The 115,343-nt window shown below is 56.8% G+C and carries 105 protein-coding genes and 2 tRNA genes (1 of these 107 running past the window's edge); 69 read left to right on the forward strand and 38 right to left on the reverse strand.

The annotated features are described in order from the left end of the window. Positions 1–250 precede the first annotated feature (250 nt). Together BLR44_RS00005 and BLR44_RS00010 are read right to left on the reverse strand one after the other, a co-directional pair. The gene (locus BLR44_RS00005) at positions 251–1,387 is read right to left on the reverse strand and encodes a DUF2911 domain-containing protein (protein WP_176955831.1); all 1,137 of its coding nucleotides are present in this window, start codon (positions 1,385–1,387) and stop codon (positions 251–253) included. A 114-nt stretch (positions 1,388–1,501) separates the two neighbouring features. Beyond that, complete coding sequence (locus tag BLR44_RS00010; protein ID WP_089677675.1) at positions 1,502–2,317, reverse strand: metallophosphoesterase family protein; 816 nt, start codon at positions 2,315–2,317, stop codon at positions 1,502–1,504. A 127-nt stretch (positions 2,318–2,444) separates the two neighbouring features. Here BLR44_RS00010 and BLR44_RS00015 point away from each other — a divergent pair, with 127 nt between their 5' ends. Further along, entirely contained in the window at positions 2,445–2,885 is a 441-nt protein-coding gene (locus BLR44_RS00015; RefSeq protein ID WP_089677677.1) for a DUF1772 domain-containing protein, read from the forward strand. A gap of 203 nt (positions 2,886–3,088) precedes the next feature. On the opposite strand, the gene BLR44_RS00020 is transcribed toward BLR44_RS00015, so the two are convergent. Next, on the reverse strand, positions 3,089–3,949 hold the full coding sequence (locus BLR44_RS00020) for a TraB/GumN family protein (RefSeq protein ID WP_089677678.1): 861 nt from the start codon (positions 3,947–3,949) through the stop codon (positions 3,089–3,091). Positions 3,950–4,112: 163 nt separating this feature from the next. Here BLR44_RS00020 and BLR44_RS00025 point away from each other — a divergent pair, with 163 nt between their 5' ends. Further along, positions 4,113–7,325: a beta-galactosidase, LacZ type gene (locus tag BLR44_RS00025; protein WP_143017035.1), complete on the forward strand. Its 3,213-nt coding sequence runs from the start codon at positions 4,113–4,115 to the stop codon at positions 7,323–7,325. A gap of 12 nt (positions 7,326–7,337) precedes the next feature. Then, positions 7,338–8,789 (forward strand): pyridoxal phosphate-dependent decarboxylase family protein, encoded by a 1,452-nt coding sequence (locus BLR44_RS00030; RefSeq protein WP_089677683.1) that lies wholly within the window; start codon positions 7,338–7,340, stop codon positions 8,787–8,789. 32 nt (positions 8,790–8,821) lie between these two features. Here the strand turns inward: BLR44_RS00030 and recN are convergent, their stop codons facing one another. The 5 genes from recN to BLR44_RS00055 all read right to left on the reverse strand — a co-directional run bounded on the left by recN (position 8,822) and on the right by BLR44_RS00055 (position 14,036). Next, entirely contained in the window at positions 8,822–10,477 is a 1,656-nt protein-coding gene (gene recN / locus BLR44_RS00035; protein WP_089677685.1) for a DNA repair protein RecN, read from the reverse strand. A gap of 118 nt (positions 10,478–10,595) precedes the next feature. Next, positions 10,596–11,504, reverse strand: coding sequence for a type IX secretion system protein PorD (locus BLR44_RS00040; protein WP_176955832.1), 909 nt, complete (start codon positions 11,502–11,504; stop codon positions 10,596–10,598). A 90-nt stretch (positions 11,505–11,594) separates the two neighbouring features. Continuing rightward, positions 11,595–12,830: a bifunctional phosphopantothenoylcysteine decarboxylase/phosphopantothenate--cysteine ligase CoaBC gene (gene coaBC / locus BLR44_RS00045; RefSeq protein ID WP_089677689.1), complete on the reverse strand. Its 1,236-nt coding sequence runs from the start codon at positions 12,828–12,830 to the stop codon at positions 11,595–11,597. Then, a complete protein-coding gene (locus BLR44_RS00050; protein WP_089677691.1) occupies positions 12,830–13,165 on the reverse strand; it encodes a DNA-directed RNA polymerase subunit omega in 336 nt (111 codons plus the stop codon). The genes coaBC and BLR44_RS00050 overlap by 1 nt, the downstream gene beginning before the upstream one ends. Before the next feature lie 46 nt (positions 13,166–13,211). Next, on the reverse strand, positions 13,212–14,036 hold the full coding sequence (locus tag BLR44_RS00055; RefSeq protein ID WP_089677693.1) for an outer membrane protein assembly factor BamD: 825 nt from the start codon (positions 14,034–14,036) through the stop codon (positions 13,212–13,214). A gap of 156 nt (positions 14,037–14,192) precedes the next feature. Here BLR44_RS00055 and BLR44_RS00060 point away from each other — a divergent pair, with 156 nt between their 5' ends. The 4 genes from BLR44_RS00060 (at position 14,193) to BLR44_RS00075 (ending at position 18,436) form a co-directional block, all read left to right on the forward strand. Then, the gene (locus tag BLR44_RS00060; protein WP_143017037.1) at positions 14,193–15,302 is read left to right on the forward strand and encodes a hypothetical protein; all 1,110 of its coding nucleotides are present in this window, start codon (positions 14,193–14,195) and stop codon (positions 15,300–15,302) included. 131 nt (positions 15,303–15,433) lie between these two features. Continuing rightward, a complete protein-coding gene (locus BLR44_RS00065) occupies positions 15,434–16,633 on the forward strand; it encodes a cytochrome-c peroxidase (protein WP_089679003.1) in 1,200 nt (399 codons plus the stop codon). A gap of 2 nt (positions 16,634–16,635) precedes the next feature. Next, a complete protein-coding gene (locus BLR44_RS00070) occupies positions 16,636–17,418 on the forward strand; it encodes an MbnP family protein (protein ID WP_089677697.1) in 783 nt (260 codons plus the stop codon). Beyond that, positions 17,363–18,436 (forward strand): cytochrome-c peroxidase, encoded by a 1,074-nt coding sequence (locus BLR44_RS00075; RefSeq protein WP_218126978.1) that lies wholly within the window; start codon positions 17,363–17,365, stop codon positions 18,434–18,436. The genes BLR44_RS00070 and BLR44_RS00075 overlap by 56 nt, the downstream gene beginning before the upstream one ends. A 9-nt stretch (positions 18,437–18,445) precedes the next feature. On the opposite strand, the gene BLR44_RS00080 is transcribed toward BLR44_RS00075, so the two are convergent. Further along, a complete protein-coding gene (locus tag BLR44_RS00080; protein ID WP_089677699.1) occupies positions 18,446–19,492 on the reverse strand; it encodes a response regulator in 1,047 nt (348 codons plus the stop codon). 72 nt (positions 19,493–19,564) lie between these two features. Further along, positions 19,565–21,190, reverse strand: coding sequence for a sensor histidine kinase (locus BLR44_RS00085; RefSeq protein ID WP_089677700.1), 1,626 nt, complete (start codon positions 21,188–21,190; stop codon positions 19,565–19,567). Between the two features lie 152 nt (positions 21,191–21,342). Here BLR44_RS00085 and BLR44_RS00090 point away from each other — a divergent pair, with 152 nt between their 5' ends. Both BLR44_RS00090 and BLR44_RS00095 read left to right on the forward strand, forming a co-directional pair. Beyond that, entirely contained in the window at positions 21,343–22,176 is an 834-nt protein-coding gene (locus BLR44_RS00090; protein ID WP_089677702.1) for a universal stress protein, read from the forward strand. Between the two features lie 28 nt (positions 22,177–22,204). Continuing rightward, positions 22,205–24,604 (forward strand): heavy metal translocating P-type ATPase, encoded by a 2,400-nt coding sequence (locus tag BLR44_RS00095; RefSeq protein ID WP_089677704.1) that lies wholly within the window; start codon positions 22,205–22,207, stop codon positions 24,602–24,604. Positions 24,605–24,699: 95 nt separating this feature from the next. Here BLR44_RS00095 and pckA read toward each other — a convergent pair whose 3' ends face one another. Further along, positions 24,700–26,319 (reverse strand): phosphoenolpyruvate carboxykinase (ATP), encoded by a 1,620-nt coding sequence (gene pckA, locus BLR44_RS00100; RefSeq protein ID WP_089677707.1) that lies wholly within the window; start codon positions 26,317–26,319, stop codon positions 24,700–24,702. A gap of 274 nt (positions 26,320–26,593) precedes the next feature. On the opposite strand from pckA, the gene BLR44_RS00105 reads away from it, so the two are divergent. Continuing rightward, positions 26,594–27,379 carry a universal stress protein gene (locus BLR44_RS00105; RefSeq protein WP_089677709.1) on the forward strand — a complete coding sequence of 262 codons (786 nt, stop codon included), beginning with the start codon at positions 26,594–26,596 and terminating at the stop codon, positions 27,377–27,379. 86 nt (positions 27,380–27,465) lie between these two features. Further along, complete coding sequence (locus BLR44_RS00110) at positions 27,466–28,872, forward strand: SLC13 family permease (protein ID WP_089677710.1); 1,407 nt, start codon at positions 27,466–27,468, stop codon at positions 28,870–28,872. Between the two features lie 51 nt (positions 28,873–28,923). Here the strand turns inward: BLR44_RS00110 and BLR44_RS00115 are convergent, their stop codons facing one another. From BLR44_RS00115 to BLR44_RS00125, 3 genes are all read right to left on the reverse strand, one after another. Beyond that, positions 28,924–29,649, reverse strand: coding sequence for an energy transducer TonB (locus BLR44_RS00115; RefSeq protein WP_089677713.1), 726 nt, complete (start codon positions 29,647–29,649; stop codon positions 28,924–28,926). Positions 29,650–29,837: 188 nt separating this feature from the next. After that, a complete protein-coding gene (locus tag BLR44_RS00120; RefSeq protein ID WP_089679010.1) occupies positions 29,838–30,284 on the reverse strand; it encodes a DUF4262 domain-containing protein in 447 nt (148 codons plus the stop codon). A 24-nt stretch (positions 30,285–30,308) separates the two neighbouring features. Further along, the gene (locus BLR44_RS00125; RefSeq protein ID WP_089677715.1) at positions 30,309–30,761 is read right to left on the reverse strand and encodes an energy transducer TonB; all 453 of its coding nucleotides are present in this window, start codon (positions 30,759–30,761) and stop codon (positions 30,309–30,311) included. 229 nt (positions 30,762–30,990) lie between these two features. On the opposite strand from BLR44_RS00125, the gene ccoS reads away from it, so the two are divergent. From ccoS to BLR44_RS00200, 14 genes are all read left to right on the forward strand, one after another. Continuing rightward, entirely contained in the window at positions 30,991–31,152 is a 162-nt protein-coding gene (ccoS, locus tag BLR44_RS00135) for a cbb3-type cytochrome oxidase assembly protein CcoS (protein ID WP_089679012.1), read from the forward strand. Between the two features lie 3 nt (positions 31,153–31,155). Continuing rightward, positions 31,156–33,330, forward strand: a complete 2,175-nt coding sequence (gene ccoN, locus BLR44_RS00140; protein ID WP_089677719.1) for a cytochrome-c oxidase, cbb3-type subunit I — start codon at positions 31,156–31,158, stop codon at positions 33,328–33,330. A gap of 67 nt (positions 33,331–33,397) precedes the next feature. Next, a complete protein-coding gene (locus BLR44_RS00145; RefSeq protein WP_176955833.1) occupies positions 33,398–33,601 on the forward strand; it encodes a cytochrome C oxidase Cbb3 in 204 nt (67 codons plus the stop codon). After that, a complete protein-coding gene (locus BLR44_RS00150) occupies positions 33,594–34,541 on the forward strand; it encodes a cbb3-type cytochrome c oxidase N-terminal domain-containing protein (RefSeq protein ID WP_245705927.1) in 948 nt (315 codons plus the stop codon). Before BLR44_RS00145 ends, BLR44_RS00150 begins: the two co-directional genes overlap by 8 nt. A gap of 86 nt (positions 34,542–34,627) precedes the next feature. Next, complete coding sequence (gene ccoG, locus BLR44_RS00155) at positions 34,628–36,037, forward strand: cytochrome c oxidase accessory protein CcoG (protein WP_245705928.1); 1,410 nt, start codon at positions 34,628–34,630, stop codon at positions 36,035–36,037. A 253-nt stretch (positions 36,038–36,290) separates the two neighbouring features. Further along, complete coding sequence (locus tag BLR44_RS00160; RefSeq protein ID WP_089677723.1) at positions 36,291–36,722, forward strand: FixH family protein; 432 nt, start codon at positions 36,291–36,293, stop codon at positions 36,720–36,722. Positions 36,723–36,787: 65 nt separating this feature from the next. Continuing rightward, positions 36,788–37,465: a sulfite exporter TauE/SafE family protein gene (locus BLR44_RS00165; RefSeq protein WP_089677725.1), complete on the forward strand. Its 678-nt coding sequence runs from the start codon at positions 36,788–36,790 to the stop codon at positions 37,463–37,465. Positions 37,466–37,495: 30 nt separating this feature from the next. Continuing rightward, positions 37,496–38,851, forward strand: coding sequence for an oxygen-independent coproporphyrinogen III oxidase (gene hemN / locus BLR44_RS00170; RefSeq protein ID WP_089677727.1), 1,356 nt, complete (start codon positions 37,496–37,498; stop codon positions 38,849–38,851). 10 nt (positions 38,852–38,861) lie between these two features. Then, entirely contained in the window at positions 38,862–39,488 is a 627-nt protein-coding gene (locus tag BLR44_RS00175; protein ID WP_089677729.1) for a hypothetical protein, read from the forward strand. 437 nt (positions 39,489–39,925) lie between these two features. Beyond that, on the forward strand, positions 39,926–40,231 hold the full coding sequence (locus tag BLR44_RS00180) for a hypothetical protein (RefSeq protein ID WP_089677731.1): 306 nt from the start codon (positions 39,926–39,928) through the stop codon (positions 40,229–40,231). 183 nt (positions 40,232–40,414) lie between these two features. Continuing rightward, positions 40,415–41,266, forward strand: coding sequence for an SDR family NAD(P)-dependent oxidoreductase (locus BLR44_RS00185; protein WP_218126979.1), 852 nt, complete (start codon positions 40,415–40,417; stop codon positions 41,264–41,266). A 212-nt stretch (positions 41,267–41,478) separates the two neighbouring features. Next, complete coding sequence (gene fabG / locus BLR44_RS00190) at positions 41,479–42,225, forward strand: 3-oxoacyl-[acyl-carrier-protein] reductase (RefSeq protein WP_089677733.1); 747 nt, start codon at positions 41,479–41,481, stop codon at positions 42,223–42,225. Positions 42,226–42,341: 116 nt separating this feature from the next. Continuing rightward, positions 42,342–44,423 carry a vWA domain-containing protein gene (locus BLR44_RS00195; protein ID WP_089677735.1) on the forward strand — a complete coding sequence of 694 codons (2,082 nt, stop codon included), beginning with the start codon at positions 42,342–42,344 and terminating at the stop codon, positions 44,421–44,423. A gap of 46 nt (positions 44,424–44,469) precedes the next feature. Then, positions 44,470–45,009, forward strand: a complete 540-nt coding sequence (locus tag BLR44_RS00200; protein WP_176955834.1) for a hypothetical protein — start codon at positions 44,470–44,472, stop codon at positions 45,007–45,009. Positions 45,010–45,065: 56 nt separating this feature from the next. Here BLR44_RS00200 and BLR44_RS00205 read toward each other — a convergent pair whose 3' ends face one another. Beyond that, positions 45,066–45,971, reverse strand: coding sequence for a DUF58 domain-containing protein (locus BLR44_RS00205; RefSeq protein ID WP_176955835.1), 906 nt, complete (start codon positions 45,969–45,971; stop codon positions 45,066–45,068). Next, positions 45,961–46,731, reverse strand: coding sequence for a septal ring lytic transglycosylase RlpA family protein (locus tag BLR44_RS00210; RefSeq protein ID WP_089677737.1), 771 nt, complete (start codon positions 46,729–46,731; stop codon positions 45,961–45,963). Before BLR44_RS00210 ends, BLR44_RS00205 begins: the two co-directional genes overlap by 11 nt. A 140-nt stretch (positions 46,732–46,871) precedes the next feature. On the opposite strand from BLR44_RS00210, the gene BLR44_RS00215 reads away from it, so the two are divergent. From BLR44_RS00215 to cas6, 4 genes are all read left to right on the forward strand, one after another. Further along, positions 46,872–47,201, forward strand: coding sequence for a DUF3276 family protein (locus BLR44_RS00215; RefSeq protein ID WP_089677739.1), 330 nt, complete (start codon positions 46,872–46,874; stop codon positions 47,199–47,201). A 117-nt stretch (positions 47,202–47,318) separates the two neighbouring features. Next, positions 47,319–48,449 (forward strand): AI-2E family transporter, encoded by a 1,131-nt coding sequence (locus BLR44_RS00220; RefSeq protein ID WP_089677741.1) that lies wholly within the window; start codon positions 47,319–47,321, stop codon positions 48,447–48,449. Further along, positions 48,446–49,543, forward strand: a complete 1,098-nt coding sequence (ychF, locus tag BLR44_RS00225) for a redox-regulated ATPase YchF (protein ID WP_089677743.1) — start codon at positions 48,446–48,448, stop codon at positions 49,541–49,543. The genes BLR44_RS00220 and ychF overlap by 4 nt, the downstream gene beginning before the upstream one ends. A gap of 323 nt (positions 49,544–49,866) precedes the next feature. Beyond that, positions 49,867–50,682: a CRISPR-associated endoribonuclease Cas6 gene (gene cas6 / locus BLR44_RS00230; protein ID WP_245705929.1), complete on the forward strand. Its 816-nt coding sequence runs from the start codon at positions 49,867–49,869 to the stop codon at positions 50,680–50,682. A gap of 1 nt (position 50,683) precedes the next feature. On the opposite strand, the gene BLR44_RS00235 is transcribed toward cas6, so the two are convergent. Then, positions 50,684–52,024, reverse strand: coding sequence for a type IX secretion system plug protein (locus BLR44_RS00235; RefSeq protein ID WP_143017039.1), 1,341 nt, complete (start codon positions 52,022–52,024; stop codon positions 50,684–50,686). A gap of 32 nt (positions 52,025–52,056) precedes the next feature. Next, complete coding sequence (locus BLR44_RS00240) at positions 52,057–53,991, reverse strand: ABC-F family ATP-binding cassette domain-containing protein (RefSeq protein ID WP_089677748.1); 1,935 nt, start codon at positions 53,989–53,991, stop codon at positions 52,057–52,059. Positions 53,992–54,286: 295 nt separating this feature from the next. On the opposite strand from BLR44_RS00240, the gene BLR44_RS00245 reads away from it, so the two are divergent. Continuing rightward, positions 54,287–54,796: a peroxiredoxin-like family protein gene (locus BLR44_RS00245; RefSeq protein ID WP_089677750.1), complete on the forward strand. Its 510-nt coding sequence runs from the start codon at positions 54,287–54,289 to the stop codon at positions 54,794–54,796. A gap of 27 nt (positions 54,797–54,823) precedes the next feature. Here BLR44_RS00245 and BLR44_RS00250 read toward each other — a convergent pair whose 3' ends face one another. Then, positions 54,824–55,117 (reverse strand): ArsR/SmtB family transcription factor, encoded by a 294-nt coding sequence (locus BLR44_RS00250; protein ID WP_089677753.1) that lies wholly within the window; start codon positions 55,115–55,117, stop codon positions 54,824–54,826. A gap of 197 nt (positions 55,118–55,314) precedes the next feature. On the opposite strand from BLR44_RS00250, the gene BLR44_RS00255 reads away from it, so the two are divergent. The 3 genes from BLR44_RS00255 (at position 55,315) to BLR44_RS00265 (ending at position 59,518) form a co-directional block, all read left to right on the forward strand. Continuing rightward, a complete protein-coding gene (locus tag BLR44_RS00255) occupies positions 55,315–55,908 on the forward strand; it encodes a DUF3109 family protein (RefSeq protein ID WP_089677755.1) in 594 nt (197 codons plus the stop codon). 265 nt (positions 55,909–56,173) lie between these two features. Further along, complete coding sequence (locus BLR44_RS00260; RefSeq protein WP_410493009.1) at positions 56,174–58,576, forward strand: TonB-dependent receptor; 2,403 nt, start codon at positions 56,174–56,176, stop codon at positions 58,574–58,576. 3 nt (positions 58,577–58,579) lie between these two features. Beyond that, complete coding sequence (locus BLR44_RS00265; RefSeq protein WP_089677758.1) at positions 58,580–59,518, forward strand: DUF4249 domain-containing protein; 939 nt, start codon at positions 58,580–58,582, stop codon at positions 59,516–59,518. Positions 59,519–59,586: 68 nt separating this feature from the next. Here BLR44_RS00265 and BLR44_RS00270 read toward each other — a convergent pair whose 3' ends face one another. Continuing rightward, entirely contained in the window at positions 59,587–60,645 is a 1,059-nt protein-coding gene (locus tag BLR44_RS00270) for a M42 family metallopeptidase (RefSeq protein ID WP_089677761.1), read from the reverse strand. Between the two features lie 28 nt (positions 60,646–60,673). After that, positions 60,674–62,113, reverse strand: a complete 1,440-nt coding sequence (gene pyk, locus BLR44_RS00275) for a pyruvate kinase (protein WP_176955836.1) — start codon at positions 62,111–62,113, stop codon at positions 60,674–60,676. A 394-nt stretch (positions 62,114–62,507) separates the two neighbouring features. On the opposite strand from pyk, the gene BLR44_RS00280 reads away from it, so the two are divergent. The 4 genes from BLR44_RS00280 to BLR44_RS00295 are packed head-to-tail and all read left to right on the forward strand — an operon-like array spanning position 62,508 to position 66,719. Continuing rightward, positions 62,508–62,744, forward strand: a complete 237-nt coding sequence (locus BLR44_RS00280; RefSeq protein ID WP_089677763.1) for an acyl carrier protein — start codon at positions 62,508–62,510, stop codon at positions 62,742–62,744. 27 nt (positions 62,745–62,771) lie between these two features. Continuing rightward, positions 62,772–64,025, forward strand: a complete 1,254-nt coding sequence (gene fabF / locus BLR44_RS00285; protein WP_089677765.1) for a beta-ketoacyl-ACP synthase II — start codon at positions 62,772–62,774, stop codon at positions 64,023–64,025. After that, positions 64,022–64,756 carry a ribonuclease III gene (gene rnc, locus BLR44_RS00290; RefSeq protein WP_089677767.1) on the forward strand — a complete coding sequence of 245 codons (735 nt, stop codon included), beginning with the start codon at positions 64,022–64,024 and terminating at the stop codon, positions 64,754–64,756. Before fabF ends, rnc begins: the two co-directional genes overlap by 4 nt. Positions 64,757–64,781: 25 nt before the next feature. Continuing rightward, complete coding sequence (locus BLR44_RS00295; RefSeq protein ID WP_317042754.1) at positions 64,782–66,719, forward strand: nitrilase-related carbon-nitrogen hydrolase; 1,938 nt, start codon at positions 64,782–64,784, stop codon at positions 66,717–66,719. Here BLR44_RS00295 and BLR44_RS00300 read toward each other — a convergent pair. From BLR44_RS00300 to pdxA, 9 genes are all read right to left on the reverse strand, one after another. Further along, the gene (locus BLR44_RS00300; RefSeq protein ID WP_143017040.1) at positions 66,682–67,347 is read right to left on the reverse strand and encodes a hypothetical protein; all 666 of its coding nucleotides are present in this window, start codon (positions 67,345–67,347) and stop codon (positions 66,682–66,684) included. The genes BLR44_RS00295 and BLR44_RS00300 overlap by 38 nt on opposite strands. Before the next feature lie 130 nt (positions 67,348–67,477). Next, positions 67,478–68,821: an acetyl-CoA carboxylase biotin carboxylase subunit gene (gene accC, locus BLR44_RS00305; protein ID WP_089677772.1), complete on the reverse strand. Its 1,344-nt coding sequence runs from the start codon at positions 68,819–68,821 to the stop codon at positions 67,478–67,480. 25 nt (positions 68,822–68,846) lie between these two features. Continuing rightward, entirely contained in the window at positions 68,847–69,341 is a 495-nt protein-coding gene (gene accB, locus BLR44_RS00310; RefSeq protein ID WP_089677774.1) for an acetyl-CoA carboxylase biotin carboxyl carrier protein, read from the reverse strand. Between the two features lie 7 nt (positions 69,342–69,348). Next, entirely contained in the window at positions 69,349–69,912 is a 564-nt protein-coding gene (efp, locus tag BLR44_RS00315) for an elongation factor P (RefSeq protein WP_089677775.1), read from the reverse strand. Positions 69,913–69,940: 28 nt separating this feature from the next. Beyond that, positions 69,941–70,945: a beta-ketoacyl-ACP synthase III gene (locus BLR44_RS00320; RefSeq protein ID WP_089677777.1), complete on the reverse strand. Its 1,005-nt coding sequence runs from the start codon at positions 70,943–70,945 to the stop codon at positions 69,941–69,943. Between the two features lie 26 nt (positions 70,946–70,971). Beyond that, entirely contained in the window at positions 70,972–71,940 is a 969-nt protein-coding gene (plsX, locus tag BLR44_RS00325; RefSeq protein ID WP_089679027.1) for a phosphate acyltransferase PlsX, read from the reverse strand. 94 nt (positions 71,941–72,034) lie between these two features. Beyond that, positions 72,035–72,220: a 50S ribosomal protein L32 gene (rpmF, locus tag BLR44_RS00330; RefSeq protein WP_089677779.1), complete on the reverse strand. Its 186-nt coding sequence runs from the start codon at positions 72,218–72,220 to the stop codon at positions 72,035–72,037. A gap of 56 nt (positions 72,221–72,276) precedes the next feature. Further along, entirely contained in the window at positions 72,277–72,864 is a 588-nt protein-coding gene (locus BLR44_RS00335) for a YceD family protein (RefSeq protein WP_089677781.1), read from the reverse strand. A gap of 46 nt (positions 72,865–72,910) precedes the next feature. After that, positions 72,911–73,930, reverse strand: a complete 1,020-nt coding sequence (gene pdxA / locus BLR44_RS00340) for a 4-hydroxythreonine-4-phosphate dehydrogenase PdxA (protein WP_089677783.1) — start codon at positions 73,928–73,930, stop codon at positions 72,911–72,913. A gap of 178 nt (positions 73,931–74,108) precedes the next feature. Here pdxA and rsmA point away from each other — a divergent pair, with 178 nt between their 5' ends. The 8 genes from rsmA to BLR44_RS00380 all read left to right on the forward strand — a co-directional run bounded on the left by rsmA (position 74,109) and on the right by BLR44_RS00380 (position 87,884). Continuing rightward, entirely contained in the window at positions 74,109–74,885 is a 777-nt protein-coding gene (rsmA, locus tag BLR44_RS00345) for a 16S rRNA (adenine(1518)-N(6)/adenine(1519)-N(6))-dimethyltransferase RsmA (protein ID WP_089677786.1), read from the forward strand. Positions 74,886–75,080: 195 nt separating this feature from the next. Then, positions 75,081–76,457 carry a magnesium transporter gene (mgtE, locus tag BLR44_RS00350; RefSeq protein ID WP_089677788.1) on the forward strand — a complete coding sequence of 459 codons (1,377 nt, stop codon included), beginning with the start codon at positions 75,081–75,083 and terminating at the stop codon, positions 76,455–76,457. A gap of 71 nt (positions 76,458–76,528) precedes the next feature. Continuing rightward, complete coding sequence (locus tag BLR44_RS00355) at positions 76,529–77,479, forward strand: NAD(P)-dependent oxidoreductase (protein ID WP_089677790.1); 951 nt, start codon at positions 76,529–76,531, stop codon at positions 77,477–77,479. 164 nt (positions 77,480–77,643) lie between these two features. Continuing rightward, positions 77,644–81,339 (forward strand): TonB-dependent receptor, encoded by a 3,696-nt coding sequence (locus tag BLR44_RS00360; protein WP_218126980.1) that lies wholly within the window; start codon positions 77,644–77,646, stop codon positions 81,337–81,339. A gap of 14 nt (positions 81,340–81,353) precedes the next feature. Then, a complete protein-coding gene (locus BLR44_RS00365; protein WP_143017041.1) occupies positions 81,354–85,652 on the forward strand; it encodes a hypothetical protein in 4,299 nt (1,432 codons plus the stop codon). Positions 85,653–85,691: 39 nt separating this feature from the next. Then, complete coding sequence (locus BLR44_RS00370) at positions 85,692–86,756, forward strand: PorV/PorQ family protein (protein WP_143017042.1); 1,065 nt, start codon at positions 85,692–85,694, stop codon at positions 86,754–86,756. A 247-nt stretch (positions 86,757–87,003) separates the two neighbouring features. After that, positions 87,004–87,477 (forward strand): transcription elongation factor GreA, encoded by a 474-nt coding sequence (greA, locus tag BLR44_RS00375; RefSeq protein WP_089677799.1) that lies wholly within the window; start codon positions 87,004–87,006, stop codon positions 87,475–87,477. A 2-nt stretch (positions 87,478–87,479) separates the two neighbouring features. Then, entirely contained in the window at positions 87,480–87,884 is a 405-nt protein-coding gene (locus BLR44_RS00380) for an HIT family protein (protein WP_089677801.1), read from the forward strand. Positions 87,885–87,957: 73 nt separating this feature from the next. On the opposite strand, the gene ruvC is transcribed toward BLR44_RS00380, so the two are convergent. Next, the gene (gene ruvC / locus BLR44_RS00385) at positions 87,958–88,521 is read right to left on the reverse strand and encodes a crossover junction endodeoxyribonuclease RuvC (protein WP_089679029.1); all 564 of its coding nucleotides are present in this window, start codon (positions 88,519–88,521) and stop codon (positions 87,958–87,960) included. Between ruvC and BLR44_RS00390 the strand changes: the two genes are divergently transcribed. The 4 genes from BLR44_RS00390 to BLR44_RS00405 all read left to right on the forward strand — a co-directional run bounded on the left by BLR44_RS00390 (position 88,520) and on the right by BLR44_RS00405 (position 92,294). After that, positions 88,520–89,512, forward strand: a complete 993-nt coding sequence (locus BLR44_RS00390; protein WP_143017043.1) for a lysylphosphatidylglycerol synthase transmembrane domain-containing protein — start codon at positions 88,520–88,522, stop codon at positions 89,510–89,512. The two genes, ruvC and BLR44_RS00390, sit on opposite strands and share 2 nt — an antisense overlap. Then, positions 89,509–90,636, forward strand: a complete 1,128-nt coding sequence (locus tag BLR44_RS00395; protein WP_089677806.1) for a glycosyltransferase — start codon at positions 89,509–89,511, stop codon at positions 90,634–90,636. Before BLR44_RS00390 ends, BLR44_RS00395 begins: the two co-directional genes overlap by 4 nt. A 59-nt stretch (positions 90,637–90,695) precedes the next feature. Then, a complete protein-coding gene (locus tag BLR44_RS00400; RefSeq protein WP_089677809.1) occupies positions 90,696–90,959 on the forward strand; it encodes a hypothetical protein in 264 nt (87 codons plus the stop codon). A gap of 69 nt (positions 90,960–91,028) precedes the next feature. Further along, a complete protein-coding gene (locus tag BLR44_RS00405) occupies positions 91,029–92,294 on the forward strand; it encodes a PP2C family protein-serine/threonine phosphatase (protein WP_245705931.1) in 1,266 nt (421 codons plus the stop codon). Between the two features lie 18 nt (positions 92,295–92,312). Here BLR44_RS00405 and BLR44_RS00410 read toward each other — a convergent pair whose 3' ends face one another. Both BLR44_RS00410 and BLR44_RS00415 read right to left on the reverse strand, forming a co-directional pair. Then, entirely contained in the window at positions 92,313–93,779 is a 1,467-nt protein-coding gene (locus tag BLR44_RS00410) for an O-antigen ligase family protein (RefSeq protein ID WP_089677811.1), read from the reverse strand. Next, positions 93,763–94,914 (reverse strand): GumC domain-containing protein, encoded by a 1,152-nt coding sequence (locus BLR44_RS00415; protein ID WP_089677814.1) that lies wholly within the window; start codon positions 94,912–94,914, stop codon positions 93,763–93,765. The genes BLR44_RS00410 and BLR44_RS00415 overlap by 17 nt, the downstream gene beginning before the upstream one ends. A gap of 110 nt (positions 94,915–95,024) precedes the next feature. Between BLR44_RS00415 and BLR44_RS00420 the strand changes: the two genes are divergently transcribed. The 13 genes from BLR44_RS00420 (at position 95,025) to BLR44_RS00480 (ending at position 105,233) form a co-directional block, all read left to right on the forward strand. Beyond that, a complete protein-coding gene (locus BLR44_RS00420; RefSeq protein WP_262482270.1) occupies positions 95,025–96,440 on the forward strand; it encodes an oligosaccharide flippase family protein in 1,416 nt (471 codons plus the stop codon). A 39-nt stretch (positions 96,441–96,479) separates the two neighbouring features. Further along, positions 96,480–97,616 carry a glycosyltransferase family 4 protein gene (locus BLR44_RS00425; protein WP_089677818.1) on the forward strand — a complete coding sequence of 379 codons (1,137 nt, stop codon included), beginning with the start codon at positions 96,480–96,482 and terminating at the stop codon, positions 97,614–97,616. 47 nt (positions 97,617–97,663) lie between these two features. Then, positions 97,664–98,275 (forward strand): polysaccharide deacetylase family protein, encoded by a 612-nt coding sequence (locus BLR44_RS00430; protein WP_245705932.1) that lies wholly within the window; start codon positions 97,664–97,666, stop codon positions 98,273–98,275. Between the two features lie 21 nt (positions 98,276–98,296). Continuing rightward, positions 98,297–99,367: a glycosyltransferase gene (locus tag BLR44_RS00435; RefSeq protein WP_176955838.1), complete on the forward strand. Its 1,071-nt coding sequence runs from the start codon at positions 98,297–98,299 to the stop codon at positions 99,365–99,367. 1 nt (position 99,368) lies between these two features. Then, positions 99,369–100,139, forward strand: coding sequence for a TatD family hydrolase (locus BLR44_RS00440; RefSeq protein WP_245705933.1), 771 nt, complete (start codon positions 99,369–99,371; stop codon positions 100,137–100,139). 3 nt (positions 100,140–100,142) lie between these two features. Next, positions 100,143–101,243: an asparaginase gene (locus BLR44_RS00445; protein WP_089677824.1), complete on the forward strand. Its 1,101-nt coding sequence runs from the start codon at positions 100,143–100,145 to the stop codon at positions 101,241–101,243. An 89-nt stretch (positions 101,244–101,332) separates the two neighbouring features. Then, positions 101,333–101,422, forward strand: a tRNA-Ser gene (locus tag BLR44_RS00450). A 61-nt stretch (positions 101,423–101,483) separates the two neighbouring features. Beyond that, positions 101,484–102,344 carry a MotA/TolQ/ExbB proton channel family protein gene (locus BLR44_RS00455; RefSeq protein WP_089677826.1) on the forward strand — a complete coding sequence of 287 codons (861 nt, stop codon included), beginning with the start codon at positions 101,484–101,486 and terminating at the stop codon, positions 102,342–102,344. A gap of 28 nt (positions 102,345–102,372) precedes the next feature. Further along, on the forward strand, positions 102,373–102,702 hold the full coding sequence (locus tag BLR44_RS00460) for a hypothetical protein (RefSeq protein ID WP_089677828.1): 330 nt from the start codon (positions 102,373–102,375) through the stop codon (positions 102,700–102,702). Between the two features lie 6 nt (positions 102,703–102,708). Next, positions 102,709–103,263 (forward strand): ExbD/TolR family protein, encoded by a 555-nt coding sequence (locus tag BLR44_RS00465; RefSeq protein WP_089677831.1) that lies wholly within the window; start codon positions 102,709–102,711, stop codon positions 103,261–103,263. Position 103,264: 1 nt separating this feature from the next. Further along, positions 103,265–103,735: an ExbD/TolR family protein gene (locus BLR44_RS00470; RefSeq protein ID WP_089677833.1), complete on the forward strand. Its 471-nt coding sequence runs from the start codon at positions 103,265–103,267 to the stop codon at positions 103,733–103,735. A gap of 74 nt (positions 103,736–103,809) precedes the next feature. Beyond that, positions 103,810–105,111 (forward strand): MFS transporter, encoded by a 1,302-nt coding sequence (locus BLR44_RS00475; protein ID WP_089677835.1) that lies wholly within the window; start codon positions 103,810–103,812, stop codon positions 105,109–105,111. Positions 105,112–105,158: 47 nt separating this feature from the next. Then, positions 105,159–105,233, forward strand: a tRNA-Val gene (locus BLR44_RS00480). 46 nt (positions 105,234–105,279) lie between these two features. On the opposite strand, the gene BLR44_RS00485 is transcribed toward BLR44_RS00480, so the two are convergent. Then, on the reverse strand, positions 105,280–106,050 hold the full coding sequence (locus BLR44_RS00485) for an AMP nucleosidase (RefSeq protein ID WP_089677837.1): 771 nt from the start codon (positions 106,048–106,050) through the stop codon (positions 105,280–105,282). 88 nt (positions 106,051–106,138) lie between these two features. On the opposite strand from BLR44_RS00485, the gene BLR44_RS00490 reads away from it, so the two are divergent. From BLR44_RS00490 to BLR44_RS00500, 3 genes are all read left to right on the forward strand, one after another. Next, a complete protein-coding gene (locus BLR44_RS00490; RefSeq protein ID WP_089677839.1) occupies positions 106,139–106,597 on the forward strand; it encodes a type I restriction enzyme HsdR N-terminal domain-containing protein in 459 nt (152 codons plus the stop codon). A 291-nt stretch (positions 106,598–106,888) separates the two neighbouring features. Continuing rightward, positions 106,889–107,953, forward strand: coding sequence for a PSP1 domain-containing protein (locus BLR44_RS00495; protein ID WP_245705934.1), 1,065 nt, complete (start codon positions 106,889–106,891; stop codon positions 107,951–107,953). Then, complete coding sequence (locus BLR44_RS00500; RefSeq protein ID WP_245705935.1) at positions 107,940–108,509, forward strand: gliding motility lipoprotein GldH; 570 nt, start codon at positions 107,940–107,942, stop codon at positions 108,507–108,509. The genes BLR44_RS00495 and BLR44_RS00500 overlap by 14 nt, the downstream gene beginning before the upstream one ends. On the opposite strand, the gene BLR44_RS00505 is transcribed toward BLR44_RS00500, so the two are convergent. Next, positions 108,472–108,756, reverse strand: coding sequence for an acylphosphatase (locus BLR44_RS00505; RefSeq protein ID WP_089677844.1), 285 nt, complete (start codon positions 108,754–108,756; stop codon positions 108,472–108,474). The two genes, BLR44_RS00500 and BLR44_RS00505, sit on opposite strands and share 38 nt — an antisense overlap. Positions 108,757–108,788: 32 nt before the next feature. On the opposite strand from BLR44_RS00505, the gene BLR44_RS00510 reads away from it, so the two are divergent. Continuing rightward, a complete protein-coding gene (locus tag BLR44_RS00510) occupies positions 108,789–109,445 on the forward strand; it encodes a DUF2461 domain-containing protein (protein ID WP_089677846.1) in 657 nt (218 codons plus the stop codon). 160 nt (positions 109,446–109,605) lie between these two features. Here BLR44_RS00510 and BLR44_RS00515 read toward each other — a convergent pair whose 3' ends face one another. Further along, on the reverse strand, positions 109,606–110,790 hold the full coding sequence (locus BLR44_RS00515; protein ID WP_089677848.1) for a class I SAM-dependent rRNA methyltransferase: 1,185 nt from the start codon (positions 110,788–110,790) through the stop codon (positions 109,606–109,608). A 14-nt stretch (positions 110,791–110,804) separates the two neighbouring features. Then, positions 110,805–111,632 (reverse strand): class D beta-lactamase, encoded by an 828-nt coding sequence (gene blaOXA, locus BLR44_RS00520; RefSeq protein ID WP_089677850.1) that lies wholly within the window; start codon positions 111,630–111,632, stop codon positions 110,805–110,807. A gap of 153 nt (positions 111,633–111,785) precedes the next feature. Here blaOXA and BLR44_RS00525 point away from each other — a divergent pair, with 153 nt between their 5' ends. After that, the gene (locus BLR44_RS00525; RefSeq protein ID WP_089677852.1) at positions 111,786–112,568 is read left to right on the forward strand and encodes an outer membrane beta-barrel protein; all 783 of its coding nucleotides are present in this window, start codon (positions 111,786–111,788) and stop codon (positions 112,566–112,568) included. Between the two features lie 49 nt (positions 112,569–112,617). After that, positions 112,618–112,971 (forward strand): T9SS type A sorting domain-containing protein, encoded by a 354-nt coding sequence (locus BLR44_RS00530; protein WP_089677854.1) that lies wholly within the window; start codon positions 112,618–112,620, stop codon positions 112,969–112,971. Between the two features lie 189 nt (positions 112,972–113,160). On the opposite strand, the gene BLR44_RS00535 is transcribed toward BLR44_RS00530, so the two are convergent. Further along, entirely contained in the window at positions 113,161–114,345 is a 1,185-nt protein-coding gene (locus tag BLR44_RS00535; RefSeq protein ID WP_143017044.1) for a hypothetical protein, read from the reverse strand. 224 nt (positions 114,346–114,569) lie between these two features. Between BLR44_RS00535 and BLR44_RS00540 the strand changes: the two genes are divergently transcribed. Further along, positions 114,570–115,343: the 5' portion of a S1C family serine protease gene (locus BLR44_RS00540; RefSeq protein WP_089677859.1), read on the forward strand. It continues 255 nt past the right edge of the window; only the first 774 of its 1,029 coding nucleotides appear in the window; it begins with the start codon at positions 114,570–114,572; the stop codon falls past the right edge of the window.

A 115,343-nucleotide genomic window follows, 5' to 3' on the forward strand; every position in this document is an offset into this window, starting at 1 on the left:
CTCTCTAGTATAGTTTTTTCGATGTGACATATATTTCTCCCTTTAGTGAATAAGATAGTGCTTTTCCAATTATCCACTGAAACGGGGGAAGGTCAAGAGTTAAGAGTTAAGAGTTAAGAGTTAAGAGTTAAGAGTTAAGAGTTAAGAGTTAAGAGTTAAGAGTTAAGAGTTAAGAGTTAAGAGTTAAGAGTTGCCTTAAAAACAAAAAAGCGGAGAGAACCTCCGCTTGACGAATCGACCGATGATGCGATCAGTTGATGTCTTTGCCTTGCTGCAGTTGTTCGATGGCGCTGGCCATGCTGTCTTTGTTGAGTTGATCGGGGGCCTCTTTGTGCGCCATTTTCGCGTACTTCAGCGCTTTTTTGTACTCACCCACGGCCGAGTAGCCCCGCGCCAGCCCCACGTTCACCGGCCAGGTGTGCGGGTACTTTTTGGCATTGGCCTGGAAAATCTTGAGCGCCTCTTCCTTCTGGCCCTGCGCCAGCAGTTGCCGCCCGAGCGAATGCACCTGAAGGGCCGACGCAGTCGGGTGAGCAATGGCTTTTTCCATCGCGGCCATCGCCTCGTCGGTGCGACCGAGCTTGCTCAGAATCTGCGCTTTGGTCTGCAGGGTGGTGAAGTTTTCTTCGCCGATGTAGGGCATACTCACCGCATTTTCGGCCCACTGGAGCGCTTCTTCCAGGTTCAGGTTTTGTTGAAGCAGGTAGTTGGCGGCGGTGTTCCAGCCCTGCCACGTAAAGCCTGCGGAGCTCTGTAATTCTTTCCGCAGGTTGTCCGCGTACAGTTGGGGCATGTCGGGCACCGCGACGGTGAACGGCAGTTTGATCTTCTCCCACATCAGGGCCACCGTCGTCTGATCGGCTTGGCGGTCGATAAACTCGTAGGTGAGCCACTCGTGCGGTTCGGACGCTTCCGGCTTGGCTTTCACGCGCAGCGCGTCGTCTCTTTCGTCGTAGAAGTAGCTGCCCCAGGCCGTTGCGTTGTTCGAGAAGATCAACGTCCAGTCTTCGTTTTCCATCGGCACCACGTGGAATCCGTAGGTGCCCGCCTGGAGCGGTTGCCCCTGCACCTGCACGTCGTGTGAGAAGGTGATGGTCGTGTTTTCGTTTGCGCCGGCGCGCCAGGGAGCCGGGTTGCGGAGGCCGAAGCCCAGGTCGTTAAAGCCGTAGGGTACCAGTTGGCCCCAGATTTTACCGGTGCGGTCTTCGCCGTTCGGGGCCGTGACGTCCGGGCTGTGGTAGTCGATGGTGACCGAAACCAGATTGCCGATCCATTGCGTAACGGTGGCGTGTTGGTTGTCGCCGCTGGGCGGGAGGGTCACGTTCTGTGCCTGGGTGGCCGCCACGAGTCCCACGGCGAGGAAGAGGGAAAGCGAAATTTTGTGCATAGGGAAGGTAGTTAAACGGTTCAGCATGAAGCCCGCCAAATAAACGCTTTCGGCCGAAGTCTCAAGCGGAATGGGATGAACGGTCGCGGTGGGGGAGGATGCCGATCCCCCGTTTTAGTGCGTAAGACGATTGGTATTGACGACGGGCTGGGCGGCGGGGTTGAACTGGAAACTGTGCACCGAGCCGTCGGCCTGCACCTCCACGATGCGATACCCGTGGTACGCCACGCCCCAGCTCCCGCCGATGTGGCCGTCGAAGCAAAACGATTTCCCCGCCGACACCTTCACGTCGTCGGTCGAATGATCGTGCCCGTGGAAAACGGCCGCCAGGTTGGGCGTTTGCTCCAGCAAGCGCATCACGTCGGGGCAGTCGATGCTGGCTTTGGCCCAGGTCCGCTGCGGAATGTGGAGAAACACAAACACGTGGCTGCGCTTTCGGTGGCGTTGCAGTGCCTCGGCCAGCCAGGCCGTATCGGCGCAAAGGTAGTCTCCCGCGAGGTTGGACGTTTTGCCGACCACGAACCCGATGTCGTTGAGAGCAAAGTCGTGGTTTTCGCCGTAGCCCCACTGCCGTCGCCACACCGCATCCGTCACCTGATCGTGGTTGCCCTTGCTGACGTAATACGGTACCTGCAGCCGGTCGAAATGCGTTTTGACGCGCGGAAGCATCTGCGGATCGTCGTGGATCAGATCACCGTTGAAGAACACAAAATCCAGTCCCCGCTCGCCGGCTTCCCGATTCAGCCAGTCGACCATCTGTGCATGGGTCTCTTCGAAGGGCGTATCCGGTTGTCCGAAATGCCCATCCGATGCCACCGCAAAGCGCAACCTGGGCTTCGCCGTGGGGGACGAGAGGCCGGGTGTCGCCAGCGGAGCCGTAGCCAGGAGCGTAGCCGATTGTTTCAGAAACGAACGACGGGAAGAAGGCATAAGGAAGAGAGATTCGGGGCGTAAACGCGTTCGCCTCAAAGTACGGGGATGCCGGGAGGGATTGCAAACGGGTCACAAAAAGATAATAAGACGAAAACCCTCGGCCGCTCTCCGGGTTATGAAAAGAATGAACGCAACGGAAAAATGGCTTTTGCTGGGCAACCTGGCCTGGGCGGGTTACCTGACCGGGCTGATCTGGTACGTGCAATGGGTACATTACCCCATCTTCGCCCGCGCGCAAACCGACTTCGCCCTGTTTCACCGCGCCCACACGTCCACCACCGGGCAGGTCGTGATGGTCCCCATGCTGGCCGAACTGGCGCTGGCCCTTGCGCTGGTGATCTATGCCGGGCAACGCATCCCGACCGGCTGGGCCTGGGTGGCGCTGGGGCTGGTGCTGCTCGTCTGGGCCGTGACGTTTTTCATTTCCGTGCCGCTGCACAACCAACTGTCGCACGGCTACGACGAAGCGGCAGCACGACGATTGGTCCAGACCAACTGGCTCCGCACCATCGCCTGGACCGCCCGCTTTGGCATCCTCCTGTACGTGGTCAGCCGACAGTTGTAGCGTGTTCGGGAGTAGAACGTATAGGTGGTATAGGGTACAAAGTACAAAGACGTAATCCTACTGCAAGCTTGTAGCCTACACCGTGCAGGCTTGTGGGCAAAATGCAGTTAGCTTTCGGTCGGGCAGCGATCTGCTAAACTTGCGGCAGAAGTGGACCTGTGACCTCTGACCCGCAGCCCTACCCACTCTGAAATTTGCAATTTTTACTCCTCCGTCCGAACCGGTTCTACGGTGTAGCCCGCTTGCCGAAGCAGGTGGATCAGTCCGTCGTTGCCGACGAGGTGCAACGCGCCGACGGCAAAGAACGTCGGCGTTTGCGGCATCATCGCGGCCATCGTGTCGACCCAATGGTGGTTGCGTTCAATCAGAAACACCTCTTCGAAATCGGCATAGCCCGGCGAGGTTTCCAGCATCATCTCGTAGACCGGCCGGAGGTTTTCTTCCTGATAATAGCGCTGCATGTCGGCGAACTCTTTCCGCGTACGCCCGATGTCCTGAATGTCTTCCACCAGTTGTGCGGCTTGCTTGTCGTACGGCATTTTGTCGAACAGCGAAAGTTGGTACTCGGCGGTTTCCAGACCGACGACCTCTTTCTTGGCCTCTTTGGCGCGCATCATCAGTTCCACTTCGTACGACTCAGGTGTGCAGCCCAGCAGCTTGCCGAACATCAGCGAATAAAGCATGAAGGGTTTCATCCGCTGCACTTTGTTGAGCGCCATGCCCAGCGAATCCGAAAAAAAGTGATCGACGAGTTGATAATCCTCGGGCGAGAGCAACGTCTTCAGCGTCAGGTCGTCCGGCATAAACAAGTGCTGTTGCATGGTCAGCACCATGCCCGGATCGTCCATGTCCAGTTCCAGGGCCAGTTGCTCCGTCTGGTGCAGGGCCGCTTGCATGGCGTCCGTCACGTGCAGGTCGCGGGCACAGGTCGCGTGGATGGTGCCGTAGAGGTACGACGGGGCCGCCAGATCCCGGCCGGAGATTTTCCAGAGAAGGGCATTTTCGGTAGAGTCGGCTGGCATGACCGGCGCCAGGTGGAGCAGGAGGGAAAGCAGGAACGTCATGCCCCTAAAGGTAATGGATTGAGTTAAGAGGTCACAGGTCTCACGTCTCAGGGCTCAGGTCCCACATCAAAGGTCCCCGCCCCGTACAACGTACACCTTACCAACTACCACCCGTGGTAAATTATGTAATTTGCCCGCCTACAACGTACCACCTAACGACCTGATGATGAAAGCTTTCTGGATAAGCTGTTTGCTGTGTGCGGGCCCCCTTTGGGCGCAGGAAACCCCACCGGACTGGATGAATCCAGGGATGATCGGCCAGCACAAGCAACCCGCGCACGCGCATTTTATACCCTACCAGGGAACCGCGGCCAGCCGGACGCTGAAGCCGGAAGAGTCGGAGCGGCGGCTTCTGCTCAACGGCACGTGGGACTTTAAATGGATGGCCAATCCCGACGCCGTGCCGGAACGATTCTGGGAGCAGAACGGCGACTGGGTGCAACTGCCGGTGCCGTCCAACTGGCAGGTGTGGGGGCAACTGAACGGGCAGGACTGGGACGTGCCGATTTACACCAACATCAAACATCCGTTCGAGGCCGATCCGCCCCGCGTGCCGCGCGACTACAACCCGACGGGCCTGTACCGGAAATCGTTTACGCCGCCCGCCGACTGGCAGGACAAACGCGTCTTTCTGACGTTCGAGGGGGTGCAGTCGGCGTTTTACCTGTGGGTCAACGGCGAAAAAGTCGGCTACAGCCAGGGCAGCATGACCCCGGCCGAGTGGGACGTGACGCCCTACCTGAAAGCGGGAGAGAATACGCTGGCTGCGGAGGTGATCCGCTGGTCGGACGGCAGTTACCTGGAAGACCAGGATTTCTGGCGGTTGAGTGGCATCTTCCGTGACGTGTACCTGACGGCCCGCCCGCCGGTTTACATGCAGGATTTCCACGTGGTGACCGACCTGGACGACCAGTACCAGAATGCCACGCTGCGCCTGCAACTGACGCTGAAAAACGGGGGAAAGCGAACGTCGCGCAAAGAACGCATCCGCGTTACGCTGGCTTCGCTCGACGGCCGCGCTCTGTTGGTCGACGAGCTGGCCGGACCGAAACGCATCGAAGAGGGAGAAGCCGTCACGCTTTCGTACGAGACGCCGGTGCCGACGCCTGCCCTCTGGACCGCCGAAACACCGAACCTCTACCTCCTGAGCCTGGAACTGCTCGACGCTAAAAAGCACATCGGCGAAGCGACCACCGTACGCATTGGTTTCCGGGAAGTGGAACAGAAAGGAGGCCAGATTCTGGTCAACGGGAAGCCGGTGCTGTTCAAGGGCGTAAACCGCCACGAGCTGGAACCCGAAACCGGGCGGGTGGTCACCGAAGCGATGATGCGCAAGGACATCGAACTGATGAAGCAGCACAACATCAACGCCGTCCGGACGTCGCACTACCCGAATGCGACGCGCTGGTACGAGTTGTGCGACGAATACGGCCTCTACGTGATGGACGAAGCCAACATCGAGAGCCACGAGCTCTGGTCGTGGAAGAAACAGTACATCGGCGACTGGCCCGAGTGGAAAGAAGCGTTTGTAGACCGAGGGCGGTCGATGGCGGAACGGGACAAAAACCACGCGTCGATCATTTTCTGGTCGCTGGGCAACGAAGCGGGCATGGGGCAGAACTTCTACGCGATGGCCGACACGATCCGCGCCATCGACCCGACGCGCCCCATCCATTACGAAAGCCTCAACGAGTACCCGGGCTTGTCCGAATTCGACATTATTTCCACAATGTATCCCTCGACCGACCGCATGATTGAGTTGATGAACCAGGACCCCAGCCGCCCGGTCATCCTGAACGAATACGCGCACGCGATGGGCAATTCGGTCGGCAATTTGCAGGAGTACTGGGACGTGATCGAGCGGTACCCGCGCATGCAGGGGGCGTTCATCTGGGACTGGGTCGATCAGGGGCTTTTGAAGAAACTGGACGACGGCCGCACCTACTTTGCCTACGGCGGTGATTACGGTGATACGCCGAATGACAAAAACTTCAACTTCAATGGCTTGGTTGGGCCGGACCGTACTCCCGAGCCCGAACTGCTGGAAGTAAAACGTGTGTACCAGCACGTGAAATTCCGGCCGGTTGACCTGGCAGCCGGAAAAATCAGGCTGAAAAACGGCTATTTCTTTACGAACCTGAGTGCCTACGACCTGACCTGGACGCTAACCGCCAACGGCAACGTCGTGCAAAAGGGCCGTACCGATGCGCCCACCCTGGCCCCCGGCGACAGCGTGGCGCTGAACCTGCCCATCGAAGCGCTGGTGCCGCAGCCCGGTCAGGAATACTTGCTGCGTGTGGGGCTGGCCCAGAAACAGAAAACGCTCTGGTCGCCCGAGGGGTTTGAAGTGGCTTCGCACCAGTTCCGTCTGCCGATCGAAACCGAGCGCGTCGAAGAGCGTCCCCTGACGGAGATGGCTGACGTACGCTTGCAAAAAGGGAAGGAGAGCTGGACCGTCACCGGCGAGGGCTTTACCCTGACGTTCGATGCGCAGAGCGGGATGCTTACGTCGTGGCAGGCCGAAGGCCAGGAGTTGATTACGCAGGGCCCCCGGCTGAACCTCTGGCGTGCCCCCACCGACAACGACGATGGTGGCGGCGACCGTAGTTTCGGTACGCAGTGGCGTAACGCAGGGCTGCAACACCTGACGCCGACGCTAGACCAGATCGTCGCCCGGCAGGTGCGGCCGCAGGTTGTGCAGGTGGCGGTACGGCAACGGTACGAAGCGACAGGCGGGGCGACCATCTACGAAGGTCGGTACACGATCTACGGGTCCGGCGATGTGCTGATCGACCATACCATTGTGCCTGATTCGACGCTGCCGGTGCTGCCCCGGGTCGGGGTGCAGTGGCACGTGCCTGCGGACGAAGAATTGATGACGTGGTACGGCCGTGGCCCGCAGGAGTCGTACGCCGACCGCCAGCAAAGCGCCTACGTAGGGCTGTACAGCGGTTCGGTGCGCGATCAGGTAACGAACTACGGCAAGCCGCAGGAAAATGGAAACAAGTCGGATGTGCGCTGGGTGGCCTTTACAGACCGCAACGGGCGCGGCCTCTTCATCGCCGGCGACTCGCTGCTGAACGTCAGTGCGCACCACTATACCCTGGAAACTCTGACCAACGCCAAACACCCGACCGATCTGGAAGACGGACCCGACATCACCGTCCACCTGGATTTGCACCAGGCCGGGCTGGGCGGTGACGACAGCTGGAACCCGCGTACCCATGTCCCATATCAGCTAACGCCCCGCACGTACCGCTACCAAACCCGCCTGGTCCCCGTATCGGGCGAACTGACGGCTCCTCAGCGGTACCGTCTGCCCCCGGTAGAACCCATGAAAACGCCGTTTGAAGCCAACACGCGGCGATCACGCTAGCGCCCTTTTCCCATGCAAGACCTTCTTTCGCAGGCCTACGATCCGGAAGCGTTCCGGCAACAGGGCCACCAACTGATCGATCAACTGGCCGACTACCTCGCGCAGGCGCGGGCGGGGACGGCGCTACCGGTCATGCCCTGGCGCGAGCCCGCCGAGCAACTGGCGCGGTGGCAACAGGAATCCGGGCAGCCCAACGATGCCACCGATCCGCTGGCTTTGCTGCAGGCCGTGGTACAGGAGTCGATTCACCTGCACCATCCGCGCTACATGGGCCATCAGGTGTGCGCACCGGTGCCGCTGGCGGCCCTCGCCGGACTGGTCAGTAACCTTCTTAACAACGGGGCTGCCGTGTACGAAATGGGGAGCGTCTCCACTGCCCTCGAAAAGATTGTGGTAGGCGAACTGGCACGTGCCATCGGATTTCCGCTTGACGCCGACGGGGTGCTGACCTCGGGCGGGACCCTGGCCAACCTGACGGCCCTGCTGGCGGCGCGTCAGCTAAAAGCCGGTTTCAACGCCTGGCACGAGGGGACCGAGCCACGGCTGGCCCTGTTGGTCTCGGAAGAGGCGCATTACTGCGTGTCACGCGCCGTGAAGGTGATGGGCTGGGGCGAAGGCGGAATTATAAAAGTGCCGGTAAACGACCGGTTTCAGATCCGACTCGATGCATTGGAGGACTGTAAAGCGCAGGCAGAAGCCGAGGGCCGACAGGTGATTGCCGTCGTCGGAAGTGCTTGTTCTACGTCGACCGGTGCGTACGACGACCTGAACGGACTGGCCGACTTCTGTGACCGTCATGGGCTCTGGCTTCATGTGGACGGGGCGCATGGCGGCGGGGTGGTTTTCTCCGAGAAGTACCGCTCGCGCGTGCGCGGCCTGGAACGGGCCGACTCCGTCGCGATCGATTTTCACAAAATGCTGATGACGCCGGCGCTGGTGACCGGGCTGGTGTTCCGGCAGGGGAAACATGCGTACGCCTCGTTTGCGCAGCGCGCGCAGTATCTGCTGGGCGACACGCCGGAAGACGAGTGGTACAACCTGGCGCACCGCACCTACGAGTGCACGAAGCTGATGATGAGCCTGAAAGTCTACACCCTGTTGCGGACGTATGGCCCGGCGCTATTCGCCCAGAACGTCGACCGGCTCTACGATCTGGCCCAAACGTTCGCTCAGAAAATTCAGGCGCATCCGCAATTTCAGTTGCCCGTTGCGCCGCAGGCCAACATCGTTTGTTTCCGCTACTGCCCCGAAGGCGAAGCGGACCTCAACGCGCTGAACCGGCGCATCCGGCGGCAGTTGCTGGAAGAAGGGAATTTCTACATTGTGCAGACGCAGTTGGGAAGCGACGTCTACCTCCGTACCACCTTGATGAATCCGTTTACGAGCGAGACCGACTTAGACGCTTTGCTAACGGAGGTGGAGCGCATCGGCACGACAACCCAAACTACGAGGGTAGAGGCATGATCGCTGAAAAGCGTGGCTAGCCCGTACCGCTCCTAACTGCTCTCGATCAGTTCCTCGGCGTTTTTGAGAGACACCGCCGTCGGAGGTTCGCCGCTGATCATCTGCGCAATTTCGGCGACACGTTCCCGTTCGGTGAGGTGGCGGATTTTGCTGACCGTCCGTTCGGCCGAACTGTCTTTGTAAACGTAGTAGTGATCCTGCCCACAAGCCGCGATTTGCGGCAGGTGCGTGATGGCGATGACCTGGTGATTCCGCCCCATCTGCTTCATGATGCTGCCCATTTTGATCGCGATCTCGCCCGAAATGCCGGTATCGATCTCATCGAAAATGATGGTCGGCAAGGCCGTTTTGTCGGCCAGAAGGTACTTCACGCTCAGCATCAACCGCGAAAATTCACCGCCGGAAGCGACCTGTTTCAGGGGTTGCGGGGCAATGCCCTTGTTGGCCGAGAAGAGAAACGAAATCTGGTCGGCACCGCTGTAGGTAGGCACAATCGGGTCGAGTTTCATCTGAACCGTGCTGTTGGGCATGCCCAGACTCCGCAGCGTTTGCAACAGTTCCTTTTCGATGCTGCCCAGCACCGCCTTGCGCGATTCGGTGAGGTGGGTCGCCGCCTGTTGCAGTTGTTTTTGCAGGGCTTGCAGTTGCTTTTGCGTCGACGCAATCTGTTCGTCGTAGTTCAGAATAGCGTCCACGTCCCGTTCCAACCCCTCGGCGATGTCGATTAATTCTTCCGTTGTGGAAACGCTGTGCTTTTTTTGAAGTGAGAAGAGCGTATCGAGCCGATCCTGCAACAGTTCGGTCTTGGCCGGATCGACCTCCACCTTCGTCTCTTCGCTGCCCAGTTCGTCGGCAATGTCGCGTAGCTCAATCAGGCAACTTTGCAGGCGGTCGCGCAGGTGCACGTAGCTTTTCGAGTAATGGCTGATCTTGTCCAACCCCTGCGAAGCGCTCTGCACCTGCTGGTCGGCGGCACCTTCGGCGTTGGTCAGGTATTCGAGCGCCAGCACCAGCCGCGATTTGATCTCCTCTGCGTTTTCCAGTACTTCCAGTTCGGACTCGATTTCCTCCTGTTCGCCCCGGCGCAGTTGGGCTGCGTTCAGTTCTTCCAGAAGAAAGTTCTTGTAGTCCAGCTCTTTACGGGCCTGAGCTGCGGCTGCTTGCAGTCGCTGAAACCGATCCTCGGTCTCGCGAAACGCGTGGTAGATTTGATGATAGACGTCGCGTAGCGCCTGGTTCTGCGCGTACGAATCCACCACGTTGATCTGAAACTGGTTGGTGGCCAGCATCAGGTTGTCGTGTTGCGAGTGGATGTCCATCAGGTACGAGCCCAGCGCTTTGATGACGTCGAGGGTTGCGGGCGTATCGTTCACAAAGGCGCGCGATTTGCCACTCGGCGAAATTTCCCGGCGGATGATGCACGTCTCGTCGTAGTCGAGTTCGGACGTTTCGAACAGGTGCCTCAGGTCGTACGCGGAGATGTCGAACGTGCCTTCCACCACGCATTTTTTCTGCTGGTCGTAGACCAGGCGCGAATCGGACCGGTTGCCCATCAGTAACCCTAGGGCCCCCAGCATGATCGATTTACCCGCACCGGTTTCTCCCGTAATGATGTTCAGCGCGCGCCCGGGTTCCAGATCGAGGTGATGGATGAGCGCGTAATTCTTAATGAGAAGATGTTTGAGCATGATGTCGGCGAATCTCCACGGGTGGTTCCTGCGCATACGCAAAGGACGGTCCCTGAGATGCAGTGCAAAAGTACGGCAACGCGGTGGGGATTGACAAATGGCACCAACGGAGGGAAGGTCAGTTCTTCACCAACTCCTCGTACTGGTCGGTTTTTGTGGGATCGAGTTCGGCCAGCAGGTTATACGCCTGCTGCTTTTCCTGCGGCGCTCCCTTGGTGAACATGGAAATGAGTTCGTCGCGCTTGGTATCGAAAAACAGGTTGGCCACGAGGCAAATCGGCTTTTGTTTCCGCACGGTCTGAATTTTGGTCAGCATGTCGAGTGCCTGCGCACGGGCCTGGTCGGCGTCTTTCTGGAAGTTGTCCAGCCCCAGGCGGTAGTAGTTGTAGAGGCCTTCGCGGAACGGTTCTACCTGCGGGTTGAGCATGTTTTCGGTCAGCCAGTAGCGTTCGTTCGTGCCGTCGAACGCTTTCCAGCCCGTCCCGCCCGACTGCGAGGCGTTGGTCGCAATCTGTTGTGCTTTCAGGAAAAAATTCCGGCCGCCCATTTTCGAGAAGGTGTCGTAATCGTAGCCGAGGATGATGTTGGCATAAAACGCCAGCAGTGAAGTCAACTGGCTGGAATACGAGTTTTCGTTGAAATCCATCGGCTGGTTCTGCGTGTACTCGAACTTCCAGCTCTGGTCCAGGTAGTTGAACACCAGCGTCTGGTAGTTTGTCCCGTAAACCGGACGCGACGACTGGATTTGCACGCGGGCGTTGTATTGCCCCTGCGGCAGATTGCCCCGTTCGTTGTCGAGCGTGATGACCAGGTTGCAGTTGATGCGCTCTTCCACCGAATACGAGTCGCCGGTCCAGCGGCGCGTGTTCATGAAGTTGGCGATGGAAGTCTGCATTTGCGGAAAAATGGAGCGATCCACGTTCTGCACAGCGTCGTCCACAATCACGACGTTGCAGTTGAGTTCCTGCGCGAAAGCTGGAACGGCCAAAATGAGAATGCTCAGTAGCGTGACACCTAAACTACGCATGCGTAAGAGGTCGTTTATCGTGTGAGAAGTCATCTGAAGTTGTGAGGCGGAGCCCGGCCCGCCCACCACGGGAGCGGTTTTCTTCCAACCTTATTCGTTGGCGCTGAGTTCCTTGTGTTGGGGTAACGTCCGAAGGGAGGCTACCATTGTGTCGACCAGGTCGCGGGCCACCTCGACTTTCGATTTCAGGGCAAACTGGCGCACCTCGCCGTTGCGTCCGTGCAGCGTTACTTTGTTGGTATCGTGCCCGAACCCCGCGCCCGGATCGTTCAGCGAGTTCAACACAATCCAGTCGAGGTTTTTCCTGGTGAGCTTGCCAAGCGCATGGTGCTCTTCGTCGTGTGTTTCGAGCGCAAAGCCTACCGTCAGTTGTCCCGGCCGTTTGCGTTTGCCGAGTTCCTGCGCAATGTCGGGCGTCCGTTTCAGCGGAATGAACAAATCGTCGTCTGTCTTCTTGATTTTCTGCGTCGCCACTTCGCGGGGAGTGTAATCGGCCACGGCTGCCGCAAACACCGCCAGATCGGCCTCGGCAAAGGGGGCTTGCGCGGCGTCGAACATCTCCTGAGCCGTTTGTACACGGCGCGTCTGGATGCCGGCCGGATCGGGCAGATGCGTCGGGCCGCTGAGGAGCGTTACGTCGGCTCCTTCGTCGCGGAGCGCTTCGGCCAGGGCGTAGCCCATTTTGCCGGTCGAGTGGTTGCCGATGAACCGCACCGGATCAATCGCTTCGAACGTAGGGCCGGCCGTTACGAGGGCTTTTTTTCCCGCCAGCCGCTTGCGTGTCGGCGCAAAAAACGCTTCCAGGGCCGCCACAATGTGCTCGGGTTCGGCCATGCGTCCGGTGCCGTGCAGGCCGCTGGCGAGTTCGCCCTGTTCGGCATCGAGCACCCGGTTGCCGAACGAACGCAGCCGCGCCAGGTTTTCGACGGTGGTGGGGTGGGCGTACATGTCCAGGTCCATCGCCGGAGCGACAAATACCGGACAGCGGGCCGAGAGGTAGGTGGCCAGCAGCAGCGTATCGCACTGGCCGTGCGCCATTTTGGCGAGGGTGTGTGCGCTCAGCGGCGCAATCACCAGGGCGTCGGCCCAAAGGCCCAGTTCCACGTGGTTGTTCCAGCTGCCCTGCGCATCGCGCACAAACTTCGAAAGGGCCGGGCGCTTCGACAGGGTCGCCAGCGTCAGGGGGGTAATAAAATCGGAAGCGGCCGGGGTCATAATGACCTGCACGTCCGCTTCCGATTTAATCAACAGGCGCGTTAGCAACGCAGCTTTGTAGGCGGCGATGCTACCACAAACGCCCAGAATTATTTTTTTGTGCTGAAGCACTACTGTTCACTGCTCTCTTCCGACTCGTCGCGATACCGGAACATCACTTTGTCTTCCAGAAACTCTTCTACAGCCACTTGCGAAGGCTTCGGGAGCTTTTCGTAATATTTCGAAATTTCGATCTGCTCGCGGTTCTCGAAAATCTCTTCCAGGTTATCAACGGTCGAGGCGAACTCTGACAATTTGTTGCTCAACTCTTCCTTGATGGTGCTGGAAACTTGCCGTGCCCGTTTGCCGATGACGACAATCGACTCGTATACGTTCTGCGTCGGGGCAGCAATTTTCTCCAGGTCGCGTGTGATCAGAGAAGAGACGTTGGATGTTTTCAGAGACATGGTTAACTATCTAGTATGAAATCAAAGACTACGTAAAACACCGGGCTTAGCGCCGGGCGTTAGGATTGTTCAGTTCGGCCGAGGCGCGGTCGTACAGGCTTTCGGCCGTCCGCACGTATTGGCTGTCAGGATATTTGTCGATAAATTTTTCGTACGTGGCGATGGCGTCGAAATACCGCTCACGCTTTTTTTCCGAAGTGCTGAGGCGCGCCATCTGGTACTGGGCATCGAGTTTCAGGTACAGCGCCTCTTCGTTCAACGGCGAATCCGGAAAATCGTTCGAAAACTCGCCCAGCGCAATCACCGCCGATTCGAAATAACGAATGTCCGACTGCGCCCGTTTGTGGTAAAGCGCGGCATTTTCGAACGCTTTGCGCTCCAGCTTGGCCCGCAGCTGGTCGAGCATGGCGTAAGAGCGCTCCCGGTACTGCGAGTTGGGGTAGAGGTTCAGGAAGTTCTCCAGCGAGGTGATGGCTTCGTAAGTATTGGCCTGATCCAGGTTGTACTTGGGCGAATCTTCGTAAAGCGAAACGGCCTGCATAAAACGGGCTTCTTCGGCCATGGGGCTGCGCGGATACGTCTCGAAAAACGACTTGAAGTAAAACGCGCTCATCACCAGTTGCTTCAGATAATACTGGGCATAGGCCTGATAAAACTGCGCCTGTTCGGCTTCGGCGCGTCCCCGCATCAGCGGAATCACCTCTTCGAGCAGAAGCGAAGCCCGGTAATAGTCCTTTTCTTCGTAGTACTTGAGCGCCGCTTTGTACTTCAGGTCTACATTGGAGCTTTTCTGAATACGGTTAAATTCGCTGCACGCTCCGGTCAGGAGAAGAAACGGAAGGGCCAGGTATATCCACCAACGGGTTTGCATAAGGGCGCAAAGATACGGGTTTCTGAGTTGATTACAATGAAGGTAACGATCCCGTCGCAGGAACCTTATGTAGGACGTAAATTTTTCGGGGAGCGCGGCCGGCAAGGCGCGACACGGCTGACGATCTTTCTCCGTTTAAACTCGTATCTCTGCAAAATGGTGCCATCCCGTCTTTTTTCTCAGCCGTCGTGGGGCCGCCTCTGGTGGGCAGGCGTGCTTGTGCTGTGGCTGGCGGGATGCCGGGAAGCCCCCCACCCGCGCCGACTTGCCGAAATAAGGGCTGATCCCGCCGCGTTTACGCTTTCACTGCAACAGGTGGCGGCGCAAAACGATCTGTCGTTCGTGCGGAACGTGCGGTTGGTGGCGGTCGACGGGGAACCTTATTATCAGGTGAAGGACGCCCGGCACCGGTTTCGCTACTTCCACGGGCAAACGGGCGAAGCGTTGCAGGACGGCGACCGGCACTACGCGCTGCACCTGGCGGGCCTCGTACCGGAAAACCAGGTGACGCCCGAGGTGGTCCCCGTAGCGCAGGCAGAAGGGAGTGCCGTCCGGTCGGTCTGGCGTGTCACGGACCAGGACGGCTGTGCGATTTACGTCTCGACGGAGCAGGGACGGCGGCTGTACCGCATCCGGCCCTGGCAACAAAAAATACAACGACTGGAAACGTGGTTAGGAGGAATTCAAACGACCGCGCCGCCTGCGGTAGAAACCAGTCTGTTCTCCATCTCCGACCTGCGTTGGCCGACCGACCGCCTTCTGGCGCGTTACCCCGATCTGCAAAACCTCTCGCTCGTCAAAATGCCCTACGAGGACAAAGGGCTGGACCCGGACGGCAAGCCGATTCCGACTTTGTTTTACCGCCTGACGTTCCCGGGCAGGTCGCCGGGTTACGTGAATGCGGAAACGGGGGCGGCGCTTCCCGAAGGAGAACAAATCTACGGGCGGTACCTGGCGAACCTGATCCGCAGCCGACAGGAACAGGCGCGCAACGGCGGGGTGTTTTCTACCTGCAACCGCCGCACTTACGTGCCCGACGGCCGCGAAGTTGTCGAAGCGGGCATTCTGGAGACGCTTGTGCTGTCGGAGCCAGCGCTGCCCGCCACCCTGCCCGGCGAAAAGGAATTGGTCAAGGTTGTCTACAACACGTCCGATCTGCTGACCTACTACGTCGACCCGGCAACGGGGCGGCTGGTCACAACCACACACGGCCGGAAACGCCACCGCGACTTCTTTTCTACCCTGTTCTCGCCCTTTTTTCGGTAATTCTTTACCTTCCACCCACCCGAAGCCGCACTAGGCACCGGGATTGCGTCGTTACAACAACGAGGCGAAAGGCTCCGCGTACGCAACTTTTTGTGGACGAACGGGGTCTTGAAGAGGAGCTTCCCCACACCATGGTTCGATCGTTACTTCCCGCAGTCAGGTGGACTACCTTCTTCCGACGGAATTCTTTCCGTGTGGTGGCAGGTGCGTGTCTGCTGGTGGGCGTGCTGTCGTCGTGTCGAGAAACGGCAACCCCGGAAGAAGAACCTTTGCCGGAAGCCAAACCGGTGGAACTTACCTTACCACCCTATTTCTCCAGGAAAAACATCTTTGACAACCCGGCGAATCCGCTGACCGATCAGGGCATTGCGCTGGGCCGGATGTTGTTTTACGACACACGCCTCTCGGCCGATGGCACGGTGGCCTGTGCGACGTGTCACCAACAGGAACACGCTTTTGCCGATACAGAAGCGCGGGCCGTGGGCATCGGTGGGCAGGTGGGGCGGCGCAGTAGCATGTCGCTGGCGAATCTTTTGTGGGTCAACCGGTTGTTCTGGGACGGGCGTGTAGCCACCTTGGAAGAACAGGCCCTCCATCCGATTCAGGACCCGCTGGAAATGGGGAGCACACCGGAAGAACTGGCCCGCAAACTGCAGGGGCTAGACGACTACCCCCGGCGGTTCCAGATCGCCTTTGGGACCGATCAGATTAGCCCCGACCTCATTACCCGGGCGCTGGCGCAGTTTCAGCGTACGCTCATCTCGGCCGACTCGAAATACGACCGCTACCTGCGGGGCGAAGCCCAGCTTACCGAGCAAGAGGAGCGGGGCCTTCTGCTGTTCCAGACCCATCCGGAACCCACCATCGGACTGCGCGGCGGCAACTGCGGTGACTGCCACGTCGGCGTGACCTTCGGGGGCGATGCGACCGAATTCCGGGGATTTTTCAACAACGGCATTACGACCGGTTTTACCAGTGCTGCCGACTTGGGGCGGGAAGCGCAAACCGGCGATTCGCTGGACCGGGGGCGTTTCCGGGCGCCTTCGTTGCGCAATATTGCACTGACCGCGCCCTACATGCACGACGGTCGTTTTCAGACGTTGGAAGAGGTACTCGACCATTACAACCAGCCTGATTTGTTCGGGCGACCGAACGTGGACCTCCTGATCCGGCAGGGCACGAACGACCCTTACGCCGACGGACGGACGCCGGGGCGGAGCCTGATGTTGACCGATCAGGAAAAAGCGGACATCGTTGCGTTTCTGCATACGCTGACCGATACCACCTTCATTCATAATCCTGATTTTGCCGATCCTTCTCAATCCGAATAGCTATGAAATTCAAGTACGGTATTGGCCTGACCCTGAGTGTGTTGCTGGGATTGGGGGCCTGCGAAAAAACTCCCGTCGAAAAGGCGGAAGAGGGAACGCTGTTGCTGACGTTCGAGCATACGTTCGGGCAGGACGCCTTTCAACTGGGCGAAGCGTTTACCACCACGAGCGGCGACGCGTTGCGAATCAGCGACCTGCGCTACTTCATCAGCAACGTGAAGCTGCGCAACCGGCAGACCGGCGAATTCTACCTGGAGCCCGACAGCTACCACCTGATGGAACTGGCCTCGGGGCAAAGCCTGGACAGCATCCGGCTCGAACACGTGGTGCCCGGCACGTACGACGAACTGGAATTTGCCATTGGGGTGGACAACGCCCGCAATACGTCGATCGATCAGATCGGCGACCTGGACCCGGCGAGTGGCATGGCCTGGAACTGGAACACGGGCTACAAGTTTTTTCTGCTCGAGGGGACGTATTTCAGCGATACGGCGCAGGCCGACCGGGCGCTGACCTACCACATCGGGGGAAATGCGAACTACCGCATCCTGAAATTTGCGTTACCGCTGACTGCCGACCCGCCGCTGACGGTGCGTAATCAATACACGACCGAAGTAAAGATGCAGGCCGACCTGGCGGAGGTGTTTGAGGAACCCCATCCCATTCGCCTTGATGAATTAAACTTTGCGATGTTCGAGCCGGTCAGTTCCGGCAAAATCGCCGACAATTATGCAACGGGTGTTTTCAGTGTGGCCGACGTGGTGTTGCCCTCGCTTCCGGATTAAGGCGCTCCTCTTCGGAGGGATGATGCTGGGAGCCTGTCAGGCCCCGGAGCGGACTGCCGACGCGGCCCTTGCGCCCCACGTACGGGCGGTGTTGGGCGCGCCGGTGCCTGCGCCTGCCAACAATCCGTCGACGCCCGAAGGCATTGCCCTGGGGAAAAAACTGTTCTTCGATCCGATCTTGTCGGCGAACGGGCAGGTGTCGTGCGCCACGTGTCACCAACCCAACCGCGCGTTCTCCGACGGCCAACCGCTCAGCACCCTGGGCATAACGCACCGTCCCTTGTCCCGGCATACGCCCGCCCTCATCAACGTCGCCTGGATGCCGGCCCTGTTCTGGGACGGAGGCGCGCGCAATCCTGAATCGCTGGTGTTTGGTCCGCTGACGCACGTCGACGAGATGGGCACGGACCTGCGGCACCTGGTCCAGACCTTGCAAGACCACCCAACCTATCCGGCGGCGTTTCAACGTGCCTTTGGCTCCGATTCCATTACGTCGGCTACGGTGGCGCGTGCGCTGGCGCAGTTTACCCGCACGCTGGTGTTTGCCGATTCGCGTTACGACCGCTGGCAGCGACAGGAAGCGGGGGGAGAGCTCACCGCGGCCGAGCAACGGGGACGGCACCTCTTCGAACAACGGTGTGCCGGGTGCCACACGCCCGGCTTGTTTACCGACAACCGGTACCACAACAACGGACTGGACCGGGACTTTGCCGACACGCGCGAGGAAGGTTTGCGCCAGGGACGCTACCGGATTACGTTCGATTCGGCCGACCTGGGACGCTACAAAACGCCCACGCTGCGCAACGTCGCACAAACCGCGCCGTACATGCACGACGGCCGCCTGGCTACCCTGGACGATGTGCTGGCGCATTATCGCTTCGGGGTGCAGCCTTCGCCTACACTGGATGCGTTGTTGCAACAACCGGACGGACCGCCCGGCATCGGACTGACCGATGAGGAGACCGCCGACCTGAAAGCTTTTCTGCTGACCCTGACGGAAATCACGGAGGCGCAGTAGCGCGGCTGATTACATCCGTACGATCCGTTCCAGTTTCTGGGTGTTTTTTACCTGAATGCGGCTGCCGGCCACCACGACCAACCCCTCGTCTTTAAAATCGCTGAGCGTGCGAATGACCGTCTCTTTGGCCGTGCCGACCAGGCTGGCGAGGTCTTCCCGGCTGATGCGGAAGCCTTCGGCGTCGGCTTGTTCGTGCAGCGAGAGAAGGGCCTGGGCGGTGCGCTGCCGCACGGAGTGATAGGCCATGCGGAGCAATTGCTCTTCCCGTTCCATCAGGTTGTGCGAGAGCATTTTGATGAATTTCAGCGAAACCGCCTGGTTGCCGTAGAGCAACGCCAGAAAGTCGGTCTTGGGAATGGACGCGATTTCGGCATCTTCCATCACAATCGCGGTTTCGGAGTACGCTCCCTCTTCGAACAGGGCCTGATAGCCGAAGAAATCGCCGGGGCCGTACATGCCCGTGATGTACTCGCGGCCGTCTTCGTTGCTCTTAAACGTTTTGACCTTCCCTTCCTGCACAAAATAGAGCGATTGGGCCGAATTGCCTTCCAGAAAAACCGGCCGTTTCTTGGGGTATTTGCGGAGTTTGTATTGTTGGGGCAGGTCCTTCAACTCGTGGATGGTACCGGCGTCTTCCAGCAGTTGGTGCAGGCCCTGCAGGCTGTTGGGGTAGTCGCGCTGGTGCACCCGACTCTTTTTCAGTCGAACGTCGACGGCCTCCAGAAGCTCGTTATCGTCGAAAGGCTTGGTCAGGTAATCGTCCGCGCCCAGGGTCATGCCCTTGCGAAAATCTTCCCGTTCGGCTTTGGCGGTCAGGAAAATAAACGGAATGTGGGCAAGTTCTTCCTGCTGGTGCAGCATGCGCAGCACGCCGTAGCCGTCGAGTTCCGGCATCATGATGTCGCAGATGATCAGGTCGGGGCGTTCCTGCCGTGCCAGCGTCACGCCCACTTTACCGTTTTCGGCGGTCAGTACCCGGTAACCGGCGAGTTCCAGAATCTCGGCTGCGTTTTCACGGATTTCGAGGTTGTCTTCGATCAGGAGGAGGGTAGTCATAGGAAGAGGAGTTTGCTCCACCAAAGGTAGTAGGTCGGACGTGAGTTCCAAGCGTGCGCCGTCGCAGGGCGGCTATTCCGTCTCGTATTCGTCGGGCGTGAGTTCCATCGGCAGGCGGACGATGAAGGTAGTGCCCTCGTTGGCACGGCTTTCCAGCGCAATCGTACCGTGTTGCAGCTCGACGTACCGTTTCACGATGTGCAGGCCCAGGCCGGTGCCCTGAATGTTGGTGGCGTTGCCCGCCCTGAAAAAGCGGTTGAACAGATATTTCTGTTCCTTTTCGGGAATACCGATGCCCTGGTCCTGCACCCGGAGTTCAACCTGAGCGTCAGGGGTAGGGGTGAGGGAAAGCGTGATGCGCTGGCCTTCGGCAGAGTACTTGATGGCGTTGGAAAGCAGGTTGGTGAAGATGGCTTTGATCAGTTTACGGTCCAGCATCGTCTCGGTCAGGCGTGGGTCGTCTGCCTCTACCCGAATCACCTGCCCGACCTTGGCCACACTCTGCATCTCTTCGGCGGTGATCTGCGCCAGATCTTGCAGGTCGAGGAGGGCCGGTTGGACGTGGATTTTCCCTTCGTCCAGTTTGCCGATCGACAGGAAATCGTCGAGCACGCCCACCAGATCGTTAACGCTGCTTTTGATGCGGTCCAGGTGTTTGCTGATCCGTTCCGCTTTGTTTTCGGCAGTGCTGTCCTGGTATTTCCGCACGAGCGAAGTCGACGACAGAATGGTGCTCAGGGGCGTTCTGAACTCGTGCGAGGCCATCGACACGAAGCGCGTCTTCAGCTCGTTCAGCTCGCGTTCCTTCTTCAGGGCGTTGCGCATCTCTTCTTCGGCGTGCTTGAGTTCCGTGATGTTTTCGCCCACCACCAGCACCTGCCGAATGGGCCCATCGTCCGAAGGAAGGGGCGCGGCGTTCAGAATGAAGGACTTGGATTGCACTTCGACCTCCATGGTGGCGCTTTCTCCCCGAAACGCTTTTTCCAGAAACAACTGCACCGTCGCACGAATGTCGTCGGGCAGGTCCTGCAACAAGGGGCGGTGCAGCAGTGCCGTGCGGTCCAGCTTAAGTTCCTGCAGGGCTTTGCCGTCCAGCAACACCAGGCGATACGCGGCGTCGATCACGCTGATGATGCCATCCGGAAAGTTCTGTACCATCGCGTGGTAGAGCGCCTGCGTTTCGCGCAGTTCGGCATTGGTCCGGGCCAGTTCGGCGGTGCGGTGTTCTACCCGCTGCTCCAGCTCTTCTGCGTTGCGTTTTAGCTGGGCACGGCTCTCGCGGAGGGCATCGGTCGTGCGTTTGCGTTCGGTCACGTCGATGATGAACGCAATGACGTACATGGTGCCTTCCAGGTGCACGTAGTTGAGGCCTGCCTCAATGTAGAACTCGCTGCCGTCTTTGCGGCGGGCGCTCAGGTCCATGTCCCGTCCCATGCCGCGCGCGTGCGGCTTATCGTAGTAGTGCTGGCGGTGCGCCTGGTGCTGGTGCCGCAGCCGTTGCGGAATCAGAAGTTCCACCGCCTGGCCGACCATCTCGTCGGAATCGTAACCGAACAACCGTTCGCAGGCCGGATTAACCATCACGATCATGCCGTTCTGGTTGGTGACCAAAATACTTTCCTGCGAGCCTTCGAACATGGCGCGGAAAATCTTTTCGCGTTGGGGCAGAACGGACGGCGAACGGTGGGCAGATTCCATAAAGTAGCGTGATGGCGGGATGTAGCTCAAAGATAGGGCTCTGGCGTATACGAAATGTGACAAAAGTCATTCTATGTACTTACAGGCATCATCCTTTCGGGGGAGCGGGCCGTGTACTTTTACTTATTCATGATTTTTAACCCCTCAGCCCCATGGATTCGTTACGCAACATACTCGTGCCGACCGATTTTTCTGCCTGCTCCAAGCAGGCCATACGCTTTGCGCTGCAGATTGCCCGTTTGTCTGGCGCACGGCTGATTCTCTACCATGCCGTGCACCCGCCGGTCAGCACTTCGGTCAGCATCATGATCAACAAACTGATTCGCCAGATGCGGCTGGACGCCGAACGGGACCTCAAGCAGCTGTTGCTGAACATGCCGGAGCTGCAACAGGTCGCCCCTCAGATCATTCTGGAAGCCGGATTTATGGAAGACCGCCTGCCCGAACTCATCGCGCAACACGAGGTCGATCTGGTTGTGATGGGAACACGCGGGGCCAGCAAAGGCATTGCGTCCGTGTTGGGGAGCAACACCACGCGGGTCATCGAACAGGTAACGTGTCCCGTTCTGGCCGTACCCGAGAAAGCGTCGCTGGCGCCCATTCGGCGTATTTTGTTCGCCACGGATTACGAGCCTGTTCCTTCCGAGAAGGTGATCGCTCCGCTGGTAAAGCTGGCGCAGATCTTCGATGCCGAAATTACGGTGCTGAAAGTCGACGAAGAAGAGCGGGGTGCCCTGACGATGACCGAAACGCTAGGCAAGGTGCGGCTGCAACTGTACTTCGACCGGGTGCGCTCCAGCTACCACCTGACCACCCACGAAGACGTCGCCGAAGGCATCGAAGACTACATTCGGATGTACCCGATCGAGATGCTGGCCATGATGCCCCGCCGGCACACGGTGTTCGAGCGCCTCTTTAAGGAAAGCCATACGCGCCGGATGGCGCTGCATACAAACTACCCGCTGCTGACGTTCCGGGCTTCTTAAGTACGGACCGATCACGACGATTCACAAGATGAGCACCGCCATTCGTGCCCAGGAGGAAATCGCGTGTTTTCACTGCGGCGATGTGTGTCAGGAGGCGCCCCGCTGGCAGGACGAACACGCGTTCTGTTGCCAGGGCTGCCAGACGGTATACGATCTGCTGAAGGGGCACGCCCTGACGGGCTATTATACCGTAGAAAAAACACCGGGGCGTTCGCGCAAACATCCGGCTCCTGCCGCACGGTACGCTTTTCTGGACCAGCCCGACCTGGCCCGTGCGTTTCTGACCTTCGAGGAGGGAACGCTCGGGCAGGCGACGTTTTTTCTACCCGCAATCCACTGCAGCGCCTGCATCTGGCTACTCGAGCAGTTGCCGGCCCTGCAACCGGGCGTCCGGCAGGCGCAGGTGCGGTTTGCTGCCAAAGAACTTTCGGTGACCTTCGACCGCGACGCCGTTTCGTTGCGCGAACTGGCCGAGTTGCTGGACCGCCTGGGCTACCCGCCCGACCTGTCGGGAGGGGCTACCGGCCGGCAAAGCCGCCGCAAGGTCGACCGCACGTTCGTCCTGAAAATCGGCGTGGCGGGCTTTTGCTTCGGCAACATCATGCTGCTGAGTCTGCCCGATTACCTGGATGCCGACTTTGCAGTAGAGCCACTTTTCCAGCGGTGGTTCGGCGCATTGAACTTCCTGTTGGTGCTGCCGGTCGTGTTTTACGTCGCCAGCGACTACTTCAAATCGGCCTGGACGGGTCTGCGTCATGGCTTCGTGAACCTGGATGTGCCCATTGTGCTGGGCATTGTGGCGCTGTTCGGCCAGAGTGTGTACGAGCTGCTGACCGACACGGGAGCGGGGTATTTCGACTCGCTGGCCGGGCTGCTGTTCTTTCTGATGCTGGGGAAGTGGTACCAGAGCCAGACGTACAAAGCGCTGGCCTACGACCGGGATTATACGTCGTATTTTCCGGTGGCGGTCACCCGGCTGGTGGACGGGGTGGAATGTACCACGGCCCTGAAAGACCTGCGGGCGGGCGACTGGGTGCTGATTCGCCATCAGGAGTTGATCCCGGCCGATGCCGTGCTGCGGGAGGGCGACGCGCACATCGACTACAGCTTTGTGACCGGTGAGGCCACTCCCATCGAAAAGCAACCGGGAGAGGCCCTCTTCGCCGGGGGGCGGCAGTTGGGCGGGCCGCTGGTGCTCGAACTCCAGCAACCGGTGGCGAACAGTTACCTGACCCGCCTCTGGAATCAGGAGGTCTTTCAGAAACCCGAGGCGACCGGGCTCTCGACCATGGCCGATGGCCTGAGCCGCTACTTTACGCTGACCATCCTGACGATCAGTGCCCTGACGGCCCTGTACTGGGGGTGGCACCAACCGTCCTCGATAGGACCGGCGGTGACGGCCGTCCTGATTGTGGCCTGCCCGTGTGCCCTGGCCCTGGCTGCCCCTTTTGCCTTGGGACACACCTTGCGCTTGTTTGGCAAATGGGGCTGTTACGTAAAAAATGTCGGCGTGCTGGAACGCCTCGCGCAGGTGGATCATCTGGTGTTCGACAAGACCGGGACCCTCACCGAAACGCAGGCGCACCGGGTGCATTACGAAGGAGACCCCCTCACTGCCGAGGAACAACGTCTGCTGCACGCGACCGTCCGCAACTCTGCGCATCCGCTCAGCAAGGCAATCTACCAGGCCGGAGCCGCTTCGACTCCTGTCGTGTCGCTCACTGCGTTCGAGGAGCATACCGGGCGGGGCATGACCGCTTCTGATGGAACACGCACGTTACGGCTGGGGGCCGCCTCGTTTGTGGGGGGCACTACGACGGCTGCGGAAGGGACGCAAGTATTCGTTGCGGTCGACGGCGTGGTGAAAGGCCATTTCCAAGTAGAAAATACGTACCGGCGTGGGCTGGAGCCGCTTTTGGAAACGCTACAGACCCGCTACACGACTCACCTGTTGTCGGGCGATGGCGAGCGGGAACGCACGCGACTTCAACCTTACTTTTCGGCGTTGCACTTCCGGCAGAGCCCGCTTGATAAACTCCACTACCTGAAGACGCTACACCAGGCCGGGCACCGGACCCTGATGGTCGGCGACGGACTGAACGACGCCGGGGCACTGAAACAAAGTGACGTGGGCATTGCGGTGGCCGACGACATCTACCATTTCTCTCCGGCGTGTGATGCGATTCTGGATGCCCGCCAGTTGCCTCACCTCGATCGCTTTCTGCAGTTGGCGAAAGCCAGCCGCCGGACGGTCCTTGCGGCGTTCGGCCTTTCGTTCGTGTACAACGGAGTGGGGTTGGCCTTTGCGGTGACCGGGCAGTTGACGCCGCTCGTGGCGGCCATTCTGATGCCGCTCAGTTCGGTGACGGTGGTCGGGTTCGTTACCGTCCTGACCAACGCGTACGCCCGACGGCTTTTTGGGAAATAAGCCGCCCTACGTTGCACTTCCCTCGTGTTTTATAAGATTTAAAAAAAGGCCCGCAGGTTCTGCTGCGGGCCTTTTTTGTGTGGATTCGCGTGAGATTAGTCTTCGTACGAAGGCGATACCACCCGGGGGGCACCCGCCAAAATGCGTTCGTCGGCCTCGTACTGTTCGAAGTTGCGGATAAATTTCTCGGCCAGCCGCTCGGCCTGCAAGTCGTAGGCGGCCGGATCGTCCCAGGTATTGCGCGGATTCAGCAACGCCGTCGGCACCCCCGGGCAGGCGTCGGGCACCTGCAGACCAAACACCGGATGGACCGAAAACGGGACTTCGTTCAGGTTACCATTGAGCACGGCCGTGATGCACGCGCGTGTGTGGGGGAGTTTCATGCGGGTGCCCACACCGTAAGGGCCACCGGTCCAGCCGGTGTTGATCAGCCACACCTGCGTGTGATGAGCCTCCATCTTTTCGCCCAGCAACCGGGCGTACTGCGCCGCCGGCAGGGGCATAAACGCCGCCCCGAAGCAAGTCGAAAACGTGGCTTGTGGCTCGTTGATGCCTTGTTCCGTACCTGCCACCTTGGCCGTATAACCCGACATAAAGTGGTACATGGCCTGCGCCGGATTCAGGCGTGCGACGGGCGGCAGCACTCCGAAGGCGTCGGCCACCAGGAAGAAAATATGGCGGGGATGCCCGCTGCGCGAGGGCAACAGGACGTTTTCGATGTGATTGATCGGGTACGCCGTCCGGGTGTTGGGCGTCACCACCACGTTGGTGTAGTCAACGGTCCGGGTTCCGGGGAAAAAGCGGGTGTTTTCGAGGATGGCGCCGAACCGGATGGCGCGGAAAATATCGGGTTCTCTTTCTTCGGTCAGGTCGATGGTTTTGGCATAACATCCGCCTTCGAAGTTGAACACGCCGTTTTCGGACCAGCCGTGCTCGTCGTCACCGATGAGCCGCCGTTGCGGATCGGCCGACAGCGTGGTTTTGCCCGTGCCCGACAGACCGAAGAAGATGGCCGTGTCGCCCTCCTGCGTCCCGACGTTCGCGGCGCAGTGCATCGAAAGGACGTGGTGCTGGTGGGGCAACAGGAAATTCAAGAGCGAAAAAATGCCTTTTTTAATTTCACCAGCGTAGCCCGTGCCGCCGACCAGAATCATCTTCTGGGTCAGATTCAAAATGGCAAAGTTGGCCTGGCGGGTGCCGTCGAGCGCGGGATTGGCCTCAAACTCCGGCACGTGAATGACGTGGTAGTCAGGTTCGAAATTTTCCAGTTCCTCTTCGCTGGGGCGCAGAAACATGGTATGGCAGAACAGGTTGTGGTAGGCGTTGCGGTTGATGATCCGCACCTTGAGGCGGTACGCCGGATCGGCCCCGGCGTAGACATCCCGCACAAACACCTCCTGGCTTTGTAGGTATGCGCCCATTTCGCGACGCAGCACCTCGAATTGGTCGGCCTCAAACGGTTGGTTGATGGCGTTCCAGTCGACCGTGTCGGCCGTGAGGGCGTCTTTCACGATGAACCGATCTTTGGGCGAACGGCCGGTAAATTTTCCGGTGTCGCACATCAGCGCGCCGGTCGATGTGAGTTGTCCTTCGCCGCGTTGCAGCGCCATTTCGATGAGTTGGGCGGGCGGGAGGTTCCAGTAGGCGCGGGCTGTGTGCGTGAGGCCACAGCTTTCCAGGCCCATACGCTTCGATTTTTTACCGATTTCTTCCATGCTTGCAGGGGGTTAACGTGAAGGGAAAAGCACCGCATGGGGGCTGATAAAAGGGCGCGCCCTGCGGTCATGATGGGCAACAAGGTAAGGGAGGCCCCGTAGTGGGGGAATGACGGATGTCGGGCCGGCCGATGATCCTCGTCATATTACGGAAGTGGTTGGTTGCCAACCGTTTCGGCATGATAAAAATACGCGATTGGGATGACGAAGCTCATTTTTGTTGGCGGGCCGACCGCGTAGTTTTGGCTTATTATCACGCTAAAACGAGCCCATTATGAAACCGCTTCGCCACATCCTTGTCCCCGTTAATTTCACCCTCTGTGCAAAAAATGCCGTTCGCTTCGGGCGGGCCTTTGCCGAGCAAACGGGCGCTACCCTTTCGTTGCTCTACGTACACGACGGCGATCTGCCCAGCCCCGACGAGCGGCGGCAGATGACGGCCTGGAAAGAAGAATTGCTAGACGAGATGCGCGCACCGTACCAGCTCCACTTCCGGGGGGGGAAGGTCGTCCAGGCCATTTGCGAAGTGGCTGAAGCCTACCAGGCCGACGTACTCTTTATGGGCACCACCGGCATTCACCAGCCCAGCATGGTGTTGGGCTCGTTGACGTGGCAGGTGATGGTCGAAGCGCCTTGCCCGGTGCTGGCCATTCCGCAGGAAGCCCGCATGGAAGCGATCCAGAAGGTTGGGTTTATGAGCGACCTGTCGGCCATCGAGAAACCCCAGTCGCTGTACCCGCTGTTTTTCCTGGCCGACCTGTTTTCGGCCGAGTTGCACATCGTGAACGTAAAGAAACGTGCCGCCGGCATTTCGTCCGAGAAAACGCAGGCCGCCCTGGCATTGGAACATGAACTGGAGGACATTCCGCACTGCTTCCACATCATCGAAGACCAGGATCTGGTGCATGCGGCCCGCACCTTTGTGCAGCAGTACGACATCGACCTGCTGGCGATTATGCCGCGTAAGCATACGGACCTCGAACAACTCTTTGCCGGAAAGCTGACGCAGCAACTGGCACTCCACCTCGAAACGCCCCTGCTGGCCTTTCACGAGGCCTGATCTCCACCAAACACCCACCGTTTGCAGCCAGTGGCCGCCTGAGGCGTACCGCTGGCTGCTGTTTTTTCGCGACACTTACGTGCTTTATGGACACACGTTCTGCTGCGTGGCACTACCTGCTCGACAAAGCCTGGCCCCTGCGCACCAAACTGGGTTTGTTTCTTCTTGTCACGGGCTTGGCCCTTTTGGGTGCCTACATGCTGCGGACTCCGGCGCTGTCCGAAGCGGGGTTTCATACCCTGGTCATTCTGCTGCTGGCGGCCGGTCTCTGGATCAGTGAAGCCATTCCGGCCTTTGCGGTGGGGCTGCTGGTGATCGGCCTGGAGCTGCTGCTGCTGAGTTTTCGGCCCAACGACCCCACACCCCTGGCATGGGAGCAGTTTGTCAACCCGTGGGCGAGCCCGGTCGTCTGGCTGCTGCTGGGCGGATTTTGTATGGCGACGGCGGCCGAGCAAACCCGGCTTGATCAGCGGCTTTCGGCGTTTATGGTTTCGTTTTTGGGACCGAAGCCCGGCATGTTCCTGCTGGGCATTCTGCTGACCACCGCCATTCTGTCGATGTTCATCTCCAACACCGCCACGGCCGCGTTGATGATGACGGTGATCGGCCCTTTTGTGGCGCGCCTCGGTCCTCACGAGCCCTTTCGGAAGGCCCTGCCGCTGGGCATTGCGCTGTCGGCCTCGGTAGGAGGGATGGGCACCATCATCGGGAGCCCGCCGAACGCCATTGCGCTGGGATACGTGCAGTCCATTGGGCTCGACATTTCATTTCTGGACTGGATGCTGTTCGGCGTGCCGCTGGGGTTAGGGCTGGTCGTGCTGGTCTGGGCCGTTCTGCGCTGGCGTTACGCCGGGGCGTTGCAGACCTTACCCGGGCTGCCGACCGAAGCGGAGGCCGCTGCGGCGCGACATTTTTCACTGGCGCAACTGATCGTGATGGGCACGTTTACGGTGACCGTGGGGCTCTGGCTTACCTCCGCGTGGCATGGCGTCAGTGTGGCAGCCATTTCGTTTCTGCCCATCGTCGTCTTTGCCGTGACCGGCATCCTGAAAAGCGAACAAATTCGGCTCCTGCCCTGGGATACGCTGATGCTCGTCGCCGGCGGGTTGTCGCTGGGGGTGGCGATCCGGGAAACCGGCCTGGCCGACTACCTGGTCGGTGCGCTGCCCCTCGACCCGTCGGGGCAGGTAGCGTTTACGATCCTGCTGCTGGGTTACGTGACCGTCGGGTTGTCAAACATCATGAGCAACACGGCGGCGGCTACCATCCTGATTCCGCTGGGCGGCACGCTGCTGCCCGAACACGCCCTGCCCGTAGCTGTGGTGATCAGCCTCTCGGCCTCGGCGGCGGTGCTGTTGCCCATTTCCACGCCCCCGAACGCCATCGCTTATGCCACGGGTTGGCTCCGCCAGAAAGATTTTACGCTGCTGGGACTGGTCATCGGCCTGCTGGCCCCGCCGCTGTTTGTCTGGACCATGCAACTGCTGGGCTAGCAAAAAAAAGAGCCGACGGTAGGGTCGGCTCGGGGTGTTGGTGGTCATGTTTTACCGTCGCGATCCGTAGGCGACGATCGAAAATTCGGGAAGCATTCGGGCGGCAGGGAGCGGGTCTTTGGCGGGCTTGAGCTTCGCGGCTTTGCCCACCGAAAAGTTGACCGGCATAATGAAACGTGCCGTGCAGGGCTGGTCGTGCAGTTGCGCCGGAACCCAGGGGCCGGTGACCTCTTGCAGGGTGCGGATCACCTCTTCTCCACAACCACCGCCAATGTCCTGTTCCACTTTGTAGTGGTGCGGATTGCCTTCGGCATCGACTTCGAACGACACGTAGACGGTGCCTTTGATCGACTTGGCCTGAGCCGATTCCGGATAGCGTATGGTCTTCGCGATGTTGTGGTACCACAGGTCGGTACTGCCCAGGTACCGGGGCGCTACGTCCAGGGACTGTTCCACCCATTCACCGCCTTGTGCTACGACGTACGGCTCCGGATCTTCCTGCGCAAAAACGACCTCTCCTGACGAGTGATCGAACTCCAGCTCGAGCTCGCCCCGTTCGTCGTAATACTCCCAGGTGCCGTATTTTTCATCGTTCTGCAAATAACCCTTTTCGTAGGCGTTTTCGACCAACGTCAGGTTTTGGGCAAGAAGTGGCTCCGGCAGCAGCACCGCTACCGGAAGAAGCAACCCGAACGACAGCGTGAGCGGATGGCGCGTCGCGCGCGGAAGCCGGATTAAGAAAAAGTGAGTCAGGAGATTACTTTGAAGTGATGCCATGGTCTGTGCTTGATTGGTACCAGAAGGTAAGCGCCTTCTTTCAGCCGATCAAACCGGAGTATACAGGTCGATACAAGCAAAGACAATCGGTTGAATTTTTTGAAGGCAATGCGGGAAGCCTCCGTTTCGTTCTTACATCAAAAGCACATAGCGGGGGAGCATCGGTCGGAGTCGCTCGAACTACAGAGTTACACCCGATACAAGCGGGGAAGCATTTTGAGGTAAGAGTCGATGGCCTTAGCCTCCCAGGGCCATACGCCAGCGGTCGTAGGGTAAATCAGCTGGAGTGCGCTGAAGTGATCCCTTCCGTAAAGCCATTGCGCCCACCCGAAGTATTCAGCGTAATGGAGTCGATCCACCTTTTTAAAAAGTACCGGAAAGCCTTTCAGGAATCCGTCGTAATACCGGTCGGCTTCAAACGTTTCGCCGTTTTTGATCCGGTTGTTGTATTCGTTGATGATCCCATGGGTTAGCTCCCGTTTCAGGCCCGTAATGATCAGTTCCGGCTGACCGGTACATTTCTCTATGCCCATCGAATAGCAAAAAGGAGGGGAGTCGTCCTCGGCCAGCACGTGCAGAATATGGCATCCGTATACCTCGATATCCTGTAGGGCTTTCACTTCGTTAGGTTTCATGGGCATTAGGTAACTGGAGCTTACTTATCCCAGCTTGATGAACACGGGTACGACCATCCGAACGCGAACGGGTTGACCGCCCTGCCGGCCAGGTTGCCACGGCGAGGTTTCACGAATCACCCGGATCAGTTCCTGATCAAGCAAAGGGTATGGACTTTCTGTAGCTGATCCGCGAGTGACAGGGGTAAACCCAGAGAGGGTGCCATCCTTCTCTACGATGAATTTTACAAACGAGCTGACGCAACCTATCTCTTCTTTTCCCCAGTATGCTGGCGGGACGTGGAGATGTTTTGACAGATACTTGTTAAAGGCTTCCATCCCCCCTTGTGGGGTCGGTTGCACCTCAGCCACTTCGTAGGCCTGGCTGGTGTCCGATACCACGAGGAGTGAGGAAGGAAGCCAGAAGGGGTCACTTGCCTGTGCCATCATTGCACTGTGCCATAAGAACAGACAACCCACGAGAATCCGGTACAGCATCAGGGAATGTGTTGAGTCGGAAGATACCCATTTTCTTGTTGTTGTGAATAGGCACCCCATCCCACGAATCGCCCCGCCCCCGCGCACTCATCCACCAGTTCACTCAATCGCTCAATTCTATGCGCCCTCTCCCGCGCTAAAACCTGATCAAAATCATCTTCTGGCCTGAGAGGCATCATCGGTGTTGCAGGCGTTCGGCGGCACTTTTGTGCATCAACCGGATACGTCTATGAGTGCGCTGTTTATTCTGATTGGAGTGAGTCTGGTCGTCGCCAGCGGGTTTCTGGGAGCTTTTCTGTGGGCTACCCACGCCGGCCAGTTCGACGACGACTACACCCCCTCGGTGCGCATGCTTTTCGACGACGACAAACCCGATTCAAAACCCGAATAGTTCATGGAATCATCTACCGTAGTAGCCCCGGGAGGCGCCCTCGACCCCGCCCTCGCCGGAAGGCTCGAAACGTTCCGCTACGACAACAAGATCGTCAAGTTCTTCGCCATCGCAACGGTGGTCTGGGGCATTGTGGGCATGCTGGTGGGGCTGACCGCCGCCATCCAGTTGTTTTACCCCGACCTCAACCTGGGCATTCCCTACACCACCTTCGGGCGCATCCGGCCGCTGCACACCAACGCGGTCATTTTCGCCTTTGTGGGCAACGCGCTGTTTTGTGGTATTTACTATTCGATGCAGCGCCTGCTGAAAACCCGCATGTTTTCCGATGCGCTGAGCTGGCTTCACTTCTGGGGCTGGCAGGCGATCATCGTGGCAGCGGCGCTGACGCTGGTGATGGGGTACACCACCTCGAAAGAATACGCCGAACTGGAATGGCCCATCGACATCGCCATCACGCTGATCTGGGTCGTGTTCGGCATCAACATGATCGGGACGATTCTCCGCCGCCGCGAGCGCCACATGTACGTGGCCATCTGGTTCTACCTCGCAACGTTCATTACGGTGGCGGTGCTGCACGTGGTCAACTCCTTCGAATTGCCCGTTACGTTTATGAAGAGCTACTCCTGGTACGCCGGGGTGCAGGACGCGCTGGTGCAGTGGTGGTACGGTCACAACGCGGTTGCCTTCTTCCTGACCACCCCGTTTCTGGGCCTGATGTACTACTTCCTGCCCAAGGCCGCGCAGCGTCCGGTCTATTCCTACAAACTCTCGATTATTCACTTCTGGGCGCTGATTTTCATCTACATCTGGGCGGGTCCCCACCATCTGCTTTACACCGCCCTGCCCGACTGGGCACAAACCCTGGGTGTGGTCTTCTCGATTATGCTGATCGCGCCGTCGTGGGGCGGGATGCTGAATGGCCTGCTGACCCTGCGGGGGGCCTGGGACCGTGTGCGCGAAGATCCGGTGCTGAAGTTTATGGTGGTGGCCGTGACGGCCTACGGGATGGCGACGTTCGAAGGGCCGATGCTGTCGCTCAAAAACGTGAACGCCATCGCGCACTTCACCGACTGGATCGTGGCGCACGTGCACGTCGGCGGGCTGGGCTGGAACGGCTTTATGACGTTCGGGATGCTCTACTGGCTGGTCCCGAGAATGTGGAAGACGCCGCTGTATTCGAAGTCGCTAGCAAACTTCCACTTCTGGATCGGTACGCTGGGTATCGTGTTCTACGCCCTGCCGATGTATTGGGCCGGGTTTACACAAAGCCTGATGTGGAAGCAGTTTACCGAAGCGGGCTTCCTGCAATACCCCAACTTCCTGGAGACCGTCACGCAGATCAAACCGCTTTACATGATGCGGGCGGGTGGCGGTGCCCTCTACATCGTCGGCGTGCTGGTGATGGCCTACAACCTGATGAAAACCGCGGCGCAGGGTCAGTTCCAGAGCGAAGAAGAAGCGCAGGCACCGGCCCTCGTGCCGCTGCAAACCCGGCCGAAAGGCGAATACTGGCACCACGTGCTGGAGCGCATGCCCGTCACGTTCACCGTGCTGACGCTGGTGGCCATTCTGATCGGGGGGATGATCGAGATGATCCCGACCTTCCTGGTCAAGTCCAACGTGCCGACCATCGCTTCGGTGCAGCCCTACACGGCGCTGGAACTGCACGGCCGCGACATCTACATCCGCGAGGGCTGCAACAACTGTCACTCGCAGATGGTCCGCCCGTTCCGCTCCGAGACCGAACGCTACGGCGAATACTCCAAAGCCGGGGAGTTTGTCTACGACCACCCGTTCCTGTGGGGCTCGAAACGCACGGGGCCAGACCTGCACCGCGTCGGCGGGAAATACCCGGATTCGTGGCACTACCATCACATGCTGGACCCCAACACCATGTCGCCGGGCTCGCTGATGCCGCGCTACCCGTGGTTGCTCGACGACCCCATCGATACGACGCTGACGGCGGGTAAAATCTCTGCGATGCGTACGCTGGGTGTGCCTTACGGCGAAGGCTACGAAGCACAGGCCAACGGCGACCTGTCGCAACAAGCCGACGGCATCGCGGCGAGTCTGAAAAGCGCCGGCATCGAAACGGCGTCCGACAAAGAAATCGTCGCGCTGATCGCGTACCTGCAACGCCTCGGCACGGACATCAAAGGGGACCGTGGCGATTGAGCGAAAGTAAGGCTCTTCGCCGCATGGAGTCAATCTGCTATTTGCAATCTGTAATCTGAAATTCGTTATGAAATTTACATACTACCTGGAGCGTGTGGCCGACGTGGAAATCTGGCCCATCGTTTCCCTCACCATCTTCTTCATTTTCTTTGTCTGTCTGCTGATCTGGGTCCTGCGTGCCGACCAGGGCTACATCGCCCACATGGCCGACTTGCCCGTGGCAGACGGAAACCAGGAAGTGGTGCCCGGAAAGGAGGTGCGCCATGAGTAGCCCGAAAACCGGCCGAACGAGTCGTCGCTTCCGGCGGATGGCTTTCCTGGCGCTGGGCGCGTTCGGGGCCGGCGCTTTGAATACCCTGCAAGCGCAGGATGTGGCGGATGAAGCGGCCAGGACCCCGGTCACCAACGACGAACTGATGCTCTGGCTGCTGATTGGGCTGATGGGGACCGTGGTGGTGCTGGTGTTGTGGGTAGCCGTCTACATGCTGGTGCTGTTGCAAACGGCGCTGCAACGGATGGAAGGTCCGCAAATGACCCCGGAGGGCGTCGTCATCCCGCCGAAAACGACCTGGACGTGGCTGAAGGAACGTCTGACCGATGCCGTACCGGTCGAACGCGAATCGGCCATTCTGCTGGACCATAACTACGACGGCATCCGCGAACTCGACAACCACCTGCCGCCCTGGTGGAAATGGGGATTCTACTTCTCGATCGTCTTTGCGGCCGTCTACGTGTACCTCTACCACGTTGCCGACGCGCTGCCACTGTCGGACGAAGAGTACCGGCAGGAAGTGGCGGTAGCCGAAGCGCAGGCGAAAGCCTACCAGGCCCTACTGGCCAGCAGCCTCGACGAAACCAACGTAGAAGCGACTGCCGACGCCAATGAACTGGAGCACGGAGCCACCCTCTTCAAACAAAACTGTGCCGCGTGTCACGGGCAGGCCGGGGAAGGCGGCGTCGGCCCCAACCTGACGGATGTTTACTGGCTGCACGGCGGCAGTGTCGGCGATGTGTTTGCCACCATCAAGTACGGCATCCCCGAGAAGGGGATGATCTCCTGGCAGAGCAAACTGACGCCCGCCGACATCCGCGACGTCGCCAGCTACATTCTGATGTTGCAGGGAACCGATCCGCCGAACGCCAAGGAGCCACAGGGCGACAAGTATACGCCTCAGGAGTCGGACGAAGTCGCCACGCAGGCCAGTCTGTGAGCGCAGAGAGCAAAGGGCAGAGCACAAAAAGCGTTTTGTACCCTGCTCTATTCACTCAATCACACACGCACTCAATCGCTATCGTAGTGAAACCTGACCACGAACAATACCGCGATTCCATTGCCACGGTCGATGCCACCGGCAAGCGGGTCTGGGTCTATCCGAAAAAGCCACAGGGGCGGTTGCACAACTACCGCAGGGTGTTCAGTGTGCTGTTGTTGGCGCTCTTTTTTGCAGGGCCGTTCATCACGATCGGCGGCCAGCCGCTGTTGTTGCTGAACCTGTTCGAGCGGCGGTTTGTGCTGCTGGGGCAGGTCTTCTGGCCACAGGATTTTTACCTGTTCGGGCTGGCGATGATCATCTTCGTGTTATTCGTCATCGTGTTCACGGTGGCCTACGGGCGGCTGTTTTGCGGCTGGGCCTGTCCGCAGACGGTGTTTATGGAGATGGTCTTTCGGAAGATCGAGTACCTGATCGAAGGCGACGCCAACCAGCAGCGGAAACTTCAGGCTGCCCCCTGGACGACTGAAAAGCTCCTGAAAAAAGGGTCGAAGCATTTCCTGTTTTTCCTGATTGCTTTGCTCTTCACGCACACGGTGATGGCCTACCTGATCGGAATCGAGCAGGTTTCTGCCATTGTCTCTTCGCCGCCCAGCGCCCACTGGGCCGGGTTTACAGGTCTGGTATTTTTTACCGGCGCGTTCTACGGCACGTTTGCGTTTATGCGCGAGCAGGTCTGCATTGCGGTCTGTCCCTACGGTCGCTTGCAGGGCGTCTTGCTGGGGCGGGAGTCCATCGTGGTGGCTTACGACTGGCTGCGGGGCGAACCGCGGGGGAAAATCCGGAAACAGCCGCCGTCGACGTTTGCCGAAAAGGTAGTGGGCGATTGTGTCGACTGTAGCCTGTGTGTGCAGGTCTGCCCGACGGGCATCGACATCCGGAACGGCACGCAACTGGAGTGCGTCAACTGCACCGCCTGCATCGACGCGTGCGACGGCGTGATGGAAAAGGTCGGCCGCCCCAAAGGTTTGATCCGGTACGATTCGTTGCAGGGCATCGAGGAGCGCCGCCACTCCGTGTTTACGCCGCGCATTTTGGGCTACTCCGCCGTGTTGGTCGTGCTGCTGGGCCTGTTCAGTTACCTGCTGTTCAGCCGTACTGACGTAGCTACCACCGTGCTGCGCGTGCCCGGCATGCTGTACCAGGAACAGCCCCACAACCGCATCAGCAACCTTTACAACATTCAGTTTGTCAACAAAACGTTTGAGCCGATGGCGCTCGACGTGCGGCTGAAGGCACCCGAGGGCGGCTCGCTGCGTCGGGTAGGGGACGAAGCCCTGACGCTGCCGCCCGGCGAGATGGTGGAAGGCGTGTACTTTATCGAATTGCCGCGCTCAGATTTGCAGGCGCGCAAAACCAAGATCACCCTCCAGATTTTCCGTCAGGACGAACTAATCGACGAGATCGAAACCAGTTTCATGGGCCCCGCGAAGTAGGGGGCAGGTGGTACGTCAAAAGTCTCAGGTCGCGGGTTCGGTTTAGCACCGGATGCATCCCGAACTCCAGGTAGCGTGCCCGCCCTTTTGCCGGAAGGTAGAAGAGCGGGCACGATCCTTTTGCGAAGTCCGGGATGACCGGACGCTCCGCCCTCTGCGCAATTGTGCGGCTGATCAAAGTCATTTTCTCCTCTGACGTGCCTCATCTCCCTTTTTGCGGAAGCGACCGATCTTGCCCAAAAATCCGAATGCCATGAATTGGGGCTATAAAATTCTTTTTGGATACCTGGGCTTTGTCGCGCTGATCGTCACCCTGGTGACGCTCTGTGTGCGGCAGGAGGTCTTCCTGGTTGCCGACGACTATTACCGACAGGAAGTGGCCTACCAACAGCAGATCGACAAGATCGAAAACGCGCGCCGGTTGCCTCAGCGGCTGGCGATGAACTATGATCCCGACGGCCAGCAGGTCGTGTTCAGTTTCCCACAGCGGGAAGGTTGCCAGGGAGAGATTTACTTCTTCCGGCCGTCGGATGCGACGCAGGATTTCCGCATACCGGTGCAGACCGAAGCCACCGGGCGGCAGGTGGTTCGGGTGCAGGCGAAACAACCGGGCCTGTGGCGCATCAAAATCACCTGGCAGGTGGGGGACCAGCAGTTCTACGACGAACAGACGGTCGTGATCTGAGTCGTGCAGGTTCGCCTGCAGTCGACCTGAACCTAACTATATATCAGCCATTTGTACCTCAACTCATGTTACTCTGGACGGCCTTCGTGGCGGGAATGATCGGAAGTTTTCACTGTGTCGGGATGTGCGGGCCGATTGCCCTGGCCATTCCCGGACGGACGGTCCTGAACCGCCTTGCCTATCAGCTGGGGCGGGTACTGACGTACGCCGCCCTGGGAGCCGTTGTGGGGCTGTTGGGCCGGAGCTTTGTGCAGGTGGGCTGGCAACACTACCTCGCACTGACCGTGGGCCTGCTGATGTTGCTGCTGGCCGGGCTGCCTTCTACCTGGGCACCGCCGGTGCCAGGGTTGTACCATCTGACCAACGGGCTCAAAGCGCAATTCCGCGCGCTGCTGGGGCAGCGGTCGCTGCTGGCCTCGGGCATGGTAGGCATACTCAACGGCCTGTTGCCCTGTGGGTTGGTCTATGTGGCACTGGCGGGTGCCGTGGTGAGTGGCGATAGCCTGCAGGGCGCGGCCTATATGGCGCTCTTTGGCCTCGGTACGCTACCGCTGATGCTGGCGGTTTCGTTGGCCGGGGGGCTGATTCCGGTGCCGGTGCGACAGCGCATGCGCCGGGCGGTGCCCCTCTTCATCGTCGGGCTGGGGCTTTTGTTCATCCTACGTGGGCTCAACCTGGGCATTCCGTACGTAAGTCCGAAACTGCCGGTCGCCAAGGCCTCTTCGGAGGTGGTATGCCATTGAGTAATAGAGTGAGTGATTAACGATCAGCTAATGAATACGCATCTGATTCAGAAATACAACGTGCCCGGGCCGCGGTATACGAGTTACCCCACGGTGCCTTACTGGGACGAGACGCCGCCGACCGAGTCGACTTGGCTGGCTAACGTGCGCGCTACGTACGAGGCCACCCGGCACCAGGGCATCAGCCTGTACATTCACCTGCCTTACTGCGAACGTTTGTGTACCTACTGCGGATGTACGACCCGCATCACGGTCAATCATGCGGTCGAAACGCCGTACATCGACGCCGTGCTGACCGAGTGGCAACTGTACCTCGATGCCCTGGGGGAAGCCCCTCTGATCAAAGAAATCCACCTGGGCGGCGGGACACCTACCTTTTTCAGTGCCGCGCACTTGCAGCGACTGGTACGGGGACTGACCCGTGGTGCCCGACTCAGTCCGGATGCGGATTTGAGTTTCGAAGCGCACCCGGCCAACACCACCGACGCCCATTTGCAGGCGTTGTACGACGTAGGCTTCCGGCGCCTGAGTCTGGGTATTCAGGATTTCGACCCGAATGTGCAGCGGATCATCAACCGGCGGCAGTCGTTTGCGGAGGTGCAGGCGGTCACCGAAAGCGCCCGTAACCTCGGGTACAATTCCATCAACTTCGACCTGATTTACGGCCTTCCGTTGCAAAACGCGCACACCATGGCGCAGACGCTGGCCTACACTGCCGCCCTGCAACCCGACCGCATTGCGTTCTACAGCTACGCGCACGTGCCGTGGCTCAAACCGGCGCAACGATCGTTCGAAGCGTTTCTGCCCTCCGGCGAAGCCAAGCGCGCGCTGTACGAACAGGGGAAGCAAAGCCTGGAAGCCCGAGGCTACCGGGAAATTGGGATGGATCACTTTGCGTTGCCGACCGATGCCCTTCACCGCTCCGCACAGGCCGGTACGCTGCATCGGAACTTTATGGGCTACACACCGCACCAGACGCAACTCCTGATCGGGCTGGGAGCGTCGGCCATCGGCGATGCCTGGACGGCCTTTGCGCAGAACCCGAAAGCGGTGGAGCCTTACCTGGAAAGCCTCCGCGCGGGGCGTCTGCCGTTGCAGAAGGGCCACGTGCTGACGGACGAAGATCTCGTGCTGCGGCAACACATTCTGGCACTGATGTGCCGCCTGGAAACCCGCTGGAATCCCCTGTTGCCCGAAAACGAGGTCCTGAATCAGGCGCAGGAACGGTTGCAGGAACTGGAAGACGATCGCCTGATCGAACAAGGCCCCGGCTACGTGCGGGTGCTTCCCGAGGGCCAGCCTTTTGTCCGCAACGTGTGTATGGCCTTCGATGCGCGTCTCTGGAACCGCCGCGCTGCCTCTCCTCTTTTTAGCCAAACCGTCTAAGCTTACTGACATGGAACGCCCTTTTTCACCTTCGTACACGCGCAATTCGGCCGGCGATTCATTTTCGTCGGCTCAGAAAGTAGCGCAACTCAACCAGTGGCTGGAATCCTGCGCGGCCGAACAGCACGCCAACCGGCGGCTGACCCCCGAAGAGCTGGCGCAGTGCCCTACCGAGCTGGTGGTGGCCTATCTCAAGCACCAGCACTACGTGTTCATCAAAAAACGATTGCCCTACCTCAACTACCTGGTGCGCAACCTGCACGGCCACCTTTCGGCAGCGGTGCAGGATCTGCAGTTCATCTTCCCGATTTTTCTACACGATTTTATCGAGCACGTGTATCAGGAAGAAGATACCTTGTTTGCGCGTGTACTGGCGCTGGAAAACAAGCAACTCGATGCTACGCTGCCCTCGCTGGCCGATATGGCACGGCACCACGCGCACGACGATATTTTGCGGGGCGTGCGGGAGATGACCCACCGGTACCGGATCGGCAAAGACGTCGATCTTTCAGAGCATGTGCTGCTGACGGCCCTGCGGCTGATCGACGAAGAGATGGCACAGCACAACCGGATTGAGGACGAAGTGCTGCTGCCGCGGGCCGTCGCGCTGGAGGCCCAACTGCGGCTTGCGGAGTAATCAGCCTTTACTTTTTTGAAGATTTCCAGACCGCCCGGGCGGTGGCTGGTTCTTTTGCAGGCTTGGGAACAACACGTCCATGCGTGCCGATGGTATCTTTTTAAGAGACACCCGAGCTAAGTAGCCATAGAGGCGGTTGCTGTTCCAATTTTTTTAGTGACTTGTACGGAATGAAGAGCTGGATATAGTTGGAAATGTGCAATTATATGCTCGGAAGATTCCCCCGTTGTTTTTGCTGAGACCGGATAAGGGAGCTGTATTTACTGGTCTGTAATGCTTATCTTTGCGGCCTCTGCACGTAACGTGCCCACTGGTTATTACACTTCAAAATACTACTGACGGCTATGGGGATATTCCAATTTGTGCTTATGGTTTCACTTTGGTTTTCGGGAGGCAAGCAAGGTGAAGCAAAAGTACCTACGAATCGCTCGGATGCGATGCCTATCGTGGAGTTTCAGTACGGAACCACAGACCTGACCGAGGCGGGAGAACAGACGCTCGGGCAACTGGGAAACTACCTGCGCGATAGCCTGGACCCGGCGCATTTTCGCTTTGTGCTCTACAGCGAAATCAGCGAAAAAGAACTCAAACAAGACCAATTTCTGGATTACAAACGCTGCAAAGTGGTGATCGACGCCCTGAAAAAGACGGGGGTAGAGTCGGATCTCTTTATGATGCGCGACTCGTACGTCAACAACTCCATCAAAGCATCGGGCGTGATGTATTACGTGATGGGTGAATAGCGCCTTCAGACGTACAGCCACCCAACCCCAAGCGGTTGATGGAGCATAAACCCTCCGTCGACCGCTTTTTTTGTGCCGTTCGTGAAGAAATCGCCTCAGAATTCGTGATCGATCTGAAACCAAACTTGATGGGAGGAGTTAAATGTAACTAAATGCTATTTTTTAATCTTGAATGCTTTGATTATGAAACGATTAGCGGGTAAAGTGGCTATTGTTACCGGTGCTGGTACAGGTATCGGTGAGGCGATTGCCCATAAGTTTTCGCTAGAAGGTGCCCAACTGGTGCTTAACGGATTACCGGACGATCCGGTCGTAGACGTGGCGGCGGCCATCAACGAACGCGGTGGGGAAGCGGTCGCCTACGTAGGCGACGTGTCGGAAGAATTGCACGCGCAGGCCTGTGTGCAGAAGGCCCTTGAAACGTACGGGAAACTGGATATTTTGATCAACAACGCCGGTATGCAACTGAACATTACGGAACTGACCGAGTACGAGGTGTCGATCTTCGATCAGTTGCTGCGAAACAACCTGCGGACGGCTTTTCTGATGACCAAACATGCGTTGCCCCACCTGCAAAAGACCCGCGGAAACGTGGTGTCGGCTGGATCGGAAGCGGGCTTCAATGGTCTGGCGCAGAATACCCCGTACGGCGGGACCAAAGGCTTTATCCATTCGTTCATGAAGGGCGTCGCGGTCGAACAGGCCCAATACGGCGTGCGGGCCAACTGTGTGTGCCCCGGACCGATCGATACGGCCTGGACGCACAAGGAAACCGGCTCAATGGATAAGAAGATGGAGAAAATGCTGATTCAGGCTACGCCGATGGGGCGCCGCGGCACCACTGAAGAAATCGCCAACGTGTACGCCTTTCTGGCCTCAGATGAAGCCAGTTACGTGACCGGAGCCCTCTGGCTGGTTGACGGCGGTGTAACGGTGGCCAAAGGCCCCGTGGGCGACCAGGTGCCCAGCGAATTGCAAAAAGAACCGAAAGGATTTCTGAATCTGGAACACGAGCGCGACAGTACGCGCGGTTAAGACATAGGAGAGAGGATGAGTTGAAAGAGCGCAGCGCCGTTCCTGTCATAGGGGCGGCGCTGTTGCTTTACAGGCGCGTCGAGGGGAACCTTAGGGCAGGGGGAAGCGGCCCGCCCGTGGCCTCGGTTGTAGTTTTAGCGGCTTCCCGTTACTTTGCCGGTCCTTTGCCCTGCGGGGCTGAACCACACTCCTAACGTATCCATCACCTTTGCATGAAGTTACTCGAAAATAAAGTTGCTCTCGTGACGGGAGCCTCCAAAGGCATCGGCCGGTCCATCGCTCAAAAATTTGCGGAAGAAGGCGCACACGTCGCCTTCACCTACTTGTCGAACGTCGAAAAAGGCCAGGCACTGGAGCAAGAGCTGCAGGCACTGGGCATCAAGGCCAAAGGCTTTCGGTCCGATGCTTCCGATTTTGCGGCGGCCGGCCAACTGGTCGACGACGTCGTGAAAGAGTTCGGACAACTCGATGTGCTGGTGAACAATGCCGGGGTAACGCAGGACGGGCTGTTGATGCGCATGAGCGAAGAGCAGTGGGACCGCGTGATCAACATCAACCTGAAATCGGTATTCAACCTGACCAAGGCCGCCACGCGCACGTTTATGAAACAGCGCAGCGGCTCCATCATCAACCTGACGTCGGTTGTGGGGCTACGTGGCAACGCCGGACAAGCCAACTACGCAGCCTCGAAGGCGGGCATCATCGGGTTTACAAAATCGGTCGCGCTTGAACTAGGCTCGCGCGGGGTTCGTTCTAACGCTATTGCGCCGGGTTTTATCGAGACGGAGATGACCGGCGAACTCGATCCCAAGGTCGTGGAAGAGTGGAAAGCGGGCATTCCGCTGAAGCGCGGCGGCACCCCCGAAGACGTAGCCAACTGCGCCACTTTTCTGGCGTCCGATTTATCGACGTATATTACCGGACAAGTCCTGCAGGTAGACGGCGGTATGCTGACGTAAAGGTCAGCACGGATGGTCGGATTTTTTAGGGATCTATCACATTTTCACCGTCTTATCGTTGGACAGAAAACGATTGTTCTCCAAGCAAAACAGAAGCCGGGTCTGAGACCGTCCGCATGAATAGATTCGAATTACTTACCCAGTATTCTCCCTGGTTTTACATTTTATGTCTGCTGGTCGGCGGGATCTACGCCGTCGCGCTGTACTTCCGGGCGCCCATGCCCTGGAGCAATGGCGTGAACCGCCTGTTGGCCGTGGCCCGTTTTCTGCTGGTGTCGCTGCTGTGTTTCCTGCTGTTGGGGCCTTTTGTGCGGCGCATTCGCAACACGGCCGAAAACCCGACGGTGGTGCTGGCGGTGGACGACTCCGAATCGGTGCGGCTGGGCAGCGACTCAGCAGCGGTGCAGGGCCTGATGGCGTCGCTGGAACAGACGGCCGAGCAACTGCGCAACGAAGAAGTCAACGTCGAGATCCGCTCGTTGTCGGGCCGGGTGAATCAGGTCGATAGCCTGACGTTCCGGCAGCCGACCACCGACCTGACCGAACTGCTGACGGGGGTGCAGAGCGACTACGAAAACCGGAACCTGGGGGGCGTTGTGCTGGTGTCCGACGGCATCTACAACCAGGGCATTTCGCCGGCGTACCGCAATTTTGGCTTTCCGGTTTATGCCATCGGTGTGGGCGATACCACTCCCAAACAGGACCTGAACCTGAAGGCGGTCTATTACAACAAAATCGCCTATCTGGGCAACCGTTTTCCGATCGTGGCCGAAGTACAAAACGCCGGCTTCGCCGGGCAGGAGGCCGTGGTGCGTCTGCGGCAACGCGGCAAAGTGCTCGCGACCGAGCGGCTGCCCCTGAACGAGGCCGATGGGTTGCAGCAAGTGACGTTCTACGCGTCGTCGCAGGAGAAAGGCATGCAACGCTACGAAGTAGAAGTGCAGCCGCTGGAGCAGGAATTTACGACGCAAAACAATGTGCGCAGTGCCTACGTCGACATCATCGACGCACGGGAAAAAATCCTGATTGTGGCGCGCTCACCGCATCCCGACATCAAAGCAATTCGCAGTGCGCTGGAAGAGCAGGAAGATTACGAAGTGGTGGTGCACATTCCGGGAGTGAACGACCTGCCCGACGATCAGTACGACCTGATCATTTTCCACCAGTTGCCTACGTTCAACGGCAGTGGCAACTCCCTGGTGACCCAGTTGACCAAGGGCAACAAACCCGTCTGGTACATTCTGGGAAGCCAGACTGACCTGAATACGTTCAACAGTGTGAACGGTGCCTTGACTGTCAGTGCCCGCGGACGCCAGCGCGACAACGTGACCGGCTCGCTCAACCCGAATTTTACCCGCTTCCGCATCGAAAACGCCTTGCAGACGCTGTTGCCCCGGTTCCCGCCGCTGTCGGTGCCGTTCGGGGAATTCAGCATGTCGACGGGTACGGAAACCGTGCTTTCGCAGCGCGTGGGCCGGGTTGAAACGGACAAGTCGTTGCTGGTTTATCGGCAGAACGGCGGACAGAAAACCGCTGTGCTGGTCGGCGAAGGGTTGTGGCAATGGCGCTTGCAGGAATACGAACTCACCGAAAAACAGGAGGCCACCGACGAACTGATTCTGAAGCTGGTGCAGCTTCTTTCGGCCAAGGAAGACAAACGGCAGTTCCGCGTTACGCCCATCACCGACGAGTTTCTGGAGGCCGATCGGGTGGTATTCGACGTGGAGATTTACAACGACATTTACGAGAAGATCTACAACCAGAAGGTCGAGCTGCGCATCACCAACGAGGAAAACGAGACCACGAGCTACTCGTTCGTGAACAGCGAAAGCAACTCGCGGCTCGACATCGGGAGTTTGCCGCAGGGAGTTTACTCGTACCGGGCCACCACGCCCATCAACGGCAAGACGGAAGTCAGTACCGGGCAATTTTCGATTCGCCGGCCCGAGCTGGAAGCGCTCAACCTCACCGCCGACTACGATCTGTTGCGGCAGGTAGCGACGCAAACGGGTGGGCAGTTTTTCACGGCGTCGCAACTGGGCGAGCTGCAAAACTACCTGGCGACCAACCAGCCCAAGCCCCTGATCCGCTCCAGCGAAGACCTGACCGAACTGATCAACGTCGAGTGGCTCTTTTTTGTGCTACTGGCGCTCGTGTCGCTCGAATGGTTCCTGCGCAAGTACCAGGGAGCGTACTGATTCTCGCCTGTATGCCGTATACTTGCGGCACACTCCCATACGCTTTATGTACAACTTCCTGCTTTTTCTACACTCCTGGGGGCGTTGGCTCGTGCTGATTGCCGCCGTTTGGGCTATTGTTCGTGCATATGCCGGCTGGAAAAACCGGCGGCCTTACCTGAAAGCCGATAACACCGCTTCCGTATTTTTCATCGCGATGGTCCATAGCCAGGTGCTGATCGGGCTGTTGCTGTATTTTTTTGCCAGCCCGTACGTCAGCCAGGCCATGTCCGACTTCGGCGGCGCTATGAAAAACGCAGAATTGCGGTATTGGGGAGTGGAGCACATCGCGATGATGATCGTCGCCGCAGTGGTCGCGCAAGTGGGGCGCATCCGGGCCAAGAAAGCCGATACGCCAACCCGCAAGCACCGTCAGACGTTCTGGTTCTACCTGGTTGCGGTCTTGATCATGCTGCTTTCCATTCCGTGGGGCCTGTTCAACCCGAAACGTCCGCTGTTCCGTTTCAGCGCCAGCCTCAACGTCAACGTTACAACGACTCCGCCCGCCGCCGTGGCGCCCACGACTACGGTCGAATTGGTAGGGTAACCGTTTGGCAAAGCGTCAGACTCGCAAGCCTTACCACAGGAAAGCGAGTGGTTCGGCTACCGCATTTTACTGCGTTTCACCAGATAGGGCAGGAGGATGTGGTTGATGTCCTGGTTGATGTCCGCTTCGATAAAGTCGATTTTGTACTGACCGCACCGTAGCATCAGCTCGTGGCGGAACGCTTCCATCTGCGTGCGGTAGTGCTCGCGGATCTGCGAAGGCCGTACCTTGACGCGCTCGCCCGTTTCTACGTCAATAAACTCGTGGGGCCGGTCGTCGAAGTTGAATTCCAGTTCGGTTTTGCCGTCTACCACGTGAAAAAGCAGCACCTCGTGCTGGTTGTGTTTCAGGTGTTGCAGGGCGGCAAAAAGCTCTTCGGCACGCGACAGATCTTCGAACATATCGCTGAAGATGATCACCAGCGCCCGGCGGTTCATGCTGTCGGCGATCTGGTGCAGGACCGTAGCCACGGACGTTTTCCGTTCGGGTGATGCGGCCGGAAGCAGACGCTCCAGTAGGAGAAAAATCTTGTGGACGTGCGAGGGCGTAGAGCTGACCGGCGTCTGCTGTTCGACTGTTTCGGAAAAGGTCGTCAGCCCCACGGCATCGCGCTGCTTTTGCAGCATGTACGTCAGTGCCGCCGCCGCCATGATGCTGAAGGTCAGCTTGCCCTGCGTGGCGGTGGGGTAGTACATCGACGACGACGTATCGATCAGAATCTGACAGCGCAGGTTGGTTTCCTCCTCGTAACGTTTGGTGTAGAGGCGGTCGGTTTTGCCGTAGACCTTCCAGTCGATGTGACGGGTGCTTTCGCCGGGATTGTAAATCTTGTGTTCGGCAAACTCGACCGAGAACCCGTGATACGGCGATTTGTGCAGCCCCGTGATGAAGCCTTCCACCATCTGGCGGGCCAGGAATTCGATGTTGCCAAATTGCTTGACCTGCTGTAAATCAATTTTCATGGGCAGCGGGGGATGAAGGGTAAAGAGCGGCCGGCGTCGGCATGTGTTTTTTGACAAAGCCTTCGTAGCCGAGTTGCAGCAACTGAGGCAGTTGGGCCGCGGCTTCTTCCGAAGTAGGATACGCGCCCACCAGGACGCGGTACACCTTGGTGGCGTCTACCTGATCGACCTGAATGAAGAGGTGGCCGGCGTTCAGGGCAGCGAGTGCTTTCACATCGGCGCGGGCGCTTTCCAGGTCGTGGTACGAACTGACTTGCAGGCCGAAGCCGGCAACGGGGCGCGGCGTACCCCACTGGCTGTAGGTGCGTCCGGCCTCGTAATCCTCCGCATTGGCGGCTTCCGTTGTCGCTACCGGAGTGGCGGTTGTCGGCGGTGGAAGGTCTTCGGTGGCGGCCATGCCCATCACTTCCAAACGTACCAATACGGCGCCTTTGCCCAGTATGCCCAGCTCACGCGCCGCCGCCTTCGACATGTCGAGGATGCGTTTGTGCGAGTAAGGCCCCCGGTCGTTGATGCGCACCACCACCTGCCGCTGGGTCTTCACGTGTGTGATGCGGACCAGGGTGTTGAAGGGCAAGGTCGGGTGAGCGCCCGTTAGCTGATTCATGTCGAACGTCTCGCCGCTGGCGGTGGTCCGCCCCTGAAAGCGGTCGGCATAGTAGGAGGCGTAGCCTTCTTTCTGCGTAAGTTCCTGGCCACAAATGGAAAAACGTACCAGCAGACTGCTCGTGATCAATACAACAACAAAGAGTCGAGACATGAAAACAGGAATTGGACAATAAGCACTCTCTAATGAACGAAGTTACCCGAAGGAGTAGTATGAAAAAATCTTTTTGCGAGAATCTGTATTTATTATAATTTTACCCCTATCCAACATAAAAACCGCAAAGATTAGAAACAGTGGAAGAGAACAAGGACCAAGCGAGAGACGAGCTTTACTCACAACGCATTCGTGCCGGAAAAAGGACGTACTTTTTTGATGTAAAATCAACAAGAGGAAACGACTACTACCTGACCATCACTGAAAGCAAGCGGCGTTTCAAGGACGACGGTTTCTTTTACGAAAAACACAAAATCTTTCTCTACAAGGAGGATTTCAACAAGTTCATGGAAGCACTTCAGCAGGCGGTTGAGCATGTGAAAACGGAATTGCTACCCGATTACGACTTTTCAGAAGTAACGGCGGCAGAAGGCGAGCTGGAAGCGGACGATGAACTGCGTTGGGACTAGTCCAAGCGCCACACGAGATTGTAAGGCTCATGAGTTTCTCATGAGCTTTTTTTAGCTTTATACCTTCCCTCAACTACCTGCTCCCCCGTGCGTTAGCGCTGTAACGAGAATGCTTCCATGCTGAACCGACTGACCCTACAACTGCTGCTCATCGTTCTGGCCATCATTTTTCTGGGCTGGATCTTTTCGAGTCTGCTCTTCTATTTTCTGATTTCCCTGATTCTGGCCACGTTGCTGAAGCCGCTGACCGATATGGTCCACAACGTACAGATCTACGGGATGCGGGTGCCGCGTGCCCTGGCGGTGGTCACTTCGTTCATGCTGCTGGCGTCGATCCTGACCCTGTTTGTGCTGATGTTCATCCCGCTGGTACAGGCGCAGATCAAGGTGATCAGCAACATCGACCTGGACGACCTGCTCTACTCGCTGGAGGGGCCTATTTCCGAGCTGGAAGAGTTTTTCCTGCGCAATAACCTGACGAACCAGGAGAAGGGGTTCCTGTTGGAGTCGCTGCAAAAAAACACGCTGACGTTGTTCAGTTCCATCAACTTCAACAACCTGATCAACAACCTGCTGTGGTTTACGGGGAGTTTCTTCGTGACGCTACTGGCGCTGGTGTTCATCACCTTCTTCCTGCTGTACGAGAAAGGGATTCTCAAGCGGTTGTTTCTGCGGGCGGTGCCCAATGCCTACTTCGAGTTGGTAATTGCCGCCCTGCACAAGATCGAGACCCTGCTGAGCAACTATCTGACGGGCTTGCTGTTGCAGATGTTTTCGGTCTTTACGCTGGTGTCACTGGGGCTGACCATCGTGGGCGTAAAGTACGTGCCGACCATTGCCATCTTTGCGGCCATCGCCAACCTGATTCCGTACCTGGGACCCATTTTGGGGGGCGCGTTCGGACTGTTCGTAGGGATTTCGACCGCCCCGTTCGACCTGTCCGCCAACGAATACGTATGGCTGATTGCTAAGATTCTGGCCGTGTTTGCCACGGTGCAACTGGTGGATAACCTGGTGTTGCAACCCGTCATCTTTTCGAAAAGCGTGAAAGCGCACCCGCTCGAAATTTTTGTGATTATATTTGCAGGCGCCGCCATTGCAGGACCGGTGGGGATGATTGCGGCCATCCCTTTTTATACGATCATACGTGTGTCGGCCACTGAATTTTTCAGAGGCTACCAGCAGTATTACATTTTTGACCGCTTCAAAGAGCATCACCGATTCAAATTCGATCAGTTTATTAAATGAGCCTTCAATGTGGAATCGTGGGTTTGCCCAACGTGGGGAAATCGACGTTGTTCAATGCCCTTTCGAATAACAAGGCAGAAGCTGCCAACTATCCTTTTTGCACCATTGAGCCTAACGTGGGCATCATCACCGTGCCCGACAAACGGTTGACCATTCTGGAAGACCTGGTGCATCCGCAAAAGGTCATCCCGACCGTCATTGAGTTTGTCGACATCGCCGGGCTGGTCAAAGGTGCCAGCAAAGGCGAAGGGCTCGGCAACAAGTTTCTGGCCAACATTCGCGAAGTCGATGCCGTTGTGCACGTGATTCGCTGCTTCGACGATCCCAACGTTGTGCACGTCGCCGGTGGGGTCGATCCGGTGTTCGACAAAGAGGTAATCGACACGGAACTTCAGTTGAAAGACCTGGAATCGGTCGAGAAGAAAATTGCACGCCTGGAGCGGGTCGCAAAGTCGGGCGATGCCAAAGCCAAAAAAGAACTTCAGGTCCTGGAGGTATACAAAGCCCACCTGGAAGAAGGCAAGAGCGCGCGGAGTGTGCCGGTTGAGGAAGAAGACAAAGCCGCCGTGGCGGATCTGTTTCTGTTGACGGCCAAACCGGTGATTTACGTAGCTAACGTAGACGAAGCTTCCATCCCCAACGGAAACGAGTTGGTGGAGAAGCTGCGCGAGGCCGTAAAAGACGAAAATGCCAAGGTGATTGTGGTCTGCGCGGCGCTGGAAGCGCAGATTGCCGAAATCGAAGAAGAGGACGAACGGCAGATGTTTCTGGAGGAATATGGCCTGAGCGAGTCGGGGCTAGACCGACTGATTCAGGCTTCCTATGATTTACTGAATCTGATTACTTATTTTACGGCGGGCGAAAAAGAGGTACGTGCCTGGACCATCCGTCGGGGCTGGAAAGCGCCACAGGCCGCAGGCGTGATCCACAGTGATTTCGAACGTGGGTTTATCCGGGCCGAGGTGATCAAGATAGAAGATTACCAGAAGTACAAAACGGAAGTAGCCTGCCGAGAGGCCGGACGCGTCGCCGTCGAAGGAAAAGAATATGTGGTGGAAGATGCCGACGTCATGCATTTCCGCTTCAACGTTTAAATACGCCCACCGCTTGGGGATAGAGGGCATTTAATGGTCAGTTCCTCCGCTTAGGTTCGATTTATTGGATAATTTCCATAATTGTGCCAAGGTTTTGAGTAGAAATTGATACATTAATACTTTATATTTAAACTTAATGCGTAGCATTGCACAGCTAAAGCTTTATTCGTTGAAAATAGTTATTACAGGATTTTTCTTTTTTGAAACAGGTTTTTCAGCCTATAAAAAAGATACTTGTTCCTGCGATACTTAATTGGTGTCACTTCTAGCTAGGGACAATCGTGAGGGTTCGTATTATCTTTTCTTTACACAACCGGGGGGCAATGGTGCCCTTTCACCATCAGTACCTCCTGTCTGATTTCCTGCAATCGTTATTACAGGGGCGGGACCATGTTGCACTGGAAAATTACAGTTTTTCCGGCCTGAAAGGGCAAACAAAGGTATCGAGACAAGGCCTTTGTTTCTTTTCGAGCAAAGTGACACTGGTGTTTTCGTGCCCGAGCCGTGAGGTAGTTATGTTGTTGGCGCGGCGCATTTTCGAAAAGCCGGAGTATCAGTTGGGCGAGCTGCAGGTGTCGCCCGAGAGCATTGCCGAAGAAGAAGAGGTCTGTTTTGAAGGTCCTTCTTCCAAGTTCATTTGCATTTCTCCGATGGTGCTGTTGTCGCCCCTGGACGACAGCAACGCCAAGAAATTCATCTCGCCGGAAAGCGACTATTTTTCGGACTTGTTGTACGAGTCCACCATGTCGCGGATGGAGCAATCGGGCCATTATACGCCCGAACAGATTGCCTCCTTCTACAAATTTCAGGTCGTGCCTGACCAGACGTATTTGAACCGCATCAAGAGCGAGGAAAAAAAGTTTGCGCGGGTGTATCCGGTCTTTATCGAAGGCAAAAAGATGGAGGTGCGGGGCTACACAATGCCTTTTACCATCTTTGCCGAGCCTGAAGTGCAAAAGTTCGTGTTCGAATGCGGTATGGGCGAGATGTGCCACAAAGGTTTCGGTATGCTCGACGTGGCCAATTCGGCTCCCCACAAACGCGCCCGTTTCCTCAATATGGAGGAGGTTACCCAACAACCACAACCGCCTTCGACCGTGCCCGGCAGCATGCCGCGTGTGCGTCGCGAAAACAGCTAGCCTACTTCCGGCCGTAGTAATCCTGGGCGGTGTATCCAATCAGCCGATCGGCCCGTGCCCCCGGCGCGCGGTAATACGTCAGAATGTCGTAGATATTCTCGGTGATGTTGTAACTTCCTTCGAAGTACTGTTCGTCGATCTTGTTTCCCTGCACCAGCGCATAGCTATAGTTGTAGTACCCCTGCTTAAGTAGCATGGTGCCTACGTAAGCACCTGTTGCTTCGTCGTACTTTAGTCGAAATTCTTCTTTGGGGCGCCAGCTGGAAAGCTCGCCAAACACATAAACTTCGCCTTCGATCGGTGGAGTCAAGAGTTTGAAGTGAGCGTATACGTAATCGGCAGCGGTGTTGCTTTCACGCGTTTCATAATTCTCGATCACGAATTTCCCGTTCAGGTCTTGTAACTGGGTATAGACCGCCCGTCGTCGCGATTTGTCGGGCACCAGGTAAACGTCGACGCGCTGGTCGGTCCGGTCGATGCTGGCCATGCCAAACCCCAGAAACCGGTAGCTGCGCAGGTCGACCGTGCGGTACTCGTTCAGGCCCGGAAAGTTATTCTCCCCGCTGAAATACTGGTAGTCGAGCGTTCGATCGTTCGGGTCTACGTAGAGGGGCGCCAGCTTTAAGGCATTGTCCCACCGTCCGTTTTGCCGAACAAATGTCTGCATGTTTACCTGAGGATTGACCAGGTTCAACTGTGCGTAGTTGATGATAAAGTCCACCTGTTCGTTGGTTGCGCGCTGGGTTACGTCGGCCGAAAATTTGACGTCGGCCCGGATGCTGACCAATTCTTCGTAGACCGAAAAACGGCGGGTAAGTACGATGTCCTGTTCGTTGTTTTCCCGATAGACCACCACGACGTAGTTGCCCGAGACTTTCACGGGCGGGAGCGTCATGCTGTAATGCACGTAGGGCATCCGCGTATTGATGGAAATCTCGTAGTTAGTGATCTGAAACTGGTTGTATTCGAACATGTAATCCATGTCGAACAGTTGCGATTTCTCCCAGTTCGCATCGCAATGGATCAGTTTGAAATAGTAATTGAAGTACTGATCGCCCAGTTCGTCGAACTCCAGCATCAGTGCCGGCGGATTTTGCAGCGGGATCACCGGGTTGCTCAGCATCTGCTGGGCGTCGTTAGGGCCGGTGGTCAGCGGGTACAGCAGCGGAGTGCGAATGCGCTCTTCGTACGTGTAATCTGCCAGCCGGAGGGTTTTGTCCTGCACGGCACCCGTGGCCGTGACGCGGCCGTTTGCGTTGGTACCGGAGCCGGCTTGTTGCGCCACCGGAACGCACGTGCTGATCAAAAACGGCAGAGCCAGAAGGGGGAGAAGTCGGATCATGAGAAAAGGGTGCAACAAAGAAACGAACGTGTTTACGATCCTATTTTCTTTTCAAGCGCTTCAATCTCCAGCATCAGCTTCTCCCAGGCAGTATTCTGCGTGTCGATACTCTGTTGCAGGCGTTGGTAACGTCCGTTAACGGTGTGCAACTGATCCGGGTTGGCGTAAATGGTCGGGTCGGCCATCTCTTCTTCCAGTGTGGCTTTCTGACGTTCCAGCTCTTCGATTTCTTTCTCCTGCACTTCCAGCCGACCCCGCAGTTGCTTCAGCGTACGACGCGCCTCCTGGTGTTCTTGTGTATCGGCGGGGGAAGCGGTTTTCTGCGGCTGCGGGGCAGGCGCAGGAGCGGGCGGTGCGGAGGCGCGCTGCGCTTCGCGCTGCTGCTGCCAGTAGAGGTATTCGTCGAAGGTGCCCGGATATTCTTTGATTTCGTGCTCCTCGATGTACCAGATTTTGTTGGCGATGTGGCTCACGAAGTGCCGGTCGTGCGAAACGCACACAAAGCTGCCTTCGTATTGCTGCAGGGCCTGAATCAGGATGTTGACCGATTGCATGTCCAGGTGGTTGGTCGGTTCGTCCAGCAACAGAAAGTTGGCTTCCGAGATCAGCGTACGGGCCAGTGCCACGCGCGACTTTTCGCCTCCCGAAAGGACCTTGATTTTCTTAAACACCTCATCGTCTGAAAACAGAAAGCACCCCAGCACGGTCCGCAGTTCCATCTCGGTTTTGCCCGAGCCGGCCTGTTTCAATTCGTCGAGCAGGTTATTTTCGACGTTGAGCGATTCGAGTTGGTGCTGCGCGTAAAACGCCTGAATGACGTTGTAGCCCTCGTTGCGCTCTCCCTGCACCTGCTCGCCCCCCGACAGAATGCGCAGCAACGTTGATTTCCCCCGGCCGTTGGCACCGACGAGCGCAATTTTGTCGCCACGTTGCACCATCGCGTGCGTGTGCTGCAAGATCACTTTGTTGCCGTAGGCCTTCGACACATCTTTCAGTTCGATGACCTGCCGCCCCGAAGGCTGCGAAAAATTGAAGCGGAAATGGACCCGAGCGTTTTGATCGACGACGTCGTCGATGGTTTCCATGCGTTCGAGTGCTTTGACGCGCGATTGTACCTGCCGTGCCTTGGTAGCTTTGGAGCGGAACCGTTCGATGAAACGTTCCGTCTGGCGGATTTTCGCCTGTTGGTTCTCGTAGGCGTTCTTCTGAATTTCGTTGCGCAGAGACTTTTCTTCCAGGAAGAACGAGTAGTTGCCCGGATAGACGTTGAGTTGCTGTTGCGCCACTTCGACGATCATGTTCGAAACGTTGTCGAGAAACTGGCGGTCGTGTGATACGACAATGACGGCTCCTTCGTAGGTCGTCAGGTAATTCTCCACCCATTGGATGGACGGAAGGTCCAGGTGGTTGGTCGGTTCGTCGAGCATCAGGAGCGAAGGCTTTTGCAACAGCAGCTTGGCCAGCATCACCCGCATACGCCATCCGCCCGAAAACTCGCGCAATGGGCGCTGCAACTCGTCGGTCGAAAAGCCCAGCCCTTCCAGAATGGCTTCCGCGCGCGCCTGCATGGTATAGCCATCGAGCAGTTCGAACTCCTCCTGCAACCGCGTCAGTTTGTCAACCAGATGATCTTCGTAGTGCTTTTCCATCTGGTGCAGCACGTTGTCGATCTGTCGCTGTACTTCCAGGCCGCGCTCAAATGCCTGCATGGCGACCAGCAGAATGGAATCCTCCGTCTGGTAAGAAAGCAGGTCCTGGTTCAGGAAGCCGATGGAGCAATCGTTCGACATCGAAATCGATCCGCCATCGGGCGAATATTCGCCGGTGATCAGGCGCAGTAGGGTAGACTTGCCGGCACCGTTCGGGCCGATCAGACCAATGCGATCTTTGGGTTTGATGTGGAGCGAGGCCCCGTCGTAAAGCGTGCGGCCGCCAAAATGAAAGGACAGGTCGTTAATAGCGATCATACCACGAAGTTACGCATTGGTGCGCGAACCCATTGTACGCGCGTGCTAATTCGCCTTTGGTACGAAGCGTGTCCGGTAACTTCAGGAAAAAGTACGGCCGATGCCTACGGAACCAACCGACCGAAGCCGGTCCGTTCGCGCAGGATCACCGTTGCTATCCGCACGTGCGAAGAGCAGCCCAGCCTGCTGACCCTTGCTAAAAATGGTAGGAGGGAAGAGAATACTTCCGAAAGGAGAGAGAAGCGGTCGGAGTGCACACAATCTAGTACTTTTAGTCGCCTATCATCCGACCCTTATGTTAAAACCTGGTACTGTTGTTCCTGATTTGGTACTGCCTTCGCTCGATACGCCCGCATGGCATCTGACTGCCGAACGCCCTGCACATTTCACCATGCTGGTGTTCTACCGCGGGTACCATTGCCCGATTTGCCGGAAGTACCTGCACGATCTGGAAGTTTATATGCCGGAATTTCGCCAACGCGGTGTCAATCCTATCGCGCTTAGTTGCGACGTGCAGGCACGCGCGCAAATGGCCCGCGACGAGTGGTTTCTGCCCCACGTCCCCATTGCCTACGCACTGCCTCCGGAAACGGCCCGCAGTTGGGGCCTTTACCTGTCGCGCGGAAAAACTGCCTTCGAACCAGCGCTTTTTAATGAGCCCGGCATTTTCTTGCTGCGTCCTGATCGCACACTCTACGCAACATTTGTCCAGTCGATCGCCATGATGCGCCCGGCTTTCGATGATATGTTGCGGGCGCTGGATGTTATCATTCGGGAGGATTACCCGATTCACGGCGAAGCGTGATCAAGTACGAGAAGCGAGGTGTAAGGCTTAGCTCAGTTCTTCGACCGTGCTGACCACCTGACTAATCTCTTTCAGACGCAGCGAATAGTACATGTTTTTGCCTTCGCGCTCACAAAACAGCAGACCTTTGAGCCGCATGCCGGTGAGGTGGTGGGAGGTAAGCGACTGTTCGCTGCCGAGGTGTTCGCAAATTTCGTTTACCGACAAACGCTTGTAGTGACGGAGCAGGTCGACGATGCCCAGACGCAGGGGGTGAGCCATGGTCTTCAAAATAAGTGCAGCGCCTTCGAGCTTCTTGGTGGATAAGAATGAAGTGGTCATTTCTTTAGATGAATTAGTTAGTTACTTCGTTTAAATGCTAATATCCTAAATTATATCTTATCTTGATAGGTTAAGTTTATCATTTTATTACATAAACGTTAACTGGTTGAGCTTGAGGTTATTGCTGATCTTATGGTAGTTTGGAAGGAACGAAAGCTTTTCCGTTGTTGTAGTAGCGTAATACGTATTTCAGGAGTATGATCATTGTAGACAAGGCCATCGTCAGCGACGATGTAGCCGAGAAAGTGTTCGTCTGCCACTTGGAGAAGTGCAAAGGCGCGTGTTGTGTTGAAGGCGATTTGGGCGCTCCGCTGGAGCAGGATGAATTGGAGCAACTGGAGGAGATTTACCCCACGGTGGCCCCCTATCTTAGCGAAGCGGGCCGTAAAGCCATTGAGGAACAGGGCGTTTGGCTTCTGGATGAGGAGGGTGACTTCTCAACGCCGACCATCGGCGGGCGCGAATGTGCTTACGCGATATACGATGCAAAAGGTACATTAAAATGCGGCATCGAGCAGGCGCACCGTGACGGAAAAATTGATTTTCAGAAGCCTATTTCCTGCCATTTGTACCCGATCCGCATCACTCGCTACGAAGAGTTCGATGCGCTGAACTACGACGTGTGGGACATCTGCAGCCCCGCCTGCGAGTTGGGCGCTGCGCTGAATGTGCCCATCTACAAGTTTCTGAAAGAGCCTCTGATTCGTAAATACGGCCCGGCGTGGTACGCAAAACTCGTGGCCCAGATCGAACAAGTCCCTACTGCCGATGACGCCGGATCAACTACGTAACGAAATAAGAGCGCAACTGTCTTACCTGACGCCCGAACAGCTAGCGCAAGTACACGCCTGGTTGAAGGAGCAGTTTCCGGCGCAGTCCCCGAGTTTCCGGCCGCCTTCTGAAACGTCGGCACCGGAGGAGCGCGCGCGGCCCGAGCTGCCTGACGATTTTCGTCATCTGTTGAAATGCTAGGAGCGTGGGGCCGGGCCTCCTGAACAATTTACGGGAGGCCCCGCCGTTTCAAGAGTAACCGCACCCGCTTAACCCCCAGCCTCTGTGACAAACCTCTCCCATTTGTGGAGGAGCTGTGGGCTACTCTTCCTGGTAGCAACTCCTCTTCTCGCACAGCCCGTGCGCCACACCATCAGCGGCTACGTCCGCGAAGCAGGCAGTGCCGAACTGCTCATCGGTGTCAACGTCTATTTACCCGCCCTGCAGCGCGGCACCACCACCAATTCGTACGGATTCTATTCCCTCACCTTGCCTGAAGCTGATACAGTCGAGCTGGTGTTTTCGTATGTGGGCTATCAGCCCAAAAGCTTTCGCGTCCCCCTGCGTGCTGCCCAGCAGTTGGACGTAGCGTTGCGCGGCAGCATGACGTTGCAGGAAGTGGTGGTTGAAGCGCCGCCATCACCGCCGGTGAGCAGTACCGTGCAGATGAGTGCGGTCGAAGTGCCCATTGCGCAGGTCAAAGCCATTCCGGCGCTTCTGGGCGAAAAAGATGTGCTGAAGGTGCTGCAACTGATGCCCGGTGTGCAAAGTGGGTCGGAAGGCAACAGTGGCTTGTATGTGCGGGGCGGTGGCCCGGACCAGAACCTGATCATCCTCGACGATGCCGTCGTGTACAACGCCTATCACCTGTTCGGGTTCTTTTCGCTTTTTAACGGCGATGCCCTCAAAAGTGTGGAGTTGACCAAAGGCGGATTTCCAGCCCGGTACGGGGGGCGGCTCTCGTCGGTGTTGGAAATGAATATGAAAGACGGCAACAAAGAGACGTTGCAGGGCGAAGCCGGACTCGGGCTGATTTCTTCGCGCCTGACGCTGGAAGGTCCTCTGGTCAAAAACAAAGCTTCTTTTCTGATCTCCGGGCGGCGTACGTATGCCGATTTGCTGATTCGGCCTTTTCTGCCGGAAGGCGACGGCGGCTACTATTTCTGGGACTTGAACGGAAAGCTGAATTATGACTTCGGCCGGAACGATAAAGTATACCTGAGCGGGTATTTCGGGCGCGATCGTTTTTTCTTTTCTGAAAAAGAGGACGATTATCAGACCAAAGCTGGCATCAACTGGGGAAACGCCACCGGCACGGTGCGGTGGAATCACCTGTACAGCGAACGTCTTTTCGCCAATACTTCCCTGATTTTCAGCAATTACCGATTCAACATCTTCGTCGACGAGACGCAAACCGATGCCGAAGGACAGGAAGAAGAATTTAACCTGCGCTATTACTCGGGGGTACGCGACTGGTCCTTGAAGCACGACCTGTTTTACGTGCCCAATCCCCGGCATACGTTGCGGCTGGGCCTTCATACCACGCTCCATCGTTTCACCCCCAGTGCGTTTGTGGCCAACGATCCGGATGTTGGCGAAAACCGCCGTGAGGTGACCCCCATCGACGGCGTGGAGTCAGGTGTTTACCTGGAAGATACGTACCAGCCCACCCCTCTGTGGCTCCTGAACGGAGGCATACGGCTGAGCCATTTTTATACCAACGGTCGGCACTATATCAATCCTGAGCCGCGACTTGCGCTGGCCTACAAGTTTCGTGACGACTGGTCGGTGAAGGCCTCGTATGCTACCATGAACCAATACATTCACCTGTTGTCAAACACAGGAGTCGGGTTGCCGACGGACCTGTGGGTGCCCTCCACCGCGCGGATCAGGCCTCAGCGTTCGCAACAGGTCGCTCTGGGGCTGGCAAAAGACTTTATGCAGCGTGATCTGGCGCTTACCATCGAAGGCTACTATAAAAAGATGGACCATATTATCAATTATAAGGAAGGCGCCAGTTTTTTCCTGATTGAAGACGGACCCGAGGGGGCCGCTCCCGTTTCGTGGGAAGAGAATGTGACGACCGGGCAGGGGTGGTCGTATGGCGCCGAGGTGCTGTTGCAGCGGAAGGTGGGCAAATTTTCGGGCTGGATCGGCTACACACTTTCGTGGACGCAGTTGCAGTTTGAGGAACTCAACCAAGGCAAGCCGTTTTGGGCGCGCTACGATCGCCGGCACGACGTTTCGGTGGTGGGTATCTATCGTCCGTCCGACCGCATCACGCTGTCAGGAACCTGGGTATATGGAACGGGCAATGCCATCACGCTGCCCCTGGCCGACTACCGCGCGCCATACCACATTCCAGGCCAGTCGGCGGGGCGTTACAGCGGCAACTACTGGGTCGGGGGCTACAACGTCGAAGACTACGGTGAGCGCAATGCGTACCGAATGGCCCCGTACCATCGTTTGGACGTTGGCATTCAGTTTCACAAGCAAACCGGATGGGGCGAACGAACGTGGGAGCTCAGTTTTTACAATACCTATGCCCGCCAGAATCCCTTCTTTTACTTTATAGAAGACGACCAAACGTACGATGAGCAGACGCAGCAAACCACCTACCGCACCTTGCTGAAGCAGGTGTCGCTTTTCCCCATCGTGCCTTCGATCTCTTACAGCCTAAAATTTTGAACGATGATCCACTCGAATTACCGAACCTGGTTGGTGAGCGGTGCCGTAGGGCTGGGCCTGGCGGCCTGCGTGCAAGAGGTGCCTGAACGCTATGTGCCGACGGTTACGCCTAAGTTGGTCGTGACGGGTTTTATCGGGGCTGGCGATTCTTTGCTGGAAGTGGAGGTCGCACGCACGTTGCCAATTTATACGGTAAAGCAGAACTGGAACGAAGTCGAAATAGTAGAAGGGGCAGAGGTGCGTATTTCAGACGGCCAGGAAGCATGGACGCTGGAACTGGTGGACTCGGCCGGCGTGTACCGACGGATCATCCCGACCGACTTTATTAAACCGGAACGGACTTATTATCTGCATGTGACCACGCCCACGGGCGAGCAGGCGGAAGCATTGTGTACGGTACCGTCGCCGGGTGGCGATTACCAAATGACCTACACGATAGACACGGCCGTTCGGAAGTATCCTTACCAGGAAATAGACGATACGCTGCAATACCTTTCCCTTTTCTGGGACGATGTTCCCGGCACCGGCGACTTCTATCATGCGTACGCACACCTGCGTTACGAGGCAATCTACTATGATTGGGTGGACGGGCAGATTGTGGACTCGGTATGGACCGAACAGGAATCTCACATTTTTTTCTCGGACGGCATTAGCGGCACGAGCGACGAGGGGCGCGATGGCGAGCGGCTGGTTGCGCGCGGTGGCTACCTGCAACGCTTGAACGATGGGGGCAACGCGTGGGAACAGCGCCGTAATCTCCGACTGACAGCCTACTTGCTGCGGGTCGACGAAAATTATTACCGCTACCACAGTGCCCTGCAGCAACAGTGGGAGAGTGATGGCAATCCGTTTGCCGAACCCGCCCCGCTGTTCTCCAACCTGGAAGGTGCCTTAGGCGCGTTTGGCGCTTTTCATGCCACAACCCTGGAAATAGAGCTTTAAATATGGGCTCTGCGCGGAGAGGCGTTGCTTACAGAAACCAGCGGCAACCAACATTGAGCCGATACAAGCTACGCGTGCTCCCAGTTGAAGGTATCGATTTCTTCCAGCGCGCGCACGAGGAGCGTAATGCATTGCTGCAGGTCTTCCTTGTGCGCCATCTCGATAACCTGATGGAGGTGACGGGTGGGGATGGAAATGGCCCCGGCAATGGAGCCGCGTTTGCCCATGCGTTGCAAGCTGGCCGTGTCGGTGCCGCCCCCGGTCAGAATTTCAGTTTGCCACTTGATGGCATGTTTTTCGGCCGTTTTTTGCAGGTAATCTACCATGCGGTAGTCGCAAATTACCGACTGATCCATGATTTTAATGGCTGCGCCCTGCCCCAGCGACGTGATTTGCTCGTGAGGCTTTGAGCCCGGCAAATCATACGCTACCGTGACGTCCAGCGCAATGCCAAAGTCGGGGGCTAGCGCATGTGTGGCAACGCTAGCGCCCCGGAGCCCGACCTCTTCCTGTACCGTAAAGACGGCATACAGGTCGTAAGGGAGGCTGTTGATTTGGCGAAGTGCTTCAATCAGCACGAATACAGAGGCTCGGTTATCGAGCGATTTACAATTGACACATTCACCTATCTCCACTAGTTCGCGCTCGCGGGTAATCGGGTCGCCTGGCTTTACCAACCGCTCCACTTCCTTCTTGCTCATGCCCAGGTCGATGAAGAAATCGGTCAGTTGAGGCGCCTTGGTGCGCTCTTCCGCCGACATGACATGCACCGGCTTGCTACTCATGACGCCCAGCAGATCTTTCCGGCCGTGGACGATCACCCGCTGGGCCACCAGGGTTTTAGGATCAAATCCTCCTAACGGGTGAAAACGTACGAAGCCGTTGTCGTCGATGTGCGTGACGATAAAGCCGATCTCATCCATATGTGCGGCTACCATCACTTTATAGCCCTCCGGATTATTCGTGCCTTTTTTCAGCGCAATCAGGTTGCCCAGGTTGTCGGTCCAGGCGTCGTCAACGAGCGAACGAATCTCTTCTTGAATGATTTTGCGGATCCGTTGTTCGAAGCCGGGAGCACCCGCGGCTTCGCAAACGCGTTTCAGTAGTTGAATGTTAAGATTCCCCATGTTGTCAGATCGGAATGAATCAACATCCCTAGTGAACAACGGTCAGCTTCACCATATTGGCGTGCCTTTTTTCTTTGAGCGGAACGCTAGCTGTGTTGATAAAGAGGTCGCCTTTTTTCAGGTGACCTTTTTCCACCAGGATGTCTTTCAGGTCTTCGATAATTTGGTCGGTGTTGTCTTTGCTCTCGTAGAAGATGGTCCGGACTCCCCACAGAAGGCCCAGTTGCGTGAGCAGGTGACGACGCCGTGTGAAAATAAATACGTCGGCTTTCGGACGATGTCTAATCAGCCGGAAGGCAGAAAAGCCTGAGCTGGTAATGCCGCAAACCGCTTGTGCACGTGTGTTTTGTGCCAGTGTACAAGCCGAAGCGATTACGCTGTCGCTGGCCAGCAGTTCAGGATCGTCGTTGTCTTCAATGTCAAAGTGATACTTATAATAAATGTCGTTGCACTCTTCTTCCACCCGGGCAACAACCCGCCGCATGGCTTCTACCGCACGCACAGGATAGCTACCCGCTGCAGTTTCTGCGCTAAGCATCACCGCATCGGCTCCGTCCATCACGGCGTTGGCCACGTCGTTGGCCTCGGCACGGGTCGGCCGTGGGTTGGTAATCATGCTCTCCATCATCTGCGTCGCGATGATGACCGGTTTGCCCGCTTTGTTGCATTTCTGCACGATGGTTTTCTGAACCAGCGGTACTTCTTCCATCGGAATTTCTACCCCCAGGTCACCACGGGCCACCATCAGGGCGTCGGCGACTTCAATAATTTCGTCGATGTTGCGGACCGCTTGTGGCTTTTCGATCTTGGCAACGACTTTGGTTTTCTTTCCTTTTTCCGCAATGATGCGTTTCACTTCCCGGAGATCGTCGGCTTTGCGTACAAACGATAGCGCTACCCAGTCTACGTCCATCTCAAGGCCAAACAGCAGGTCCTCGTAATCTTTCTCGGTTAGCGAAGGCGCCGAAACTACGGTATCGGGCAGGTTAATGCCTTTGCGCGATTTCAGAATGCCTCCGTAAATCACCTTCGCTACCACTTCACGGTTTTCCACCTTCACGACCTTGAGTTCCAGGTTGCCGTCGTCGATCAAAATTGTATCGCCAGGGTGTACGTCTTCGGGAAGCGACTGGTACGTGGTGCTGACCTTTTGGGCATTGCCCACCATTTTTTGGGTAGAAATGGTCAACAGTTCGCCAGGAACCAGTTCAACACCGTTGTTTTCTACTTCGTCAGTACGAATTTTTGGCCCCTGCAAATCCTGCAAAATGCAGATGTAAGTGCCGAGTTCCTCGTTCAGGCTGCGGATGTTTTCTACCACTTTGCGGTGGTCTTCATGGCTGCCATGCGAGAAATTGAGGCGGAAAACATCCGCACCCGCTTCAATAAGTTGCTGTAAAACACCTCGCTCACGAGAGGCTGGACCGACGGTCGCTAAAATTTTGGTCTTGTTAAAAGGAATGCCCATAGAATAGATTCGCTATTAAGGGGTAGTGTGATTTGTTACAATGGTGGTTAGGCATTGCAATTTGCTACAATTCCCTGAGATACGATAGAAACTGCCAGGCATTCAGGCTATTACTTTTATTTTTATAAATTTTAGTAAAAATATGCAATGAAAAGATGGAAAACTAATTTTATCGTCCAGTTTCGTGCATTACACGATTAACGGCGGTTTTCCCAAAGGCAATTCTGCTAGGGGGGGAATTGGCGGACGCTTATGGCAGTTCTGTCCAAAAGTGACGCTGCACCTAAAAAGTAGAGCTAATTTTCAGCTATTTAGCCCCGAAAGCCCGTTATTGACATTGTTAAGACAAATGCATTTCTTTGCAGCCGGGTTTTCCACTTTAAATTGTAAAAAAATGTCAGAAATCGCACAGAAAGTAAAAAGTATTATCATCGATAAACTAGGCGTGGAGGAGTCGGAAGTGACACCCGAAGCTAGCTTCACCAATGACCTGGGTGCTGACTCGCTCGATACCGTTGAACTGATCATGGAATTTGAGAAAGAGTTCAACATCTCGATCCCCGACGACCAAGCCGAAAATATTTCTACTGTAGGGCAAGCCATCTCCTACCTCGAAGAGCACGTAAAATAACGTACTTTTGATTCGAACACCTCCTTTATGCAATTAAAACGAGTGGTAATTACCGGGCTGGGCGCGCTTACTCCCTTGGGAAATTCTGTTCCGGAATATTGGGAAGGATTACGCAATGGAGTAAGCGGGGCCGCCCCGATTACCAATTTCGACGCCAGTAAATTTCGTACCCGTTTTGCATGCGAACTCAAAGGATTCGATCCTTTGCAATACTTTGATCGCAAGGAAGCCCGCAAATTGGACCCCTTCTCGCAGTACGCCGTAGTGGCGGCCGAACAGGCCGTTCAAGACGCGCGGCTGGTAGAAGACAAGGTGAACCCCGACCGCGTTGGGGTGATCTGGGGATCGGGAATTGGAGGAATCCGCACGTTTCAGGACGAAATGGATGGGTTCTTCAAAGGCGACGGAACGCCTCGTTTTAACCCATTTTTTATCCCGAAAATGATTGCCGATAGCTCCTCCGGCAACATTTCGATCCGTTACGGATTTCGGGGACCCAACTTTGTCACCACTTCGGCCTGTGCTTCTTCGTCCGATTCGATTGTAGCTGCCTACAACTACATTCGGTTGGGCCTGGCCGATGTGATGGTGACGGGTGGCTCAGAAGCCGCGATTACCGAAGCCGGGGTCGGCGGTTTTAACGCCATCAAAGCCATGAGCGAGCGCAACGACGATCCAACAACTGCCTCGCGTCCGTACGACAAAGACCGTGACGGATTTGTGTTGGGCGAAGGCGCAGGCGCACTGGTGCTGGAAGAGTGGGAACACGCCAAAGCACGGGGTGCCACCATTTACGGGGAGCTGATTGGCGGCGGTATGTCGGCTGATGCGTACCACATTACCGCTCCCGACCCTGAAGGGAAGGGCGTGGTGCTGGTGATGGAAAATGCGCTCAAAGATGCCGGCATCCGCCCCGAAGACGTCGATTACATCAACACCCACGGGACCAGTACGCCCCTGGGCGATGGCGCCGAAGTCAAAGCGATTCAGCAGGTATTTGGCGAGCACGCCTATAACCTGAACATCAGCTCTACCAAGTCGATGACGGGTCACCTGTTGGGCGCTGCCGGTGCCATCGAGGCCGTTGCCAGCGTACTGGCCGTCAAGCACGGAATTATTCCTCCGACCATCAACCATTTTACCGACGACGAGGAAATCGATTCGCGACTTAACTTTACCTTTAACGAAGCGCAGGAGCGGCCCCTTCAGGTGGCCCTGAGCAATACGTTTGGTTTTGGTGGACACAACACCACCGTAATTTTTCGAAAAGTCGACATGTGAAGCCGATCTTAAGCTATCTAAAACTTTACAGAACACAAGAAGATAGAGAGCTTGCCACTGCTTTTGCACGCATTATCGGCCGAAAACCGCTCAATTTAGACCTGTACAAGCTTGCCATCCGCCATGCTTCTTCCACCGTGGTGGTGGAAACCGGGCGGAACAACAGTAACGAACGACTTGAGTATTTGGGCGATGCCATTCTCGGGGCGATCGTAGCCGACTATTTATTTAAAAAATTTCCGTATCAGGACGAAGGGTTTCTCACCGAAATCCGCTCGCGCATCGTAAACCGGGAGTCGCTGAACCAACTGGCCCGTAAAATCGGGCTTTCGGTGTTGGTAGAGTTCGATTCCCGTCGGCGGTCGCGCCTTTCCCACAAATCCATTTACGGCGACGCCCTCGAAGCCTTGGTGGGAGCCGTTTACCTGGACCAGGGATTCAAACGTTGCCAGGCGTTTGTCTTACAACGACTGATCGGCCCCCACTTTGATCTCGATCAGGTCGTGCAGACCAATCTTAATTTCAAAAGTCGCCTGATCGAATGGGCGCAGCGCGAAAACCAGTCGATTCGCTTCGAAATTATCGAGGAATCGGGCAGCCAGCATTCCCGTGAGTTTGTGGCGCAGGTCGTGGTCAACGACGAAGCCATCAGCACAGGCAATGGCTTCAGTAAGAAAAAAGCCGAACAAGCCGCCGCAGCCAAAGCCTGCGAACTACTCAGCTTGCTGTAACTTTGGGTTACCGCCAATGACGCTTATGAGAAAACGTATCGTGGCAGGGGCTGCCCTGAACCAGATTCCCATTGATTGGGAAGGAAACCGAAACCGCATTCTAGAGGCGCTGCAACAAGCGCGTGCCGCGCAAGTCGACCTGTTGTGTTTGCCCGAATTGTGCATTACCGGCTACGGGTGCGAAGACCTGTTTCTGAGCGAATGGGTACCGGCGCGTGCCGTAGAAGCACTGCTGGAGCTGGTACCGCATTGCACCGATCTGACGGTGGCCATTGGCCTGCCCGTCCGGTTCGAAGGAAAAACCTACGATTGCGCCGCGCTGGTGCACAACGGCGTGCTGCTGGGCATTCAGGCCAAGCAGTTTATGGCCAACGAAGGCGTCCACTACGAGCCCCGTTGGTTTACTCCCTGGCCCACGGCTGAGGAGAGCACGATTGAAATCGAAGGACAGACGTATCCTTTCGGTGATATTATTTTCGAAGTGGAAGGCGTACGCATCGGTTTCGAGATTTGCGAAGACGCTTGGCATGGTCCGAAGCGGCCTGGCGTAAGCCATTGCCGGCGTGGCGGGGTCGACCTCATTCTGAACCCTAGTGCCAGCCATTTTGCTTTTGCCAAAACCCTGATCCGGCACGATCTGGTGCTGGACGGGGCGCAGCGCTTCCGGTGTGCCTACGTATACGCCAATTTAATTGGCAACGAGGCCGGAAAGATGATCTACGACGGTGAGATCCTGATCGCTCAGCACGGACGCTTGCTGAAGCGCAACGCGTTGCTGTCGTTCCGGGATGTTAACCTGGTGACCACTGAGCTGGATTTCGATGCCGATCCGGAGCAGCCTCTGCCTTCGTTGCCTCCCTACGCGGTCAGCAAGGAAGAAGAGTTTGCGGCGGCCGTTCCTCTGGCCTTATTCGATTACATGCGCAAAAGCCGCAGTCGGGGGTTTGTGCTCTCCCTCAGCGGCGGTGCCGATTCATCGGCTTGTGCGGTGCTGGTGGCGGAGATGGTGCGCCGAGGTTGTAACGAGTTGGGCGTAGAGGCCTTTGCGCAGAAAGCGGGCTGTCTGACCGAAGAAGAGATGGCCGCCTTGCTGGGAAAAGCACCGGAGGTACAACTACTCTACTTAACGCAGTGCCTGTTACGGTGCGCCTATCAGGGAACGGTCAATTCCTCGCAGGCAACCTTGGCATCGGCCCAGAATCTGGCCGAGTCGGTCGGGGCAGCTTTTTACGAATGGAAAATCGACGATGAGGTTGCAGGCTATACACGTAAAATCGAACGTGCTCTGGGCCGTCCGCTGACGTGGGAACGCGACGACATCACCCTCCAGAATATTCAGGCACGGGCACGCTCGCCCATCATCTGGATGCTGACTAATGCGACAGGAGCGCTGCTGATGGCCACTTCAAACCGAAGTGAGGGCGACGTGGGATATGCCACGATGGACGGGGACACCTCCGGTAGCATTTCGCCCATTGCGGGGGTAGACAAGCACTTCATCAGCCGCTGGCTACGTTGGGCGGAAGAGAGGTTAGGTTACACGGGCCTGCACGATGTCAATTCCCTGACTCCGACGGCCGAATTGCGTCCACTGGAAAACTCCCAAACCGACGAAGGCGACCTGATGCCTTACCGCGTGTTGTACGAGATTGAGCGCCTGGCCATCCGCGACCGTCAGTCGCCTATACACGTGTACCGCAAGCTTGTGGAGGCCGAGCTGGAGCCACCCGCGCTGCTGCGCAGTCATGTCATTAAGTTTTTCCGGTTGTGGTCGCGGAATCAGTGGAAACGGGAACGATTGGCCCCGTCGTTTCACGTGGACGATTTCAGCGTCGATCCGCGCAGCTGGTGTCGGTTCCCCATCCTGTCCAGTGGATTTACGGAGGAACTCAAAGCCTTGGAGTTAGAGGAAGTTCCCGAGCTGATTACGGTTGCTGGGCGTCGAGCGGAATCCAGAACATAAAGCGATAGGAGGCGATGCGGTCATTGCCTTGGCGCGTGCCGTACGTACCCACGTTGTCCAGGTAGTCGCTCATGGCGTTGAACCAGCCTGCCTGAAATCCAACACCATAATAATTGGGAAACGTATACACCGCGCCGAGCGAAGTAGGCAGCATTAGGGTGACCACACCATAGTTTTCGTTCGGTGCGCGGGTGGCCGATTGATCCGCCAGGCGTTTCCCCTCCTGATCTTTGGGCGCGTAACGCAGCAGACCGGCGCCTTGCATCACATAGAGTTTGAAGTGCTCGCGGCTGATTACGTTGAGGCGTAGTGCGTACTGAGCCGCTACCAGCGACGTGGTAAACGACGTGTTGGGGTTGCGTTCCGCCGGGATGTCCTCAGTGAAACGGGGCTGTAAGCTCTGGCCCGTGATGCGCCCTACCGCGAGTTGCAGGCTGCCGTTTAGCCGCTTTTTCCGGTTAAAATGCAGGGCGGCGTGATACAGGGGCGTCCATTGCCGGTACGTCGCCGACAAATCTCCTTTATAGGCGTTCGCACTCAGGCCAACTTCCAGCCACCGGGTGGGTGCTTGGGCGTGCATGCCCATGACGATCATACACATCCCGCAGAGTGTCAGCCATTTTATCATACCACAAAAGATACTTATCCCGAGGGGAGCCTTCCAATTCGATGCAAGTTAATTCCTATTTGCGTGCAAAAACAAAAACCGATCCTGCGGGAAACAGAATCGGTTTCTAAGAAGATTGAGTAACAGGCTTTTATAAGCCTGAAAAATCGAAAGATTCCAGGAATGAGGTATCGAATTTACCAGAGCGGAACTTTTCGTTATCCATCAGGCGAATGTGAAATGGAATGGTCGTTTTCACGCCTTCGATGATGAACTCCTGCAGGGCCCGCTTCATCCGCACGATGGCTTCCTCCCGGGTCTGCGCACTTACGATCAGCTTGGCGATCATCGAATCGTAGTTCGGCGGAATGGTGTAACCCGCGTATACGTGCGAGTCAACCCGTACGCCGTGTCCACCCGGCAGATGCAGGTTGGTGATACGCCCGGGCGACGGACGGAACCCATGCCCCGGGTCTTCGGCGTTGATGCGGCACTCAATGGCGTGCATTTTCGGATAATAGTTCTTACCCGTGACCGGCGTACCGGCAGCGACCTTGATCTGCTCTTTGATCAGGTCAAAATCAGTTACTTCTTCGGTGACGGGGTGCTCTACCTGAATACGGGTATTCATCTCCATGAAGTAGAAATTGCCGTGTTTGTCCACCAGAAATTCGATGGTACCGGCACCTTCATAGTTAATGGACTCGGCCCCGCGTACGGCCGCTTCGCCCATCCGCTTCCGCAGATCGTCGTCCAGGATAGGAGAGGGCGTTTCTTCTACCAGCTTCTGGTGGCGGCGCTGAATGGAACAGTCCCGCTCGGAGAGGTGCGATACTTTGCCGTACTGATCACCCACCACCTGAATTTCTACGTGGCGTGGCTCTTCAATGTACTTCTCCAGGTAAACGCCGTCGTTGCCAAAAGCCGCACCCGCCTCGACGCGCGCGTCGCGCCAGGCTTTGTCAAATTCCTGGGCACTGCGGATCACCCGCATGCCCCGACCACCGCCGCCGGCCGTAGCTTTCAAAATGACCGGGAAGCCGATTTCTTCGGCAATACTTCGGCCTTCTTCCAGTGACTGCAACAGGCCCTCCGATCCAGGAATGGTCGGGACGCCCGCCCGCTTCATGGTATCCTTGGCCGAGGCTTTGTCGCCCATGGAGTTGATCATGTCGGGGCTCGGCCCGATGAATTTGATCTTATACTCCTGACAGACTTTGGAAAACTCCGCGTTTTCGGAGAGAAATCCGTAACCCGGATGAATGGCATCGGCGTTGGTGATCTCGGCCGCTGCGATAATATTGGGGATGTTCAGGTACGATTGGGCACTGACAGCGGGTCCGATGCACACGGCCTCGTCGGCGAATCGCACGTGCAGGCTATCCTTGTCGGCCGTTGAGTAAACCGCTACCGTTTTGATGCCCATCTCGCGGCAGGTCCGAATCACGCGCAGGGCGATCTCGCCGCGATTAGCAATCAAAATTTTCTTAAACATGGGGGAGAACTAGACGTGTGAAAAATCAGATCGGCTCAACCAGGAACAACGGCTGATCGTACTCCACCGGGGTGGCGTTTTCTACCAGCACCTTCACAATTCGTCCGGAAACTTCCGACTCGATTTCATTGAAGAGCTTCATGGCTTCGACAATGCAAAGGGCCTGGCCCGGCTTGATCTCGTCTCCCACGTTGACAAAAGGAGCCGAATCAGGGCTAGTCGACCGGTAGAACGTGCCGATCATGGGCGAGCGCACGGTGATGTGATTTGAAGCAGCAGGTTTCTCTGACGCCGCGGCTGCGGGCGACGGGGTGGCCGGCGTAGCGGGGGCAGCCGGGGCAGAAGCCGCGGCGGGTGCGGCGCTGGCTACCGGTGCTGCCTGCACGGGGGCGGCCGAAACCACAACGGGCTGCACATTCTTTTTGACGGACAGTTTGAACTGCTCAGTTTCGATGTTGACTTCATCGAGACCCGACTGTGCAATGAAACTAATGAGGTCTTGTATTTCTTTTGCTTTCATATACAGCTTATTTGACGCGCTCGTAGTAGGAACGAGTGCGGGTGTCTACACGAATCATCTCATCCTGGTCGATAAACAGAGGGACCTGAATCACGGCTCCGGTTTCCAGCGTCGCTGGTTTGGTGGTGTTGGTGGCCGTATCGCCACGTAAGCCTGGCTCGGTATAGGTTACCTGAAGCTCCACAAACGAAGGCAGTTCACAACTCAATACAGTTTCGGTTTCTGCATGAAACAGAATTTCGACTTCCTGACCATCTTTCAACAGATCGGGCTCGTTGATTTTCGATTCCTCCAGCGGAATCTGCTCGAACGTGTTGGTGTCCATGAAGTGATAGCCCAGGTCATCTTTGTACAGGAACTGATGAGGCCGTCGTTCGATGCGGGCGGTGGTAACTTTCACGCCTGAGTTAAACGTGTTGTCGATCACGCGTCCATTGGAAAGGCTCTTCAGTTTCGTACGCACAAAGGCGGCTCCTTTGCCGGGTTTCACGTGCTGAAACTCTACAATGGTATAAAGGTCGTTGTTAAACTCAATGGTCAAACCGTTCCGAAAGTCTGCGGTAGTAGCCATAGAAATAAGTTAGATTAAAGTAAGTCGGTCAGGAGGGCGTACCGTCGTAAGCCCACTTCAGGTAGATCGCTCCCCAGGTAAACCCGCCGCCAAAGGCCGCCAGCACCAGGTTATCACCTTTCTTCAGTTTGGATTCGTAATCCCATAAGCACAGGGGAATCGTGGCGTTGGTCGTGTTGCCATACCGCTGGATGTTGATCATCACCTTGTCCAGGCCCACGCCCATACGTTGCGCCGTAGCTTCGATGATGCGCTTGTTGGCTTGGTGAGGCACTAGCCACGCTACATCGTTACTGGTCAGGTGATTTTTCGACATGATTTCGGCGGCCACTTCTGCCATGTTGGTGACGGCAAATTTAAAAACGGTGGCTCCTTCCTGGTACACGTAGTGCTCGCGGGCCGCTACCGTTTCCTGCGAGGGCGGACGACGGCTACCACCGGCTTTCTGGTAGAGATGGGCAGCACCGGCCCCGTCGGAATGAAGAATGGCATCGAACAGACCGAATCCCTCCGTATCGGGCTCCAACAGCACCGCACCGGCCCCGTCACCGAAGATGACGCACGTGGTGCGGTCTTCGTAATCGACAATCGACGACATTTTATCGGCGCCGACCACAATCACTTTCTGATAGCGACCCGTTTCGATGAACTGCGCACCGGTCGCCAGCGAAAAGAGAAAGCCCGAACAGGCGGCTTGCACGTCGTAGCCAAACGCATGACGTGCACCCACCATGTCGGCAATGAGGTTGGCCGTAGCAGGAAAAACAAAGTCGGGGGTCGTTGTGGCGCATATGATCAGGTCAACTTCCTCAGGGGCCACGCCTGTTTTCTGGAGTAACTTGCTGACCGCTTCCGCGGCCATGTGAGAGGTGCCCTTTCCTTCTCCTTTTAAGATGCGTCGCTCTTTAATTCCGGTCCGGGTCGTGATCCATTCGTCGTTGGTGTCGACCATAGTCGACAACTCTTCGTTCGTCAGCACATACTCGGGGACGTATCCCTGGATGCCCCGAATTGCCGCTCGAATTTTAGTCATAAAAAAGCGTAAGTACGTACGAAAACCTAGTCTTCGCTAAGGGCTTTCTTGATTTTCAGGTGAATCTGAGCCTCGGCCATGCGGGCCGCCTGTAAGCACATGTTTTTGATGGCCATGGCAGATGAGACACCATGGCCGATCAGGACGTTTCCGTTCACGCCGATGATGGGACTGCCGCCTACAGCTTCGTAATTGAAATTACGGAAGAAATCCAGATCAACTTTGCCCTCCAGCTGCTCAAAGATATGGTGTTCTTCCAAGAGGTCGTAAAAATCCTCGGCCAATTTTAGAATCACGTTGCCCGTAAAGCCGTCACAGACAATTACATCGACTTTGTCGCGGAACAGATCACGGCCCTCGACGTTGCCCACGAAGTTGACGTGCCGGTTCAGTTTCAGCAATTGGTAAGCGGCCTGGGTCAGCAGCGTTCCTTTCTCTTCTTCCTCGCCCAGGTTGACCAGTGCCACCCGTGGGCGTTCGATGTTGAGTACGTGGCGCGCGTACAGCGAGCCGATGTGGCCGAATTGGGCCAGCACATCGGGTTTGACTTCGGCATTGGCACCTACGTCCAGGATAACCGCGTGGCCGCCGGTGATTTTGGGCGCAAAGCCTGCAATGGCGGGGCGGATGATGCCCTCAATGGCACGGATGCTGAAGATAGCACCCACGTGCATAGCACCCGTGTTGCCGGCGCTGCAAAAGGCCTGCACATCGCCGCGGCGCAAAAGGCCAAAACCTACTGCAATGCTGGATTCAGGTTTTTGGGTAAACGCTTTGGTCGGGTGTTCGCTCATCCGAATAACGTCGGGAGCGTGGCAAATGCTCAGCTTTCCGGCGCTCGGTTGGCGTCCGCCCAACTGATTTTCAATAACCGATTGTTGCCCGACCAAAACAACTTCCGAGCCCGAAGGTAACTCGTCAGCGGCCAGAAGCGCACCTTCTACTGTGGCTTCTGGAGCAAAGTCGCCGCCCATGGCGTCGAGGGCAATTTTTATCATATTCTGTTTGAACGCAGTGGGTGTTGCGGGCACGGCTACTGATGCGCCCGCAACGTACCATTAGATTGACAGCGGGAACTTAAGTAGAAGATTAATAATCTTCCCGGCCTTTCATCACTTTTCTGCCTCTGTACATGCCGGTTTCCAAGTTTACCCGGTGCATTTGCGTCGTTTCGCCAGTCGTAGGATCGGTGAACAACGTCGGTTCGCTCAGTTTGTAGTGCGTTCTGCGCTTGTCACGGCGCGTTTTCGAAATTTTTCTCTTAGGATGTGCCATAATCCGATATTAATAAAAGGGAAGACTGCTCGTCTTCCGGGGTTTACAATGTATGTTTAATTCAAATTTTCTCGGTCTCGCAGCGCCCGCAGTGCGTCCCACCGCGGATCGGCCGCCTTGTCCGAAGAAGCGTCGTCGTCCGAGGCTTCTTCCGGCATCTGGGTGGAAGACTGGTAGAAAAAGCCTTGTGCCGTTTCGTCGTCTTCTGTTCGGCAGTCAGGGTGCAACTTCCGCATCGGAATCGCCAGGCCAATAAAGTCGTACACGTGTTGCCCCAGCGAAAGGTAGTGCGCGTCGCGCGGAATAACGAACAAGTCGTCATCCAGTTCTTCTGCTTCCTCCCCAAACTTGAAAATGACCCGGTGGGTCACGTCGATCGGCTCGTCGAAAGGCTCCAGCGAACGGTCACAAATCAGTTCTACGGTGCCTTTGATATGAAAACGAGTCGTGATCATCGTTTCAGACTTGCTCAACTCCAGGTCGACGCGCAGGTTGCCCCGCTCGGCGATGGAAGGAGAGAAGGCCGAAAAAAATGCTTCATGTACCTCCAGAACATAATTTTTTACTGTTCCGGGCTGAAGGCTCGCTATTTCAATCTCAAACTCTTTCACCCTCACCAAATCAAAGGCCGCAAAGCTAGCCAACTTCCATTGATTTTAAAAGCGTTTGGCCCGTTACTCGTGTATGGAATCAAGCGTTTGCCTGCCGAACGGTGGCGATGCGATGGGCCAATAACAGGGCTTCCTGCATCGAAGTGGCATCGGCCTGCCCTTTGCCCGCCAGGTCGTAGGCGGTGCCGTGGTCGGGCGACGTGCGGACCAGCGAAAGGCCGGCGGTGTAGTTAACGCCGTTGGCAAACGCAATGGTTTTGAACGGCACCAGACCCTGGTCGTGGTACATGGCCAGCACCGCATCGAACTTGTTGAATTGCCCCGTGCCGAAAAAGCCGTCGGCCGGATACGGACCGTAGACCAGCCGCCCTTTGGTGCGTTCTTCTTCGATGATCGGTTGCAGAATGTCCTTTTCTTCGTGGCCCAGCAAGCCGTTTTCGCCCGCGTGCGGGTTAAGCCCCAGCACTGCAATGCGCGGTTTGGTAATGCCGAAATCTTTCCGCAGCGAGTCGTACAGCAGGCGCAGCTTGGTGCGTACACGTTCGGGCGTGATCAGCTTGGCAACCTGGCCGAGCGACACGTGGCCGGTCACGGTACCCACGCGCAACTCGTCGCTGACCATCAGCATCAGGCTCTCGGCCACGCCGCACACCGACGCAAAATATTCGGTATGGCCGGGAAACGAGAACGACTCACTTTGCATGTTGTGCTTGTTGATCGGGGCCGTCACCACGGCCTGAATGTGTCCGGCTTGCAGGTCTTTGGTGGCGTGTTGCAGCGAAAGCCAGGCACACTGGCCTGCTTCGGGCGTTACCTGGCCGGGCGTTACGTTGTAGTCTTCTTCCCAGCAGTTGATGACGTTGATTTTACGCGCCTGGGGTGGCTGGTCGGGTTTCAACTGGTAAAACGAGGGGCAATCGTCGCCCAGCATTTTTCGGTAAAAGGCCAGGATGCGCCCCGATCCATAGATCACAGGCGTACACACCTGCAACAGCCGGTCGTACGTAAAAGACTTGAGGATGACTTCCGGCCCAATGCCGTTGAAATCGCCCAGCGTAATGCCGATGGTGGGTACAGTAGCTTTATGTTTTTCTTCCATTGAATACGAGGGTAGGTAGCGCTTCCGTTCGTAAACGCAACTGAACGAAAAGTGTTAATCGCGTAGCAAATCGCTACTTTGGCGGCAATTTACTAGGATTGTCCAACTCTTTAGCGGAAATAGCCGGAGGCACGATCAGCCGCTTTGCTCCCTTTCCTGCCTGATCAACACACCCATTATGCCGAACGTCCGTCCGAAAAAACACCTGGGTCAGCACTTTCTGAAAGATCGGAAGATTGCCCAAAACATTGCCGACCAGCTCACTGGACACGGGGGATGGACCAAAGTCGTCGAAATAGGGCCGGGCACAGGCGTATTGACCGACTTCCTGGTGCAAAAAGACTTGCCCCTTTGGCTGGTCGAAATCGACGACGAATCGGTGGTGTATCTAAAAGAAGCGTATCCCGCCCTGACGCCCCAATTGCTGCATACCGACTTTTTAACGTTGGACTTGCCGAAACAATTTGGCGACGAGCCGCTTGCCGTGATCGGTAATTTTCCTTATAACATTTCGTCCCAGATCTTTTTTCACCTGCTCAAGTACCGCCATCAGGTCACCGAAATCGTGGGCATGTTGCAGCGCGAAGTAGCGCAACGGCTGGCCGAACCGCCCGGCAGCCGGACCTACGGCATTCTGAGTGTGCTGCTGCAGGCGTTTTACGACGTGGAGTATTGTTTCACGGTGTCGGAACACGTCTTCAAACCACCGCCGAAAGTAAAGTCGGGCGTAATCCGCTTGCGGCGCAACGAACGCACCACCCTGGCGTGCGACGAAGCCTTGTTTTTTAGAGTGGTGAAGACGGCCTTCAACCAACGCCGGAAAACGCTTCGCAATGCGCTGAAGCCGATGCTGACCCCTGAATCCGACCTGCCACCGGCACTACTCGACAAGCGTGCCGAGCAACTGGGCGTCGACGAGTTTGTGCGCCTGACGCAGGGGATAAAGAATGCGTGAAGGGGGGCCTTAACGGCAGCTTTTCAGGGTATTTTCTGTAGTGATTCTTCATCGGCGCATGGCTCCCAACCGGCTGGTGCGAGTCGCCTCATGGCGCAGCGTTAGGGCCTCACAAATTCGCCGTCTCACTATCTCTTCCCACGGATTGGTGGTTCGGCATATCCCCCTATTTTTGCGGCGCATAACGAATAAACTATGTCTGAACAACCAACAGAAAGCTACACAGGCTTTGAACTTTCGCGGGAGTTTCTGGAGGAGATTCAGACGTCGATTAAGAGCGAAGATCGGGAACGGCTGCAGGAACGCCTGGAGCCCCTCCATCCGGCCGACATCTCCCAGGTATTGGAAGAACTCGATGCCGATGAGGCCAAGTACGTACTGGCGCAGCTCGATCATGAAACCGGTGCGGAGATCATCTCGAACCTGGAAACCGAAACGCGTCGCCGGTTTCTCCGCAACTTTTCTTCGGAAGAACTGGCCGCCTACATGTACCACATCGATTCGGACGATGCGGCCGACATTCTGAACGAACAGCCCATTCAGGTCCGTGAAGAGATCATTGCCCACATCGACGACCCCAAAGTGGCTTCCGATGTGCTGGAACTGCTCCGCTACGAAGAAGACCGCGCCGGGGGGCTGATGGCGAAAGAGCTGGTGAAGGCCAACGTCAACTGGTCGATTCGGCAGTGCATCGAAGAGATTCGTCGGCAGGCCGAAGAAGTAGAGCGGCTGTATTCCGTCTATGTGGTCGACGACCGCGACAAGCTGCTGGGCCGCGTTTCCTTGAAGCGCATCGTGCTGGCCAACGACCGCGCCCGGGTCGCCGACATTTACGAGCCTGACGTGATCGCCATCGAATCGTACCGCGATGCCGAAGAGGTAGCCGAAATCATGCGCCGTTACGACCTGGAGGCCATTCCGGTCATCAACGTGCAAGGCAAGCTGCTGGGGCGCATCACCATCGACGACGTGGTCGACGTCATTACCGAGCAAGCGGAGAAAGATCAGCAGATCATGTCGGGTTTGACCGAAACGCCCGAAGACGACGACAGCGTCTGGTCTTTGTCGCGGGCTCGTCTGCCTTGGTTGCTCATCGGCATGATGGGGGGGCTGTTGGGCGCCCGGTTCATCGGTGTGTTTGAAGATGACCTGACGGTGATCCCGGCCATGGCCTTTTTCATTCCGCTGATCACCGCGACTGGCGGAAATGTCGGCATCCAGTCGTCGACGGTAGTGGTGCAAAGTCTGGCAAACCGTTCGGCCCTGGGCGACAGTTTCTGGGGGCGAATGCTCAAGGTGTTATTAGTAGCTTTGGTAAACGCCCTGGTCATTTCGATGGTGGTGTTCGGATTTGTGTTCATCAGCGAATCCATCAAAATGGCGTTTGTGGTGGCCATTGCTCTGTTCAGCGTGGTGATGCTGGCGTCGCTGATGGGCACGCTAACGCCCCTGGCGCTCGATCATTTCGGCATCAATCCGGCGGTGGCGTCCGGGCCGTTTATCACCACAGCCAACGACCTGCTGGGATTGGCCGTATATTTTTCCGTAGCGCATCTGTTGTATCAGTTGTAACGCCAGGCTGCCTGCGGCACGACCCTGCGTAGCTCCTGTAACCTCGAACTTCTAACCTTTACCTTTTTTCCATGCTTCGTTGTTTGATCATCGACCAAATGCACGAGTCGATCGTCCCGCTGTTGCGTAACCTCGGCATAGAAGCCGATTACCAGCCCGATTACCAACGCGCCGACCTGCTGGCGTCACTTCCGGCGTACGAAGGACTCATCGTCCGCAGCAAAACCCGCATCGACGAAGAAGTGCTCCAACATGCGGAGAAACTGCGCTTTATCGGACGGGCCGGGGCCGGTCTGGACCTGATCGACGAACCGGCCGTGGCGCGGCGTGGCATTGCGCTGGCGCACGCGGCGGAAGGAAACCGCGATGCGGTAGGGGAGCATACCCTGGCGATGCTGCTGACCCTGATGAACCGGATCGCCTGGGCCGACCGCGAAGTGCGGGCATTTGCGTGGCACCGCGAACGCAACCGGGGCTACGAACTGGGCAGCGCTTGCGTCGGCATTGTGGGGTATGGCAACATGGGTCAGGCCTTTGCGCGTCGCCTGACGGGCTTCGGGTGCCAGGTGATCGCTTACGACAAATACCGCCCCCTGCAAGAAGAAGAGTTTGCGCAACGCGTGGACGAAGCAGCGATTTTCGAGCGGGCCGATGTGGTCAGTTTTCACTTGCCGTTGACCGACGAAACGCGCGGCATGGTCGACGACGCCTACCTGCGCCGGTTTCGCCATCCGATCTGGCTGTTGAACACCGCCCGTGGGGAAATTGTCCAACTGGAGGCGCTAGTACGTGCCCTGAACGACGGACGCGTACGGGGCGCAGGGCTGGATGTACTGGAAAATGAGAAAATGCAGCTCCTCACCGACGCACAACGCACTGTGCTGGAAGACTTATTTGCGAGCGACCGGGTCCTGTTTACGCCCCATGTGGCTGGCTGGACGCACGAATCGTACCGACGCATCAACGAAGTGCTGGTCACAAAAATTGGAGAGATTCTGGCAAAAAAACGTGTGGATTCCTGAGCGACGGATGTAAGATCGTATTGCATTTCTCTAAAAGAAGTGTCTATCTTTAGAACTTCGCGGTTTGCTGGGAAGATCGCGCGTGCCGTTCTCCATGTGATCTGATGCCAATGGTAAAAAAACTACTACTCTCTTTTCTTTTCGGGGCAGGTTTCATTTTTACGGTGGCAGCACAGACGGGAAAGTTATCGGGAACCGTGCTGGATGCCGCTACCAGCGAGCCCATTCCCTTTGCTAACGTGGTGGCGACCGAAAATGGCGTGCAGAAGGGCGGGGCTACTACCGACTTTGAAGGAAATTACCTGATTTCTTCGCTGGTGCCGGGCACGTACGAAGTTTCGGTTTCGGTGGTGGGCTACCAGCGGACGACCGTTGAGGGCGTCATCATCAACTTCGAGAAAACCCGTCGCCTCGACATCCGCCTGGAACAGGGCACTACCACGCTGGAAGAGGTCACCGTGGAGTACCAGCGTCCCCTGGTGGAGGCAGACAACACGTCGACCGGGGCCACACTAACGCGCGATCAGATTCAGAAACTCCCGACACGCAGCCTGAGTGCCATCATCACCACCGCGCCGGCGGTCTATTCGAACGACGACGGGGGCGCACTTAACATCAAAGGCAATCGCTCGGATGCCAACCAGGTGTTTATCAACGGCATCAAGGTGATCGGGCCCGCACCTTCGCTACCCGTAGAGGCCATCGAAGAGATTTCGGTGATTACGGGTGGTGTCCCGGCGCAGTTCGGCGATGCGACCGGAGGGATCATCAACATTACGACCCGCTCGGCTTCCAACCGCTATTTTGGCTCGGCTACGGCCGAAACGAGCCGCCCCTTTGATCAGTATCAGCAGGATCTGGCGGGCGCTACCTTATCGGGCCCGTTGCTGACCCGCCCCGATGCCAACAATCCTTCTCAGAAAAAAACGGTGCTGGGCTTTTTCACTGCGTTGCAATACCAGGGGCAACGCGATTCCGATCCGCCCGCCGGGGGGGTGTACGTGTTGCGTGACGAGCTGCTGGAACAGATCAAGCAGAATCCGCTGATCCGGAGTGGGTCGGGCATCATCTACGCGACCGATACGGTAAAACAGGGGGATCTCGTCAGACAGAGCTACCGCCCCAATGCCAACCGGCAACAATACACCGCCAACCTGTCGATCGATTTTCAACCAACTGACAATGTGCTCGTTACGGCGGGGGGGAACTTCGACCGCATCGACCAGCGGGCCGATGCTTCAGGAAGCACGGGGTCGGGCAATTTGTATTTCAATACGCCTTTTAACAGCGAAAACAATTCGCAGGACCTGAACCAGCGCTGGAACGCCTTCGTGCGTTTCGTGCAAAACTTCCGGCCCTCCGGCGAAAATTCGCTCATCAAAGATGCTTATTACCAGGTGCAGGCCGATTACGGTCAGCAGAGTGACGTGACGCGCGATGTGGTTCACAAGGATAACTTCATGAATTACCGCTACCTGGGGCAGTTCACACAGGAGTACAACGACTTGAACGTCGGGCCGCTCAGTGGTTTTTCTTTGGGAGGAACCCGATACGATTTTCAGGAACCCGATGGCGAGCGCGATGTGATCTTTCAGGACTTTCAGCCCTCCAACGTGGCCTTTACGCCGTCGAGTCTGAACCCTACGCTGGTGAATTACACGCAGGCGGCTTATAACCTGAACGAGGGTAGTCTGGCTACGTTGAACGACATCATTGCCAACCGGGGGCTGATCAACGGCCTGGGGCCCGACGCGACCTACGGCCTGTTTGCCAGCCCCGGCTCCACACAAAACCAGTACATCAAGGTTTTCAACGAACAGTACCGACTTTCGGCGCTGGGCGCGGTGACCATCGGCGGGCATACCATCAAAGCGGGGTTTGAGTACGAACAGCGGGTGCAGGCGAGCTACACCGTTTTGCCGGGCTTTTTGTGGTCGGCCGGGCGTACCAATCTGAACCGCCACCTGACGCAAAACGGCACCATCATCGGCATCGATTCGCTTTCCGATCCCAACAACATCTACGTGACGTTCGGAAACCAACTGTCGGGCAATCCTGACGGCGAAACCGGGCTGTATCCGGGGCAGAGCCGTTTCGATTACAACCTGCGGCAGCGCTACGGCATTCCGGCCGACCAGTACCTCAGTATCGATGAGTTTACGCCCGATCAGTTGTCGATCGATCTGTTCTCGGCCGACGAATTGCAGCAGTACGGCATTGTGGCGTACCAGGGCTACGATTACAAAGGCAATCGCCTGAAAGGAAGCACTTCGTTCCGCGATTTCTTCTTCGATGAGCAGAACCGACCGCAGGACGCGTACCGCCCCAACTATGCCGCGGCGTTCATCCAGGACAAGTTCGAGTTCGAAGACATCATCCTGAACATCGGTTTGCGGGTCGATCGCTTCGATGCCAACCAGCCCGTCTTACGCGACCGCAACTCGCTGACGCGTCTCATCACTGTGGGCGAAATGCGCAACAACGGCGTTGACTTCGGTAACTTCCGCAATCGGAATTATACGTTGCCCTCCACCGTCGGCGACGACTGGGTCGTCTACGTGGACCGTACGAGCGAAAGCTACGTACCGGGTTCCAACGAAAGCGACTACACCATTCTGGGCTACCGTGAAGGCGATCAGTTCTACGATGCCAATGGGCAGGAAGTGGCCAGCGCGCGCGGCGTGGTCGATGTCGGGGGCAACGGGCAGGTCAATCCGCTGTTTTCGTTGCAAGGTCTTTCGGAGGAAGAGCGAGAGCTACATACCCTGACGGGAATGACGCTCAACGCCTTTGAGGATTACAAACCGCAGATCGTTTTTCAGCCGCGCATCGCCTTTTCGTTCCCGATTTCCGAATCGGCGGCGTTTTTCGCGCACTACGACGTGCGGGCACAGCGACCCGGACGCGTGGCGGCTTCGCCCAGTTCTTACTATTTTCTGAACCAGACGGTGGGGCCGGTCCTGAGCAACCCCAACCTGAAGCCGGAGCGGCTGATCGATTACCAAGTGGGGTTTCAGCAGGTCTTGTCGCCGTCGTCCGCGTTGAAGCTTTCGGCGTTTTACAGCGAGTTGAAAGACCAGATCCAAATCGTCAACCTGCCGTTTGCCTATCCTAAAGCGTACCGGACGTTCGACAACATCGACTTTCAGACCTCCAAAGGACTGACGGTACAGTACGACCTGCGGCGTACGAATCACCTGCAGGTCAACGCGAGCTACACCTTGCAGTTTGCGGAAGGAACTGGCTCCAGCGATGTATCGGCGCTGTCGATCACGGAAGTTGGCGACCCGTACATCCGCCTGCCTCGCCCATTGAATTTCGACCAGCGTCATGCTTTCAAAATTACCCTCGATTACCGCTACGCTACCGGCGAAGGACCGTTGTTGTTCGGTAAGCCCATTCTGGAAAACGCCGGCGTGAATTTCTTCTTCTTTGCCGGCTCGGGAACACCTTTCACCCGCACGGGCGGCAACCCCAACTCGGCCGTAATTTCGGGGGTGCAGCAGCGTAGCCAGCTGGAGGGCTCCATCAACGCTTCGCGCATGCCGTGGAACATCCGTTCGCAGTTGCGCATCGACAAAAGCTTTGTCTTTCAGGGAGAAGAGAGCAAGCGCGCCCACAACCTGAACGTGTACGTGTATGTGCAAAACCTGCTGGATCGCCGCAATTGGATCGGCGTCTACGCTTACACCGGCAACCCCCGCGACGACGGTTTCCTCAATTCGGGGGTAGGGCAGGAGTACATCAACCGTCAGGCCGACCCGCAGGCGTTTCAGGAACTGTACCGCGTGCGTCTGGCCCGCCCTGATTTTTATTCACTGCCCCGGCGCATTCGGCTGGGCGTAGCCTACAGTTTTTAATCGTGTTGAATCGGATGAATCGAACGATAGCCCTCGGGGCCTTGCTCCTGTGGCTGGGGACCGGCACGCTTCTGGCCAAGGAAGTACCTGGTAAAAATAATCCGGGCGACAAGCCTACGTCCGCACCGCCGCCGCCGGCAACCCCGCTGGCCGACGAGCCCTGCGCGCCGTTTGCGAGTACGTCGCGGGCCGAGCTGGACATCAACCGCGTGCGCGCCCTGGTGCTGAACGGGGGCGATATGTGGTGGAACCTGGAAGACGCCCCCCGCTACGAAGTGCCCAAACAAGACGACCCCACGCAGCCCAAGAAACACTCTTTGTTTGCCGGAGCCGTGTGGATCGGAGGGCGCGAAGCCCGTACCGGCAACCTGCTGGTGTCGGCACAAACCTACCGGCAGGGCAACCAGACCAGCTACTGGCCGGGACCGCTGAACGACCAGGGCATTACGGCCAACGACACGTGCGTGGTGTGGAACCGACATTTTAAGGTGAGTGCCGCCACCATCGACGACTTTATTGCCGACTATACCGACGACATTGAGCCGGAGGCTATTCCGGACGAGATCCGCTACTGGCCGGGGCGGGGCAACCTGTTTATGCTCGAACTGTTCGAGAAAGGAGCCGATTGGGCCAACCACATGAACCGCAGCCTGGCTCCCTTCGTCGATGTGGATGGGGACGGCATTTACAATCCGCAGAACGGAGACTATCCGCGCATCCGGGGCGATCAGTCGATTTGGTGGATTATGAACGACGCGGGCGGCACCAAAGACCTGGGCGAAGGCACCGGCGGAGCGGCCATTGGCATGGAAGTGAAGGTCGAAGCCTTTGCTTATTCCACCAACGATTACGTGGATTTCATGACGTTCTACGAACAGACGCTCATCAACAAAGGCTCCCGCACGGTCGAGGAAACGTATATGGGGCAGTGGGTCGATCCGGACCTGGGCAACTACGACGATGATTTTGTGGGGTGCGACGTGGAACGGGGGCTGGGCATCTGTTACAACGGCGACGAACTGGACGAGGGCATCCGGGGCTACGGCGAAAATCCGCCTTCCATCGGAGTCGACTTTTTCGAAGGACCGCGGGCCGACCCTAACGACGGCATCGACAACGACCGCGACTGTTTGATTGACGAAGGAGAAGACGGTGTGGACAACGACGGCGACGGCGAAATCGACGAGGAAGACGAGAAGGAGTTGATCATCATGTCCAACTTCCTCTACTATAATAACGACTTCAACCCCATTAACGGGAACCCCGAAAACATCACGCACTATTTCAACTACCTGCGCAGCATCTGGAAGAACGGCAACCGCGTCACTTACGATGGCAAAGACGGCACGACACAGAACGCTGCGTTGCCAAGTGCGGCCTTCATGTTTCCGGGCGAATCTGACCTGGAAACGGGCTGGGGGCTGGGGGGTACCTGCCAGACGCCAGTCAACAACCCGAACGTCAACTACCGTTGGGACGAGAATTACATCGACCGCGGCGCAGGCAAGAATGTGCCGGCCGACCGTCGCTTCCTGCAATCGGCAGGGCCATTCACGCTGGAGCCCGGCGCTACGAACCGCATCACCATCGGAGTGGTGTGGGCGCGCGCCAACTCCGGGGGCGCTACGGGTTCGTTCAATGCATTATTAGCGGCAGATGACCTGGCACAGCGCCTTTTCGACCGCAACTTTGAATTTTTGGACGGACCGAATGCGCCCGATCTGGCCATCACCGAACTGGATCAGGAACTGATCATCACCATTACGCCCGATACGTTTTCGATCGTGCCGGGTGGTCCGCAGGTCACGACCGAAAGCTACGTGGAGTACGACAACGCAACGGCCAACATTCCCGGTGTGGAAGATCCTTACTACCGTTTTCAGGGATACCGGTTGTACCAGTTGCGTGACAACACCGTGTCGACCAGCGAAGTCAACGACGCCACCAAAGCACGGCTGGTGTTGCAGGCCGATTTGCGCGACGACATTACTACGCTGATCAATTACGAGTTCGATCCGACCGTGGGGCAGGAGGTACCCGTGCTTAAAGTCTCGGGCGAAAACAACGGCCTGGCGCGTACGGTACGCATCACGCAGGATTTGTTTGCGTCTGGTGAGTCGCAATTGGTCAATTACAAGCGCTACTATTATACCATTGTCGCGTATGCGGCCAACGGCGATCCGCTGAACCCGACGCCCTATCTGGAAGGCAGAAACAATGGACAGGCCTACACGGCTATCCCGCACAAAACGGAGTTTACCGACGGCGGGCTGGTGCTGAATGCCATTTATGGAACGCAGGTTGACATTACGCGTTTGTTCGGCGTGGGCAGTGGCGGGCAGACGCTCGAACTGGTCGAAGGACAAGAGGCGCAGATGCTCAGTCCCGACAACAACTACCGGGTGCAGGAACTGACGTACCGGGCGGGCAACGCACCGGTTGTGGTCAAGGTCTACGATCCCCGCCGCGTCACCGAAGCCGAGTTCCAGCTGGATTTGTACAGCCGCCTGGTGTACGACAAAACCGCGACGAACTACCAGCCGCAGGTGGGTGATACACTCATCAGCACCGGTAATTACACGAATCCGTCGTTAGGCGGTGGGTCGCGCGTGTCGCAAATTCCGCAGACCGCCGGTGTGGCCGTCGTACGGCGTATCCGAACGACCGAAGAAACCGACCGGTACCGGTCGCTGGAAGTCGACGTCCTCAACGACGAAGTAGGCGGGACGTTTGTATTGACCTACGACTCGATCCTGACCCGGCAATCGACCAACGATCCGGAAGTGTTCATCGGGTACACGCGTGCGCCGCAGCCCTTCATCAAAAAAGGAAATCCGGCGCAAAGCGCCTCCTGCGCAGCGTTCGATCTGCACGACTACTGGGAGTTGACCAACCTGACCACGGGCGTAGTGCTTCCCTCGCAAAAGCGTGTATCGGAGTTTGACGAACAACTGGTGCCCGACTACGGCATTTCGATCCTGGTGCAGAACGTGCGCGATCCGGGGTACCTCGTCTTCGAAAATACCGGTAACGGATTCCGTGATGCCCGTTTTCGCTTTTCGAACGACGAGCGGCCGTGGCTCAACCTGATTCCCGATGGCGTGGCGGATGGGGGCGTGGACTGGCTGCTGTCGGACGATAGTCCTTTGCTCAACAGTCGCGATCAGGTCAGTTACTCGTACGATCCTAACTTAGTTTATAAATCCGTCCTGGATGGTAGGGTAGCCCCCTATCTTCTGGTGGAGTCGGTCAACGAGTACGACGAGGAAGAGGGGACTTCGGGGGGGAGCTATCCGTTGCCGTCAGCAAGCACGAACGTGAGCGCCCTCAACAAACTCAATAACGTCGACATCGTAATCACGGCCGACAAGAGCCTGTGGAGTCGGGTGCCGGTCCTGCAAACCGACCTTCGTGCCAACAGCGCGCCCATCAGTGCGTACCGGCTAAACCGCAGCACCCTGCCGTCGTTGAACTCGGATTTTGCGCCCAGCGGCGAACAGAGTCCATATGATCCGAGTCGCCCCTCCACCGGCATGTCGTGGTTTCCGGGATACGCCATCGACCTGGACAAAGGCGTGCGTCTCAACCTCATGTTTGCCGAGTCGCGCGAAGCCGATCCGGCGCAGGGCGACAACCTCCAATGGCAACCCACCACCGCCGCCGATGGAGGTCGGAATTTCGTCTACATCACCAACACGCCTTACGACCAAGGCCGGGCGCTGGAGCGCTACCTCGATTCGCTCGAATTCACGACGCTGAGCAAGCGAGCCACCTTCGGGCAAGAGATGAGCGCCTTTTACCAGCGAAACGTCACGTGGGTGTTCAACCCCCGGCAGAACGGGCAGTACGATTTTCTGGACAGCGATGCCCGCATTCAATTGCGGGTCGACAAAGCCTTCCGTTCGTATCCGACGGGCGACGCCACCCAACCGCGCTATTTCTTTACTACGCAGGGTATTGCCGCCCAGCGGGGCCAGGTGGAAGTAGCCAAAACCGCGCTGGATCTGGTGCGGGCCGTGCCCAATCCGTACTACGCGTATTCGGACTACGAAACCACCCAGCTCGACAACCGCGTGCGGTTTACGAACCTGCCGCAACGGTGCGTCCTGACCATTTTTACGGCCAACGGTACGCTGATCCGGCAACTGCGGAAAGACGACAACACGACGTTCCTCGACTGGGATTTACGCAACCGGGAGAATCTGCCCATTGCGTCGGGCATGTACCTGATTCACGTCGACGCCTTCGAGCTGGGCGAGCGCGTCATCAAATGGTTCGGCATCAACCGTCCGGCCGATCTGGATTCGTTCTAGGAAAGCCCAGGGCTTGGAATTTTATAACCGAGTGATTCTATGAAGAGATTGTTACCCGTTGCGCTGGGGCTGGTCCTCGGACTGATTCCGAAGGTGCATGCCGGAAACGAAGAAAAGGGCGGGCAGGCCGGCGCGACGGAGCTGCTCATCAACCCGTGGGCGCGAAGCACCGGCTGGGCGGGCGTCTATACGTCGGGGGCGCATGGGGTAGAAGCCATGAACCTGAACATCGGGGGGCTGGCGCGTATCCAGAAAACCGACCTGATGCTGAGCAACACACGCTACCTGTCCGGTTCGGGCATCAGCCTGTACAGCATTGGCCTGGCGCAGCGCGTCGGCGACTCGGGCGCGTTGGGCCTGAGCCTGACGGCCATGAACTGGGGCGAAATCGAAGAAACCACGGTGCAGAACCCCGATGGAACGGGCAGTACGTTTCTCCCCCAGTTTTTCAACATCGGGGTGAGCTATTCCAAAATCTTTTCGGATCGGATTTCGGGTGGCATCCTGGTCCGGGTCATCTCCGAATCGATCAGCAACGTCAGTGCCGTCGGCGTCGCGTTCGACGCGGGCATTCAGTACCAGACCGGCGAGCGCAACCAGTTCAAGTTTGGGGTGGCACTGCGCAACGTGGGGCCCAAAATGCGTTACAGCGGCAACGGGCTGGTGTTCCGGGCGCAACCCGGCACGGGCCAGAACTTCCTGGCCGCCGCCGACCGCCGTTCCGAATCGTTCGAAATGCCCGCCTTGCTCAACATCGGCCTCTCATACGACTTTGAGCTGGGTCTGAACCATCGCCTGACCGCCGCCGGTAATTTTCAGTCCAACTCGTTCACCAGCGACGAATACCAGGTCGGCGTCGAGTACGCCTTCATGGAATACTTCATGGTGCGCGGTGGGTTCAACTACCAGCGGGGGGCGTTTCAGGGGCCGGGCAACGACTTCAACGTCATGATGGGACCCGCCGCCGGAGGGACGCTCCAGGTGCCTTTCGGGAAGGCCGATGCCAGCGGCAACAAGGCGCGGCGGTTCGGGGTAGATTACTCGTATCAGCCCACCGATTTCTTCAGCGGAAACCACGCCATTGCCCTTCGTTTGAGCCTTTAGGAGCGCGAATTTTCCCGCAAATCAAGCGCAGGAGAAATTTGCGATTTTGGACAAATAAGTTACATTTGTCGGAAGCCACACGCCTTAAACAGACGCTCAGTTAAATTTTTAAAGCGAGTGTGGCGCTCAGAAAAGCATTCATTCAAAACTTTTCTTGATACCCAAGTTGGAAAGAACGGTTTCGCTAACCGTTCTTTTTTGTTATTCTCATCCAAACCATTAGAGCAAAGTAAATTTATAAATCGTTATGGCGAAAGTAACCTATTACACCGAAGAGGGGCTAAATCGGTTAAAGAACGAACTGACCGAATTGAAGTCGAAAGGACGTGCGGACATAGCCCGACAAATCGCCGAAGCCCGTGACAAGGGTGATCTGAGTGAGAATGCCGAGTACGATGCCGCCAAAGACGCACAAGGCCTTCTGGAGTTGAAAATTTCGAAGCTGGAAGAAGTCGTTTCCAATGCGCGCGTATTGGACGAATCGAATGTCGACCTTTCCAAAGTGTCGATCCTGTCGACCGTGAAAATCCGCAACATCAAAAACGGCGCGACGGTTACGTATACATTGGTATCGGAAGAAGAAGCGAACCTGAAGCAAGGCAAAATTTCGGTTCAGTCGCCTATCGGGAAAGGGTTGTTGGGCAAAGAAGTGGGCGATAAGACGGAAATCAAGGTGCCTGCCGGTTCGCTGGAGTTCGAAGTGCTGGAAATTACCCGCTAAGCATGGCTACGATTTTCACGCGTATCATCAACGGAGAATTGCCAAGCCACCGCGTGGCCGAGGACGAACACCACTTCGCTTTCCTCGACATTAATCCGGTGGCCCCGGGGCACACGCTCGTGGTACCGAAACAAGAGATCGACTACATTTTCGATATGGAGTCCGACGCCTATGCGGCGTTGATGCAGTTTTGCCACCAACTGGCGCCTTCGGTGCAGCAGGCCGTGCCCTGCAAGCGGGTCGGCATTGCGGTGATCGGACTGGAAGTACCGCACGTGCACGTGCACCTGGTGCCGATGCAGCAGGTAGACGACCTGAACTTTGCCAAACCAAAAATGAACATGGCGTCGGACGAGCTGGCACGCATCGCCGAAAAAATCCGACAGCATTACGCGCAACACGCCTGAGCGGTTCGCGACCACCTTTTTAGGAAAAGCCGTTCTGTTAACGCAGAGCGGCTTTTTTTGTGACAGCAAGAAGTTACCGGATACGATCAGGATTGTTCTTCAGGAAGTCGCCCCACCCTCCGGATTTGCTGCTGAGCCGCAATCCGCCACTTTGCTGGTGATGGCACACTGCTGCGGCGAGGGCATCGGTCGCGTCGAGCATTTTGTCCTTGTCGTGCTTGAAGTTCAGGATAACCTGGAGCATGGCGGCTACCTGTTCTTTGGAGGCGTTGCCGTTGCCGGTCACGGCCTGTTTGATCTTGCGCGGAGCGTATTCCATCACCGGGATTTCGCGCGCTAGTGCCGCCGCTAATGCTACGCCCTGTGCGCGGCCCAGCTTGAGCATCGACTGTACGTTCTTGCCAAAAAACGGTGCTTCCACGGCCATTTCGTCGGGCAGGTACTCCTCGATGAGTTGCGTCACGCGCTCGAAGATTTTCTTTAGCTTTATTGCGTGGTTGGGGTACTTGTGCAGGTGAATAACGCCGTATTGCAACAGAACCGGCTGGGAACCCACCACCTGAATTAGCCCATACCCCATCACATTTGTGCCTGGGTCAATGCCCAGAATAATTTTGCCGTCCACAGTGGCCTCCATGTTACAAAGGTACAAGATAAGCAAGCCCGTCAAAGTCCTGCAACGCTGGTTTCCGGTGGTTTGGTGCATCGGCCTATTGGGCGGACTCGCCTACCGGCTGGCGACACAACCCATGGAAGCGGCGTGGCAACTGGCCCCGCAACCGCGTTTTTGGGTTCCGGCGCTGGCGATGGTGCCGCTCAACTGGGGCCTGGAAGCCCTGAAATGGCAACGATTGGTGCGGCGCATCGAATCGCTGGACTGGCGCACCGCCCTGCGGTCGGTCCTGAGTGGATTGGCGGCCGATGTGGCCAGCCTGCCGGGACTCGGCGATTACCTGGGGCGTACGGTGCAGCTCGGCTCGAAGCAACGCTTCTATGCGGTGGTGCCGCTGATGCTCGGCAACGTGTTGCAGGCCAGTGTGGCAGTGCTGGCGGGGAGTGTCGGGGCCGCAATGCTGGTGGCGCGGGCAGGGTGGCAACTGCCAGCGGTGGCGGTATCGCCAGTGACCTTACTGTTGGGGAGCTTGGCCGTGCTGGGAACCGCGTTGGCGGCGGGGTATGCGCTACAGCGACTTTCAGCTCCCGTGCGCGAAGCACTCGTGCAACTGACGCGCTGGTCCCGAACCGAACTGGCCGAGATCAGCCTGTTGGCGCTGGCGCGTTACGCGGTGTTTAGCCTACAATTTGTATTGATGCTGCTGGCCTTCGGCGTGATGCCCCACGCCACGTTGCCCGGTGCGGCAGAAGCGCCGATTTCGTTCGCCACGGTGGGCATTCTGCTGGGCGGCGTAGCCTTTTATTTTCTGGTGAAAACGCTGTTGCCTTTCCTGAGTTGGTGGGGTGGACTGGGCCTGCGCGAAGCGACCACCGCCTTTTTCTTTAGCTACTGGGGCATCGAAGCGGCTCCGGTAGTGGCGGCCGGAATCGGTCTCTGGTGTATCAACGTGGCGTTTCCGGCTCTGTTGGGTGCCGGTTTAAGCTGGCGCGCCCGCTGGAGTACTGCCCGATGACTGCACTGGTGTTTGGAGTATTGGCACTATACGTTGCCCTGACGTTGCTTCTGTATTACCATTGGCGGCAAATTCCGGAGCGACCCCCAACGGCGCAGGCCCCTCCCACAACTCGCCTTTCTGTCATCATTCCCGTCCGCAACGAAGCCGACAACATTGTGGCGCTGCTGCAAGACCTGGATCGGCAAACGTATCCGCATTTTGAAGTGGTCGTGATGGACGATGCGTCGAACGACGGCACCGGCGAATTGGTCAGACGCTTTGCTCAACATGCCCGCTATGCGTTGCACTGCCACCGCCTCGCGCCGCTGGACGGCGTGGTGGCGTATAAAAAGCGGGCCTTGGCCGAAGGCATTTCCCGCAGTATTGGCACGCTGGTCGTCACCACGGATGGCGACTGCCGGGTAGGGCCGAACTGGTTGCGAGCCATCGCCACGGCCTACGAAGCCGAGCGCCCGGCCTTAATTAGTGCGCCCGTCACATTTCTGGGAGCGAAGACCTTGTTCGAACAGATGCAGGTGATCGAGTTTGCGAGCCTGGTCGGTGCCGGAGGAGCTTCGATGCAGGCCGGAGCGCCAAACATGTGCAACGGCGCGAACTTGGCGTACGAGCGGGCGGCTTTCGAACGGGTGGGGGGCTTCGCCGGAACGGACCACCTTGCTTCGGGCGACGACGAGTTGCTCATGCACAAAATTGCCCGCGCTACACAGAACCGTCTTCTGTTTCTGAAAACCCCGGCCGCGGTCGTGCAGACCCGCCCCCACGCCCGGTTGCAAGAGTTTGTGCAGCAGCGCCGCCGCTGGGCGAGCAAGTGGCAGACTTACCGCGACGTACGCCCTCGGTTACTGGCCGTCTTCATCTTCAGCGTGCATCTGCTGATGCTCGGCAGCTTGGGAGCGGCGTTCGCCGGCGCGATGGACTGGGCGACTGTCGGGCTGGCGTGGGGCATAAAAGCGGCCGTAGAGGCGCTCTACCTGCATCGCGTTGTGCGCGACCTCGGTAAACCTTTTCGCTGGTTCGTTTTTTTGGGTTTACAGCTTGCATATAGTCCCTACGTTGTGTTATTTGGGGTACTGGGGAATTTACAAAAGACTTATCGCTGGAAGGGTAGGTTCGTTCGGTGAACAACGTGGGAATCCCAGCGGTTATTAACTAGCTTTGTTGGCTTCTCGAAGAAGAAAGCATGGAAGAACTGGCTTTCGATGTGATGGAGGAACTACATTTTGTAACTTCCTTCCGAAATCTTTGTACGCGTCTTGAATGTGACGAAAAGCAACTGACCGATGTGTTGAAAGACATGATCGGACGTGGGTGGGTTCGTAGTGTTCCGTCGCCCGAACATGAGCGAGAAAAAGCAACTGCGCCACAACGCGGTGACGAATTCTCTGCGTCTTTCTTTCTAGCCACGAAAGAAGGCCTGCTGGCGCATCATGGCATGGGGCATTAATCAAGAGAGAAGTTTAACGAATACGTGAGATGGGAAGAACGACACCATTTCTTAACTTTTTAATCTAGTATGCTTAACACTGCCATTCTGGAACATCCTGATTTTCGCTACCGACTTAAGCAGCTGGAACTCAACTCGCTGCTGGAAATTACGCAGGCCATCAACGAAGAAGTGCCTGAAGAATCGCTTTACAAGATCTTTCAGTTCACCTTACGGGCGAATCTGGGCATTGAACGGTTGGCCCTGTACGTGCGCGAGCGGGAGTGGAGCTGCAAGGTGCATTTCGGCATCGGGAAAGAAAACCTGCCCGATTGCGTCACCAAAGAACTGAGCGAACTTACTTCCGTGGCCCGGGTGCAGGAAGAAGCCGCCCTTGCTCCCTACCACGCGTTCGATTTTGTGGTGCCGGTCCAACTGGAAGGCATGGTGCGGGCGTTTGTGCTGGTCGGTGAGAAAAAGGGTGAGCCTTTGGCATCCGATTCACTCTCGTTCATCCAGACGCTGAGCAACATTCTGTTGGTCGCCGTAGAAAACAAACGGCTGGTGCGCTACCGGATCGAACAGGAAGCGCTGCGCCGCGAAATGCAGATCGCCCAGCGCGTGCAAAATCTGCTCTTTCCCAAATCGTTGCCTAATTCCGATTTCCTGAGCTTAAAAGCCGATTACTGGCCCCACCACTCGGTCGGGGGGGATTACTACGATTGCATCGACCTGACCAACGATCGCTTTCTGATGTGCGTGGCCGACGTATCGGGCAAAGGCATTCCGGCGGCGCTGCTCATGTCTAATTTTCAGGCCTCGCTCCGTACGCTGGCACGCCAGACCACCGATCTGGTGCGGATCGTCAAAGAGCTAAACCATCAGATTCGGGAAAACAGCAACGGCGAAAACTTCATCACTTTTTTCGGTGCGCTTTGCGATCGTTCGGCAAAGACCCTGACCTACGTGAACGCCGGTCACAACCCGCCGGTACTGGTAAAAACCGACGGCTCGTACCAGTTGCTGGAAAGCGGCACCACCGTCCTCGGCATTTTCGAGACGCTGCCTTTTGTGCAGCAGGAAACCCTGCCGATGTGCGATAGCCTGCTGTTTGCTTACACCGACGGCGTCACCGAAACGTTCAACCAGGACCAGGAACAGTTCGGGATGGAACGCCTGCTGGATCTATTGCTGCTGCACCGCGACCAACCCCTGGAGGGACTGCATCGGCACCTGATGGCGGAGCTGGATCAGTTTCGGGGCGGGGTTGCTTACAGCGACGACGTGACGCTGCTGTCCGCGCGCCTTCGGTTAGCCGAAGAGCCTTCCGTGACGGTCACCCACGCGGGACCGTAACCTCATAGTCGCAGCGAATCACGACACCGGCGAAGCGGAACGGCGTCCCATCAGCTCGATGCGGATCATCAGGGCAATAAAAATGTAGAACATACTGCCGATGTTGTTGGTCTCGATCAGGTCGTTGAGCAACAGGTGAAACAGAATGGAGACAAAGCCCAGGATACACCCCATCAGGGCCGCCTTCAGGTTGGGCGAGGTCAGTTGATGGTAGACACGTGTGGTGCGTAGCAACACCACGATGCACAGCGCCGAGAAAAACGTGAAGCCGACAATGCCCTGTTCGCACAGCAGCATCAGAAAGTAGTTGTGCGTGGTAGAATGCTCCGGATTATCGCTCACGTAGGTACGAAACCGGTTGACGACAAATCGCTTGTAATCCGGGTAAAAGGTGTTGGGTCCGAAGCCCAGAATGGGACGTTCCTGAAACATCCGTACCCCCGCTACCCACCGGTACACCCGCTCCATACCCGAAACATCCTCTAGCGAATAAGTTGCCTCCAGGTGTTTGGCAAGGTCGCCCTGGTGGAAAATGGTGCGTTCGTACTCTGGAGCGTAATCCAGGTAACGGTTGCTGCTGATCATAAACCCAAGGCCCGCGATGGTGGCAAACGTCAGTCCCACCATGGCAAGTTGCGTTAGGCGCCAGCGCACCACCCAGTAAAACAGCGCCATCGTTACAACGGCCAGCCAGCTTGCCCGGGTGTAGGAAAGAATAATGGTCAACAAAAACAGCAGGACCCCCGCGCCGATCAACCGGCGCTGCCACGAGCCTTTAGGGTACCACGTTCTGGCGAAGAACGTCACCGGAATGAACAGAGCCAGAAAGGTCGACCAGATAACGTGGTTGTAAAAAAGGGGGCGGGCAATGAGGTTTGCCGCCTCAAAACTGAACTTTTCCAGGGCGTGTTTCACCACAATCCAGCCCGCCCACAAAAACAGTGGAACGAACAAAAGCCAGAACCACTGGCGGATGTCGCGGAAGTTGCGAATGAAGTAGCCTGTGGCAAAGACGCCCGCCGCGATGTACCAGAGCTTGGCCAGGTAATACTTGATGGACAGGAACGTATCGACCGAAAAGGCCAGGTTAAGGGGCAGAATGGCCAGGTAGAACAGCAGCAGCACAACGTACGGGTGGCGAATAAAAGCTGAGTCGTAGTCGCGGTACAGCAGAAACGACGCGATGACCACGCCCATCAGCACCACCATCAGGGGCTCGACGGGCGCATCGGTCGTAAAGCTGCCGATCTCCAGTTGGATGGAACAGACAATGGTGACCAGATACGTCAGGTAGATTAGCCGCGTGTCGAACAGGACGAACGCCACGCTCAGCAGCGCCACGGGCAGTAGGGCAAAGGCTGGTTGTTCGAACCGAAGCGCCACGCCCAGAGAACCGAGGGTCAACAGCCCAAACGTGTAGAACAGCAAGAGCTGGACAGGGGGCGAAACGCTTCCCTGCGGGACCGGTCTACCGATTTTTAGCATGTTCGGGTCGCCGGAGGGCGGCAATCTCGTTCTGGTAATAGTGGATGACCAAAATTGCCATGACGGAAAAAAGAAACGCGGCGAACGTGATCCCGATGACCAGCAGCGAACGCAGCGGGCGGTGTTTTTTGTCGGCAGGCACCGCGTTTTCGATCACGTACACCGTAGAGAGGCGCTTGGTCTGATCGGCAAACGCTTTGGCCTGTTGGTACCGGATGCGCAGATATGTCATCTGCTCCGAGGTAGTGAAAAGTGCCTCGCTGAGCTGGCGAATCTGATCCGACCCTTCGGCGTAGGACTGGAGGTTGCCGAGCAGCGGATGTGGCTGAGATGCCTGTTGCAGCTTGGCCTCGTAACCTTCGATGCGGGCGCGGGTGTTGATCACGATGGTATCGCGCGGAGAGTACGATTTTTGATAAACCTTCAGTCGGGCACGCTCGTCTTCCAGGCGCAGGTACGTACGCGTGAGCTCGGAGGTCAGAATGGCGCCCTGGCTGCTTTCCGAAGTGGCCTCGTCATAAAAAATGCCGTACGTTTTCCGAACCTGGGCTACTTCCTTTTGCAGGCTGTCGATCAGGCTCTGGCGGATGGCCATGCTTTCCTTCAGCGTATTGACAATGTCGGACTCTTTCTGGTACAGTGCTTTGCGGTAAAACGCGTTGATGTTGTCGACCACAGCATTGGCCATGCGGGCGGCCAGCTCCCGGTCGGTATCCTCGACCGTCACGGCTACGGCGTCGCGCTCGGTGGTTTCAATCGCCAGGTGCTTGCTCAGGCGCTGAAAGGCACGGAAACGCTTCAGCGGATCGTCCGCATTGATTTTGTAGTGCTGGTAGAGGTCGAACTGCTGAATGAGAGAATCGAACATCTCAGCCGAGGTGCCGATGGCCATAGTGCGGTCCAGGTCGCGCGAATCACCGAAAATGTATTCCGGATCTTCCGACGCAAGCGAGCGCGGATCAAGCGACTGGGCCGAATAAGGAATGAACGACGCCCGCGAACGGTAATAGTTGGGCAGCAGAAGCACGTACGCGAGGCTACCCAAGGCAGCTAGTCCGGTGATGATGATCAGGTGCTTTCTCCAGCGCTTCAGGAGGTGCACCAGTTCAATAAGATTAGAACTTTGAGCTGGCATTGATCTAAGTTAATCGTGCAAAGCTACTCATTTTCGAACGTAACCAGGATTCTCTCTCTATTTTTGGCGCCTAAAGTTGCTCGCTCGTTATCAAGCGCTTACTTCAAAATATCGGAATCGTTGTTCTGCTGAACCTGCTGATTAAACCGGCCTGGATTTTTACCGAGCAGGAAATTCAGAATCAGGTGGGGCACGAGGCCTTTGGTCTGTACGCGGCCCTGTACTCGCTCGGGCTGATGCTGCTGAGCTTTTCGGACCTGGGCCTGACGCAGCACATCACCAAGTCGCTGGCGCACGACGAGCATACTGTGCAAGCCATATTCGACCAGGGCTTTACGCTAAAGGCCATCCTGACGGTACTGTATCCACTGCTGGTCGTGGGCATTGGCGTAGCGCTTGGGTACGGGCCGGATGCCCTGGGCTGGCTACTATTGCTCACGGTGGCGCAGGGATTTATCCAACTGCTGAACTTTCTGCGGGCCTACCTGCAGGCACGCCAGCAGTTTAACGTCGATGCCGTTGCTTCTATTGCAGACCGTATGGCGCTGTTGGTCGTGGTAAGTGGGTTTCTGTTCGTGCAGGCTATTACCCTCGAACGTTTCATCTACATTCGGCTGGTATCGGCGGTGTTGGCCTTTGCGGTGTTTTTCGCCATTATCGGACGGATGCAGGGCCGGGCCGGCGCACGGCGGCTGCGTTTTCGGTGGAATACAGAAGCCGCGCGTACGATGCTACGCCACAGCCTGCCGTTTGCGATTTACACCCTGTTGCTCACGATCAACACCCGCACCGATCAGGTAATGCTCGAACGCCTGGCGGGCGATGCGCAAGCGGGCCTGTACGCGGGGGCGTTCCGGTGGGTCGATGCCAGCATGATGTTTCTGTGGACGGTCATGCCGATCTTTTTCGCCAAGTACGTGTACCATCGCCACGAACCCGACGAGCAGCAGCACCTGTTTACGGCGGGGCACGTTATCGGAGCCTTGCCCATGTGGTTCGTCTTTCTGTTTTCCCTCTTTCACGGCGAGCTCTTCTTTGTGTTGTTCGACCAGAGCAGCGCGGCCGAAATCGACCTGATGACCTCTTGCCTGCAAGTGCTGCTGAGCACCGCCATGCTGCAGGGTGTGTTTGCCAATTACAGTACGCTGCTGGCGGCGACGGGCTACGAGCGGCACGTCAGCTGGCTATTTCTGGTAGGGGTCGTGATCAACGTCGTGCTCAACTTCCTGTTCATTCCCCGCTACGGCGCCCTCGCGGCGGCCTGGGCATCGGTTGTAAGTCTGGTGGCGATCTGCCTGGGGTACATGTGGCTGGTTCACCGGTATCTGCCCCAGCGGCCGCCTTACGGAGTGCTGGGCAAACTGACGTTGAGTGGGGGCGTAAGTTACGGCGTGTTCTGGCTGACAGAGTCGCTGACCGCCTGGCCCTGGTTTCTGACCAGCACGCTGGCCGGCGTCGCCTTGCTGGGAAGTGCCTGGGGACTGGGACTCTTTCGGCGTCTGGATACGGTGGTCCGTAGTTCGTAACCGTTCTTTACCTTTGGCCCGAACATCTGCGGCTAGCTCTTGAAAATCGCGGTCAATACCCGTTTTTTATTGAAAGACCAACTGGAAGGCATTGGTCGATTTACGTACGAAACGTTACGGCGGATGGTGGCCGATCATCCGGAGCACGATTTTGTATTTCTATTCGATCGTCCGTTCGATCCCGCCTATCTGATGGCCCCGAACGTTACCGCGCGGGTCGTCTATCCGCCCGCCCGCCATCCGGTGCTGTTCTGGTGGTGGTTTGAGCAGAGTGTGCCGCGTGTGTTGCAACAGGAACAGGCCGACGTTTTTCTCTCGACCGACAATTTCCTGTCGTTGCAGACCTCCGTTCCGACCGTGCTGGTGGTGCACGACCTGGCCTTCGAACATTATCCTCAGGACATGGGGCGTCTCGTTCGGAAGTATTACCATTACTTTATGCCCCGCTACGCACACAAGGCGCAGCGCATTGCTGCGGTGTCGGGCTACACGAAGGACGATCTTGTGCGGCAGTACGGCGTGGCACCGGAAAAAATCGACGTGGTGTATAACGGCGTGAACGAAGAATTCAGTCCGTTGCCGGAGTCCGAGCAAGGGCGCGTGCGGGCGCAGTTCAGCGAGGGGAAGCCCTACTTTCTGTTTGTCGGGGCCATTCACCCCCGCAAAAACCTGATCAATCTGCTGCGCGCCTACGACTTGTTCCGTCAGCGAACCGATCGCCCCGTTCGGTTGTTAATCGCCGGACGCAAAGGCTGGCACACCGACGAAATTTTTCAGACGTGGCAAAGCCTCGCTTTTCAGGAAGACGTCGTCTTTCTGGGACGAGTGGCACAGACAGACCTGCCCCGGCTCTACGGCGCGGCCGAAGCACTGGCGTACGTGCCTTACTTCGAAGGCTTTGGCATTCCGGTGATCGAAGCCCAGCAATGCGGCTGCCCGGTGGTTACTTCGGACGTTTCGTCGCTGCCCGAAGTCGCGGGCGAGGCGGCGCTGTTGGTCGATCCGTTTCAGCCCGAGGCCATTGCCGCGGCGCTGACGCGGCTGGCACAGGAGCCCGCACTGGCCGCTCAGTTACGGCGCGCGGGCCTGGCCAACGTGCGCCGTTTCAGTTGGAACCAGTCGGCGCAACAGCTCTGGGCCACGCTTTGCCGAACCAGTGGATTGAACGAACGCTAAATTGTTGAGGGATGTATCTGCATAAGACCCACAGCCTTGTTAAATACATGTTCCCGTCGTTTACCTGGCACATGCCTACCCAACAGACGGAACTGTTTCTGACCTTTGACGATGGGCCGATTCCGGGCGTCACCGATTTTGTGTTGGAACAGCTCGATCAACACGATGCGAAAGGCACCTTTTTCTGCGTGGGCGACAACGTGCGCAAATATCCGGACGAGTTCCGGCGTGTGCTGCAAAAGGGGCATGCCGTAGGCAACCATACTTTCCATCACCTGAACGGCTGGCGCACCGACGACGAGCACTACCTGGACAACATCCGACGGTGCGACGAGGTGATGCAGGCCGTCGGTGGCGACGATTTTGAGCACCGTCCGCTCGGTCGACGGCTGTTCCGCCCACCGTACGGACGCGTGACGCGCGACCAGATCCGGATGGTCCGTCCGCAGTATCGCGTCATCATGTGGGATGTCCTCACGGCCGACTACGACGCCAGTCTGGGGCAGGAGCGTTGTTTGCAGAAGGCTTTGCAGTACAGCCGCCCCGGCTCGATCGTGATTTTTCACGACAGCCACAAGGCCGAAAAAAACCTGCGTTACGTGCTGCCCCGGTTGCTCGATCACTTCTCGGAAAAAGGTTTTCAGTTCAAAACCCTGTAAGTGGTAAGCCTGGCTCTGCTCGTGTTACTCGGAAGCGCCGGCACGCTGCTTTGGCTCTGGCGTGCCTTACCCGCCGTAGATCCGCCTCCCCCCAATCTGTCCGCAGAAGTGCCCCATGTGTCGGTGCTGGTGGCCGCACGGAACGAAGCCCCGAACATAGCCGCTTGCCTGGATGCCCTGCTGGCCCTAGAGTATCCGCCCGATCGCCTGGAAATCTGGATTGGCGATGATGCGTCGGAAGATGCCACCGCCGCCGTGGTGCAGGCGTATGCCAATCGGGTGCCGCGGGTACACCTGGTGTCGATCACCGACAGGGTAGGGCAGGCGCAGGGCAAGGCCAACGTGCTGGCGCAACTGGCGCGGCGGGCCAACGGAACGCTGCTGGCCATCACCGATGCCGACATTCGTGTGCCCCGCCAGTGGTTACACGCGCTGGTGCCCGCCTGCGACGTGCAAACCGGGTTGGTTTCCGGCGTTACGGAGGTGACGGGCGACACCCTGTTCAGCCGGTTGCAGGGACTCGACTGGCTGCTGGCGCTGGAGGTGTTGCGCGTGCTGGACGTGCATCGACAACCTCAGACCGCCATCGGCAACAACATGATCATCCGGAAAGACGTGTACGAAGCTACCGGCGGCTACGAAGCTATTCCTTTTTCCATTACTGAAGATCTGGCGCTATTTCGCGTGGTGCGCAACCTAGGCTATATCACCCGGGTGCTCTTTCAGCCGGAAGTGCTCGCGGCGTCGGCACCGATGCCGACATTGGCGGCGTGGCTGCGGCAACGGCGGCGCTGGATGCGCGGCGGCCTGACCTTGCCTGTGGCGCTGCAAGCAGGCCTGTTGGTGCAGCTGCTGACCTACCCGGCCGTCCTGTTGGCATTTGTCGATTATCCTGTACTTTCGTGCCTTCTGCTGGGAGGGCGCTGGGCTGGGGTGTGGCTTTTTGCTCGAAAAGGGTTAAAGCAACTAAAGCGCGTCCATTTTTTAAAGTATTTGCTCCTGTACGAAGGGTATGCGGCGGCGTTGTACGGACTCCTGCTGTTGCGCTCCCTGTTGCCGGGCAAGGTTGATTGGAAAGGAAGATCTTACTGATTTGTTAGTCGATTCACATACGCACCTGTATTCCGAGAAATTCGCGGCCGACCGCGACGAAGTGGTGCAACGCGCGCTGGAAAAGGACGTCACTCGTTTTTATCTGCCCAACATTGATCATACCTCGATTGAGGGAATGCTGGCGTTGGAAGAGCAGTATCCCGAGCACTGTTTTGCCATGATGGGGCTGCACCCCTGCAACGTGGGGGCCGATTTCGAGAAAGAACTCTACGAGGTAGAAGCCTGGTTGAACCGCCGTCCGTTTGTGGCGGTCGGCGAAATCGGGACGGACCTGTACTGGGACGAGACCTACCGGAATCAGCAGGCCGAGGCTTTTCGGATTCAGGTGGAACTGGCCAAAACGCACAACCTGCCCATCGTCATCCACAGCCGCGAGTCGTTTGCCTGGACGGTAGCGTTACTGGAGCCGTTGCAGGACGAGCGGTTGCGGGGCATCTTCCATTGCTTTACCGGCTCGGTCGACGAAGCCCGCCGCGCCATCGACCTCGGATTTATGCTGGGCATCGGCGGAGTCGCTACGTTCAAAAACGGCGGCCTGGAGCCCGTTTTATCAGAAATTGGACTCGAACATTTGGTGTTAGAAACCGACAGCCCGTATCTTGCTCCGGTTCCGCACCGTGGAAAACGGAACGAACCTGCCTTTGTGCCGTTGGTCGCTCAGCGGATTGCCGACCTGAAACAGACCTCGCTGGAAGCGGTTGCAAAGGCCACCACGGAAAATGCGCTCCGACTTTTTGTGCATGCAACGTAATGTATGGCGTACCAGGAAATTAAGATTCAGACCGCCGCGAAAGCGCCGCCCGCAGTACCGGGCACAGGGCTGTCTTCGCCCGGCGCCTACATCCTGGTCATTTACACAGGGGGAACCCTGGGGATGGTGTATGACAAAAACGGACAGCACCTGATTCCCTTCGATTTTGAGCAGATTCAGGAGAAGCTGCCCGAACTGGCGCGCTTTCACATCAACATCACGCTGCTCTCGTTCGATGTGATCATCGATTCGTCGAACATCAAACCCGAGCACTGGATACGCCTGGCGCAGATCATTCGCGATCGCTATACGCACTACGACGGATTTGTCATTCTGCACGGGACCGACACCATGGCCTACAGTGCCTCGGCGCTAAGCTTTCTGCTGGAAGACCTGAACAAGCCGGTCATCTTTACCGGAGCGCAGCTTCCGATCGGCGCTCCGCGCACCGACGCCCGCAGTAACTTTATTTCTGCACTCGAAATCGCTTCGGCCCGCGAGTACGGACGGCCGCTGGTACCCGAGGTTTGCATTTATTTTGGCGACTCCCTGTTGCGGGGCAACCGTGCCCAAAAAGTAGAGAGTACCCATTTCTCGGCCTTCGAATCACCCAATTATCCGGTGTTGGCCGAAGCCGGCGTGAATATAAATTACAATAGATACGCCATCCGGCCGTACGACATCACGGCCTCGCTGCATGCACACGATCAGATGGACTCGAATGTGGCGGTGCTGACGCTCTTTCCGGGCGTGAGCCGTTCCATCATCGAAAATATTTTGACGATTCCGGGCCTGAGGGCGGTAGTTTTACGTACCTACGGTGCGGGAAACGCCCCAACCGACGCCTGGTTCATCAACTGCCTGAGCCAGGCCATCGAGAACGACATCCTTATTTACAACGTGTCGCAATGCAACGGCGGCATGGTGATGCAGGGGCGCTATGAAACCAGCAAAATCTTAGCCCAAATAGGTGTAATTAGTGGAAAAGATATTACAACCGATGCCGCGGTCACAAAACTTATGTATTTATTGGCCAATAATGTAAGTTTGGCAGACGTACGGGCGAACTTAATGCGGCCGATTCGGGGCGAAATGAGCCTTTAAAAAAAAAAGGCAAAATTTGCATGGAGGGTATTTTCTTGATTTATTTGTGGCACTTTTTATTGAAAAAAAGTATAAATACTACATCTTACAGAGAGGTGTCCGAGTGGTTGAAGGAGCTCGCCTGGAAAGCGGGTATACCGCCAAAAGCGGTATCGAGGGTTCGAATCCCTTCCTCTCTGCTAACATTTACCAACTCAGCGTTTATCCATTTAAACAAATAGAAATCAACTAACCATTTCGATGAAAAAACTACTTGCTTTACCGTTGATTGCTGGCATGCTTGCCATTTCTAGCCCGGTCTTCGCTCAGGACACTACAGCTATGGCTGCCGATTCTACTGCGATGGTCGACTCAGCTGCACAAGCCGAAGCTGCTACGCCGATGGCTCCTGCCGACATTGATGGCGAAGAAGATGCTGATGCCATTCCCGAAGAAGCCAGCTTCCACCAAATTCTAAAAGAAAAATTCATCCAGGGGGGCGTACTGTTTATGACTCCCGTATTAATTGTACTGATTCTGGGTCTGGCCATTTCCATCGAGCGTATCATCTCGTTGAACTTGGCAACGACCAACACCAAAAAACTGTTGAACCGCGTTGAAGAAGCGTTGAATACCGGCGGTATCGAAGGTGCCAAAGAGGTGACCCGCAGCACGCGTGGCCCGGTGGCTTCCATCTTTACGCAGGGGCTTCTGCGCGAATCAGAGGGCATCGACATGGTTGAAAAGTCAATCATCTCGTACGGCTCTGTCGAAATGGGTAAACTCGAGCGTGGTCTGGTCTGGATTTCGCTGTTTATCGCCCTGGCGCCTAACCTTGGCTTCTTGGGTACGGTAATCGGGATGATCGAGGCCTTCGACGCCATCGCCGCTGCTGGTGACGTATCGCCTCAGGTTGTAGCGAGTGGTATTCAGGTGGCCCTGTTGACAACCGTTGCTGGTCTGATCGTGGCCATCATCCTGCAAATTTTTTACAACTATTGTGTGTCGAAAATCGATTCGCTGGTTAATGAAATGGAAGATGCTTCAATTTCGCTGGTCGACCTGCTGGTTCGCCACAAAATGCACAGCACTCCTGTATCGACTACTTCACCACGCGTTTAAGTACCACTTCATTAATTAAGACACACAGATGACAGACATAGGTTTATACATTGCCTACATCCTGATAGGCTTGTGTATTGCAGCGGCGCTGATTCTGCCGCTGATCAATTCGCTGAGTGATCCGAAATCCCTCCTGAAAGTAGGTGCAGGTGTTATTGCCCTGGTGGCGGTGTTCTTCATCGGGTATGCGCTTTCCGGCACTGATCTGACCCGACTGGCAACGCAGGTCGTGAGCGATCAGGGGCTTTCGGAAGGTACCATCAAAATGGTGGGTGGTGCCCTGATTACCATGTACATGCTGCTGGCCCTGGCCGTGATCAGCATCGTATTTACCGAGATTGTTGGAATTTTTAAATAGAAGGGTATGCCTAGAAGAAAGAAGGATGATGTAGATATCAATGCCAGTTCAATGGCCGATATCGCGTTCCTGCTGCTTATCTTCTTCCTGGTAACGACCACAATTGCGAGCGACAAAGGGCTGCCGATTCTGCTTCCGCCTAAAAACACGGAGGATGTGCAGATTAAGCTGAACCAACGTAACGTTTACGTAGTCCAGATGAACTCGCGTGATCAACTCCTGGTAGAGGACGAGCCGATGGAACTGAGAAGCCTGAAAGAAGGCGTCAAGCGATTTTTGAGCAACAACGGTGCTGACGAAAAACTCTCCGTGAGTCCGAAAGACGCGGTAGTTTCGATCAAAGCCGACCGCGGTACTTCGTACGAGACGTACTTGCAAGTGTTAGACCAGGTAAAAGCCGGCTATCACGAGCTGCGCGCTCAGGAAGCAGGCATTACCGTACAGGAATACCTGAGCTTGGAGCCCGACAAGAACCCGCGTGACAAGCGCCTGTACGACAAAGCACGGGAAGCGTATCCGATGCAGATTTCAGAAGCTGAACCAAGTCAAGTAGGAGGATAATATGTCGAAGTTCAAGAAAAAGACCAAAACCAGTCAGAAGATCTCCACGGCATCGTTGCCGGATATCGTCTTCATGCTGCTGTTCTTCTTCATGGTGACCACGAAGATGCGTGAACAAGACATCATGGTTGAGCAGCACATCCCGACGGCTACGCAGCTGGAGAAACTGCAAAACAAAAGCTTGGTGAGTTATGTCTACATCGGGAAGCCTACCAAAGCGGCCCTGTATGGCACAGAACCCAAAATTCAGGTGAACGATGTGTTTATCGATCCCCCGCAGATTGGGAACTGGGTAGAAAACGAAAAAAGCCAAATTGCTGAATACGATCGCGACAAGCTGACGATCTCCCTCAAAGTAGACCGCGAGGCCAAGATGGGAATCATCACTGACGTGAAGCAAAAGCTGCGCGAAGTAAACGCCCTGAAAATCAACTACTCGTCGAACCAAGGCGAGATCGGTGGCGAAGACTAAGCAAGCGTCTGAACCGTACAACTTTAAAAGTCTTTCCGGCAATCGGAAAGACTTTTTTTATTTTAGGCCCTTCTATGGAAAAAAATGTTCCTCGCGTCACCCGCGCCTGGTGCGTGTACGACTGGGCCAACTCGGTTTTCTCGCTGGTCATCATTTCGACCGTCTTCCCCATTTACTACGGGGCTCTGACCAAATCGCCCGATGGCACCGACTGGGTCATGTTTCTGGGATGGAAAGCCAAAGCGTCGGCACTGTTTTCGTACACCGTCTCGGCATCATTCCTGCTGACAGCCCTCCTGAGTCCTTTTCTGACGGCCATTGCCGACTACAGCGGCCGGAAAAAGCGTTTCATGCAGGCGTTCTGTTACCTGGGCGCTACCGGTTGCATGGTCCTGTTTTTTTTCACGTCTGCCAACGAGCTCCTGCTGGGGCTGATTGCCTTTCTGCTCGCAGGAGTGGGCTACAACGGCAGTCTGGTGTTCTACAACGCCTATTTGCCCGAGATCGCGACCGAGGACCAATACGACCGCCTGAGCGCCCGGGGCTTTGCGATGGGGTACATCGGCAGCGTTATCCTGTTGGTGGCGAATTTGGTCGTGATTCTGAAGCCCATGTGGTTCGGCATTGCGCCTGACGACACCGTTACCGGGCCGCGCATTTCGTTTCTGACGACCGGACTCTGGTGGATCTTGTTTGCACAGTACACCTTCTACCACCTGCCGAACAATCCCTACCACCGCCGCCCGCAGGGGAGCTGGATATTCAACGGCTTTCGGGAGCTGAAAAACGTATGGCACGCGGCGTTGCCCCGGCGCGTATTGAAACAATTTCTGCTGGCGTTCTTCTTCTACAACATGGGGGTGCAGACGATTATGTACCTGGCGACGTTGTTCGGAGATAAAGAACTGCACCTGGCCGCTGAAGAGTTGATCGTCACCATCTTGCTGTTGCAGATTCTGGCCATTGCAGGGGCATACGGATTTGCCTGGCTCTCCGACCGGATCGGCAATATTGCCACCCTGAGTTGGGCAGTGGTGATTTGGGTAGTGGTGTGTGTGGCCGCGTACTTCATCACGACTGCCTATCAGTTTTACGCACTGGCTTCGGCCGTGGGGCTCATCATGGGGGGGATTCAGGCGCTTTCGCGGGCCACGTATGCCAAGCTGATTCCCGAAAATACCCTCGATCATGCTTCGTGGTTTAGCTTTTACGACGTGGTCGACAAAGTGTCGATTGTGCTGGGTACCTTTTCGTACGGGCTGATCGACCAACTGACCGGGAGCATGCGGAACAGCGCGCTGGTCATCGGTTTGTTTTTTCTGGTCGGTTTGTCGGTCCTGTTGCGCATCCCGCGCTGGAAAAAAACCTATGCCTAAGAGCACTTGCAGCAAGGCCGGAAAACCAGTATGTTTGCATCCTTTCCGGAGCTATAGCTCAGTTGGTTCAGAGCGCTACCTTGACAGGGTAGAGGTCGTTGGTTCGAGCCCAACTAGCTTCACAGACATCCCGCTTTCTTGTCCAGAGAGCGGGATTTTTTTATGGCGTTATTCGAAGCGCATGTGTTTGACCGATTCGCCGGAGTGGGCCAGTTCCTGCAACGCGTCGATGCCGATCTGCAGGTGCTTGGCCGCAAAGCTTCCCGTCACCTTTCGGTCGCTGGCCGAAGTTTTGACGCCTTCCGGCACCATGGGGTTATCAGATACAAGCAGCAGGGCGCCATGCGGAATTTTGTTGATGAATCCCACCGTAAAAATGGTAGCCGTTTCCATGTCGATGCCGATGGCCCGGATGGAGCGGAGGTAATCCTTGAATTTCTCGTCGTGCTCCCAGATGCGGCGGTTGGTCGTGTAGATGGTGCCGGTCCAGTAATCCAATTCGTGCTTCTTGATCATGGACGAAACGGCACGTTGCAGGCGGAACGACGGAAGCGCCGGCACTTCGGGCGGCAGATAGTCATTGCTAGTCCCTTCGCCCCGAATGGCCGCAATGGGCAGAATCATGTCGCCGATGGCCGCTTTCCGAATACCGCCACATTTCCCTAAGAACAGCGCTGCCTTGGGCGATACGGCCGACAACAGATCCATCACGGTGGCGGCCATGGCGCTTCCCATCCCGAAGTTGATGATCGTGATGTCGTTAGATGTCGCCGTCTGCATGGGTTTGTCCCAGCCGTACACGTCGCACGCTTGCTGTTCGGCGAACATCTGCACGTAATTGATGAAATTGGTCAGTAGGATGTACTTTCCGAATTTTTCGAGGGGCATCCCGGTGTAGCGGGGCAGCCAATCGCGCACAATTTCTTCTTTTGTCGTCATACTCCAACTCTTTTCCGGTCAAAAGTAACCCATTCTGGGCGAGTGTGGGAACCCGGTTCCTGACATCGTCTGCCTATCTTTGCCTTTCATGCAATCGCTCAATTTACCTCCTTTTTCGTACCAGACACGCGAGCAGGACGACACCACGTACATTTTTGACGTACTGCGGAAGAAGTACCTGGTCCTCACGCCCGAAGAGTGGGTACGGCAGCACTTCGTGCACATGCTGATTGACCGTTACCAGTACCCGCGGACGATGATCCGTACCGAAACGGGCCTGCGCTACAATCGGATGGCGCGGCGGAGCGACATTCTGGTGTTCGATCGTCAGGGTAGCCCTTTTTTGCTGGTGGAGTGCAAGGCGTCCAGCGTCAAGCTTTCGCAGGAGGTGTTCGAGCAAGCGGCCCGCTATAACCACGTTCTGAAAGCCCCTTACCTCATCATCACCAACGGGTTGTCGAATTACTGCTGCGCCATCGACCACGCGCAGGGAACGTACCGCTTTCTGGAAGACCTGCCCCCTTACGAGCCGGCCGCATCGAACTGATTTCCACGCAATTTTGTAATTCCCTACAGGCAATGAGTATATTTGCTACAGTCGGATTGTTGCTTTTGTGACAGAAAGAGGGGAAGCAACATTCGGTCGACGCAGTCCGCGGTGCCGATGATAAGGCGCATGGCGGCGGTGTCTGGAGTCCTATTTCTATACTATATATATCACCACGGAGGTTTTATGGCGGGATGTAGTTCCTGCGGCTGTGGCACCCGAAGCAAAGAGGGATCGCAGCCGTCTGGATGTAAAAATAACGGTGGCTGTCGCAGCGGCGGCTGCAATAAGATGAACGTTTTCGATTGGCTGAGCAACATGGATTTGCCGGCCGACGGCTATCAGTTTGAGGTCGTGGAAGTACGGTTCAAGGGAGGACGCAAAGAATTTTTCCGCAACGCTGACCGGCTGCACCTGACTACCGGCGACGCGATTGTGGTCGAGGTGCCCAACGGACATCACATCGGATTTGTCTCCATGCAGGGCGAACTGGTTCGGCTGCAAATGATGAAGAAGGGCGTCAAAGAAGACAGCGAGAACATTCGGAAAATTTACCGACTGGCGAGCGAGCGCGACCTGAGTAAGTACGAGGAAGTGAAAAACCGGGAGTTGCCCACGCTGTTCCGGACGCGTCAGATCATCAACGAGATGAATCTGAAAATGAAGCTCTCGGATGTTGAATACCAGGCAGATAACACAAAAGCGACGTTTTACTATTCGGCCGACGAGCGAGTCGATTTCCGGCAGTTGATCAAAGTGCTGGCCGGCGAGTTTCGCATCCGGGTGGAAATGCGGCAGATCAGCTTGCGGCAGGAAGCCGGACGCCTGGGCGGCATTGGTTCCTGCGGGCGTGAATTGTGCTGTTCGACCTGGCTTTCCAGCTTCAAAAGCGTTTCCACTTCGGCGGCGCGTTACCAGAACCTTTCGCTGAATCCCAGTAAGTTATCCGGCCAGTGCGGGCGACTCAAATGCTGCCTGAATTACGAACTGGATACCTATATGGAGGCCATTCGCGATCTGCCTACGGTTAACAAACCGCTGTTGACCGAGAAGGGCGAAGCCTTTCTGCAAAAGACCGATATTTTTACCCGCATCATGTGGTTCGGGTTCCGGAACGAATCCAACTGGTATCCGCTGAAAGTCGAACGGGTGCAGTACATTCTGGAGTTGAACGCCGCCGGGAAAAAAGCCGTGGCCCTGACGCTGGAAGAAGAGGAGCTGATTATCAATCCGGTTGTGGGCGGTGCGCTGAACGATGACCTGGAGCAGATGGACCGGAAGTTTGCCGAGAAAGACAAAGACAGAAAGAAAAAGAAGAAACGAAAAAAACGTAAAAAAACGGGTGAGAAAAAATAGTACTGCACCGTCCGTAGCGGTGTCCATGCACCGGCGGGCGGCGTTCCGGACCGGCTTCAGTGTTTGTCTTGTCTTGTGTGCATGGTTGGCGTTGGGCGCTTGCGACCCGTCGCGTGTGTATGAGGAAAATCAGGAAATTCCCGACTACCTCTGGTACGAGGACAGCCTGGCGGTGTTTGAGTTCGAGATTCCCGATGCGTCGCAGCCTTACAACCTTTATTATAATGTCCGCAATTCGCTGAACTACCCGTACTACAACCTCTACGTTACCTATTACCTGGAAGACAGCACCGGGAAGGAGATCGCTTCGCGGCTTCAGGAAATGGTGCTGATGGACCCCCGCACCGGGGAGCCTTACGGTAGCGGCCTGGGCGATATTTTTGACCACCAGATTCTGGCGCTTCCTGGCTTTACGTTTCCCTATGCCGGGCCGTATACGCTGAAAATAAAGCAGTACATGCGCGAAAATCCGCTTCCGGAAGTGATGAGTGTAGGCCTGCGCATCGAAAAGGGCGATGCTAGCGCCTCACCTGAAAACCAGCGTACGTCGGAGTAGCCTCAAGGGGGGTAACCACCACTTCTTCCACACGCGCCCGGGGTGGCCCCTGTCGGCACCAGGCCACAAGCGAATCGACCGCTTCGGCAGGCCCGCTGACCTCTACGTACACCGATCCGTCTTTTTCGTTGCGCACAAACCCGGTGAGGTGCAACCGTTGCGCCTGCTCTTGCGTGGAAGCCCTGTAAAAAACACCCTGTACTTTGCCCGTAATGCGGATGCTTACCGATTTGGAAGTGTCTGCCATATCATTTCACGTAAAAACTGTATTCTATCGCTATGCAACAGAGTCTTGAATTTCTGTCGGCCTTGCGCGAAAATAACAACCGGGAATGGTTTCATGCCCATAAGAAAGCGTACGAAGCGGCCCGGCAGGAGTTCGAGGCGCTGATCGGTCGACTGCTGGCCGATATGGCGCCGTGGGAGCCGGCGGTGCGTTCGCTTGAGCCAAAGGACTGCCTGTTTCGCCTGTATCGCGACGTCCGCTTCTCAAAAGACAAGACGCCTTACAAGCTGCACTTCGGCGCTTACCTGGCCGAGGGAGGCCGCAAGAGCGAAAAAGCCGGCTATTATCTGCACGTGCGTCCGGGCGACCGGTCATTTGTAGGGGGCGGCCTGTGGGAGCCCGGTGCGGAAGGACTGCGGAACGTGCGCCAGGAGATCGACTACAATGGCAAAGAGCTTCATACCATTTTAGAGGAACCTGCCTTTGCATCCCACTATGCGGCCCTGGAAGGAGAGAAATTGCAGCGGCCCCCGAAAGGGTACGACGCTTCCCATCCTGACGTAGAGATTTTAAAGCAGAAAAGCTTTTTTGTATCGCACAACCTTACAGATGTGCAGGTCGGGGCCGATGGCTTGGAGAAGCGCATTCTGCGTGCCTGGCAGGCGTTGAAGCCCCTCAACGACTTCCTCAACAGAGGATTGGAGGGCTAACCAAAAAAGAGAGGGGTATGACGTGTGCCAGCTAAACTAACCGGTACGCGGCATGCCCCCTCTCGTTTTCTGTATGCTTTCGATTTCCTTATGACACAAAGATACTATGCTGTAATGATACAAAAAATAATTGGATCGATACAAAAATGTCGTTGCAAGGTTACGACACGTAAAGCACCAATCCTTTGAGGTATTCGCCTTCGGGATGATAGATGTTGACGGGGTGATCAAGCGGTTGCGTGAGTTGGTGAAGAATCCGCACGTTGCGCCCAGCGTCGGCGGCTGCGCCAAACACTACTTTTCTAAATAGGTCACGGTCAATGTTTTGTGAACACGAAAACGTAAAGACCAACCCGCCGGGCTGCACCTTCCGGAAAGCCCACAAGTTGATTTCCTTATAGCCACGCGTCGCATTCGGAACCGCCCGCGCATTTTTTGCAAAAGCCGGAGGATCAAGGATGATTATATTGTATGATTCCTCCATATTTTTTAAATATTTGAAGCAATCTTCGGCAAAAGTGCGGTGTGGCGCATCCGATCCGTAGTTCAGAACCACATTTTCGTGAGCTCGCTCCACCGCCTCTTGCGAGATGTCGACCGAATGCACTTCGGTGGCGCCGCCTGCCAGGGCATAAACGCTAAAACCACCCGTATACGAAAAAGCATTGAGCACTTTGGCCCCTTTGGCTACCTGTTGTAACAAAGCGCGATTTTCCCGCTGGTCGAGGAAGAAACCGGTTTTTTGACCGCGTTCGTAGTCGACGGCAAACTGCAGCCCGTTTTCTCGTACGACCACCGCAGGACCCTCCTCCGACAGATCAGTCAGCCACCCGTTGGGGAGGCGAACATCTTCCAGACGCTGGGCCGCTTCTTTGTTCTTCAGCCAGACTTTCTCGATGCCCACCGTACGCAACGCTTCCAGTAACGCCGCATGAATCCGCTCGGTGCCTCGGATCATCAACTGCATGACCGCAACGGAACCGTATACGTCGACAATGACACCCGGCAAAAAATCACCCTCGGCGTGAAGAAGTCGGTAGCAAGTGGTCTCGGCAAAATCCAGGTGCGCCTTTCGCAAAGCAAAAGCATCTTGGATTTTACGGTTCCAGTAATGCTGGTCGATGGAAAGCTCTTGCGTGGTGAAGGCAAACATGCGTACCACAATTTGGCTGCGTGGGGAGAAAAAACCATAGCCCAGCAACGCACCGTGGTTGTCGCGCACCGCCACAATGTCGCCGTCCTGGGCCGACGGAAGTTGTTTGACTGCCCCTGAAAAAATCCAGGGATGGCGATTCGTCACGGACCGGTCACGACCCGATTTGAGGAGAAGGGAAGAATACTGCAAAATGAAAGGGTTAACTAGTGAAGAATGTCCAGTTCCTTCAGCATCTGCCGGCTGATGTCAATCCGCGCCTGGCCGAATCCGTCCGGAGTAGCGCCTGTGGGCGCCTGGATGCACGTTGCAAAATAATAAGGAGTGCCGCCCTGCTCGACATAACCGACATACCAGCCTACGTCGCCGGCTGGCCCGTTCGACCAGCCTGTTTTAGCGCGAAGCGTATAGGCATCGGTTGCTTCCACCAACATAATCCCTTTGACCAATGCCAGCGTGCGGGGCGAGAAGGGCAAGCGGTTTTCGTAGAGACGTTGCAAAAAGTCGAGTTGTTGTGCCGGCGTGATCCGCAGCGCACCGGTCAGCCAAAAACGATCAATACCGCCCTGGATGTTCTGGTTGCCGTATTGGGCGGCGTCGATCCAGCGCTGCATCTGCTGCGTGCCGACGCGACGCGCCAGTTCCTGATAGTAAGGAACACACGATACCTGAAACGCCGAACGAAGGCTGTGGTCTTGATTCCAGACGGTAGGCGTGCGCTCCTGCCCATCCCACGGGATGACGAAACTGGTATCGGCAATAACACCCGTTTCCAGTCCAATCAGTGAGTTGCAGATTTTGAACGTAGAGGCGGGGCTGAACGCTTCGTGCAACTGATTGGGATTCACCAGGATGTAGCGATCGTGCCGGGGATCGTACAGACTGAACGATCCCGTAACGCCGCGCTGGTAAAACCACTTTGCCAGGTCGGGTCTTTCTGTTGTTTGCGACTGACGATCAAGCCGATGCGTAGCACGAGGCACCGCAGTGCAAACTAAAAACATCATGGCGGTCAGCAAGGTGAGCGGCGACATGGCGGGGAGGAGGTTAGGGCGAACGGCCACAAAAGTACGGAAAAGGCACGCGGCTACTTTTGAAAAGCTGCATCTTCGCGGTACAATTTTTGGCGCAGCGGTGCGTATTGAGCAGTAGCGCGTAGCACTGCGCGCTGCCTTACCTCATCCGTTATGAATCGACTTTTACTTGTTCTGGCCACGTTGCTGATAGCCCCTGGTGTGTGGGCGCAAGACGATTATTACAAAGATGTGCCCCGCCAGTCTTCGCCGCAGCCACGCCCGGTGCGTCAGGTGAACATGCCCTTCCACTTGTATTTAGGCGCGAAGGGCGGCCCTACGTGGACCCGACTCCTGACTGATCCGAATCAGGGACAGTTAAATCCGACCCCCACTTACCGGACGGGGCTTTCGGTGGGTACGCATTTTTTGCTGGGCGCGAAGTTCAACGGGCCTTTTTCACTGCAAGTCGAGCCGGGTTATTTTCAGAAGCGGAGTGGCCTTGAGCTCCGCAATTCGGTTCAACCGCCTGATACCCTGTACGAGGTCTCGTACCAGCTCGAATACTTCTCGCTGCCCATCGTGGGAAAATACGAATTTGCTTTGGGGCGAGACGAAGGCGTTAGCGTCTACGGCTTGGGAGGAATTGGATTGAATTTCGTCGTGAACGCCCGCGAGCGCATCCGGCTGGCCGAACTGCAACCTGACGTTTGGTACGATTACGAGGGCACCAATCGGGTAGAAGCTACGGAGCTGAACCTGACGTTGGGAGCGGGGCTTCAGGTGCCGCTTTATCGGAACCGTGCCGCTCTTGTTGGAGAATACCGTCTCCTGTACGGCATCACGAACATGAACCGGGGGATTCTGGACGTGACGTTGCCCGGCGGGAATCGATATTATGCGCTCTACCAACTGTCGCGGCAAGCGAGTATCGGCGTGCAGTTCTTCTTGTTCTGATTTGGCGCGATAGTTGTTCTGAAAAGAGAAGTGGGAACCAGAACAATCTATGAAAAAATACTTACTTTCCTGTCTGATCGCTAGCCTGAGCCTGATGGCGGCAGCGCGTCCGGCTTTTCCTGAGGTGCAACAGGCTCCGATGACTACATTTTCGGTGCAGACGTATCCTAATCCGTTTTCCGAATCATTGCAAATTGAGATTGATCCGGGAACCCGTAGGCTCGATAAATTTGTGTTAATGGACGTGATTGGGCAAACGGTGATGAGCATCGACCTGACGCAAAAGACCGGTCCCATTCATTATGCCGTAGATCTTTCTCAGTTGAAGCGTGGCGTGTACATCGCGCGCATCACCTCCGGAAAAGAAGTATTGGTTACCCGTAAGTTGGTTAAATCGATTTAAGATAAAGCAAGTAGTAAATGTGCAAAGGGAGAGCTCGATAGGCTCTCTTTTTGCTTATACGCCATTTCAAATTCACCCTGGGGCTGGCCCGCGTTGCGCTTCCGGCATGTAGCTTAGGCGGGGCCGCTGACGCCGTGTTCAGGACAAGACTGGTGGCTTACACGCCAGAAACCAAATTCAACTATGCCGTTAAAAGCGAATACCCGTCTGAAACCCGGCCCATGCCTTCACGCCCAGATAGCGGTCGTTATGATCCCATTGGGTCCAGGGAGCGAAATCCGGCCCGAATTCGTTGGTTTCTGAATTCTGAAGCTCCGAAATGAACACGTTGAGCGAAGGACCGAGAAAAAGCGCGGTACGTTGGCCAAGCATGAACGAAAAACTGGTTCGCAACTGATTGAGCTCGTTTGTCTCGAACGTAACACGCCCGCCCCGGTTCAGGTGATAGGCCGTCAGATCAATCGTAACGTGCAAACCTCGGGTGATGCGTAAGTCCGACCCGATGCCGTAGCCCCACCCCCAGTAAAAATGTTCGGGATCGGTCGAAAGCGAAGGAATTTGTGTGCCTACGGCGATCAGGTTGTAGAAACGGTTGGCTCCCATTTTGAACGCCATGTTGGCGTGCAGGGCCTCGGTGCTCCAGAATTCGAGACGGCGGTAGCCCTTTTTGACGATGTTCAACAGTCCGATCGGCACACCATCGATGGTGTCGCATACATTAATGACACTGAGTTGCACACCTTTAACTTTGCGTGCCACATTCAGGAAACCCGCCGCTTGCACGCCGTGCAGGTTGCCGTCGGCGATGTTCAGAAAGCCCGCGCCCTGAAACCCGTCGACTCCTTGTGCAATGTTGGCGAAACCAGAGGCCTGTGCCCCGTCGATGTTGCCGTCGGCCACGTTGATAAACCCTGATGCCTGAATACCGATGAGATCGCCAGCGATCAGATTGGCAAATCCGGCTGCCTGAAGTGCGCGCACCCGACCGGCGGTGATGTTGGCAAACCCGGCGGTCTGTACCCCTTGGGTAAATGCGCCGGTGATGTTGACAAACCCGGCGGCTTGGATGCCCTGCACCGTGTCTTGCACGATGTTGGCAAAGCCCGCAAACTGCCCCCCGTGTACCGAGAAGCGGGTAGCGTTGAAGAAGCCGCCCACTTCGAGCCCGGCAACGCCGCCGTTGTATCCTCCGATGATGTTGAGCGACAGCCGATTGATGAAACGACTGCTTTCAATACCGTTAGTGCCCAGGGGCGTCAGCAAGGTGACCTGATACAACTGCATTTCCGGGGCAGGTGTTTGCGCCCAGGCGCCCGGCACGTACATGCCCACCACGAATACGCTCAACCATCTCCAAAAAATCTTATTTCTCACGCGACACAACGTTTCACCAAGCGAATTACCGAAACAAAAGGAAAGTACGCAAACGAAAACAGAGTAGGAAAGAAGAAAGAATGATGGATGACGAAACGAGGAAGAAGAACCCCAGCCACGCACCGATGAATATGACTGGGCGAACGGCTGACAAAACGAAGGCGCTTGGCAAGATGGCACGCGAATAGACCCCTTTTTGTTTTACTATACACGGAGAAAGCTCTATGATCCAGTTTATTCAAGATCTCTCGCGTCGTTCCGAAGAGGCGGCCGGGGGAAGCAGCAGGAGCGTTAGCGAAAGCGAAGCGCTTGATGCGTATTCGCGTGTGGTAACGACTGTCGCCGAGGACGTGAGTCCGGCCGTGGTCCACATCAAGGTAGCGACTGACGGGAAGGCGCGTCGCCGCTCGTCAGAACCATCCGGTGGGGCAGGCTCTGGTTTCCTGATTTCACCGGAGGGGTTTATTGTGACAAACAGTCATGTGGTGGCAGAAGCACGGCAGATGGAGATCGACTTGCCCGATGGCCGTTCGTACGAAGGGACGCTGGTCGGCACCGATCCGGCCACTGACATCGCCGTGGTGCGCATCTTCGCCGATCACGTGCCTTACGTGCGATTTGGCGCGTCGGACCGCCTTCGGGTGGGGCAACTGGTGGTCGCCATTGGCAATCCCTATGGCTTTCAGTATACGGTAACGGCAGGCGTGGTGAGTGCCCTGGGCCGCACCATGCGTTCGTATGCTGGGCGGATGATCGATAACGTGATTCAAACCGATGCTGCGCTGAATCCCGGCAATTCCGGCGGGCCGCTGGTCAATGCGTCGGGCGAAGTAGTCGGCGTCAATACGGCCGTGATCCGGATGGCGCAAGGCATCTGTTTCGCGGTAGCTTCGAATACGGCTGAGTATGTAGCTGCCAAGCTGATCACCGAAGGACGCGTCCGTCGGGGGTACCTCGGCATTGCCGGTCAGGTCTTCATGCTGCCGTTGCGGGTGATC

Source organism: Catalinimonas alkaloidigena, from assembly GCF_900100765.1.
Lineage (GTDB): Bacteria > Bacteroidota > Bacteroidia > Cytophagales > Flexibacteraceae > Mooreia > Mooreia alkaloidigena.

What these genes read in the sequence shown, in the direction of transcription:
- BLR44_RS00005 (WP_176955831.1), bottom strand. Translation starts at nt 1,387, where the DNA reads ATGCACAAAATTTCGCTTTCCCTCTTCCTCGCCGTGGGACTCGTGGCG.
- BLR44_RS00010 (WP_089677675.1), bottom strand. Translation starts at nt 2,317, where the DNA reads ATGCCTTCTTCCCGTCGTTCGTTTCTGAAACAATCGGCTACGCTCCTG.
- BLR44_RS00015 (WP_089677677.1), top strand. Translation starts at nt 2,445, where the DNA reads ATGAACGCAACGGAAAAATGGCTTTTGCTGGGCAACCTGGCCTGGGCG.
- BLR44_RS00020 (WP_089677678.1), bottom strand. Translation starts at nt 3,949, where the DNA reads ATGACGTTCCTGCTTTCCCTCCTGCTCCACCTGGCGCCGGTCATGCCA.
- BLR44_RS00025 (WP_143017035.1), top strand. Translation starts at nt 4,113, where the DNA reads ATGATGAAAGCTTTCTGGATAAGCTGTTTGCTGTGTGCGGGCCCCCTT.
- BLR44_RS00030 (WP_089677683.1), top strand. Translation starts at nt 7,338, where the DNA reads ATGCAAGACCTTCTTTCGCAGGCCTACGATCCGGAAGCGTTCCGGCAA.
- recN (WP_089677685.1), bottom strand. Translation starts at nt 10,477, where the DNA reads ATGCTCAAACATCTTCTCATTAAGAATTACGCGCTCATCCATCACCTC.
- BLR44_RS00040 (WP_176955832.1), bottom strand. Translation starts at nt 11,504, where the DNA reads ATGCGTAGTTTAGGTGTCACGCTACTGAGCATTCTCATTTTGGCCGTT.
- BLR44_RS00050 (WP_089677691.1), bottom strand. Translation starts at nt 13,165, where the DNA reads ATGTCTCTGAAAACATCCAACGTCTCTTCTCTGATCACACGCGACCTG.
- BLR44_RS00055 (WP_089677693.1), bottom strand. Translation starts at nt 14,036, where the DNA reads ATGCAAACCCGTTGGTGGATATACCTGGCCCTTCCGTTTCTTCTCCTG.
- BLR44_RS00060 (WP_143017037.1), top strand. Translation starts at nt 14,193, where the DNA reads ATGGTGCCATCCCGTCTTTTTTCTCAGCCGTCGTGGGGCCGCCTCTGG.
- BLR44_RS00065 (WP_089679003.1), top strand. Translation starts at nt 15,434, where the DNA reads ATGGTTCGATCGTTACTTCCCGCAGTCAGGTGGACTACCTTCTTCCGA.
- BLR44_RS00070 (WP_089677697.1), top strand. Translation starts at nt 16,636, where the DNA reads ATGAAATTCAAGTACGGTATTGGCCTGACCCTGAGTGTGTTGCTGGGA.
- BLR44_RS00075 (WP_218126978.1), top strand. Translation starts at nt 17,363, where the DNA reads ATGCAACGGGTGTTTTCAGTGTGGCCGACGTGGTGTTGCCCTCGCTTC.
- BLR44_RS00080 (WP_089677699.1), bottom strand. Translation starts at nt 19,492, where the DNA reads ATGACTACCCTCCTCCTGATCGAAGACAACCTCGAAATCCGTGAAAAC.
- BLR44_RS00085 (WP_089677700.1), bottom strand. Translation starts at nt 21,190, where the DNA reads ATGGAATCTGCCCACCGTTCGCCGTCCGTTCTGCCCCAACGCGAAAAG.
- BLR44_RS00090 (WP_089677702.1), top strand. Translation starts at nt 21,343, where the DNA reads ATGGATTCGTTACGCAACATACTCGTGCCGACCGATTTTTCTGCCTGC.
- BLR44_RS00095 (WP_089677704.1), top strand. Translation starts at nt 22,205, where the DNA reads ATGAGCACCGCCATTCGTGCCCAGGAGGAAATCGCGTGTTTTCACTGC.
- pckA (WP_089677707.1), bottom strand. Translation starts at nt 26,319, where the DNA reads ATGGAAGAAATCGGTAAAAAATCGAAGCGTATGGGCCTGGAAAGCTGT.
- BLR44_RS00105 (WP_089677709.1), top strand. Translation starts at nt 26,594, where the DNA reads ATGAAACCGCTTCGCCACATCCTTGTCCCCGTTAATTTCACCCTCTGT.
- BLR44_RS00110 (WP_089677710.1), top strand. Translation starts at nt 27,466, where the DNA reads ATGGACACACGTTCTGCTGCGTGGCACTACCTGCTCGACAAAGCCTGG.
- BLR44_RS00115 (WP_089677713.1), bottom strand. Translation starts at nt 29,649, where the DNA reads ATGGCATCACTTCAAAGTAATCTCCTGACTCACTTTTTCTTAATCCGG.
- BLR44_RS00120 (WP_089679010.1), bottom strand. Translation starts at nt 30,284, where the DNA reads ATGAAACCTAACGAAGTGAAAGCCCTACAGGATATCGAGGTATACGGA.
- BLR44_RS00125 (WP_089677715.1), bottom strand. Translation starts at nt 30,761, where the DNA reads ATGCTGTACCGGATTCTCGTGGGTTGTCTGTTCTTATGGCACAGTGCA.
- ccoS (WP_089679012.1), top strand. Translation starts at nt 30,991, where the DNA reads ATGAGTGCGCTGTTTATTCTGATTGGAGTGAGTCTGGTCGTCGCCAGC.
- ccoN (WP_089677719.1), top strand. Translation starts at nt 31,156, where the DNA reads ATGGAATCATCTACCGTAGTAGCCCCGGGAGGCGCCCTCGACCCCGCC.
- BLR44_RS00145 (WP_176955833.1), top strand. Translation starts at nt 33,398, where the DNA reads ATGAAATTTACATACTACCTGGAGCGTGTGGCCGACGTGGAAATCTGG.
- BLR44_RS00150 (WP_245705927.1), top strand. Translation starts at nt 33,594, where the DNA reads ATGAGTAGCCCGAAAACCGGCCGAACGAGTCGTCGCTTCCGGCGGATG.
- BLR44_RS00160 (WP_089677723.1), top strand. Translation starts at nt 36,291, where the DNA reads ATGAATTGGGGCTATAAAATTCTTTTTGGATACCTGGGCTTTGTCGCG.
- BLR44_RS00165 (WP_089677725.1), top strand. Translation starts at nt 36,788, where the DNA reads ATGTTACTCTGGACGGCCTTCGTGGCGGGAATGATCGGAAGTTTTCAC.
- hemN (WP_089677727.1), top strand. Translation starts at nt 37,496, where the DNA reads ATGAATACGCATCTGATTCAGAAATACAACGTGCCCGGGCCGCGGTAT.
- BLR44_RS00175 (WP_089677729.1), top strand. Translation starts at nt 38,862, where the DNA reads ATGGAACGCCCTTTTTCACCTTCGTACACGCGCAATTCGGCCGGCGAT.
- BLR44_RS00180 (WP_089677731.1), top strand. Translation starts at nt 39,926, where the DNA reads ATGCCTATCGTGGAGTTTCAGTACGGAACCACAGACCTGACCGAGGCG.
- BLR44_RS00185 (WP_218126979.1), top strand. Translation starts at nt 40,415, where the DNA reads ATGAAACGATTAGCGGGTAAAGTGGCTATTGTTACCGGTGCTGGTACA.
- fabG (WP_089677733.1), top strand. Translation starts at nt 41,479, where the DNA reads ATGAAGTTACTCGAAAATAAAGTTGCTCTCGTGACGGGAGCCTCCAAA.
- BLR44_RS00195 (WP_089677735.1), top strand. Translation starts at nt 42,342, where the DNA reads ATGAATAGATTCGAATTACTTACCCAGTATTCTCCCTGGTTTTACATT.
- BLR44_RS00200 (WP_176955834.1), top strand. Translation starts at nt 44,470, where the DNA reads ATGTACAACTTCCTGCTTTTTCTACACTCCTGGGGGCGTTGGCTCGTG.
- BLR44_RS00205 (WP_176955835.1), bottom strand. Translation starts at nt 45,971, where the DNA reads ATGAAAATTGATTTACAGCAGGTCAAGCAATTTGGCAACATCGAATTC.
- BLR44_RS00210 (WP_089677737.1), bottom strand. Translation starts at nt 46,731, where the DNA reads ATGTCTCGACTCTTTGTTGTTGTATTGATCACGAGCAGTCTGCTGGTA.
- BLR44_RS00220 (WP_089677741.1), top strand. Translation starts at nt 47,319, where the DNA reads ATGCTGAACCGACTGACCCTACAACTGCTGCTCATCGTTCTGGCCATC.
- ychF (WP_089677743.1), top strand. Translation starts at nt 48,446, where the DNA reads ATGAGCCTTCAATGTGGAATCGTGGGTTTGCCCAACGTGGGGAAATCG.
- cas6 (WP_245705929.1), top strand. Translation starts at nt 49,867, where the DNA reads ATGGTGCCCTTTCACCATCAGTACCTCCTGTCTGATTTCCTGCAATCG.
- BLR44_RS00235 (WP_143017039.1), bottom strand. Translation starts at nt 52,024, where the DNA reads ATGATCCGACTTCTCCCCCTTCTGGCTCTGCCGTTTTTGATCAGCACG.
- BLR44_RS00240 (WP_089677748.1), bottom strand. Translation starts at nt 53,991, where the DNA reads ATGATCGCTATTAACGACCTGTCCTTTCATTTTGGCGGCCGCACGCTT.
- BLR44_RS00245 (WP_089677750.1), top strand. Translation starts at nt 54,287, where the DNA reads ATGTTAAAACCTGGTACTGTTGTTCCTGATTTGGTACTGCCTTCGCTC.
- BLR44_RS00250 (WP_089677753.1), bottom strand. Translation starts at nt 55,117, where the DNA reads ATGACCACTTCATTCTTATCCACCAAGAAGCTCGAAGGCGCTGCACTT.
- BLR44_RS00255 (WP_089677755.1), top strand. Translation starts at nt 55,315, where the DNA reads ATGATCATTGTAGACAAGGCCATCGTCAGCGACGATGTAGCCGAGAAA.
- BLR44_RS00265 (WP_089677758.1), top strand. Translation starts at nt 58,580, where the DNA reads ATGATCCACTCGAATTACCGAACCTGGTTGGTGAGCGGTGCCGTAGGG.
- BLR44_RS00270 (WP_089677761.1), bottom strand. Translation starts at nt 60,645, where the DNA reads ATGGGGAATCTTAACATTCAACTACTGAAACGCGTTTGCGAAGCCGCG.
- pyk (WP_176955836.1), bottom strand. Translation starts at nt 62,113, where the DNA reads ATGGGCATTCCTTTTAACAAGACCAAAATTTTAGCGACCGTCGGTCCA.
- BLR44_RS00280 (WP_089677763.1), top strand. Translation starts at nt 62,508, where the DNA reads ATGTCAGAAATCGCACAGAAAGTAAAAAGTATTATCATCGATAAACTA.
- fabF (WP_089677765.1), top strand. Translation starts at nt 62,772, where the DNA reads ATGCAATTAAAACGAGTGGTAATTACCGGGCTGGGCGCGCTTACTCCC.
- BLR44_RS00295 (WP_317042754.1), top strand. Translation starts at nt 64,782, where the DNA reads ATGAGAAAACGTATCGTGGCAGGGGCTGCCCTGAACCAGATTCCCATT.
- BLR44_RS00300 (WP_143017040.1), bottom strand. Translation starts at nt 67,347, where the DNA reads ATGATAAAATGGCTGACACTCTGCGGGATGTGTATGATCGTCATGGGC.
- accC (WP_089677772.1), bottom strand. Translation starts at nt 68,821, where the DNA reads ATGTTTAAGAAAATTTTGATTGCTAATCGCGGCGAGATCGCCCTGCGC.
- accB (WP_089677774.1), bottom strand. Translation starts at nt 69,341, where the DNA reads ATGAAAGCAAAAGAAATACAAGACCTCATTAGTTTCATTGCACAGTCG.
- efp (WP_089677775.1), bottom strand. Translation starts at nt 69,912, where the DNA reads ATGGCTACTACCGCAGACTTTCGGAACGGTTTGACCATTGAGTTTAAC.
- BLR44_RS00320 (WP_089677777.1), bottom strand. Translation starts at nt 70,945, where the DNA reads ATGACTAAAATTCGAGCGGCAATTCGGGGCATCCAGGGATACGTCCCC.
- rpmF (WP_089677779.1), bottom strand. Translation starts at nt 72,220, where the DNA reads ATGGCACATCCTAAGAGAAAAATTTCGAAAACGCGCCGTGACAAGCGC.
- pdxA (WP_089677783.1), bottom strand. Translation starts at nt 73,930, where the DNA reads ATGGAAGAAAAACATAAAGCTACTGTACCCACCATCGGCATTACGCTG.
- rsmA (WP_089677786.1), top strand. Translation starts at nt 74,109, where the DNA reads ATGCCGAACGTCCGTCCGAAAAAACACCTGGGTCAGCACTTTCTGAAA.
- mgtE (WP_089677788.1), top strand. Translation starts at nt 75,081, where the DNA reads ATGTCTGAACAACCAACAGAAAGCTACACAGGCTTTGAACTTTCGCGG.
- BLR44_RS00355 (WP_089677790.1), top strand. Translation starts at nt 76,529, where the DNA reads ATGCTTCGTTGTTTGATCATCGACCAAATGCACGAGTCGATCGTCCCG.
- BLR44_RS00365 (WP_143017041.1), top strand. Translation starts at nt 81,354, where the DNA reads ATGAATCGAACGATAGCCCTCGGGGCCTTGCTCCTGTGGCTGGGGACC.
- BLR44_RS00370 (WP_143017042.1), top strand. Translation starts at nt 85,692, where the DNA reads ATGAAGAGATTGTTACCCGTTGCGCTGGGGCTGGTCCTCGGACTGATT.
- greA (WP_089677799.1), top strand. Translation starts at nt 87,004, where the DNA reads ATGGCGAAAGTAACCTATTACACCGAAGAGGGGCTAAATCGGTTAAAG.
- BLR44_RS00380 (WP_089677801.1), top strand. Translation starts at nt 87,480, where the DNA reads ATGGCTACGATTTTCACGCGTATCATCAACGGAGAATTGCCAAGCCAC.
- BLR44_RS00390 (WP_143017043.1), top strand. Translation starts at nt 88,520, where the DNA reads ATGTTACAAAGGTACAAGATAAGCAAGCCCGTCAAAGTCCTGCAACGC.
- ruvC (WP_089679029.1), bottom strand. Translation starts at nt 88,521, where the DNA reads ATGGAGGCCACTGTGGACGGCAAAATTATTCTGGGCATTGACCCAGGC.
- BLR44_RS00395 (WP_089677806.1), top strand. Translation starts at nt 89,509, where the DNA reads ATGACTGCACTGGTGTTTGGAGTATTGGCACTATACGTTGCCCTGACG.
- BLR44_RS00400 (WP_089677809.1), top strand. Translation starts at nt 90,696, where the DNA reads ATGGAAGAACTGGCTTTCGATGTGATGGAGGAACTACATTTTGTAACT.
- BLR44_RS00405 (WP_245705931.1), top strand. Translation starts at nt 91,029, where the DNA reads ATGCTTAACACTGCCATTCTGGAACATCCTGATTTTCGCTACCGACTT.
- BLR44_RS00410 (WP_089677811.1), bottom strand. Translation starts at nt 93,779, where the DNA reads ATGCTAAAAATCGGTAGACCGGTCCCGCAGGGAAGCGTTTCGCCCCCT.
- BLR44_RS00415 (WP_089677814.1), bottom strand. Translation starts at nt 94,914, where the DNA reads ATGCCAGCTCAAAGTTCTAATCTTATTGAACTGGTGCACCTCCTGAAG.
- BLR44_RS00430 (WP_245705932.1), top strand. Translation starts at nt 97,664, where the DNA reads ATGTTCCCGTCGTTTACCTGGCACATGCCTACCCAACAGACGGAACTG.
- BLR44_RS00445 (WP_089677824.1), top strand. Translation starts at nt 100,143, where the DNA reads ATGGCGTACCAGGAAATTAAGATTCAGACCGCCGCGAAAGCGCCGCCC.
- BLR44_RS00455 (WP_089677826.1), top strand. Translation starts at nt 101,484, where the DNA reads ATGAAAAAACTACTTGCTTTACCGTTGATTGCTGGCATGCTTGCCATT.
- BLR44_RS00460 (WP_089677828.1), top strand. Translation starts at nt 102,373, where the DNA reads ATGACAGACATAGGTTTATACATTGCCTACATCCTGATAGGCTTGTGT.
- BLR44_RS00465 (WP_089677831.1), top strand. Translation starts at nt 102,709, where the DNA reads ATGCCTAGAAGAAAGAAGGATGATGTAGATATCAATGCCAGTTCAATG.
- BLR44_RS00470 (WP_089677833.1), top strand. Translation starts at nt 103,265, where the DNA reads ATGTCGAAGTTCAAGAAAAAGACCAAAACCAGTCAGAAGATCTCCACG.
- BLR44_RS00475 (WP_089677835.1), top strand. Translation starts at nt 103,810, where the DNA reads ATGGAAAAAAATGTTCCTCGCGTCACCCGCGCCTGGTGCGTGTACGAC.
- BLR44_RS00485 (WP_089677837.1), bottom strand. Translation starts at nt 106,050, where the DNA reads ATGACGACAAAAGAAGAAATTGTGCGCGATTGGCTGCCCCGCTACACC.
- BLR44_RS00490 (WP_089677839.1), top strand. Translation starts at nt 106,139, where the DNA reads ATGCAATCGCTCAATTTACCTCCTTTTTCGTACCAGACACGCGAGCAG.
- BLR44_RS00495 (WP_245705934.1), top strand. Translation starts at nt 106,889, where the DNA reads ATGAACGTTTTCGATTGGCTGAGCAACATGGATTTGCCGGCCGACGGC.
- BLR44_RS00505 (WP_089677844.1), bottom strand. Translation starts at nt 108,756, where the DNA reads ATGGCAGACACTTCCAAATCGGTAAGCATCCGCATTACGGGCAAAGTA.
- BLR44_RS00510 (WP_089677846.1), top strand. Translation starts at nt 108,789, where the DNA reads ATGCAACAGAGTCTTGAATTTCTGTCGGCCTTGCGCGAAAATAACAAC.
- blaOXA (WP_089677850.1), bottom strand. Translation starts at nt 111,632, where the DNA reads ATGTCGCCGCTCACCTTGCTGACCGCCATGATGTTTTTAGTTTGCACT.
- BLR44_RS00525 (WP_089677852.1), top strand. Translation starts at nt 111,786, where the DNA reads ATGAATCGACTTTTACTTGTTCTGGCCACGTTGCTGATAGCCCCTGGT.
- BLR44_RS00530 (WP_089677854.1), top strand. Translation starts at nt 112,618, where the DNA reads ATGAAAAAATACTTACTTTCCTGTCTGATCGCTAGCCTGAGCCTGATG.